At 72.1% G+C, this 114,798-nt stretch carries 96 protein-coding genes, 4 pseudogenes and 1 riboswitch (2 of these 101 cut by a window edge); of the genes and pseudogenes, 40 read left to right on the plus strand and 60 right to left on the minus strand.

Translation table 11 applies throughout. The features are described from left to right. Nucleotides 1-624, plus strand: the 3' portion of a protein-coding gene (gene ptsP, locus QOL88_RS06075) for a phosphoenolpyruvate--protein phosphotransferase (RefSeq protein ID WP_097215449.1). Its footprint begins 1,047 nt before the window's first position; the window shows 624 of its 1,671 coding nt (coding positions 1,048-1,671); its start codon lies off the left edge, out of view; its stop codon occupies nt 622-624. 68 nt (nt 625-692) lie between these two features. On the opposite strand, the gene QOL88_RS06080 is transcribed toward ptsP, so the two are convergent. Together QOL88_RS06080 and QOL88_RS06085 are read right to left on the minus strand one after the other, a co-directional pair. Further along, nucleotides 693-1,583, minus strand: coding sequence for a DUF8829 domain-containing protein (locus QOL88_RS06080; RefSeq protein ID WP_097215450.1), 891 nt, complete (start codon nt 1,581-1,583; stop codon nt 693-695). Nucleotides 1,584-1,757: 174 nt separating this feature from the next. Further along, entirely contained in the window at nt 1,758-3,725 is a 1,968-nt protein-coding gene (locus QOL88_RS06085; protein WP_097215451.1) for an acetoacetate--CoA ligase, read from the minus strand. Nucleotides 3,726-3,936: 211 nt separating this feature from the next. Between QOL88_RS06085 and QOL88_RS06090 the strand changes: the two genes are divergently transcribed. Then, nucleotides 3,937-6,303, plus strand: a complete 2,367-nt coding sequence (locus QOL88_RS06090) for a glycoside hydrolase family 31 protein (RefSeq protein ID WP_097215452.1) — start codon at nt 3,937-3,939, stop codon at nt 6,301-6,303. Between the two features lie 2 nt (nt 6,304-6,305). Here the strand turns inward: QOL88_RS06090 and QOL88_RS06095 are convergent, their stop codons facing one another. Further along, a complete protein-coding gene (locus QOL88_RS06095; RefSeq protein WP_097222880.1) occupies nt 6,306-6,842 on the minus strand; it encodes an NUDIX domain-containing protein in 537 nt (178 codons plus the stop codon). A 46-nt stretch (nt 6,843-6,888) separates the two neighbouring features. Continuing rightward, complete coding sequence (locus QOL88_RS06100) at nt 6,889-7,698, minus strand: M15 family metallopeptidase (RefSeq protein ID WP_097215453.1); 810 nt, start codon at nt 7,696-7,698, stop codon at nt 6,889-6,891. A 176-nt stretch (nt 7,699-7,874) separates the two neighbouring features. Here QOL88_RS06100 and QOL88_RS06105 point away from each other — a divergent pair, with 176 nt between their 5' ends. The 5 genes from QOL88_RS06105 to glpK all read left to right on the plus strand — a co-directional run bounded on the left by QOL88_RS06105 (nt 7,875) and on the right by glpK (nt 14,484). Beyond that, the gene (locus QOL88_RS06105) at nt 7,875-8,300 is read left to right on the plus strand and encodes a Zn-ribbon domain-containing OB-fold protein (RefSeq protein ID WP_097215454.1); all 426 of its coding nucleotides are present in this window, start codon (nt 7,875-7,877) and stop codon (nt 8,298-8,300) included. Next, on the plus strand, nt 8,297-9,487 hold the full coding sequence (locus QOL88_RS06110) for a lipid-transfer protein (protein ID WP_097222881.1): 1,191 nt from the start codon (nt 8,297-8,299) through the stop codon (nt 9,485-9,487). Before QOL88_RS06105 ends, QOL88_RS06110 begins: the two co-directional genes overlap by 4 nt. Before the next feature lie 170 nt (nt 9,488-9,657). Further along, nucleotides 9,658-11,415 (plus strand): EAL domain-containing protein, encoded by a 1,758-nt coding sequence (locus QOL88_RS06115; protein WP_257027563.1) that lies wholly within the window; start codon nt 9,658-9,660, stop codon nt 11,413-11,415. A 734-nt stretch (nt 11,416-12,149) separates the two neighbouring features. Then, a complete protein-coding gene (locus QOL88_RS06120) occupies nt 12,150-12,944 on the plus strand; it encodes an MIP/aquaporin family protein (protein ID WP_097215455.1) in 795 nt (264 codons plus the stop codon). A gap of 19 nt (nt 12,945-12,963) precedes the next feature. Then, entirely contained in the window at nt 12,964-14,484 is a 1,521-nt protein-coding gene (glpK, locus tag QOL88_RS06125; RefSeq protein ID WP_097215456.1) for a glycerol kinase GlpK, read from the plus strand. A 275-nt stretch (nt 14,485-14,759) separates the two neighbouring features. Here the strand turns inward: glpK and QOL88_RS06130 are convergent, their stop codons facing one another. From QOL88_RS06130 to QOL88_RS06150, 5 genes are read right to left on the minus strand one after another with little or no spacing between them, the layout of a single operon-like run. Further along, nucleotides 14,760-15,365 (minus strand): GTP-binding protein, encoded by a 606-nt coding sequence (locus QOL88_RS06130; protein ID WP_031109094.1) that lies wholly within the window; start codon nt 15,363-15,365, stop codon nt 14,760-14,762. Continuing rightward, on the minus strand, nt 15,346-19,044 hold the full coding sequence (locus QOL88_RS06135; protein WP_097215457.1) for a hydantoinase B/oxoprolinase family protein: 3,699 nt from the start codon (nt 19,042-19,044) through the stop codon (nt 15,346-15,348). Before QOL88_RS06135 ends, QOL88_RS06130 begins: the two co-directional genes overlap by 20 nt. Before the next feature lie 24 nt (nt 19,045-19,068). Continuing rightward, nucleotides 19,069-19,464: a DUF742 domain-containing protein gene (locus QOL88_RS06140; RefSeq protein WP_097215458.1), complete on the minus strand. Its 396-nt coding sequence runs from the start codon at nt 19,462-19,464 to the stop codon at nt 19,069-19,071. Nucleotides 19,465-19,473: 9 nt separating this feature from the next. Beyond that, the gene (locus tag QOL88_RS06145; protein WP_097215459.1) at nt 19,474-19,908 is read right to left on the minus strand and encodes a roadblock/LC7 domain-containing protein; all 435 of its coding nucleotides are present in this window, start codon (nt 19,906-19,908) and stop codon (nt 19,474-19,476) included. Continuing rightward, nucleotides 19,905-22,973, minus strand: coding sequence for a sensor histidine kinase (locus QOL88_RS06150; RefSeq protein WP_097215460.1), 3,069 nt, complete (start codon nt 22,971-22,973; stop codon nt 19,905-19,907). The genes QOL88_RS06145 and QOL88_RS06150 overlap by 4 nt, the downstream gene beginning before the upstream one ends. A gap of 418 nt (nt 22,974-23,391) precedes the next feature. Here QOL88_RS06150 and QOL88_RS06155 point away from each other — a divergent pair, with 418 nt between their 5' ends. After that, nucleotides 23,392-23,952 carry a hypothetical protein gene (locus QOL88_RS06155; RefSeq protein WP_373559338.1) on the plus strand — a complete coding sequence of 187 codons (561 nt, stop codon included), beginning with the start codon at nt 23,392-23,394 and terminating at the stop codon, nt 23,950-23,952. A gap of 126 nt (nt 23,953-24,078) precedes the next feature. Here the strand turns inward: QOL88_RS06155 and QOL88_RS06160 are convergent, their stop codons facing one another. Together QOL88_RS06160 and QOL88_RS06165 are read right to left on the minus strand one after the other, a co-directional pair. Further along, complete coding sequence (locus QOL88_RS06160) at nt 24,079-25,269, minus strand: NAD(P)/FAD-dependent oxidoreductase (protein WP_179878782.1); 1,191 nt, start codon at nt 25,267-25,269, stop codon at nt 24,079-24,081. Nucleotides 25,270-25,507: 238 nt separating this feature from the next. Beyond that, on the minus strand, nt 25,508-25,831 hold the full coding sequence (locus QOL88_RS06165) for a bifunctional 3-phenylpropionate/cinnamic acid dioxygenase ferredoxin subunit (protein WP_097215462.1): 324 nt from the start codon (nt 25,829-25,831) through the stop codon (nt 25,508-25,510). Nucleotides 25,832-26,140: 309 nt separating this feature from the next. On the opposite strand from QOL88_RS06165, the gene QOL88_RS06170 reads away from it, so the two are divergent. The 10 genes and pseudogenes from QOL88_RS06170 to QOL88_RS06200 all read left to right on the plus strand — a co-directional run. Beyond that, nucleotides 26,141-26,971, plus strand: a complete 831-nt coding sequence (locus QOL88_RS06170) for an IclR family transcriptional regulator (protein ID WP_097215463.1) — start codon at nt 26,141-26,143, stop codon at nt 26,969-26,971. Between the two features lie 295 nt (nt 26,972-27,266). Next, nucleotides 27,267-28,352 carry an S-(hydroxymethyl)mycothiol dehydrogenase gene (locus QOL88_RS06175; RefSeq protein WP_097215464.1) on the plus strand — a complete coding sequence of 362 codons (1,086 nt, stop codon included), beginning with the start codon at nt 27,267-27,269 and terminating at the stop codon, nt 28,350-28,352. 174 nt (nt 28,353-28,526) lie between these two features. Continuing rightward, on the plus strand, nt 28,527-30,977 hold the full coding sequence (locus QOL88_RS06180) for a GcvT family protein (RefSeq protein WP_097215465.1): 2,451 nt from the start codon (nt 28,527-28,529) through the stop codon (nt 30,975-30,977). Nucleotides 30,978-31,083: 106 nt separating this feature from the next. After that, nucleotides 31,084-32,199, plus strand: coding sequence for an aromatic ring-hydroxylating oxygenase subunit alpha (locus tag QOL88_RS06185; protein ID WP_257028040.1), 1,116 nt, complete (start codon nt 31,084-31,086; stop codon nt 32,197-32,199). A gap of 168 nt (nt 32,200-32,367) precedes the next feature. Then, nucleotides 32,368-32,499: pseudogene (locus tag QOL88_RS38575) on the plus strand (hypothetical protein); the annotation flags it as partial. 94 nt (nt 32,500-32,593) lie between these two features. Further along, nucleotides 32,594-32,698 (plus strand): annotated as a pseudogene (locus tag QOL88_RS38580) (hypothetical protein); the annotation flags it as partial. A gap of 88 nt (nt 32,699-32,786) precedes the next feature. Continuing rightward, nucleotides 32,787-33,084 (plus strand): annotated as a pseudogene (locus QOL88_RS38585) (aldehyde dehydrogenase family protein); the annotation flags it as partial. 94 nt (nt 33,085-33,178) lie between these two features. Then, entirely contained in the window at nt 33,179-33,343 is a 165-nt protein-coding gene (locus QOL88_RS38590; RefSeq protein ID WP_306456199.1) for an aldehyde dehydrogenase family protein, read from the plus strand. Nucleotides 33,344-33,382: 39 nt separating this feature from the next. Next, nucleotides 33,383-34,945 carry an APC family permease gene (locus QOL88_RS06195; protein WP_097215467.1) on the plus strand — a complete coding sequence of 521 codons (1,563 nt, stop codon included), beginning with the start codon at nt 33,383-33,385 and terminating at the stop codon, nt 34,943-34,945. After that, nucleotides 34,942-35,172 (plus strand): annotated as a pseudogene (locus QOL88_RS06200) (choline oxidase); the annotation flags it as partial. The gene QOL88_RS06195 and the pseudogene QOL88_RS06200, both read left to right, overlap by 4 nt. 22 nt (nt 35,173-35,194) lie before the next feature. On the opposite strand, the gene QOL88_RS06205 reads toward QOL88_RS06200, so the two are convergent. The 4 genes from QOL88_RS06205 to QOL88_RS06220 all read right to left on the minus strand — a co-directional run bounded on the left by QOL88_RS06205 (nt 35,195) and on the right by QOL88_RS06220 (nt 43,169). Further along, complete coding sequence (locus QOL88_RS06205; RefSeq protein WP_097215468.1) at nt 35,195-39,826, minus strand: coiled-coil domain-containing protein; 4,632 nt, start codon at nt 39,824-39,826, stop codon at nt 35,195-35,197. Nucleotides 39,827-39,861: 35 nt separating this feature from the next. Beyond that, entirely contained in the window at nt 39,862-40,743 is an 882-nt protein-coding gene (locus QOL88_RS06210) for a hypothetical protein (protein ID WP_097215469.1), read from the minus strand. 31 nt (nt 40,744-40,774) lie between these two features. Next, nucleotides 40,775-42,301: a hypothetical protein gene (locus tag QOL88_RS06215; protein ID WP_097215470.1), complete on the minus strand. Its 1,527-nt coding sequence runs from the start codon at nt 42,299-42,301 to the stop codon at nt 40,775-40,777. A gap of 172 nt (nt 42,302-42,473) precedes the next feature. Further along, nucleotides 42,474-43,169, minus strand: coding sequence for a GntR family transcriptional regulator (locus QOL88_RS06220; protein WP_097215471.1), 696 nt, complete (start codon nt 43,167-43,169; stop codon nt 42,474-42,476). 198 nt (nt 43,170-43,367) lie between these two features. On the opposite strand from QOL88_RS06220, the gene QOL88_RS06225 reads away from it, so the two are divergent. From QOL88_RS06225 to QOL88_RS06245, 5 genes are read left to right on the plus strand one after another with little or no spacing between them, the layout of a single operon-like run. After that, nucleotides 43,368-44,669 (plus strand): MFS transporter, encoded by a 1,302-nt coding sequence (locus QOL88_RS06225; protein ID WP_097215472.1) that lies wholly within the window; start codon nt 43,368-43,370, stop codon nt 44,667-44,669. Next, nucleotides 44,666-45,499, plus strand: a complete 834-nt coding sequence (locus QOL88_RS06230; RefSeq protein ID WP_097215473.1) for a putative hydro-lyase — start codon at nt 44,666-44,668, stop codon at nt 45,497-45,499. The genes QOL88_RS06225 and QOL88_RS06230 overlap by 4 nt, the downstream gene beginning before the upstream one ends. A 15-nt stretch (nt 45,500-45,514) precedes the next feature. Continuing rightward, complete coding sequence (locus tag QOL88_RS06235; RefSeq protein WP_097215474.1) at nt 45,515-46,273, plus strand: LamB/YcsF family protein; 759 nt, start codon at nt 45,515-45,517, stop codon at nt 46,271-46,273. Continuing rightward, nucleotides 46,270-46,887: a 5-oxoprolinase subunit B family protein gene (locus QOL88_RS06240; RefSeq protein WP_097215475.1), complete on the plus strand. Its 618-nt coding sequence runs from the start codon at nt 46,270-46,272 to the stop codon at nt 46,885-46,887. Before QOL88_RS06235 ends, QOL88_RS06240 begins: the two co-directional genes overlap by 4 nt. Continuing rightward, nucleotides 46,884-47,753, plus strand: a complete 870-nt coding sequence (locus tag QOL88_RS06245) for a 5-oxoprolinase subunit C family protein (RefSeq protein WP_097215476.1) — start codon at nt 46,884-46,886, stop codon at nt 47,751-47,753. The genes QOL88_RS06240 and QOL88_RS06245 overlap by 4 nt, the downstream gene beginning before the upstream one ends. Nucleotides 47,754-47,777: 24 nt before the next feature. On the opposite strand, the gene QOL88_RS06250 is transcribed toward QOL88_RS06245, so the two are convergent. The 5 genes from QOL88_RS06250 to QOL88_RS06270 form a co-directional block, all read right to left on the minus strand. Beyond that, a complete protein-coding gene (locus QOL88_RS06250) occupies nt 47,778-48,620 on the minus strand; it encodes an SGNH/GDSL hydrolase family protein (RefSeq protein WP_179878783.1) in 843 nt (280 codons plus the stop codon). A gap of 266 nt (nt 48,621-48,886) precedes the next feature. After that, the gene (locus QOL88_RS06255) at nt 48,887-50,080 is read right to left on the minus strand and encodes a glycosyltransferase (RefSeq protein WP_097215477.1); all 1,194 of its coding nucleotides are present in this window, start codon (nt 50,078-50,080) and stop codon (nt 48,887-48,889) included. Further along, nucleotides 50,077-51,204: a glycosyltransferase family 4 protein gene (locus QOL88_RS06260; protein WP_097215478.1), complete on the minus strand. Its 1,128-nt coding sequence runs from the start codon at nt 51,202-51,204 to the stop codon at nt 50,077-50,079. Before QOL88_RS06260 ends, QOL88_RS06255 begins: the two co-directional genes overlap by 4 nt. Nucleotides 51,205-51,392: 188 nt before the next feature. Next, nucleotides 51,393-52,811, minus strand: a complete 1,419-nt coding sequence (locus QOL88_RS06265) for a HEAT repeat domain-containing protein (RefSeq protein ID WP_283445878.1) — start codon at nt 52,809-52,811, stop codon at nt 51,393-51,395. Between the two features lie 299 nt (nt 52,812-53,110). Beyond that, the gene (locus QOL88_RS06270) at nt 53,111-53,503 is read right to left on the minus strand and encodes an ankyrin repeat domain-containing protein (protein WP_062925708.1); all 393 of its coding nucleotides are present in this window, start codon (nt 53,501-53,503) and stop codon (nt 53,111-53,113) included. Nucleotides 53,504-53,800: 297 nt separating this feature from the next. Here QOL88_RS06270 and QOL88_RS06275 point away from each other — a divergent pair, with 297 nt between their 5' ends. Together QOL88_RS06275 and QOL88_RS06280 are read left to right on the plus strand one after the other, a co-directional pair. Beyond that, nucleotides 53,801-53,995: a hypothetical protein gene (locus QOL88_RS06275; RefSeq protein ID WP_030843336.1), complete on the plus strand. Its 195-nt coding sequence runs from the start codon at nt 53,801-53,803 to the stop codon at nt 53,993-53,995. 52 nt (nt 53,996-54,047) lie between these two features. Beyond that, nucleotides 54,048-55,745 carry a hypothetical protein gene (locus QOL88_RS06280; RefSeq protein ID WP_257027566.1) on the plus strand — a complete coding sequence of 566 codons (1,698 nt, stop codon included), beginning with the start codon at nt 54,048-54,050 and terminating at the stop codon, nt 55,743-55,745. A gap of 127 nt (nt 55,746-55,872) precedes the next feature. On the opposite strand, the gene QOL88_RS06285 is transcribed toward QOL88_RS06280, so the two are convergent. Then, the gene (locus tag QOL88_RS06285) at nt 55,873-57,372 is read right to left on the minus strand and encodes an SCO1417 family PLP biosynthesis transcription factor (RefSeq protein WP_097215479.1); all 1,500 of its coding nucleotides are present in this window, start codon (nt 57,370-57,372) and stop codon (nt 55,873-55,875) included. A 101-nt stretch (nt 57,373-57,473) separates the two neighbouring features. On the opposite strand from QOL88_RS06285, the gene yczE reads away from it, so the two are divergent. The 4 genes from yczE (at nt 57,474) to QOL88_RS06305 (ending at nt 60,929) form a co-directional block, all read left to right on the plus strand. Continuing rightward, on the plus strand, nt 57,474-58,127 hold the full coding sequence (yczE, locus tag QOL88_RS06290; RefSeq protein ID WP_097215480.1) for a membrane protein YczE: 654 nt from the start codon (nt 57,474-57,476) through the stop codon (nt 58,125-58,127). Further along, nucleotides 58,124-58,891, plus strand: a complete 768-nt coding sequence (locus QOL88_RS06295) for a glycerophosphodiester phosphodiesterase family protein (RefSeq protein WP_097215481.1) — start codon at nt 58,124-58,126, stop codon at nt 58,889-58,891. Before yczE ends, QOL88_RS06295 begins: the two co-directional genes overlap by 4 nt. A gap of 50 nt (nt 58,892-58,941) precedes the next feature. Next, complete coding sequence (locus QOL88_RS06300; RefSeq protein ID WP_101927774.1) at nt 58,942-60,288, plus strand: MFS transporter; 1,347 nt, start codon at nt 58,942-58,944, stop codon at nt 60,286-60,288. 266 nt (nt 60,289-60,554) lie between these two features. After that, the gene (locus QOL88_RS06305; protein ID WP_030247095.1) at nt 60,555-60,929 is read left to right on the plus strand and encodes an RNA polymerase-binding protein RbpA; all 375 of its coding nucleotides are present in this window, start codon (nt 60,555-60,557) and stop codon (nt 60,927-60,929) included. 222 nt (nt 60,930-61,151) lie between these two features. On the opposite strand, the gene fxsA is transcribed toward QOL88_RS06305, so the two are convergent. From fxsA to QOL88_RS06325, 4 genes are all read right to left on the minus strand, one after another. Then, nucleotides 61,152-61,727, minus strand: a complete 576-nt coding sequence (gene fxsA / locus QOL88_RS06310) for an FxsA family membrane protein (protein WP_097215482.1) — start codon at nt 61,725-61,727, stop codon at nt 61,152-61,154. Nucleotides 61,728-61,815: 88 nt separating this feature from the next. Beyond that, complete coding sequence (locus QOL88_RS06315; protein ID WP_097215483.1) at nt 61,816-62,619, minus strand: polyprenol monophosphomannose synthase; 804 nt, start codon at nt 62,617-62,619, stop codon at nt 61,816-61,818. 535 nt (nt 62,620-63,154) lie between these two features. Then, nucleotides 63,155-64,756, minus strand: coding sequence for an amidohydrolase (locus tag QOL88_RS06320; protein WP_097215485.1), 1,602 nt, complete (start codon nt 64,754-64,756; stop codon nt 63,155-63,157). Between the two features lie 95 nt (nt 64,757-64,851). Beyond that, nucleotides 64,852-65,292 (minus strand): Lrp/AsnC family transcriptional regulator, encoded by a 441-nt coding sequence (locus QOL88_RS06325; RefSeq protein ID WP_030867874.1) that lies wholly within the window; start codon nt 65,290-65,292, stop codon nt 64,852-64,854. A 203-nt stretch (nt 65,293-65,495) separates the two neighbouring features. Here QOL88_RS06325 and QOL88_RS06330 point away from each other — a divergent pair, with 203 nt between their 5' ends. Together QOL88_RS06330 and QOL88_RS38805 are read left to right on the plus strand one after the other, a co-directional pair. Continuing rightward, nucleotides 65,496-65,930, plus strand: coding sequence for a hypothetical protein (locus QOL88_RS06330; RefSeq protein ID WP_097215486.1), 435 nt, complete (start codon nt 65,496-65,498; stop codon nt 65,928-65,930). Nucleotides 65,931-66,095: 165 nt separating this feature from the next. After that, nucleotides 66,096-66,344, plus strand: a complete 249-nt coding sequence (locus tag QOL88_RS38805; RefSeq protein WP_078615159.1) for a hypothetical protein — start codon at nt 66,096-66,098, stop codon at nt 66,342-66,344. Here the strand turns inward: QOL88_RS38805 and QOL88_RS06335 are convergent. Further along, nucleotides 66,307-67,479, minus strand: a complete 1,173-nt coding sequence (locus QOL88_RS06335) for an acyl-CoA dehydrogenase family protein (RefSeq protein ID WP_097215487.1) — start codon at nt 67,477-67,479, stop codon at nt 66,307-66,309. The two genes, QOL88_RS38805 and QOL88_RS06335, sit on opposite strands and share 38 nt — an antisense overlap. Before the next feature lie 332 nt (nt 67,480-67,811). Here QOL88_RS06335 and QOL88_RS06340 point away from each other — a divergent pair, with 332 nt between their 5' ends. Then, nucleotides 67,812-69,077, plus strand: coding sequence for a glycoside hydrolase family 18 protein (locus QOL88_RS06340; protein WP_097215488.1), 1,266 nt, complete (start codon nt 67,812-67,814; stop codon nt 69,075-69,077). Between the two features lie 49 nt (nt 69,078-69,126). Here the strand turns inward: QOL88_RS06340 and QOL88_RS06345 are convergent, their stop codons facing one another. The 3 genes from QOL88_RS06345 to QOL88_RS06355 form a co-directional block, all read right to left on the minus strand. Further along, a complete protein-coding gene (locus tag QOL88_RS06345) occupies nt 69,127-69,783 on the minus strand; it encodes a TetR/AcrR family transcriptional regulator (RefSeq protein ID WP_097215489.1) in 657 nt (218 codons plus the stop codon). Between the two features lie 75 nt (nt 69,784-69,858). Continuing rightward, a complete protein-coding gene (locus tag QOL88_RS06350; RefSeq protein ID WP_107426733.1) occupies nt 69,859-69,999 on the minus strand; it encodes an SCO1431 family membrane protein in 141 nt (46 codons plus the stop codon). 90 nt (nt 70,000-70,089) lie between these two features. Then, nucleotides 70,090-71,469 (minus strand): C39 family peptidase, encoded by a 1,380-nt coding sequence (locus QOL88_RS06355; RefSeq protein ID WP_097215490.1) that lies wholly within the window; start codon nt 71,467-71,469, stop codon nt 70,090-70,092. Nucleotides 71,470-71,663: 194 nt separating this feature from the next. Between QOL88_RS06355 and QOL88_RS06360 the strand changes: the two genes are divergently transcribed. Next, nucleotides 71,664-72,320 carry a uridine kinase family protein gene (locus QOL88_RS06360; protein WP_097222885.1) on the plus strand — a complete coding sequence of 219 codons (657 nt, stop codon included), beginning with the start codon at nt 71,664-71,666 and terminating at the stop codon, nt 72,318-72,320. 430 nt (nt 72,321-72,750) lie between these two features. Continuing rightward, complete coding sequence (locus tag QOL88_RS06365; RefSeq protein ID WP_097215491.1) at nt 72,751-74,610, plus strand: AAA family ATPase; 1,860 nt, start codon at nt 72,751-72,753, stop codon at nt 74,608-74,610. A 103-nt stretch (nt 74,611-74,713) separates the two neighbouring features. Here the strand turns inward: QOL88_RS06365 and QOL88_RS06370 are convergent, their stop codons facing one another. The 10 genes from QOL88_RS06370 to QOL88_RS06415 form a co-directional block, all read right to left on the minus strand. Beyond that, the gene (locus tag QOL88_RS06370) at nt 74,714-75,790 is read right to left on the minus strand and encodes a hemolysin family protein (RefSeq protein ID WP_097215492.1); all 1,077 of its coding nucleotides are present in this window, start codon (nt 75,788-75,790) and stop codon (nt 74,714-74,716) included. Beyond that, nucleotides 75,787-77,121, minus strand: a complete 1,335-nt coding sequence (locus QOL88_RS06375; RefSeq protein WP_097215493.1) for a hemolysin family protein — start codon at nt 77,119-77,121, stop codon at nt 75,787-75,789. The genes QOL88_RS06370 and QOL88_RS06375 overlap by 4 nt, the downstream gene beginning before the upstream one ends. A gap of 247 nt (nt 77,122-77,368) precedes the next feature. Continuing rightward, nucleotides 77,369-77,824 (minus strand): PH domain-containing protein, encoded by a 456-nt coding sequence (locus tag QOL88_RS06380; RefSeq protein WP_097215494.1) that lies wholly within the window; start codon nt 77,822-77,824, stop codon nt 77,369-77,371. A gap of 13 nt (nt 77,825-77,837) precedes the next feature. Beyond that, nucleotides 77,838-78,686 (minus strand): ATP phosphoribosyltransferase, encoded by an 849-nt coding sequence (gene hisG, locus QOL88_RS06385; protein WP_031108172.1) that lies wholly within the window; start codon nt 78,684-78,686, stop codon nt 77,838-77,840. Nucleotides 78,687-78,731: 45 nt separating this feature from the next. Then, on the minus strand, nt 78,732-79,004 hold the full coding sequence (locus tag QOL88_RS06390; RefSeq protein ID WP_070030020.1) for a phosphoribosyl-ATP diphosphatase: 273 nt from the start codon (nt 79,002-79,004) through the stop codon (nt 78,732-78,734). A gap of 34 nt (nt 79,005-79,038) precedes the next feature. Further along, the gene (ribH, locus tag QOL88_RS06395; protein ID WP_053668350.1) at nt 79,039-79,524 is read right to left on the minus strand and encodes a 6,7-dimethyl-8-ribityllumazine synthase; all 486 of its coding nucleotides are present in this window, start codon (nt 79,522-79,524) and stop codon (nt 79,039-79,041) included. A 20-nt stretch (nt 79,525-79,544) separates the two neighbouring features. Then, nucleotides 79,545-80,834: a bifunctional 3,4-dihydroxy-2-butanone-4-phosphate synthase/GTP cyclohydrolase II gene (locus QOL88_RS06400; RefSeq protein WP_097215495.1), complete on the minus strand. Its 1,290-nt coding sequence runs from the start codon at nt 80,832-80,834 to the stop codon at nt 79,545-79,547. After that, nucleotides 80,831-81,472, minus strand: coding sequence for a nicotinamide mononucleotide transporter family protein (locus QOL88_RS06405; protein ID WP_097215496.1), 642 nt, complete (start codon nt 81,470-81,472; stop codon nt 80,831-80,833). The genes QOL88_RS06400 and QOL88_RS06405 overlap by 4 nt, the downstream gene beginning before the upstream one ends. Beyond that, on the minus strand, nt 81,469-82,077 hold the full coding sequence (locus QOL88_RS06410) for a riboflavin synthase (RefSeq protein WP_097215497.1): 609 nt from the start codon (nt 82,075-82,077) through the stop codon (nt 81,469-81,471). The genes QOL88_RS06405 and QOL88_RS06410 overlap by 4 nt, the downstream gene beginning before the upstream one ends. A gap of 144 nt (nt 82,078-82,221) precedes the next feature. After that, nucleotides 82,222-82,352: riboswitch (FMN riboswitch) on the minus strand. Between the two features lie 189 nt (nt 82,353-82,541). Continuing rightward, on the minus strand, nt 82,542-83,840 hold the full coding sequence (locus tag QOL88_RS06415; RefSeq protein WP_097215498.1) for an ROK family transcriptional regulator: 1,299 nt from the start codon (nt 83,838-83,840) through the stop codon (nt 82,542-82,544). A gap of 136 nt (nt 83,841-83,976) precedes the next feature. On the opposite strand from QOL88_RS06415, the gene QOL88_RS06420 reads away from it, so the two are divergent. Both QOL88_RS06420 and QOL88_RS06425 read left to right on the plus strand, forming a co-directional pair. After that, the gene (locus QOL88_RS06420; RefSeq protein WP_097215499.1) at nt 83,977-85,182 is read left to right on the plus strand and encodes an MFS transporter; all 1,206 of its coding nucleotides are present in this window, start codon (nt 83,977-83,979) and stop codon (nt 85,180-85,182) included. 88 nt (nt 85,183-85,270) lie between these two features. Then, a complete protein-coding gene (locus tag QOL88_RS06425; protein WP_097215500.1) occupies nt 85,271-86,650 on the plus strand; it encodes a uracil-xanthine permease family protein in 1,380 nt (459 codons plus the stop codon). Here QOL88_RS06425 and QOL88_RS06430 read toward each other — a convergent pair. After that, complete coding sequence (locus QOL88_RS06430) at nt 86,629-87,759, minus strand: glycoside hydrolase family 6 protein (protein WP_097215501.1); 1,131 nt, start codon at nt 87,757-87,759, stop codon at nt 86,629-86,631. The genes QOL88_RS06425 and QOL88_RS06430 overlap by 22 nt on opposite strands. Nucleotides 87,760-87,934: 175 nt before the next feature. On the opposite strand from QOL88_RS06430, the gene QOL88_RS06435 reads away from it, so the two are divergent. After that, nucleotides 87,935-88,678 (plus strand): DUF5995 family protein, encoded by a 744-nt coding sequence (locus tag QOL88_RS06435; RefSeq protein WP_097215502.1) that lies wholly within the window; start codon nt 87,935-87,937, stop codon nt 88,676-88,678. Here QOL88_RS06435 and QOL88_RS06440 read toward each other — a convergent pair. Together QOL88_RS06440 and QOL88_RS06445 are read right to left on the minus strand one after the other, a co-directional pair. Further along, on the minus strand, nt 88,675-90,387 hold the full coding sequence (locus tag QOL88_RS06440) for a flavin monoamine oxidase family protein (RefSeq protein WP_097215503.1): 1,713 nt from the start codon (nt 90,385-90,387) through the stop codon (nt 88,675-88,677). The two genes, QOL88_RS06435 and QOL88_RS06440, sit on opposite strands and share 4 nt — an antisense overlap. Nucleotides 90,388-90,457: 70 nt before the next feature. Further along, entirely contained in the window at nt 90,458-91,246 is a 789-nt protein-coding gene (locus QOL88_RS06445) for a carbon-nitrogen hydrolase family protein (RefSeq protein WP_097215504.1), read from the minus strand. Between the two features lie 299 nt (nt 91,247-91,545). On the opposite strand from QOL88_RS06445, the gene QOL88_RS06450 reads away from it, so the two are divergent. Further along, entirely contained in the window at nt 91,546-92,112 is a 567-nt protein-coding gene (locus QOL88_RS06450) for a Repetin (protein WP_097215505.1), read from the plus strand. Here the strand turns inward: QOL88_RS06450 and QOL88_RS06455 are convergent. From QOL88_RS06455 to rpe, 7 genes are all read right to left on the minus strand, one after another. After that, nucleotides 92,081-93,277, minus strand: a complete 1,197-nt coding sequence (locus QOL88_RS06455) for an MFS transporter (RefSeq protein WP_097215506.1) — start codon at nt 93,275-93,277, stop codon at nt 92,081-92,083. The genes QOL88_RS06450 and QOL88_RS06455 overlap by 32 nt on opposite strands. A 136-nt stretch (nt 93,278-93,413) precedes the next feature. After that, nucleotides 93,414-93,866: an Lrp/AsnC family transcriptional regulator gene (locus QOL88_RS06460; RefSeq protein WP_031104506.1), complete on the minus strand. Its 453-nt coding sequence runs from the start codon at nt 93,864-93,866 to the stop codon at nt 93,414-93,416. Nucleotides 93,867-93,876: 10 nt separating this feature from the next. Continuing rightward, nucleotides 93,877-95,346 (minus strand): amino acid permease, encoded by a 1,470-nt coding sequence (locus QOL88_RS06465; protein WP_097215507.1) that lies wholly within the window; start codon nt 95,344-95,346, stop codon nt 93,877-93,879. A gap of 320 nt (nt 95,347-95,666) precedes the next feature. Beyond that, complete coding sequence (locus QOL88_RS06470; RefSeq protein WP_179878784.1) at nt 95,667-97,109, minus strand: GuaB1 family IMP dehydrogenase-related protein; 1,443 nt, start codon at nt 97,107-97,109, stop codon at nt 95,667-95,669. Between the two features lie 108 nt (nt 97,110-97,217). Beyond that, nucleotides 97,218-97,589, minus strand: coding sequence for a barstar family protein (locus QOL88_RS06475; protein ID WP_179878785.1), 372 nt, complete (start codon nt 97,587-97,589; stop codon nt 97,218-97,220). 3 nt (nt 97,590-97,592) lie between these two features. Then, nucleotides 97,593-98,636, minus strand: coding sequence for a sugar-binding transcriptional regulator (locus tag QOL88_RS06480; protein WP_097215509.1), 1,044 nt, complete (start codon nt 98,634-98,636; stop codon nt 97,593-97,595). 78 nt (nt 98,637-98,714) lie between these two features. Next, nucleotides 98,715-99,401 carry a ribulose-phosphate 3-epimerase gene (gene rpe / locus QOL88_RS06485; protein WP_097215510.1) on the minus strand — a complete coding sequence of 229 codons (687 nt, stop codon included), beginning with the start codon at nt 99,399-99,401 and terminating at the stop codon, nt 98,715-98,717. A gap of 155 nt (nt 99,402-99,556) precedes the next feature. Here rpe and QOL88_RS06490 point away from each other — a divergent pair, with 155 nt between their 5' ends. Then, nucleotides 99,557-101,698 carry an MMPL family transporter gene (locus QOL88_RS06490; RefSeq protein ID WP_097215511.1) on the plus strand — a complete coding sequence of 714 codons (2,142 nt, stop codon included), beginning with the start codon at nt 99,557-99,559 and terminating at the stop codon, nt 101,696-101,698. On the opposite strand, the gene QOL88_RS06495 is transcribed toward QOL88_RS06490, so the two are convergent. Continuing rightward, nucleotides 101,679-103,097, minus strand: coding sequence for an RsmB/NOP family class I SAM-dependent RNA methyltransferase (locus QOL88_RS06495; protein ID WP_097215512.1), 1,419 nt, complete (start codon nt 103,095-103,097; stop codon nt 101,679-101,681). The genes QOL88_RS06490 and QOL88_RS06495 overlap by 20 nt on opposite strands. 151 nt (nt 103,098-103,248) lie before the next feature. Continuing rightward, on the minus strand, nt 103,249-104,181 hold the full coding sequence (gene fmt / locus QOL88_RS06500) for a methionyl-tRNA formyltransferase (protein ID WP_097215513.1): 933 nt from the start codon (nt 104,179-104,181) through the stop codon (nt 103,249-103,251). Nucleotides 104,182-104,504: 323 nt separating this feature from the next. Here fmt and QOL88_RS06505 point away from each other — a divergent pair, with 323 nt between their 5' ends. Beyond that, a complete protein-coding gene (locus tag QOL88_RS06505; protein WP_097215514.1) occupies nt 104,505-105,056 on the plus strand; it encodes a hypothetical protein in 552 nt (183 codons plus the stop codon). Nucleotides 105,057-105,188: 132 nt separating this feature from the next. Here the strand turns inward: QOL88_RS06505 and QOL88_RS06510 are convergent, their stop codons facing one another. The 9 genes from QOL88_RS06510 to carB form a co-directional block, all read right to left on the minus strand. Beyond that, nucleotides 105,189-107,342: a primosomal protein N' gene (locus QOL88_RS06510; protein ID WP_097215515.1), complete on the minus strand. Its 2,154-nt coding sequence runs from the start codon at nt 107,340-107,342 to the stop codon at nt 105,189-105,191. Nucleotides 107,343-107,820: 478 nt separating this feature from the next. After that, a complete protein-coding gene (metK, locus tag QOL88_RS06515; protein WP_097215516.1) occupies nt 107,821-109,029 on the minus strand; it encodes a methionine adenosyltransferase in 1,209 nt (402 codons plus the stop codon). A gap of 237 nt (nt 109,030-109,266) precedes the next feature. Beyond that, complete coding sequence (gene coaBC / locus QOL88_RS06520; protein WP_097215517.1) at nt 109,267-110,469, minus strand: bifunctional phosphopantothenoylcysteine decarboxylase/phosphopantothenate--cysteine ligase CoaBC; 1,203 nt, start codon at nt 110,467-110,469, stop codon at nt 109,267-109,269. 114 nt (nt 110,470-110,583) lie between these two features. Next, on the minus strand, nt 110,584-110,856 hold the full coding sequence (gene rpoZ, locus QOL88_RS06525; RefSeq protein WP_003988945.1) for a DNA-directed RNA polymerase subunit omega: 273 nt from the start codon (nt 110,854-110,856) through the stop codon (nt 110,584-110,586). A 68-nt stretch (nt 110,857-110,924) separates the two neighbouring features. Then, complete coding sequence (gene gmk / locus QOL88_RS06530; RefSeq protein WP_097215518.1) at nt 110,925-111,518, minus strand: guanylate kinase; 594 nt, start codon at nt 111,516-111,518, stop codon at nt 110,925-110,927. A 58-nt stretch (nt 111,519-111,576) separates the two neighbouring features. Beyond that, a complete protein-coding gene (locus QOL88_RS06535) occupies nt 111,577-111,900 on the minus strand; it encodes an integration host factor (RefSeq protein ID WP_003977346.1) in 324 nt (107 codons plus the stop codon). A 277-nt stretch (nt 111,901-112,177) separates the two neighbouring features. Next, nucleotides 112,178-113,023 (minus strand): orotidine-5'-phosphate decarboxylase, encoded by an 846-nt coding sequence (pyrF, locus tag QOL88_RS06540; RefSeq protein WP_097215519.1) that lies wholly within the window; start codon nt 113,021-113,023, stop codon nt 112,178-112,180. Continuing rightward, complete coding sequence (locus tag QOL88_RS06545) at nt 113,020-114,126, minus strand: quinone-dependent dihydroorotate dehydrogenase (protein ID WP_097215520.1); 1,107 nt, start codon at nt 114,124-114,126, stop codon at nt 113,020-113,022. Before QOL88_RS06545 ends, pyrF begins: the two co-directional genes overlap by 4 nt. Nucleotides 114,127-114,196: 70 nt before the next feature. Beyond that, a protein-coding gene (gene carB / locus QOL88_RS06550) for a carbamoyl-phosphate synthase large subunit (RefSeq protein ID WP_097215521.1) crosses the window boundary here: on the minus strand, nt 114,197-114,798 show its end. 2,707 nt of this gene lie beyond the right edge of the window; the window shows 602 of its 3,309 coding nt (coding positions 2,708-3,309); its start codon lies beyond the right edge, outside the window — the gene reads right to left on this strand; its stop codon occupies nt 114,197-114,199.

Consider the following 114,798-nt stretch of genomic DNA (forward strand, 5'->3'; position numbering starts at 1 on the left):
GTGCGGGGGCTGCGGACGCTGCTGGATCACCCGGACGTCCTGCGTACCCAGCTGACCGCGCTGGCGAAGGCCGCCGAGGGGCTGCCGGTCTACCTCGAGGTCATGGCCCCGATGGTGGCGGACCGTACGGATGCCCGGGCTTTCGCGGCCGCGTGCCGTGAGGCTGGGCTGCGGGCGAAGTTCGGCGCGATGGTCGAGATCCCGTCGGCCGCTCTGCGGGCTCGCTCGATCCTGCAGGAGGTCGAGTTCCTGTCGCTGGGGACCAACGACCTTGCTCAGTACACCTTCGCCGCCGACCGTCAGGTGGGTGCGGTCTCCCGTCTGCAGGACCCGTGGCAGCCCGCGCTTCTCGACCTGGTGGAGCTGTCCGCCGAGGCGGCGAAGGCTGAGGGGAAGAGCTGTGGTGTGTGTGGTGAGGCCGCGTCCGACCCGTTGCTCGCGTGCGTGCTGACCGGTCTGGGTGTCACCTCTCTCTCGATGGGTGCCGCGTCGATTCCCTATGTCAGGGCGACGCTGGCGAAGTACACGCTGGCGCAGTGCGAGCGGGCCGCCGCGGCGGCCCGGGCCACGGACAGCGCCGAGGACGCGCGCAGCGCGGCGCAGGCGGTGCTGTCGGGCGAGTAGCTCCGGCCTTGCTGCCGACGCTTCCCGGGAGGGGCGCTCCACTGAGGTGGGGCGCCCCTCCGGCGTTCTCAGTGCTGGTGGCCCTGGGCGGGTTTCTCCTCGCCGAGGTCGGGCGGTGCGCAGTAGTCGACGTTGGATTCCGGGGAGATGAGGTCTCCGGATTCGATGTCGGTGCAGTAGGCGTCGAAGACCTCTCCCGCGGTGAGGGGTTCGAGTCCGTATGCGCGCATGCGCCAGCCGTAGACGCGGTCGGGTGTGTCCGGGGCGCTCACGCGGATGACGAGTCCTCCGGGACTTTCGGTGGCCAGGCCGAGGGCCAGGACCGTGGTGAACTCGAGGGCTTCGGTCTCGTCCAGTTCCAGGGCGGCTCCGTCGTCGGCGATGTGGAGGGCGGCGATGAGGGTTTCCGGTGGTCCGGTGACGCTGCAGACGAGGTGGCGGTTGCCGGGCGGGGCCGTGTCGAGGATGCGGACGAGGAGGCCCGCGGCTCGGGTGAAGGCGGCGCGTCCGATGTCTTCGCCGCAGGAGGTGCAGGCGCCAAGTCGGGCGAGGAGGGTGGTCGCGTACTCCCAGGTGGCCTGCCGGACGGCCTCGTCGACGAGGGCCGGGACGAGGTCGGTCAGCGGCCGGCCGTCGTAGGGAAGGGTCGGGCCGGTGGCCGCGATCTGTGCGGTGAAGCGGGTGCGGCTCGACGGGTTGTCGGGGTCCAGGCCCTTTTGCGTGCAGAACTCGGCGTATTCCTCGGGGTCGAAGAGGGCCACTGTGGTGTGGCTGCCCTGCAGGGCTCGGGCCCTGAGGAGGGACTCGACCTGTTTCAGGTAGGTCGCGTGGTCGGCGAAGGTGAAGGTGCGGTAGCGCCGCATGGCCCTGAAGTCGTGTTCGTCGGTGAGCAGGCCGATGGTGCCGGCGATCTCGCGGTGCAGGACGCGTCGCATGGTGCGGTTGTCGGTGTGCGCCATTGTTTCCCCCTGTGCACGGTCGATCAATGCTCACTCACAGTAACCGGCGGCACTGACAATCGGTCCGGGCATGGTGAGCGTGCACGCAATCGAGAGCTGAAGGCGCAGGTCACAGTGAGTGTGTGCGGCGACCTGCGCCCTGAGTCATGGTGACGGGGGGTTGCGCGGCGGTGGTCAGGCGCGCTTGCGGGCCAGGTCCTCGTAGAAGTTCAGCAGGTCGAGGTTGTCGATGGAGCCCGGGTTGACCGCCTTCTCCAGCGGGGTGCCTTGCAGGAGGCGCTTGACGGGGACCTCGATGCGTTTGCCGGTGAGGGTGTGCGGGACGCCGGGTACTTCGATGATCTCGTCGGGGACGTGGCGCGGTGACAGCTGCTCCCGGATCGTCTGCTTGATGCGGTTCAGCAGGGCTTCGTCGAGGACCGCCCCGGGGGCCAGATGGACGAAGAGCGGCATCCAGTAGCCGCCGTCGGGCTGCTCGATGCCGATGACGAGGGATTCCTTGATCTCAGGGAGCCGCTCGACGGCTTCGTAGATGTCGGCGGATCCCATGCGGACGCCTTGGCGGTTTAGCGTGGAGTCGGAACGGCCGTGGATGACGACCGATCCGCGGGAGGTGAGGGTGATCCAGTCGCCGTGCCGCCATACGCCGGGGTAAGTGTCGAAGTAGCTGTCGTGGTAGCGGCTGCCGTCGGGGTCGTTCCAGAAGTGGATGGGCATCGACGGCATGGGGTTGGTGACGACGAGCTCGCCGACCTCGTCGACGACGGGGTGGCCGCTCGGGTCCCAGGACTGCAGGTCGGTGCCGAGGCACGGGGCCTGGAGCTCGCCGACGTGGACGGGGAGGGTCGGTACGGCTCCGGCGAAGCAGGAGCACACGTCTGTGCCGCCGCTGACGGAGGCGATCCACAAGTCGTCGCGGACCTCGTCGTGGAGCCAGCGGAAGCCGTCGGGCGGGAGGGGCGACCCGGTGGTGGCGACGCACTGCACGGAGGACAGGTCGAAATCGCGGGAGGGGTGCACGTCGGCCTTGCGGCACGCCATGACGTAGGCGGCCGAGGTGCCGTAGAGGGTGGCTTTCGTGCGTTCGGCGATCCGCCACTGGGCGCCGGTGTCGGGGTATCCGGGGCTGCCGTCGTAGAGGACGATCGTGGTGCCGGTGAGCAGGCCGGAGACGAGGAAGTTCCACATCATCCAGCCGGTCGAGGTGTACCAGAAGAAGCGGTCTTCGGGGCCGAGGTCGCAGTGCAGGCCGAGTTGCTTGAGGTGCTCGACCAGGATGCCGCCCTGGGACTGGACGATGGCCTTGGGCAGACCGGTGGTGCCGGAGGAGTAGAGCACCCACAGGGGGTGGTCGAAGGGCACCTGTTCGAAGACGGGGTCGGTGTCGGCCGAGGTGAGGGCCGACCAGTCCAGGGCGCCCTCGGGTGCCTCGGTGCCGAGGAGCGGGATGTGGATCACTGCGCGCAGGGTGGGCAGTTCGCGGCGCAGTTCGCTGACGACGTCGCGCCGGTCGTGTTCCTTGCCGCCGTAGCGGTAGCCGTCGACCGTGAAGAGCACAACGGGTTCGACCTGCTGGAAGCGGTCGAGGACGCTGCGGGCGCCGAAATCGGGTGCGCAGGACGTCCAGACCGCACCGACGGCGGCTGTGGCGAGGAGGGCCACCACCGCCTGGGGGACGTTCGGGAGGTAGCCGCTGACGCGGTCGCCGGGGCGTACGCCGAGGGCGCGCAGTTCGGCGGCCAGGGAGCCGACCTGGCGGCGCAGCTCGGCCCAGGTGACGGGGCGTGGTTCGTGTGTCTCGTCGACGTGCAGAAGGGCCGGTTGGTCCGCGCGTGTGGCGGCCGCGCGAAGGGCGTGTTCGGCGTAGTTGAGAGTCGCTTCGGGGAACCACTGGGCGCCCGGCATCGAGCGGTCGCCGAGCACGCGCGCGTAGGGGTGCGAGAAGCGGACGTCGAACCATTCCGTGACGGCTCTCCAGAAGGTGTCCAGCTCGTCGACGGACCAGCGCTGCAGGCCGGCGTAGCCGCCGTCGGCGGGGGCGCCGTGGTGTTCGGCGGCCCAGGCCTGGAACCTGGTGATCCGTGCGCGGGCGATGCGCTCGGGGTCGGGCTGCCAGAGCGGCTGGAAACTGTCGGTCGACATGGTCGGCTCCCGGACTGTGCGCGTCGTGTGCGTCCTCCGCGCACGGGCTGGGGTGTGCGCGTGAGCGGCTGGCACGGACAATGCCATGTGATCGACTTCGGCACCAGGGTGCGCCGCACATAGTCCGTGTCGTGAAGATGTGGTCCTGGCACGGGTGAACGGCAGTTGAACGACACACGTGTGCGGGGCGGTGGGTGGCAGGGTGAGCAGCATGAACGGTCGTGACCTGGTGCGTTCGGTGAAAGCGGTGGCTTCGGTGGGGGCGGCGCAGGGTGTGCGTACCGTACGGGCAGCGTGGCGCAGGCGGCGGGCCGACGCCACCGGGCTGCCGGCGCGGGGGGCGGAGCGTGCGCGGGTGCCCGGGCTCGTGGCGGGAGCGGAGCCGGGGCCGGGCGGCGGTGTCGTCCGGTTCAGCCGGTCGGAGCTGCGGATTCTGGTCGCCGTGAACGGGGCCGTGTTCTGGGGCTGGGACGGGGCGGAGCCGGAGCCGTCGTACGCGCTGGCCGGCCGTTGTCCCGAGCCGGATCCTCGGGCGGTTCTGGAGCCGGACAAGGACGGCGGCTGGCGGGTGGTGGCCGAGCGGGTGACGGTGGTGGTCTCGCGGTACGGAGCGGTGGAGGTGCGCACCCCGGGTGGTGTGCCCCTGCGGCGTGATCTGCCGCCACGGTGGTGGGAGCCCGTCGGCGGCGGTCCGGCGCGGTGGATGCAGCGGTCGGAGGTGGGCGCCGACGCGCGGTTCTTCGGCCTCGGGGGGCGTAGCTCGGGTCCTCGGCTGCGGGACGGCACCTACCGGCTGTGGAACAGCGATCCCGGCCGTGCCTTCGCGCCCGGAGAGGACCCGCTGTACATCACGATGCCGGTGCAGCTGGTGGTGTCCGACGGCGGTACGCATCTGGCGTTCCACGACAGCTCGTGGGACGGCACGGTGACACTGCGGGCGGGCGAGGAGGGGGCGGGTTCCGGGCACGACCGTGCCGGGACGTGCGAGTTGCGGATGGACGGCGGGCCGCTGCGGTGCTGGGTGATGGTGGGCACCCCCGCGCGCGTGCTGCTCGCCTGGGCGTCGCTCACCGGGGCGCCCGCGCTGCCGCCCGCGTGGGCGCTCGGCCACCATCACGCGCGGTGGGGGTTCGGCAGTGAACAGGAGGTGCGGCGGATCGTCGCCGGCTACCTGGAACATGGTCTGCCTCTGGACGCCGTGCACCTGGACATCGACCACCTCGACGCACATCAGGTGTTCACCGTCGACCAGGACCGCTTCCCCAAGTTGCCCGTGCTGGCCGAGGAGCTCCGGCGGGACGGCATCCGGCTGGTGTCGATCGTCGACCCTGCTGTGAGGGCTCTTCCCGGCAACGCGGTGTACGAGGGCGGTGTGGCCGGGGAAGCGTTCGTGCGGGATGCCTCGGGGGAGGTCGTGGAGGGTGTCGGGTGGCCCGGGGAGGCGGTGTTTCCCGATTTCACGCACGCGCGCGTGCGTGCGTGGTGGGGCGGCCTCTACGAGGAGCGGCTCGCGCAGGGTTTCTCGGGGTTCTGGCACGACATGAACGAGCCCACGTCGTTCACCGCGTTCGGCGAGTCGACACTGCCGCGCTCGGCTCGTCATTCCCTGGAGGGACGCGGCGGTGACCATCGTGAGGCGCACAACGTGTACGCGCTGTGCATGGCCAGGGCAGGCTACGAAGGGCTGCGGAGGCTCGCGCCCGAGGAGCGGCCGTTCCTGTTCTCCCGCTCCGGGTGGGCCGGCATGCAGCGCTACGGCGGGACGTGGTCGGGGGACGTGGCCACCGGGTGGCCGGGGCTGCGGGCGTCGTTGGCGCTGGTGATGGGGCTCGGGCTGTGCGGCGTCCCGTACTCGGGGCCTGACGTCGGGGGCTTCGACGGGGATCCGTCACCGGAGCTGTATCTGCGGTGGTTCCAGCTGGGCGCGTATCTGCCGCTGTTCCGTACGCACGCGAGTCTGCGGGCGGGGCGCAGGGAGCCGTGGGAGTTCGGTGGCGAGGTGCTGGAGCACGCGCGCGTGGCGCTCGTCGAACGCCGTCGGCTGCTGCCGTACTTCATGACGCTGGCGCATCTGGCGAGGCGTACGGGAGCGCCCTTCGTGCGGCCGCTGTGGTGGGCGGAGCCGGAGGAGCGGGCGCTGCGCGACTGCGACGACGCCTTCCTGCTGGGTGACAGCCTGCTGGTGGCGCCGGTGCTGGCCCCGGGCGCCGACCGGCGTGCCGTGCAGCTCCCGTGGGGGCGCTGGTACGACACCGCGACAGGGCAGGCCTACGAGGGGCCGGGGCAGGTGCTCGTCGACGCTCCCCTGGCGCGGATTCCGGTGTTCGCGCGCGCGGGTGCCGTGCTTCCGGTACGCGGGGAGGACGGCGGGCTGGAACTGGAGGTGTGGGCACCCGCCCGGGGGCGGACCGGGGGTGGACTGGTCGTGCCGGACGGGGGCGACGGATGGGAGGAGCCGGAGATCGAGCGCTACACCGCTCGGTGGACGGGCTCCCGGGTGGCCGTCGAGCGGGAGGGCGAGAACGGCGGCGGCGCACCGTCCTACCCGGTGCGCGTCCGCGGGGCCGCAGAGCGCTGAGCTCAGATGTACCGGCCCTCGAACCACGCCCGCACGGCCAGCGTGTGCAGGGGGAAGGCGAGTTCCTCGGGCCTGCGCAGGAGGTGCCAGCCCTCCGTCTCGTCCGTGGCGGCGGAGGAGGGCAGGCCCTCGGCCGGGCGCTCCGGGAGGAGGCCGAAGAGCAGCAGGTGTCCGTCGGGAGAGCTCATCGCGTCGGCGAGCCGTACATCACGGCCGGCCGCGTCGATGCCGGTCTCCTCCCGGAGTTCGCGTATGACGGCCTGCCGCCAGTCCTCCCGGTCGTCGATGTAGCCGCCGGGCAGGGCGATGCCCCCGCGCGCGGGGGCGATGGTTCGGGTGATGACGACCAGGGCGGTGCCCTTGGTGTCGTACACGGGCTGGAGGGCGACCGCGACCGGGAGCGGATTGCGGTAGGCCACGGCCCCGCACACCGGGCAGGTGCGGGGCCAGCCGGTGACGCCCTCGCCGTAGGGCGCGCCGCAGCTCGAACAGTGGGTGTTCGGCGCGGAGTTGGAAGCGGAGTGCTGAGATTCGGACACGCGCGGACTGTAGCCGATCACGGAGAGGGCGCTTCGAGCAGGCTGCTCAGTGAGCGCTGGTGAGGGACTTCCTGGCCACGGGGAAGTCGAAGTACGTGTCCGGATGGGCCTCGGGCTTGAAGGTGTAGTGCCACCACTCCTCTGCCAGGTTCACGAAGCCGAGGCCTTCGAGGGTGCCCTTGAGCAGCAGTCGGTTGGCACGCTGTTGCCCCTGGATGCGGGGGTCGAGGGTGTGCGAGAGGGTGTCGAAGCAGTCGAAGCCGGTCCCCATGTCGATCGAGTTGTCGGGGAACCGCTCGCCCTTGGGGGCGAAGCAGGGCACGAGGGGCTCTCCGGGGTGATAGGGCCGAGTCGGCTTCGCCGGGAGCCTGACAAGCGTGACGTCCAGGGTCGAACCACGGCTGTGGCCGGATTTCGCCGCGATGTAGCCGTCGGCGAACAGCCGGGTCTTGTCGACGTTCGGGTAGAACTCGCCCTTCATCGCCTTGTCGTCGAGGTCCTCGGCCCAGCGGACGAAGTGGTCCACCGCGCGCTGCGGCCGGTAACAGTCGTACACCTTGAGGGCGTAGCCCTGGCGCAGGAGCTTGCGTTGGGCCTTGTGGAGGGCTTCGGCGGCGGGGCGGGTGAGGATGCAGAGGGGCTGCCGGTAGCCGTCGATGCGCTCACCCACGAAGTTGTGCGGGGTGACGTAGCGCATCTCCTGGATGATGGTCGGATCCACGCTTCTCAGCGCTACGAAGTCCTTCGGTGCCTTCGGGTCGGTGGCGGCCCGGGCGGCCGTGCTGGGTGCGGTCGATGCCAGCAGGGCGGCGAACGTGGTGATGAGGGCACGCGCCACGGTGGTGAGTCGTGTCATGCCCCTGCGTCTACCAGGCCCGGTGGCGTCGTGAAAAGGGGCCGCATGCGGAGTCCGCGACCGTGCGTTCGCTTCGGGATCGTGGACTGCCGATCTCCGACCGGCCGTGACACACTCCTGACGTGCCGTCAGATTCTATCTGCGGGGAGGGTGCTGTGGCGCGTGCACGAACACCTGTGGTGACGGGGTGGTTCACCGGGGAGGGGGACGACTTCCGGCTGCTCGGCACGCGTTGTTCGGCGTGCGCCTCCGTTTTCTTCCCCCGCGAGGACCATCACTGCCGCAACCCCGCCTGCGCGGGCGGCGAGTTGATGGAGGTTGCGCTGTCGCGACGGGGGCGTGTCTGGTCGTTCACGGACAGCCGGTACCCCCCTCCGTCACCCTACGTGACCGATCCGGAACTTTCCTGGGAGCCGTGCGCGTTCATCGCTGTGGAGCTGGAGGCCGAGCGGATGGTGGTGCTGGGACAGGCGGCTCCCGGGATCACCGTCGCCGACCTGGCGGTGGGCCTGGAGGTGGAGGTTGTACCCGGTGTGCTCCATGAGGACGCGGAGACGACCTGGACGACGTGGCACTGGCGGCCGACGGGGGTGACGGCATGACGGAAGAGGTGGCGGTGCTCGGCGCGGGCATGCACCCGTGGGGCAAGTGGGGGCACAACTTCGTGGAGTACGGCATCGTGGCGGCCCGCGAGGCGCTCGCGGATGCCGGGCTGGAGTGGCGGGACATCGGTGCGATCGTCGGTGCGGACACGGTGCGGGGCGGCTATCCCGGCCATGTCGCCGGGGCGACGTTCGCGAAAGCACTGGGCTGGCAAGGGGCCCGGGTCACCAGCGTGTACGCCGCGTGCGCGTCCGGGGCGCAGGCCATCGACGCCGCACGGGCCCAGATCCTCGCCGGGCTCGCCGATGTGGTGCTCGTCGTGGGGGCCGATGCCGCCCCCAAGGGGTTCTTCCGCCCTGCGGGCGGGGACCGGCCGGACGATCCCGACTGGCTGCGGTTCCGGATTCTTGGGGCTACCAACCCCGTGTACTTCGGGCTGTACGCCCGCAGACGCATGGCTCGGCACGGTGACACGCCGGAGGATTTCGCACAGGTCAAGGTGAAGAACTCGGCGATGGGAGCGCTGAACCCCCACGCGCGCTACCGCAGCCGCGTGACCGCCGAGGAGGTCGCCGCCTCCGCCGTGGTCGCCGACCCGCTGCGACTGCTCGACATCTGCGCGACCTCCGACGGCGGTGCGGCGGTCGTGCTCTCGAGCATGGAGTACGCGCGCCGGCACGGGCAGGCGGAGCCGGTGCGGATCCGCGCGGTGTCCACGGTGACCCCGCGCTACCCGAACACCGTGCTGGACCTGCCGGACATCGCCACGGACTCCGCGCGGGCGGTGGAGCCACCGGGTGAGACGTTCCGCAGATCGATCGCCCACACGGCCTATGAGGAGGCGGGCCTCGGGCCGGAGGACCTGTCGCTCGCCGAGGTCTACGACCTGTCCACCGCCCTCGAGTTGCAGTGGTACGAGGACCTGGGGCTGTGCGGGGAGGGCGAGGGCGTGAAGCTGCTGAGGGACGGGACCACAGCCCTGGGAGGGCGTATACCGGTGAACGTCAGCGGCGGACTGGCCTCCTTCGGGGAGGCCGTTCCGGCGCAGGCGATAGCCCAGGTGTGCGAGCTGACCCGGCAGTTGAGAGGCGTGGCGGGTGACCGGCAGGTCCCGGGAGCGCGCGTCGGCATCACCGCGAACCAGGGGCTGTTCGGGCACGGGTCGGCGGTGATCGCGGTGCGGTGAGCCCGCAGTGGCCCTGGACCGGCGGCGCGCTGCTGCTGCCTATGCTGACGCCGGTCCTTCCGCTCCATTGATCCCGCCCGGGGGATACGCTGTGTGATCACCCCGGAATCCTGCGTGAACGTCTCATGAACTGCGCTTGGGCGTGCCCCGGTGGCATCAATCATGCTTCCGTGCACTCCTGGACGGACACTCTCCGCTTCGCCTTCCAACCGGTGGTCAATCTGACGACCGGAGCGGTCGCGGGGCTGGAGATACTCGCCCGACCGGAGACCGGCGACGTCCTGGCCGAGGCTCGCCGGGACCCGGAGCTCGACTGCCGACTGGCGGTGTCGGCGATCCGCGCGGCGGCGGGGAAGGAGACCCTGCTTCCGCTGTTCGCCAACGTGTTCGCCGGGACCCTCGCCGACCTCGGGGGGCTCCCTTCCCTGCATGACGCCGTTCGTGAGGCCGGGCGGCTCCCCTGGGAGGTGACGCTCGACATCTGCCCGCCGTACACGCATGTGCCGCAGCAGGCTCTGCTGGAGGCGGTGACCGCGCTCCGCGGGCAGGGCTTCCGGATCTGCGCGGACGGTGTCGGGGACGGGGATGTGCCGTTGCGGCTGCTCTCGGACCTCGCCCCCGGCCTGGTCAAGCTGGACGCGTCGCTGCTGGCACGACCGGCGGTGGTGCGGTCGATGCGGACGCTGTGCGATGAGATGGGGGCGCTTCTGGCCGTGGAGGGGGTGGAGACCGAAGGGCAGTGCGCGGCGGCGCTGGCGGCCGGGGCCCAGCTGGCGCAGGGCGAGCTGTTCGCGCCGCCGGCCCGCCTGCCCGCCGCCGACGTCTACGTCCCGCCCCGCTCCCCCGCCGAGGCGCCGGCTCCGGGGTCCGGGCCGTCGGTGCGGGAGTTCGTCCGTCCCGCCGCCCTGCTGCCCGCCACCGCGTCCGCGGGGCAGGTACGAGCCCTGCTGACCGGGTCACCGGACGTGTCCGGGGTGCTGCTCGTGGACACCAGGGGCGTTCCGGTCCGGTCGGTGCACCGCTCCCGCTTTCTGCTGTCGATGTCGGGGCGCTACGGGCACGCCCTGTACGCCGACCGCCCGGCGGCCAAGCTCGGCGACCCGCCGCGGACGGTGGGCGTCGACGCCACGGCCTGGGAGGTGCTGGACGTGGTGGCGGTCGGCGAGCGGGACCGCACCTCGGACGACGTCGCCGTGGTGGACGAGTACGGACGGTGCGTGGGGGTCGTGCGGCTCGCCGATCTCGTGCGAGCCCTGGCCGAGACACGGGTGGAGGAGGCGGCGGGACTAAATCCCCTGACGCGTCTGCCCGGCTCGGACGCGATCACCGGCGAGGTCGACCGTCGGATCGCGGCCGGGCGGTCGTTCGCACTGAGCTGGTTGGACGTCGACGACTTCAAGCAGGTCAACGACGGGGCCGGATTCGCGGCGGGAGACGAGTTGATCAAGACGGTGGGCCGGGCATTGCAGCAGGCCGTGGCGGAGGGCGCGCGGGTGGGGCACATCGGCGGGGACGACTTCCTGGTGCTCGCCGATCCGGACGGTCTCGATCCGCTGGCCGCCTCGGTGCTGGACGCTCCCTGGTCGGCCGGGGGCCGGCCGGTCACGCTGTCGCTCGCGACGGTGCTGTGCGCGCCGGGCAGCGTGAGCGACCACCGGCAGGCCGCGGCCTGCCTGGCCCCGTTGAAGAAGGCGGCGAAGGCGCTGCACGGGGCGAGTTGGGTGCTGGGCCGGGCGGGCGTGGCGGGCCATGAGACCCGCCGCGGCTCGCAAACGACGCCGGAGCCTGGGCATGCGCCGGCATCGGCCGTGGCGTCAGCATCTGCGCCCGCGCCTGCCTCTGCCTCTGCCTCTGCCTCTGCCTCTGCCTCTGCCTCTGCCTCTGCGAGGTGCGGTATGGCGGTCGAGAGCGGCGCGCAAGGCATCTGAGACGTGAGGGCCGCCCCCCGCTCGGCCGTTGCCTGCTCGACGGTGGTCGAGCGCCGGCGCTTGCCCGTTCGACGGCCGAGTCGGCGCGTGGGCCGTGGAGTTGCGGCGCTGCCGAGGTCGTGCACGGGCGCGGCGGTGACCGGCCGCCAGCACCGGCCGTGACCGGTCGCAAGGCCCCCTCCGCGGCGGCCAGGGCCCCGCGGAACTCCTGCGGTTGAGAAACCTCCAGGTCAGGTGGATCCTGGACACGAGCAAGCGAGGAGTCAGGTGCGGCTGGGCTTTCGCCTCTGGCGGAGCCCGGCGGAGGCCGGACACCATCAGCCAAGCCTCGCGCGGCGCACCGGTGCCCGCGCGAGTCCGGAACAGATCTGAACAACGACCCGGGCGCCGCCATGGCCGAGCAGCCGGCCCGTCGGCCAGGTGCGATCCCGGTGGCCGTCGGATGGCCGTCAACCGTTGCGGTCGGCGACCTTGACGCTCTTTGGGTGCCGGTGAACACTTCCGGTGTCAGTCGACATCGCCGTACATAGTCGGCGTATTCCGGCACTGCGGCGCGTGGGTGCGCCTACGCCAAGGCCCATTCCCCACGGGCGATTCGGCTGCGACGGCACGCTCGTCACGGATGCCGGGCGGGGCGCGGGATCACCCTGCTTTCGGCTGAGGTAGCCACGGGAAACGCACCCTGCAGGTGAGGACCGGGGCCGATCGTCCCGGGCCAAGGCTGAGGAGCAGCCATGACTAACGGAGACATTTTCGTCGGTGAGATGATCGGCACGGCGATTCTGGTCCTGTTCGGTGCCGGCGTGTGTGCCGCCGTCACCCTGAGATTCTCGAAAGCACGCGCCTCTGGGTGGATCGTGATCGCGTTCGGCTGGGGCTTCGGCGTGCTGGCCGGCGCGTACACCGCCGCTCCCCTGTCCGGAGGGGTCATCAACCCGGCCGTCACCTTCGGCCTCGCCGTCGACACCGGCGTGTGGAGCAAGGTCTGGATCTACCTGCTGGGTCAGATCACCGGCGCCATGATCGGAGCCGTCCTGTGTTACCTCGTGTACTACGCCCAGTTCGCGGCCAACGTGCGGAAGACGGGCACCACGGAGGGCACGGCGGACGAACCGGTTCCGACGCTCGGGATCTTCTCGACCATCCCGGAGATCAGGAACCCGATCGCCAACCTGGTCACGGAGATCCTCGCCACCATTGCGCTGGTGTTGCCGATCCTGGCCCTGGTCGGGCAGGACAGGCACGTGGAGGGCGTCGGCATCGGACTGATCCCCGGGGGCGGCGGCATCTACGGGTCCGGCATCGCGATCCTGCTGGTGTCTCTGCTGGTCGTCGGCATCGGCCTGTCCCTGGGGGGTCCCACCGGTTATGCCATCAACCCGGCGCGCGACCTCGGCCCGCGCATCATCCACGCCATCCTGCCGATCCCGAACAAGGGCACGTCCGACTGGGGCTACTCGTGGATCCCCATCGTCGGGCCACTGATCGGCGGCCTGCTCGGTGGCGTCATCTACAACGCAGCCTTCTGAACCAGCCGAAGGGGTAGCCATGACGGACAACTCCGCGAAGTACGTCGCAGCCATCGATCAGGGCACCACATCGAGCCGCTGCATCGTCTTCAGCCAGGACGGCGCGATCGTCGCCGTGGACCAGCGCGAGCACCGCCAGATCTTCCCGAAACCCGGCTGGGTGGAGCACGACGCCACCGAGATCTGGTCCAAGGTGCAGGCGGTGGTGGCGGGAGCGCTCGCCAAGGCCGGTCTGAGGGCCGACCAGCTGAGCGCGATGGGGATCACCAACCAGCGCGAGACGACCCTCCTGTGGGACCGGGCGACCGGCAAGCCGGTGCACAACGCGATCGTCTGGCAGGACACGCGGACGGCGGCGCTCTGCAACCAGCTGGGCGGCTCGGACGGGCAGGACCGCTTCCGTGAGCAGACGGGTCTGCCGCTGGCCACCTACTTCTCCGGGCCGAAGGCGGCCTGGCTGCTCGACAACGTGCCCGACCTCCGGGCCCGGGCCGAACGCGGCGAGATCGCCTTCGGCACGATGGACTCCTGGCTGATCTGGAACCTCACGGGCGGCACGGACGGCGGGCAGCACGTCACCGACGTGACCAACGCCGGGCGCACCATGCTGATGAACCTGGAGACCCTCCAGTGGGACCCCTCGATCCTCTCGGCGATGAACGTCCCCGAGGCCATGCTGCCCGAGATCCGGTCCTCCTCCGAGGTGTACGGCACCGCCGTGGGCCAGCTCGCCGGGGTCCCCGTGGCCTCCGCGCTGGGCGACCAGCAGGCCGCCGTGTTCGGCCAGGCCTGCTACGACGTGGGCACCGCGAAGAACACGTACGGCACAGGCAGCTTCCTGCTGCTCAACACCGGCAGCCGCCCGGTGCCGTCGAAGAGCGGTCTGCTGACGACCATGGGGTACAAGATCGGCACTGAAGCGCCGGTCTACTGCCTGGAGGGCGCGATCGCCATCACAGGCGCGCTCGTCCAGTGGTTCCGGGACCAGCTCGGCATCATCCGGACGGCCGACGAGATCGAGCCCCTGGCGGCGAGCGTCGAGGACAACGGCGGGTCGTACATCGTGCCGGCGTTCTCCGGCCTGTTCGCGCCGTACTGGCGCTCCGACGCGCGTGGCGTGATCACCGGACTCACCAGGTACGTCACGAAGGCACACCTCGCGCGCGCCGTGCTGGAGGCGACGAGCTGGCAGACCCGCGAGGTCGTGGACGCCATGTACCAGGATTCCGGGGTGCACATCACGACCCTCAAGGTCGACGGCGGCATGACGAAGAACAACCTGCTGATGCAGCACCAGTCGGATGTGCTCGACGTGCCGGTGGTGCGGCCCAAGGTCTCCGAGACGACCTGCCTGGGTGCCGCCTACGCGGCCGGTCTGGCCACCGGTGTGTGGAACGACCTGGACGAGCTCAAGGCGCACTGGCGCAAGGACGTCGAGTGGACGCCGAACATGGAGGCGTCGGTGCGGGACCGCGAATACCACAACTGGCGCAAGGCCGTGGAGAAGAGCTTCGGCTGGGAGGAGGACGGCGACAGCTGACCACGCGCGCGTGGAACGTCGCCACGGCTGCGGCCCGTGCCCCGGTCGGCGAGGGTACGGGCCGTGCTCATCGGTGCTCGGTGACGGGCCGGGCGCGTCGGTCCTCGGTGACGGGCCCTGCGCGTCAGTCCTCGGCCAGGGGGCCCTGCGCGTCGGTCCTCGGCCAGGTGGCCCTGCGCGTCAGTCCTCAGCCAGGGGCCGTGCCCGTCGGTCCTCCTTTGCAGGGCCATGTGCGCCGGTCTTCGAGTACAGGCCGTACGCGTAGATCCTCTAGGTCAGCCGGTCACGGCCTCGCGGCGGTCGGCCGCGTACGCCATGGCGTGCTGGACGACGCCGATGAGTGCTTCCTTGACCGATTCGCGGTCCCGGGCGTCGCACATCAGGAGCGGCACGCCCTCGTCGAGGTCGAGGGCCTGGCGGACGTCCTCGATCGGGTAACGGGGAGCGCCCTCGAAGCAGTTGACGCCGACGAGGAAGGGGATCGAGCGCCGTTCGAAGTAGTCGACGGCGGCGAAGCAGTCCTCCAGGCGGCGGGTGTCGGCGAGCACGACGGCACCGAGCGCGCCCTCGGAGAGCTCGTCCCACATGAACCAGAACCGCTCCTGCCCGGGCGTGCCGAAGAGGTACAGCACGAGGTCCTCGCGGAGGGTGATGCGGCCGAAGTCCATGGCCACGGTCGTGGTGTTCTTGCCTTCCACGCCGCTGGTGTCGTCGACCGGGCGCCCGGCCTCGGTGAGCAGCTCCTCGGTGCGCAGCGGCCTGATCTCGCTGACCGCGCCGACGAGCGTGGTCTTGCCCACGCCGAAGCCGCCGGCCACCAGGATCTTGAGCGTGACGGGCTCGACCGGAGGCTTGCCGCGCTCAGAACGCCCGAAGATCATCGATCTCTTCTCCTGCTTGATGGGGGTCGGGCGACGGCGGGCCATAGCCTCCGCCGCCTGGGGTTTCGATGACGAGTACGTCACCGGTGACGAGGTCCGCGGAGTCGCTGCCGCCGAGTGCGGTCACCGTGCCGTCCGCGTGCTCCACCCGGTTGGCGCCGAGAGCACCCGGCTCGCCGCCCGCCATGCCGTAGGGCGGGACCCGGCGGTGCTGGGACAGGGTGGAGACGGTCATGGGTTCGAGGAAACGGATACGGCGTACGGCGCCGTCCCCGCCGTGCCATCGGCCGGCGCCGCCACTGCCGCGCCGGACGGCGAACTCCTCGAGGCGTACGGGCAGTCGCCACTCCAGAACCTCGGGGTCGGTGAGGCGGGAGTTGGTCATGTGCGTCTGGACGACGGGTGCGCCAGGGAAGCCGTCACCCGCGCCGGAGCCTGAGGCAACGGTTTCGTAGTACTGGTGGCGTTCGTTGCCGAAGGTGACGTTGTTCATGGTCCCGGAGCCCTCGGCCTGGACGCCGAGCGCCGCGTAGAGGGCGCCGGTGACGGCCTGGGAGGTCTCCACGTTGCCCGCGACGACCGCGGCGGGCGGCTCGGGGGCGAGCAGGGAGCCCGGCGGGACGACGATGGTCAGGGGACGCAGACAGCCGTCGTTGAGGGGGATGTCGTCGGCGACGAGGGTGCGGAAGACGTACAGGACGGCCGCGTTGACGACCGAGAAGGGGGCGTTGAAGTTGGTGGGCAGCTGGGCGGACGTACCGGTGAAGTCGATGGTCGCGGCCCGGTTCTCGCGGTCCACGCGCACGGCCACGCGGATGACGGCGCCCGCGTCGGTCTCGTAGGCGTAGTCGCCGTCGTCCAGGGCGTCGATGACCCTGCGTACGGCCTCTTCGGCGTTGTCCTGGACGTGCCTCATGTAGGCCTGGACGACATCGAGGCCGTAGTCCTCGATCATGCGGCCGACCTCGTCGACGCCCTTGCGGTTGGCGGCGATCTGGGCGCGCAAATCGGCGAGGTTGGTCGTCGGGTTGCGGGAGGGGTAGCGCGCCTCGGTGAGGAGGCGGAGGGTCTCGGCCTCGCGGAAGCGGCCGTTCTCGGCGAGCAGCCAGTTGTCGAAGAGGACGCCTTCCTCCTCGATGGTGCGGCTGCCCGCGGGCATGGAGCCGGGAGCGATGCCGCCGATCTCGGCGTGGTGGCCGCGTGAGGCGACGTAGAAGAGGATCTGCGGATCACTGTCCGGAGCGCCCTCCGAGCCCCTCCTCGCATCACTCTCCGTGTCGGCCGGCGGTGCGGTGCCGAAGACCGGCGTGATCACGGTGACGTCGGGCAGGTGGGTGCCGCCGTGGTACGGGTCGTTGACGGCGTAGGTGTCGCCCGGGCGCATGCGGGGGCCGCGCCGACGGATGACCTCTTTGACGCTCGTGCCCATCGAGCCCAGGTGGACGGGGATGTGCGGGGCGTTGGCCACCAGGTTTCCGTCCGGGTCGAAGAGGGCGCAGGAGAAGTCCAGACGCTCCTTGATGTTGACGGACTGGGCGGTTGATTCGAGGCGGGCGCCCATCTGCTCGGCGATCGACATGAACAGGTTGTTGAAGACTTCAAGCAGAACCGGGTCGACTTTCGTGTCGAGATCGGAACTCTGTGTAACCGCGGCGCGTTCCATGACCAGATGCCCGTCGTCGGTCGCCGTGGCCCGCCAGCCGTCGTCGACGACGGTCGTGGAGCTGGCTTCGGTGATGATCGCCGGGCCGGTGACGGTGTCGCCGGGAGGAAGGTCCTCGCGGCGGTGGAGGGGCACGTCGCGCCAGGCGCCGTCCGTGTGGAGGCGGACGGTCCCGGGCGCTGCGGAGCCGCGGGCGGGGCTGCCGTCGGGGGCGGCTCGCCGAGGGGCGAGGGCAGAGAGATCGGGGGGTTCGGTGATACCGGTGGCTTCGACGGAGAGTGCTTCGACGACGATCGGGCGCTCGAGCGTGAAGGAGTACGTGGCGCGATGACGTTCTTCGAAGGCGTGTCGCATCGTGCCGGGCTCGGTCAGCTCGACGGTGAGGGTGGTGTCCGTGCCGTCGTAGCGCAGTTCCGCGCGTCGGGTGACCTCGACGTGCTCCTCGGGGACGTCCTCGGCGAGGAGTTCGGCGCGGGCCGCCGCCTCCAGCTCCTGGGCGGTCTGGAGGACGCCGGGCATCGACGCGGCCTCCAGGGGGGCCTCGACGGACTGCTCGCGCATGGCGGTGGTGTCGGCGAGGCCGATGCCGAGTGCGGAGAGGACCCCGGCCATGGGGGGTACGAGGACGGTGCGGATGCCGAGGGAGTCGGCGACCTTGCAGGCGTGCTGGCCGCCGGCGCCGCCGAACGTGGTGAGGGCGTACCGGGTGACGTCGTGGCCCTTTTGGACGGAGATCCGCTTCACCGCCGACGCGATGTTGGCCACGGCGATCTGCAGGTACCCCTCGGCGACCTGTTCCGGCGTGCGGTCGTCGCCGGTCCGATCGCCGATCTGACGGGCGAGGGCGGTGAAGCGGTCCCGGACGAGCACCTCGTCGAGGGGCTCGTCGCCGCCCGGCCCGAACACCTGCGGGAAGTGGGCGGGCTGGATCCGGCCGAGCATCACGTTGGCGTCGGTGACGGTGAGCGGCCCACCGCCCCGGTAGCAGGCAGGTCCGGGGTCCGCGCCCGCCGAGTCGGGCCCTACGCGGTAGCGGGAACCGTCGAAGTGCAGGACGGAACCGCCACCGGCGGCGACGGTGTGGATGTCCAGCATCGGGGCGCGCAGCCGGACGCCGCCGATCCGGCTGGTGAAGACGCGCTCGTACGCGCCGGCGAAGTGGGAGACGTCGGTGGAGGTGCCGCCCATGTCGAAGCCGATCACGCGGTCGAAGCCGGCGAGCTGCGACATCCGGGCCATGCCGACGATGCCGCCCGCAGGCCCGGACAGGATGGCGTCCTTCCCGCGGAACTGCCCGGCCTCGGTGAGGCCCCCGTTGGACTGCATGAACATCAGCCGCACGCCTTCGAGCTCGTCGGCGACGTGCCGGACGTAGCGGCGCAGCACGGGCGAGAGGTAGGCGTCGACCACGGCGGTGTCTCCGCGGGGGACGAGCTTCATCAGGGGGCTGGCCTCGCCGGAGAGCGAGATCTGCGGAAAGCCGATGCGGGCGGCGAGTTCCCCGACGGCCTGTTCGTGGGCCGGGTGGAGGTGGCTGTGCATGCAGACCACCGCGACGGCGCGGATCCCGTCGTCGTACGCCTCCTGGAGCGGCCCGCCGAGGGCGTCCAGGGCGGGGACGCGCAGGACGGTGCCGTCGGCGGCGATGCGCTCGTCGACCTCGACGACCCGTTCGTACAGCAGCTCGGGCAGGTCGATGCGGCGGGCGAAGATGCTCGGGCGGTTCTGGTAGGCGATGCGCAGGGCGTCGCGGAAGCCGCGGGTGATGAGCAGCAGCGTGCGCTCGCCCTTGCGCTCCAGGAGGGCGTTGGTGGCGACGGTGGTCCCCATGCGCACGCTGTCGACGGGGGCGTCGGAGCCGGCCAGCAGATTGCGGACACCCTCGACCGCGGCGTCGGCGTAGCGGGCGGGGTTGTCCGAGAGCAGCTTGTGCGTGAGCAGCCGACCGTCCGGGCGCCGGGCGACGACGTCGGTGAAGGTGCCGCCGCGGTCCACCCAGAACTGCCAGCCAGTCACGTCAGTACCCCGCTTCCGCGCTGCTCACAGCGCCCGGAGGCCGTTGATCACGTCGCGCAGAATACCCTCGTCCGGCAGCTCGGCAGGGGGTACGGGCCGGTTCACATGGACGAATTCTCCGTCCACGAGATCTCCGACGAGGACCCGTACCACTCCGATCGGCAGGTCGAGTTCCGCTGCGAGTTCGGCGACCGACTGCGGGATGTCACGGCACAGTTCGACGATGTCCACGTGCTCCGGGGAGAGCATGTGGTCCGCTTCCGGATCGTCCGCGTGCGGCTCCGCGACCACGACCGCGATCAGGTCCAGGCGGTGCTGGCCCTGGCTGCTCGTGCGGCCGCGGGTCATGGCGTACGGGCGGACGACCGGTCCTGCGTCGTCGTCGAACCAGTGGCTTCTTCCCTGACCGTCAGCGCTCATGTCATCCCACTACCCGCCTGCGGGCAGATCGGTGCGCGGTGCGGCGGCCAGATGCACGCCCACCCGCTTCACGAGCAGCGTCATCTCGTAGGCGACCTGGCCGACGTCCGAGTCGGCGTCCGAGAGAACGGCGAGGCAGCTGCCGTCACCGGCGGCCGTCACGAAGAGGAAGGCGTCGTCGAGCTCGACGACCGTCTGGCGGACGCTGCCGGCTTCGAAGTGACGCCCCACGCCCTTGGCGAGGCTGTGGAACCCGGAGGCGACGGCGGCCAGGTGCTCACTGTCCTCCCTGGTCAGGTCCTTGGACACGCCCGTCGGCAAACCGTCGCCGGAGAGCACGAGGGCTTTGCGGATGCTCGCGACTCGGTCCACCAGGTCGTCGAGGAGCCAGTTCAGCTCCCCCTTGATCGTCGCGGTGTGGCCGGTCGTCTTCGGTGCGGTCATCGACCGTCCCCCTCTGTCGTTCCTTGTGGTGCTGCGCCGCTGTGGGCGGTATCGCCCGCGGCGTTCTCCTCACGGCCGCGCTGCCAGCCCCGCTGGAGGGATGCCATGCGGCTGCGTACTTCCTCGGCGTCGCGCTCGACGGGTTCGGCACCGTCGTCGGTACGCGGCTCCGAGCTCCGCTTCAGCTGCGGGGCCAGGTTCGCCTGCCGGACGCGCCGGGGCAGCGGGGCCGTGCCGGAACCGGGCTGTGGTGCGGAGCCGGTCCCCTGGGGTGTGGCGCCGGAGCCTGTCTCGTGGCGCGAGGGTCCGGCGGTGGTCTCCGAGGAGCCGGAGCGGTGGCCGGGTGCCTCGGGGCCGCTCGAGGCGATCTCCGCGCGGCGGGTCCGCCTCGGGAGGACGGGGGACTCCGACCGGTCGCCCAAGGCACTGCCCGGCCCCGGGGATGCGGTCTGGTCCTCGGCGCGGCCGGCCGCGCCGATGCCACGGCGGGAGTCGGTCCCGCGCCGACGGGCCGGCAGCGGTGGCGGTGTGTCCGGCAGGGCGTCGCCCCGGCCGCTGCCGGACGAGGAGGTCTCGGTGCGGCGCCGGGCCGGAAGGGCGGACGCGGGTTCGGGTCCCGGCCGACCGGTGGACCGGCTGCCCGTGGGCTCCTCGCTCCGGCGGCGTGACGGGAGCGCGGAGGCAGGGCCCGACTCCGTTCGGCCCGGGGCCGCGGTGGTCTCCTCGTCCGACTTGCCCCGCCGGGTGCGCTGCTCGGTGACCGGGCGCCCGTGCGAGCTGACCAGCTTCGGGGTGTGGCGGCGGGGCAGCGGGACCGGAGCGCTCAGCTCGTCGTCGGCGTCGGTTCCGTCCCCCGTGCCGCGGGCGTCGGCGGTCCGGCGCGGATCGGTGCGGCGAGACGCGGTCTCGTCCGGGGCGCGGGTGAGGGAGTGGCGGGGGCGGAACAGACCGCCGTGTTCGCCGTCCTCGTCCTCGATGGCTCCGGGGAGGTCTCCGATGGCGTCCAGGTCGACGGGTGCCTCCAGCTCGACCGGCCCGTCCAGCAGGGAGGCGGGCAGGCCGGGGCGCTGCGCGGACGCCTGGGACAGCGCGGCGCGGCGGCTGTCCTGCGGTTCGCTCTCCGGGGCCAGCTGGGGGCGGTCGAGCCGGAACCCGATGCCGTTGGTGTCCGGCACGTCATCGGTCAGCAGCGCGTCGGGGATGAAGACCACGGCGGTCGTGCCGCCGTAGGGGGAGGGCTGCAGGGAGACCCGGACGTTCTGGCGCTGGGCGAGCCGGCTGACCACGAACAGGCCGAGCCGGTCGGTGTCGGAGAGCTCGAACTCCGGCGTCTCGGCGAGCCGGAGATTGGCGTCCAGGAGCGCTTCGGCCGCCATGCCGAGGCCGCGGTCGTGAATCTCCAGGGTGAAGCCGTTGGCGACGCGTTCGCCCAGGACCTGGACGGCGGTGTGCGGAGGCGAGAAGACCGTGGCGTTCTCCAGCAGTTCGGCCACGAGGTGCGTCAGGTCGGCGACGGCCGGTCCGCTGATGGCGATCCGCGGAAGACGGCGGACCTCGATGCGTTCGTAGTCCTCGACCTCGGCGACGGCGGCGCGCACGACGTCCATCAGCTGGACGGGCTTGCGCCACTGCCGGGAGGGCGCGGCGCCGGAGAGGATCACCAGGCCTTCGGCGTGCCGGCGCATGCGGGTGGTCAGGTGGTCGAGGCGGAACAGGTCGGCGAGTTCCTCGGTGTCCTCGGTCCGGCGCTCCATGGCGTCGAGGAGGGTGAGCTGCTTGTGGAGCAGGACCTGGCTGCGGCGCGCGAGGTTGACGAAGACCTCGGAGACGCCGGCGCGCAGTTCGGCCTGCTTGACGGCGGCTTCGACGGCGGCGCGCTGCAGGGTGTTGAGGGCCTGGCCGACCTCGCCCATCTCGTTCTTGTCGTATTCGAGGCGCGGGACCTCGGTCTCGACGTCGACCTGCTCGCCCGCGGAGAGGCGGCGCATGACACTGGGCAGCCGTACTCCGGACGCTTCGTGGGCCTCCAGGCGCAGTTGCCGCAGATCGCGAATGAGGGTGCGGCCGACGCGCACGGAGAGGAAGAGGGAGACCAGGAGCGCGATCAGGCCGAGCGCACCAGCGATGACGGCCTTGGCGATGACGCCGACGGCCACGGGGTGGACGCGGTCCTGGTAGCGGTCGTTGGCCTGGTCGTTGAGGGTGCCGAGCTCGTCGAGCACGTTTCCGGCGGCGCTGTCCCAGCTCTTGGCGGAGACACCGCGGGGGCTTCCGGCCCCGGAGGAGACGGCGGCCTCCTCGGCCACGCGCAAGGGAGCGGAGGAGGCGTTCTTCCAGAAGGTCTGGTAGCGGTCGCGTTCCGCCACGGGCAGCAGCGGCAGGTTGACGTCGTACATCAGGGTGCGCTGGGCCACGAGGTCGGAGATGTCCCGCTCTTCGGAGTGCGAGATCCTGCCGACGATCAGGGCGGAGCCGAGGAGGGCGTCCTCGCGGGAGAGCAGCTCGCGGGCGCGGGCGAGGTTGACCAGCGCGCGGTACTGCTTGTCCAGCTCGATGTTGTCGACCACGTGCAGGTTGGCGAGGAGCACGTAGCAGGGGTCGACCAGCCGGTTGTAGAGGTCGAGGGCCTGGGTGCGGTTGACGGTGCCGTCCTCGACGCTGCGGCGCAGCGACTCGATGCCGTCGAAGGCGTCCAGGACGGCGGTCAGCCGTTCGTCGGTGTCCGCGCCCATCGCGTCGCGCACGTCGGGGTTCCGGGCGTTCTCGCGGATGCTGCCGACGGCCTCGTCGGTGGCGTTCCGGCTGCGCCGGAGTGCGGCGAGGCCGTCGGACGCACGGGGGTCGGCGAGGTAGACGAGGGTCTGGCGGCGTTCCTCCTGGAGGACGCGGACGGTGTCCTCGATGGGGTAGCCGATCTTCTCCACCACGGACGACACGTTGAAGAGGTCGCCCGCCTCACGTCCTGTGAGCACCGTGGCGAAGGCCCAGATCGCGGTCAGGGACACCAGCGGCACGAGGAGAAGCGCCACGATCTTCCGGCGGATGGACTTCCCGCGAAAGCGCATGGCCTCCCCCAGCTCGGGCCCCCGGCTACCGGGGGTACACATGTGCGTCAACAAACGGCGCGAGCCTACTACCGACCCACAGGGAACTCGAAGACCGGTCCGGAACCTGAAGTTCCGCGCCAGCCACGCGGCATGGCGAGTTGTCCGGGCATTGCGGGAGTTGTCTCCCTGAAACCGGTGGTCGCGGGGCGGACCAACCTCCCGAGCCCGCCAGGGCGGTTGGCTGAAATTTTTCGGTTCTCGGGAATCTTCGTGAGGAGTTGTTCGTCTTCTCTATGGGAAACGGGGGCGGAATCGGCCACAGGAGCCGCGTCCCGCACCTGGGCGGCGTAAAACAGCGCAAGCCGGGCAGCCACTGGGGAGCACGGGTCTTCGGATGCGAGCGAGCGGTCTGCTGGCGGTGGGGAGTGACACGGTGATGGGCACGGCGGAGCGGCGCGGTGCGCCCAGAGCGGGTGGGGCGCAGCTGACGGGGCATCGGGATCCCGAGGCGACCGTTAGCGACATTTCCGAGGGCGCGGCGGAGCCCTCGAAGCGAGAGACGGGGGTTCCGGTCCGCGCGGCGAATCGTGGCACCCGCGAGCATTACTACCGGCCCCTGTGGGTCGAGGAGCCCGCACGACGGCGTCGTCTGCCGGATCCGGTGCGGACGGCGGCGGTGCGGGCGGTCCTCCTCATAGCCGTGACGCTGATCCAGGCGATGGTGGCCTTCCTGTGCACGATGGCCGGGTCCTGGCTGGCGTTCCCCATGGTGATCAGCAGTGTGGTCAGCACGATCGCGGCCACGTGGGGAGCGCTCGACGTGTGGGTGACGCGCCAGGTCTGGAACCAACGCAACGGCGTGGTGTCCGTGCCGAGCAGCACGGCGCGGGTCCTGCGGCGCGAGCGGCGCCGGACCCGGCGGCACGAGAGGGCCGCCGAGAGGGCACAGGAGCGGATACGCCGGCGGGGTGGAGCCGGGCAGCTGTCCCACTCGTGAGGCAGGGCGGAGGGAAGCCGGGGCGAGGCCACCGGATGGCGAGAGCGGCCGCCGGGCCGAGACAAGGCCCCGGCGCGTCCTCGTCGTGAGGCCCGGCGCGTGCTCAACCGTGAGCCCCGCACCTCCTCACCGTAGGGCCGACTGCGCCCGCCTCTCCCCCGCACCCCGCGCGAGTTCGCGTCTGGCGCGCGTGAACGGACGCGGACGGTCCACGGCGAGTACGGCCGTCGTACGGCCGTTCCGCTCGTAACGGGCGAGGAAGCCGCCCTCGGCCGGTGCGCCGTCGGAGAGTTCACCCTCGGTGATGCGGACGGTGTCGCCGTCCCGGTGCCGACCGGCGAACTGGATGCGGGCGCCGTACTGGTCGGACCAGAAGTAGGGCATCGCGTCTGCGGTCTCGGCGGTGCGGCCGGCGAGCAGGTTGGTCACGGCGACCTTCGGCTGCTGGGTGGCGGAGGTCCAGTGTTCGGCACGGCGGCCGCCGACGCCGGCGACATCGCCGACGGCGACGACCTGCGGCAGGGCCGTCACGCAGCCGTCGTCGCACAGGACGCCGTCCCGGAGAGTCAGGGTCGAGCCGACGAGCCAGGCGGTGTTGGGGACGGCGCCGATGCCGACGATCACGACGTCCGCCGGGACGGTGCGGCCGTCGGTGAGGTCCACTCCGGTGACGGCGGCGGTGCCTCGCAACCCGGCCACGCCGGTGCCGGTGACCAGGTCCACGCCGGCGCGGCGGTGCAGTGCGGCGCAGACGGCGGCCATCTCGGCGCCCAGTTGGGGCACGAGCGGGAGCGGGGCGGCCTCGACGACGGTGACGCTGTGACCGAGAGAGAAGCACGAGGACGCGGCCTCGGCACCGATGAAGCCGCCGCCGATGACGACGACCCGGCGCGGGCCCCGGGTGAGTTCCTCGCGCAGGGCCCATGCGTCGTCGAGGGTGCGCAGCGTGTGGACTCCGGCCAGGGTGTCGCCGGGCAGACGGCGGGCCGAGGCGCCGGTGGCGATGACGACGCCGTCGGTGGAGACGGTGCGGCCGTCGTCCAGCAGCACGGTGCGGCCTCGGGCGTCGAGGGCGCGGGCGCGGACGCCGAGGATCCACTCGGCGTCGAGCTCGGCGGTCTCCTCGGCGTCGGTGAGCGCGAGGTGGGTCTCGCCGGTTTGGCCGGTGAGGAAGTCCTTGGAGAGGGGTGGTCGGTCGTAGGGCTCGTGGGGTTCGTCGCCGACGATCACCAGACGCCCGTCGTAGCCCTGGGCGCGCAGTTCCCGGGCGGCATAGAGGCCGGAGAGCGAGGCGCCGACGATGGTCACGGTTCGCATGCGGGGTGCCTCCTCGCGGCGTCGGGAACGTCGCCGACCGCACCCGCCGGGATGCCGCTGCGGGTGCCCGGCGCGTCGGCCTCACCGGCCGCGACGCGGCACGCACGGGCCCTCGGCGGGTGAGTGTCACCGGCCCTGGCGTGCCACGCGCCGACCCCGGGCGCCTGGGCTCGACCGCCCGCGGCGTCGCACACCGCGGCAGCGGCCCGCCCGCTCACGCCACCCGTGCGCTGGGTGTTCACGCCGCCGTCCCCTCCTCCACGGCGAGGTGGAGGTGGATGACGCCGTCGTCGACGGTGACGCGGTGGGTGCGGACGGGGCGGCGGGCCGGGAGGCAGGTGGGGGCGCCCGTGCGCAGGTCGAACGAGGCCGCGTGCAGCGGGCATTCGACGAGGCAGCCCTCCAGCCAGCCCTCGGAGAGGGAGGCGTCCTGGTGGGTGCAGGTGTCGTCGATGGCGTAGAGATCGCCGTCGTCGGTGTGGAACACGGCGACGGGCGGGGTCGTCTCGACGCGGAATGACTCACCCTTGGGGAGGTCTTCGAGGTGGCAGACGGGAATCATGGGCCCCCCTCTCGGTCCGGGACGCATGGTCCGGACCAGTTCGGCCAGACTGTAGGCGGTTCAGGAGTGCCGGACCGGGGCGGTCCGGGCACGGGAAGGTGTTGGTGCACGTCATCCGGTCCCGCCCCGGGGCGGGCTCCCCGCCAGGAGTTCGTCCCCTCCGAGATCCGGACTCTTCGGTAACATGATGTTTCACATGGCGCATGAGCAAGCGCTATACGCAACAGAATCCGGGCGAGGCGACCGTCGCGTCAAGGGGTTCCCTCAGATGCGGCCCAAACAGGGCCGACAGGTGGTGAGAGTTCAGCCATGACCCGCACGCAGAAGCAGTCCGGCCCGGAGGAGAACCGCACGGAGACCGGAGCCAAGCAGGGCGGCAGAGGCGCGGCGAGTGCCGTCCAGTCGGTGGATCGCGCCGTGAGTGTGCTGGAGATCCTCGCGCGGCACGGCGAGGCGGGGGTGACCGAGATCGCCGACGAGCTGGACGTGCACAAGTCCACGGCGTTCCGGCTGCTCGGCGTTCTGGAGAACCGCGGCCTGGTGGCCCAGGCGAAGGACCGCGGCAAGTACTACCTGGGCGCCGGCGTACTGCGCCTCGCGGGGGCGGCGGCAATACGGCTGGATGTCTCCCAGGAAGGCGTCCCGGTGTGCCGGGAACTCGCCGACGAACTGGGCGAGACGGTCAACATCGCGGTCCTGGACGACGACGCGGCGGTCAACATCATGCAGGCCCGCGGCACCGCGTCCGTCACCGCGCAGAACTGGCTCGGCCGGCGCACCCCGCTGCATGCCACGGCCAGCGGAAAGGTGCTGCTCGCCCACCTGCCGCCGACCCTGCGCGAGGGGCTCCTGGCGCGCCCGCTGCACCGCTTCACGGAGCGCACGGCGACCGTCGCGTCCATGCTGCGCGGCGAGTTGGACACGGTGGTGCAGCAGGGGTACGCGATCACGGTGGAGGAGCTGGAGATCGGGCTGGCGGCAGCGGCCTCTCCCGTGCGGGCGCACGACGGCCAGGTCATCGCGTCGCTCAGCGTCTCGGGGCCGGTGTACCGGCTGACCAAGGAGCGGCTGCCCGAGGTGGCCAAGCGGACGGAGGCGGCGGCGATCGAGCTGTCCCGTCGTATGGGTTACGGCTTCTGACGTAGCCACGGCCGGTCGGCGGCGGGGACTGCGACCTCCGCACAGCCGCGGCCCGGCGTCGGCGTCGGCGCCGACATAGCCGCGGCCCGGCGCCGCGGGAGTACAGCGCGGGATCAGGTGAAATCCCTGGTCCCGCGCTGTTGTGTGTCCGGCGGGTTTCGCACGTCCCGTTCCGTTTTCCAAGGGTTGACCCGAACCATGGCTCGCACCTCTTGACGGCCCCTCCATGGCGTTCCCACTATGTTCCTCATCGCGCAACCCATCGTGCACTGCGCAACAGCAGAGGAGCTTGGTCGTGCCACACGAGGTCCGCGCCGTAGTCGCTGTCGAGAAGGGCGCACCCGTCGAGGTGCGGACGATCGTGGTTCCCGACCCCGGGCCCGGGGAGGTCCTCGTCGGCGTGCAGGCCTGCGGGGTCTGCCACACGGATCTGCACTACCGGGAAGGCACGATCAACGACGACTTCCCGTTCTTGCTGGGCCATGAGGCGGCCGGCACGATCGAGGCGGTCGGCGAGGGGGTCACCGAGCTCGAGCCCGGCGACTACGTGGTGCTGGCCTGGCGGGCCCCCTGCGGCAGTTGCCGTTCCTGCCGCCGGGGCCGTCCCTGGTACTGCTTCGACTCCCGCAACGCCACCCAGCCGATGACCCTGCTGGACGGCACGCCGCTCTCCAACGCCCTCGGCATCGGGGCGTTCGCCGAGAAGACGCTGGTCGCGGCGGGGCAGGCGGTGAAGATCGACCCGGCGGCGCGCCCGGAGGCGGCCGGGCTCATCGGCTGCGGCGTGATGGCCGGGTACGGCGCGGCGGTCAACACCGGCAACGTCGGCCGGGGTGACTCGGTCGCCGTGATCGGCTGTGGCGGGGTGGGCAACGCGGCGATCGCGGGCGCCTGTCTCAACGGCGCCATGAAGGTCATCGCCGTGGACATCGACGGCAGGAAGCTCGACCAGGCCGAGAAGTTCGGTGCCACGCACACCGTCAACTCACGGGGCACGGACCCGGTCGAGGCGGTGCGGGAGCTCACCGGTGGCTTCGGCGTCGACATCGCGATCGACGCCGTGGGCCGCCCCGAGACCTTCCGGCAGGCCTTCTCCATGCGCGACCACGCCGGTCTGCTGGTCCAGGTCGGGGTGCCGTCCCCCGAGATGAAGGTCGAACTGCCACTGATCGACGTGTTTTCGCGGGGCGGCGCGATCAAGTCGTCCTGGTACGGCGACTGTCTGCCGAGTCGCGACTTCCCGTACCTCATCGATCAGTACCTGTACGGGTTGCTGGACCTCAACGCCTTCGTCAGCGAGACCATCGCCCTGGACCAGGTGGAGGCGGCGTTCGCGAAGATGCGCCGGGGTGAGGTGCTGCGTTCGGTGGTCGTGCTGTGAGCACACCCCCCGCTCCCTGAGCCTCCGGATCCCACGCAGGTCCGCATCCCCGACGCCCCACCCCCGTACCGGCTCAGCCCCGACGCCCCACCCTGTACCCGCCGAGCCCCAACGCCCCACTCCCCCCACGCGCAACCGTCCCGGCAACGCGCACCCGTCCCGGCAAGGAGGGGCATGTCCAGCACACCCGAAAACCCCCGCGTGGTCGTCATCGGCGCCGGCATCGTCGGCTGCTCCCTCGCCGACGAACTGACCGCCCGCGGCTGGACCGACATCACCGTCCTCGAACAGGGGCCCTTGCCCGCCCCCGGCGGCTCCACCTCGCACGCCCCCGGCCTCGTCTTCCAGACCAACGCGTCGAAGACCCTCACCGCCCTCGCCCGCTACACCGTGGAGAAGTTCACCTCGCTCGACGTCGACGGCGTCTCCTGCTTCCACCAGGTCGGCGGCCTGGAGCTGGCCACCACTCCCGAACGCCTCGCCGAACTGCACCGCAGGGCCGGCTACGCCGCCTCCTGGGGCGTGCGCGGCGAGATCGTCAGCGCCGCACGCTGCAAGGAACTGTGGCCGCTGATCGACGAGTCGCTGGTCCTCTGCGGCTTTCACACCCCGGACGACGGTCTCGCCCGGGCCCTGCTCGCCTCCCGAGCGCAGATGGCCCGGGCCTGCGCGCGGGGCGCCCGCTTCCTGGAACGGCACACGGTCACCGGCATCGAGCGGGAGGACGGCCGGGTCACCGGCGTCGTCACCGACCGGGGCACCTTCCCGGCCGACCACGTCGTCTCGGCGGCCGGCTTCTGGGGGCCGGTCATCGGCCGCATGGCCGGCATCGACGTCTCGCTCCAGCCGCTGGCCCACCAGTACGCCAGGACCGGGCCGCTCCCCGAGCTGAGCGGCGCCACCGCGGAGGCCTCGAAGCCGATCCTCCGCTTCCAGGACCGCGACCTGTACTTCCGCGAGCACACCGACCGCATCGGCATCGGCTCGTACGCCCACCGGCCCCTGCCCGTCGACCCGTTCACGGTCCTGCCGTACGACGAGGCCCGTGCCCGGAACATGGACATGCCGTCCTCCTACCCCTTCACGGAGGAGGACTGGGCCCCCAGCTGGGCCGACTGCCGGCGGCTCATGCCCACCCTGCGCGACGCGGAGATCGAGGCGGGCTTCAACGGGGTCTTCTCCTTCACCCCCGACGGCATGCCGGTCCTCGGCGAGTCCCGGCGGCTGCGCGGCTTCTGGCTGGCCGAGGCCGTCTGGGTCACGCACTCCGCCGGTGTCGGCAAGGCCGTCGCCGAGTGGATGGTGGACGGGCGGCCCTCGATCGACCTGCACGAGTGCGACCTCACACGGTTCGAGGAGGCGCAGCGCTCACCGTCGTACGTCCTCGAACGCGGTGCGCAGCAGTTCGTCGAGGTGTACGACGTGATCCACCCGCTCCAGCCCATGGAGCGGCCCCGGCCCCTGCGCGTCAGCCCCTTCCACGCCCGGCAGCAGCAGCTCGGCGCGTACTTCCTGGAGGGCGGCGGCTGGGAGCGCCCGCACTGGTACGAGGCGAACGCCCCGCTCGCGGACGCCCTCGGGCCGCTGCCCGCGCGTGACGCCTGGTCGGCCCGCCACTGGTCCCCCGTCGCGGCTGCCGAGGCGAAGGCGACCCGGGAGGGCGTCGCCCTCTACGACATGACGCCGCTGCGCCGCCTGGAGGTCACCGGCCCCGGCTCTCTCGACTTCCTCGACCGCATGACCAGCAACAACCTCCGCAAGAAGCCCGGCGCGGTCACCTACAGCCTGCTCCTCGACGCCTCGGGGGGCATCCGCTCCGACCTCACCGTGGCCCGCCTCGCCCCCGACCGCTTCCAGGTCGGCGCCAACTCCCCCGCCGACCTGGACTGGCTGCTGCGTCACGCGCCCGCGGACGTACACATCCGGGACATCACCTCCGGCACGTGCTGCGTCGGGGTCTGGGGGCCGCTCGCCCGCGACCTCGTCCGGCCGCTCACCCCCGACGACTTCTCCCACGAGGCCTTCGGCTACTTCCGGGCCAAGGAGACGTACATCGGGCACGTCCCGGTGACGGCCATGCGGCTGAGTTACGTCGGCGAGCTCGGCTGGGAGCTGTACACCACCGCCGACCTGGGGCTCCGGCTCTGGGACACGCTGTGGGAGGCAGGCCGGGAGCTCGGCGTGATCGCGGCGGGCCGGTCGGCGTTCAACTCCCTGCGCCTGGAGAAGGGCTACCGCGCCTGGGGCGTCGACATGACCGACGAGCACGACCCGTTCGAGGCCGGTGTCGGCTTCGCGGTCCGCATGGACCGGGACGACTTCGTCGGCAAGGCCGCGCTCGCCGGGAGGGGCGAGGCCACCCGGCGCCTCACCCCGCTGCTCCTCGACGACCCCGCCGCCGTGGTCCTCGGCAAGGAGCCCGTCTACGTCGACGGCCTCCCGGCCGGCTACGTCACCAGCGCGGCGTACGGCTACACGCTCGGCCGTTGCGTCGCGTACGCCTGGCTGCCCGCCGGTCTTCCCACGGGCACGGGCGTGCACATCGAGTACGTCGGCGAGAAGGTCCCGGCCACGGTCGCCGACGAGCCGCTGTTCGACCCGAAGATGACGCGCATCCGCCGCTAGGGGGCATGCCTTGGCCTCTCTGAGGAGCACGCACGTGACGACCACCCCGAGCACCCCGACCACCTCGGGCACCCCGAGCACCCCGAGCACCCCGAGCACCCCGAGCCTGATCGCCACCCTCCCCGGGCGCTACTACACCGACCCGGACGTCTTCCGGCAGGAGCAGGAACGCGTCTTCGAGGCGATGTGGTTCTGCGCGGTCCGCAGTGCCGACCTGGACCGGCCCGGCGCCTTCCGCACCGTCCAGGTCGGTCGCGAGAACGTCATCATCACCCGGACCCGCAAGGGCGAACTGCGCGCCTTCCTGAACGTCTGCCGGCACCGCGGGGCCCGGCTGTGCATGGAGGAGTCGGGCGAGATCCGCCGCACGCTCCAGTGCCCCTACCACGCCTGGACGTACGACCTCGACGGCAAGTTGATCGCCGCTCCCAACTTGATCAAGATGCCGGACGTCGACCGTGTCGCGTACGGGTTGATCAATGTCGCCCTGCGCGAGTGGCTGGGCTACGCCTGGGTGTGCCTGGCGGACGAGCCGCCCTCCTTCGAGGAGACGGTCCTGCACGCGGCCGTCGAGCGGCTGGGCGATGTCGCCACGATCGATCATTACGGCACGGAGAGCCTCGCGCTCGGCAAACGCATCACCTATGACGTGAAGGCGAACTGGAAACTGATCGTCGAGAACTTCATGGAGTGCTACCACTGTGCGACGATCCACCCCGAACTGACGGAGGTGCTGCCGGAGTTCGCCGACGGATACGCCGCCCAGTACTTCACGGGCCACGGCGCGGAGTTCGGCGACGAGGTCAAGGGCTTCACGGTCGACGGCAGCGAGGGCTTCGACAGGCTGCCCGAGGTGAGCGCCGAGCAGGACCGCCGCTACTACGCCATCACGGTCAAGCCGACCGTCTTCGTCAACCTCGTCCCGGACCACGTCATCCTGCACCGCATGTTCCCGCTCGCCGAGGACCGCACGGTCGTCGAGTGCGACTGGCTGTACGCACCTGAGGTGGTGGAGTCCGGGGCGGACGTGGCGAAGTCCGTGGAGCTCTTTCACCGCGTCAACGTCCAGGACTTCGAAGCCTGTGAACGGACGCAGCCGGCGATGGCTTCCCGTGCGTACCGCAAGGGCGGTGTGCTGGTCCCCAACGAGCACCACATCCAGATCTTCCACGACTGGCTCGTCGAGCGGCTGGGAGGCGCGTATGCCGGACCTGTTCCTTGACGGTGAGTGGCGGGGCGCGGTCGACGAGCGCACCCGTGAGACCCGCTGCCCGGCCGACGGCTCCCTGGTGGGGGGCGTTCGTGGACGAGGCGGGCGGCAAGGACACGGCGGAGGCGATCGCCGCGGCCGGGCTTCGACGCGGAGTCCCTGGACACGGGCAAGCGACTCGTGGAGAGCGCGTACGACATCGACGACATCGCGAACTGCTTCCGCTACTTCGGGCGGCTGGTGGCGAGCGAGCACGGCCGGGTCGTTAACACCGGCCGGGACGACGTGGACAGCCGGATGGTGGACGAGCCGGGCGGCGTGTGCGGGCTGATCACCCCCTGGAACTACCCGCTCCCGCAGACGGCGTGGAAGGTCAGCCCCCGCCCTCGCGGCGGGGAACACCTTCGTGCTCAAGCCGAGCGAACTGACCCCGCACACCGCGAGCCACCTCCTGCGCCTGTCGGCGGAGGCGGTCTGCCGCCGGGGGTGGGCAATCTGGCCCTGGGCGCGGGACCGGAGGCGGGGCGCCCCGCTCGCCGACCATCCGGACGTGGACCTGGTCTCCTTCACCCGGCGACCTGGAGACCGGCCGCCGCCTGATGGCGACCGCCGCCGCGACGGTCAAGAAGGCCGCGACGGACATGAAGGTGGCCCTCGGACTCGGCGGCAAGAACCCGAACGTCGTCTTCGCCGACGCCGACTTCGAGACGGCCGTCGACATGGCGCTGACCGCCGTGTTCCCGCACTCGGGGCAGGTGCTCGGCGGGGGCGCGGCTGCTCGTCGAGGACCGTCTGCACGACCGGTTCGTCGACGAGGCGGTGCGACGGGCGAAGGCCATCCGGCTGCGCGGTCCGTTCGACGACCGGGCGCAGACCGGGCCGCTGATCTCGGCCGCCCACCGGGCCGAGGTCGAGGCGTACGTGGCGCCGGGCGTGGCGGAGGGCGCGGTGCTGCGGCTGCGGCGGATCCCGCCGGCTGCGGCTCGGCACGGTGTGGATCAACGACTACCACCCCTACGTCCCGCAGGCGGAGTGGGGCGGATTCGAGCAGTCCCGCTTCGGACGCGAACTGCGGCCCGCGAGGTTGACCGAATATCGCGAGACGAAGCACATCTGGCGCAACACCCGTCCCACCCCCCAGGGTTGGTTCGACTGATCCACGCCGCTCTGAGGCACACCCATTGAGGAACCGCCCATGAAAACAACCGCGGAGTCGACCGACCCACACGGCCGGGACGACGCCGAACTCACCGAGTTCGGCTACAGACCCGAGCTCAAGCGCACCCTCGGGAACTTCCACACCTTCGCCGCCGGGATCAGCTACATCTCGATCCTCACCGGCACCTTCCAGCTGTTCTACTTCGGCTACGGCAGCGGCGGCCCCGCCTACTGGTGGTCGTGGCCGATGGTCTTCGTCGGCCAGTTCATGGTCGCCCTGTGCTTCGCGGAACTCGCCGCCCGCTACCCCGTGGCGGGCTCCGTCTACAACTGGTCGAAGAAGATCGGCAATCCGCATCTGGGCTGGCTCGCCGGCTGGATGATGCTGATCGCCTCGATCGTCTCCATATCGGCCGTCGCACTGGCCTATCAGCTGACGCTGCCGCAGATCTCGTCGTTCTTCCAGTTCGTGGGAGACGGCACCGGTACCTACGACGTGGCGACCAACGCGGTCATCCTGGCCGCGGTGCTGATCCTGTTCACGACCCTCGTGAACGCCTTCGGCGTCAAGCTGATGGCACGGATCAACACGGCGGGCGTGTTCATCGAGTTGATCGCCACCGTCGTACTCATCGTCCTGTTCGCGGTCCACATCACGCGTGGCCCGCAGGTCGTCATGGAGACGCACGGCACCGGCGCGGCCTACGGAAACGGCTACCTGGGCGCCTTCCTGGTGGCCTCGCTGGCCTCGGCGTACGTCATGTACGGCTTCGACACCGCCGCCTCGCTCGGCGAGGAGTCCCTGGACCCGACCAGGAACGCGCCGCGCGCGATCATCCGGGCGATCGTCGCGTCCTTCGTACTGGGCGGATTGATCCTGCTGCTCGCGCTGATGAGCGTGTCCAGTCTGAAGGGCGAGAAGCTGTCCACGGACGGCCTGCAGTACATCGTGCTGGACGTGCTCGGCCCGACGGCCGGCAAGGCGATGCTGTGGTGCGTGCTGATCGCGGTGACGGTGTGCGCCCTGGCCGTGCACACGGCGGCGGTCCGCCTGGCGTTCGCGATGGCCCGCGACAACAACCTGCCCGCGTCCTCGAAACTGGCCAAGTGCCACCCGCGGTTCCAGACGCCGGTCCTGCCGACCGTGATCATCGGGATCCTGGCGCTGGCGATCCTGGTGGTCAACATCCGCCAGCCGCAGATCTTCACGGTCGTCACCAGCATCGGCATCATCATGATCTACCTCGCCTACCTGGGCGTCACGGTGCCGCTGCTGGTCGCCCGGTTGCGCGGCACGTGGCAGCCCGCGGGAGAGGGCCGCTTCTCCCTGGGCCGCTGGGGCCTGCCGGTCAACATCCTGGCCGTCCTGTGGGGGGCGGCCATGACGCTCAACCTGATCTGGCCCCGGGCCGCGGTCTACAACGCCGCCGCTCCCTACCACTGGTACCTGCGCTGGGGCGCGGTGCTGTTCGTCGCCGTCATCGCCGGCGGCGGATTCGCCTACTACTGGTTCGTGCAGCGGCACCGCACCGGTGTACTCGCCGAGCACCGTTCGCAGACCACGGACACCGCTCCCGTCGCCACCCCGGCGGCCGAATGAAGGCTGAAGGAGGACCCACGAGTACGCATGAGTTCGACCACGTCGTCGTCGGCGGCGGCACCGCGGGCAACGTGGTGGCGGCCCGGCTCTCCGAGGACCCTTCCGTCACGGTGTGGGTCCTGGAGGCCGGCCGAGCGACGTCGGCGACGACGACGTCCTGCGGCTGGAGCGCCGGCTGGGCCTGCTGGAGTCCGGCTATGACTGGGACTGCCCGGTCGAGCGCGGATCTCCTGGGAGGAGGCCTCACGCTCATGACACGGGGCGTTTGTACATCCTGGTCGCCGTGATCTCGCTGTGGACCGCCTCCCCCGCCTGGGCCTGCTGCGGCAGACCCGGGCGGAGGTGCTCCTCGACGCTGATGTACTTGAGGCCGGCCCTCAGGTCGGCGTCGTTGCGCATGCGGATGACCAGGGGGAACTCGGCCAGCGCGGTGGTGTCGAACAGGCCCGTGGTGTACAGGAGCTGCACACCCAGGGCGTCCGACACCGCCCGCTGGAGTTCCAGCAGGTACGTGGCGTTGGCGCGGCCGATGGGGTTGTCGAGGAACAGCGTGCCGGCGTGCCGGTGCTTGTCGCGGCCCCGGTCGTTGGACCGCAGCGCGGCCATCGTGCAGTAGAGGGCGATGGCGGCGGTGAGGAGCTGGCCGCCGGAGAAGACGTCGCCCATCTGCCCGACGGGGACGCGCTCGGCGCGCAGCACGGCGTCGGGCTTGAGGATCTCGACGGCGACACCCTTGGGCTCCAGCGCCGCCGCGACACCCCGCAGCAGCAGGGACATGCCGTCGCGCCGCAGGTCGGAGTTCTTCTTGACGGCGGCGCGGGTCGCCTCGTCGATGACCTCGCCGAGCCGCTCGGTGAGGGTGGCCTGGTCGGGCTCCTCGAAGCGGATGCGGAGGAACTCCTGCCCGGACCACTCGCCGAGGCCCTCCGGGAGCCGGGAGAGCCGCTGCGCGGAGCGCAGGGTGGCCAGGGCCGACTCGACCAGGCCGCGCAGGCGGTCCACGATCGAGTCGCGGTTGCGCTCCAGCTGCTCCAGTTCGTCGGTGAGGACGCGGAGCCGGGGCGCGAAGGCGTCCGCCCACTTCTGGGCGTGCTCGGGCAGCGCGGAGGCGGGCAGTTCGCGGATCTGCTGGCGGGCCGGGGTGCGCACCTGCTCGTAGCGCGTGGAGTTGGCGTGCCGGACGAGGATGTCGCTGGCCTCGCGGACGGCGGCTTCGGCGGCGGACAGGTCGGCGGCGCAACCGCGCAGGGAGCGACGGGCCTCCGCGGCCGACTGCCGGGCCTCCTCGGGGCTGCCGGGGTACGGCTCGGGCTCCTCGTGCTCCTCGTCCGTGGCGTGTTCGCGCAGCAGGTCCCGGAGCATGGCGGCGATCTCGTCGAAGCCGCTCGCCGCGTCCTCGGCGGCACGGTGGGCGTCGAGGAGTTCGGCGTGCGCGTCGCGTGCCTGGTTCAGCGCCTCGGTGTGCGAGGCGAGTTCGGCCGTGGCGGTGCGCAGCAGGGTCTGCGCGTGCTCGGCGTCGCGCGGCTGAAGCTCCTCGGGCAGGTCGGTGTGCGTCGCGCCGTCGTCGGCGGGAGCGAGGCGTTCGGCCTCACCGCGCAGCCGCCCCAATTGCTCGCTCGCGGTCGACATCCGGGTCTCCAGGAGCTGCACCAGCTCCTCGGCCCGGGCGGCGGCGGCCTGGCGGCTGGGTCCGTCGGAGCCGTCGGGGGATTCGAGGAGCTGCTCCGCGCGGGTGCGGACCTTGTTGCTCAGCCGGTCCAGCTCCGCGCGGGCCGCGCTCTCGTCGCTCTCGGCACGGGCCTGCTCGGCGCGCAGGTCGGCGCCCACGCCGACCTTCTCGTACACCTGGGACGCGGCCCGGTAGGCCTCGCGCAGGGCGGGCAGGGAGGCCTTGGGCGTCTGGTCCTCGTCGGCGGGCACGTCGTCGGGTGCGCCCGCGATCTCGGAACGCTCGGCGCGCAGCGCGCGGGAGGTGCGGCGGGTGTCGTCGGCGGCGCGCTGGGCGGCCCGCCGGTCCTCGTCGGCGGCCCGGGCCCGCTCCAGGCAGGACTGCGCGCTCGCCTCGGACTCGGCCGCCTCGTCGGCCAGTTCACGTAGTTTGACCTGCCAGCCCGCCCGTTCGCGCAGCCGGAAGGCGAGCCCGGCGAGGGCGTCGGCGGAGCGGCGGGCCTTCTGGGCGGCCTCCTGCCGCTCGTCCCGGACGCGGGCGGCCTCGGCGGCGACCTCGTCGGCCTCGGCCCGCACGGTCCGGGCCTCGGCCAGTTCGGCCTCCGACTCCTCGGCGAACGCGCGGCTGTCGTGGGCCGCGCGGGCCAGTTCGGTCAGCCGGCCGGCGGGGCAGCCGGTGCGCCAGGAGGCGAGCCGGGCGGCCAGTTCGCGGTCCTTGCCGAGCCGGGCGGCGAGGGTGCGGATCTCCTCGTCCCGCTCGGTGGCCCGCGCGCGCAGCGCCTGCCGCTCCTCGTCGGCGGCGTGCTCGTCGTGCATGGCCGGGTTCGGCGGCACGAGGAACACGTCGCCGCTGTCGGAGTCCGGGGCGGGCGTCGGGGCCAGCAGGGCGGCAGCGGTGCCGACCGCCACGGCCGAACGGGGCAGCAGCGCCGCGTCGCCCAGCGCCTCCCGGGCGCGTGCGTGGGAGTCGGGGTCGGTGATGATCACGCCGTCGACGAGTTCGGGCCGGGCGGCCAGCACGCGCGCGTGGTCCGCCGGATCGACGGCCTGGGCGAGATAGCGCCAGCCGGGCAGCGCGGGGATGCCGTGCTCGCCGAGGAACTCGACCGTGGCCAGCACGTCCGGGCCGGGCGGCAGCAGCCCGCCGTCGCCGAGCGCGCCGAGGATGCGGGAGTCGTCGGCGGCTGCCGTGCGCAGGTCGAACAGCTGCCGCTCGGCGGAGGAGACGGCGTCGTCGAGCAGGTCGCGCAGGTCGTCGGCGAAGCGGTCGAGTTCCTCGGGGGCGAGGCCCTGTTCGCCGGCGGCCGGGTGCGCGACGGGCTCGCCGTCCGTGCCGTGGCGGGGTTGCGGGATGCCCGGGCGGGTCTGCGGGGTCAGGCTGAGCAGTTCCGCCAGTCGCTCCTCGCCCGCGAGTGCCTCGGCGGTGCGGCGCTCGGCCTCGTACGAGCGCTCCGCCGCCGTGGCCGCGTCGGCGGCGCGGGCCGCGGTCAGTTCGGCGCGGGTCTCGGTGGAAGCGGCCTCGCGTGCGTGCTCCGAGGCCCGGCGGGACGCCTCGCGGGCGGTGTCCCAGGCCGCGACGGCGCTCTTCTCGGCGTCGCTGGCGGCGAGGGCCGCGCGGGCCGGGTCGGCGTCGGGCGCGGAGTCGTCGAGCCAGCCGGCCCGGACCGCCTCGGCGGTCTCCTGTTCGACCTCGGCGAGGCGCTGCTTGAGGTGACCGATCTCGCTGCGGGCGCGCTGGGCCTGGGTGGCGGCCGCGGTGGAGTCGCGGTAGGCCGCGTCGCTGACCTCCTGGAGGGCGGCGGAGCGCTCCTCCTCCTCGTTGGCGTGGCTCTCCGCCTTCTCCGCGGCCGCGTGCAGGGCCCGTACGAGGTCGACGGCGGCCTTGGAGCGGGCGGCCAGGGCGGGGGCGGCGTCCCGCTCGGCCTCCTGGATGGCGGCGGCGACGCGGGTGACGCGGTCGGAGGCGGCACGGTGGCGCAGCACGGCCTCGGCAGCCTGCCACGCCGAGTACAGCGTGCGGGCGTCGGCTAGCTCGCGCTTCTGCGCGGCGGCGGACTTCTCGGCCCCGGCGAGCGCGAGTGAGGCGTGCCGGTAGGCGAGTTCGGCGGAGATCAGCGCGCTGCGCTCGCGGGCCGCCTCGGCGTGCGTGACGGCGTACGCGGCGGCGGTGACCCGCTGGGCCAGGTCGGCGGCCCGGACCCGCTCCCGCACGCCGCGCGCGGTCAGTCTGCGGGCCAGGGTCCGGGTGCGGCGCTCGGCTCCGGTGTGGATGTCACGCGCGCGGGATCGGGCCTCGGCGGCCTCGACGATCCGGCCGAGGAGGTCGACGGAACCGGCGGTGAAGTCGCGTTCGGCGATCAGCTCGGCGCGTCGGCCCAGCTTGTTGCCGAAGCCGCTGACCAGGTCGGCGAGCCCGTCGGTGTCGCGGGTGTCGGTGACGGCGCGCAGCAGCAGGTCGGTGAAGTCGGCGTCCTTCTTGACCGCGAAGAGACCGGCGGCCTCTCCTTCGTCGGCGTTCATCTCGCGCTGGTAGCGGAAGAGTTCGGGGTCGAGGCCGAGGTCGCCGAGGTGCTCGATCCAGCGGTCGTGTGTCTCCTCCCAGTGCACCTCCAGGTGCGGGTAGTTCTTGCCCGCCTCGGTGAGGGCGTCGCGGAAGCCCTTCATGGTGCGGCGCCGCCCGCGTGCGCTGGACTGGCCCTCGACCGGGGCCCGTACGGCGGTGGACTCCGCGACGGGAAGACCGTCCAGGCTCAGTCCGGGCCCGGGCCGGAAGGAGTACCAGGCCTCGGCGAACTTCCGCGGGTCGTTGGAGACCTGTCGCCCGCGCCACTCGCTGACCTTGCCGACGACGACGCACTCGCCGGTCAGCACGTGCTGCCACTCCAGCGCCACGTGCCCGCAGTCGTCGGCGAGGAGGAACTTGCGCAGCACGCCGGAGCTCGCGCCGCCGAGGGTGTTGCGGTGGCCCGGCAGCATCACGGAGAAGATCAGCTTGAGCAGCACCGACTTGCCGCCGCCGTTCTCCAGGAAGAGCACACCGGCGGGCGCGGGCCGGCGCGGCGGGCCGACCGGCTCGTCCTCGAAGAACTCCGCCTGCGTGGGCGCGGGGTCGGGCACGATCTCGCCGACCCCCCGCAGGTCAAGCACGGTGTCGGCGTAGCGCGCACCGGCGGGCCCGATCGAGTAGAGGCGGACCCGGGACAGCTCGTACATGGCGGACTCTCGTAAGTCTTCGTGAGATGGGGAGTTCAGGAGGAGTGGAACGGCAGCCCGGCGTCGGCGACCAGCTCCAGGTCGTCGCTCTCCTCGGCGGGCAGCAGCGTCGGTGTGCCGTCGGTGACCGGGACGACGCCCAGTTCCAGCAGTTCGGCCATGGCGGCGCTGCCGGCCATGTCGCGGACCTGGAGCTGGTAGCGGGCGGTGGTGCGGTAGGTGCCGCCGTGGTCGTCGCCGGTGCGCTGCAGGAATCCGGAGTCGGTGAGGAAGGCGACGGCCTTGGCGACGATGCCGGTGGTCGAACCGGCCAGGCGGCGGGCGTCCTTGGTGGCGCCGGTCGCGCTGCGCCGCACCCAGATCCGCCAGGCGGCCTCCAGGCCGGGCGCGTCGGTCGCCGGGTCGGTGTTCTCGCCCTGCTCGTCGGCGCGCTCCTCCAGGCGGCGGCAGGCCTGGCGCACGAAGGCGTCGACGCCGTTGACCGAGACGCGGCCGATGTAGCCGTCGTCGGCGAGGTCCTCGGGGCGCGGGAACGCCATGGCGGCGACGGCGAGATGGGCGAGTCCGTGCAGGAACCGGTCGCCGCCGTCGGCGGACGTACGACGCGCGTAGTCGCCCATGCGGACGGCGAACACCGAGTCCTCGGCGGCGGTCACGGCCATGCCCGCGCGGGGGGACACCTCCAGCACGATCAGGCCGAGCCCGGTCGCCACCGCGTCGGCGAGCCGCGCGAAGGGCGGGTCCTCGCGGTAGCGCCGCAGCAGGTCCGCGTACTCCTGGTCGCGGGCGGGCTGCAGCTTGGGCTGCAGGCCGAACGACACGAGCCGGGCCGCGTCGGCGGCGTCGGCGGGAGTGACGGCGGCACCGGCCGCGGGCGGCGGTCCGTCCGGCTCGCTCCACTCGACATGCTCGCTCACGGTCGGGACTCCTTGTGCCACTCGTGCTGACTCATGCTGCTTCCGTCCGGTCCGCGGCCATCCCCGCCGCGTCCAGCAGTGCGGTGCCGACGATCAGGTCCGCGCCGCCGAATTCCGGGTCGTCGAGCTCTGTCCCGTCGTCCACGGCGAACAGCAACTTCTGCTCGCCCTGGCGATAGGCCGTGCCGACCGGCGGGCTGGCGGCGTGCACCGCCAGCAGGGCGACCAGGTACGGCAGCTCGGGGTCCTGCCCGCGGGCCTGCGCCAGCAGTCCCGACAACCGGCGCGGCGCGTCCGCCGGCAGGTCGAGCAGCTCCTGCGCCGCCGCCATCTGTTCCTCGCTGAACCGGCTGTCGTCCGGCGTGGCGATCAGGTCCGGCTCGGGCATCTCCGCGCCCAGGTGCTCCCGCTCCACCGGCGGCGTCAGCAGTATGTCGACCAGGTCCCCGACCCGGACGGACACCGGCGTGCGCAGCCCGGTGCCGCGGCCGAAGAAGGCGTCGGTGACCCGGACGGCCTGCTCCAGCGGCAGCGGGAGCACGGGTGAGACGAGATGTCCGTAGAGGTCTATGCCCGACGTCGTCATCGGTGTGGCGAAGGCCTGCCGGTCCTGCTCGGCGCGGAACAGCGGCCCGGCCTCCAGCAGGCGGGACTGCAATTGCGTGTGCCGGCGGATGCAGTCCTTGACGATGTCGACGAGCTCGGCGGCGCGGCGCTTCTGCTCCGGATCCTCGGACTCGTCCCGCGCCTTGCGGATGTTGGTGAGGATCGCGTTCTCATGGCGGTAGCGGTCGGCGACGTGCTCCAGCGCCTCGGCGATCATGTCGGGCACGGTCGAGAGCCAGTCCACCGCGCGCACGTTGCGCCGGGTGGCGTCCAGGGCGCGGCGCAGGGTCTCCGAGTACTGCACGGTCCGGTAGCGGGCCTGTTCGGCCGCGAGCTGGGCGTCGGCGAGCCGGCCACGGCTGATCAGCACCTCCAGCTTGACCTCGGCGGCGATCTGCGCGCTGGTGACGTCCGTGTCGAGGGCGCCGACGAGGACGTTGACCGCCTCGTCCGTCGTGCGGAGGTAGACCGTGCCGCCGGGGCCGGGGACCTCTTCGATCAGCTTGAAGTCGTAGTCCCGGCGCACGTAGGTGCCGTCCGCCCCGAACGTGCCGTACACGGCGCGGAAGCCGCGGTCGACGCTGCCGACGTTGATCAGGTTCTCCAGGACCCAGCGGGCCACCCGTTCGTGCTCGGCGGTGGGGCGCTGCGGGGCCTGGGCGGCGATGCGCGGGATGAGCCGGGCGACGATCTGGTCGTGGTCCGCGCCCGTGTCGAAGTCCATGTTGAGGGTGACCAGGTCGATCGCCGCGAGGGCGACCTCCGCCATGCCGTACACCGAGTACGCGCCGGCCAGGTTCGCCTTGCGCGCGTCCAGGTCGTGCAACGGCGCGGTGCAGGCGAGCGCGCGCAGGCGCCGCGCCAGGCCCTCGTCGGCGGCCGGCCCCGGGGCGGGGCGCGGCCCCGCGCTGAGCTGGGGCGGAACGCTGTCCGTCGATGCAGGCGAAGTCACGGTGCACAGACTAGGTCCTGGGTCTGACAACAACCCAAACGACGCGGTACGCCCCCCTGCGCCGTCGGCCTCAGCCGCCCTCGCCGACCCCCTGAGCCGCCGGCCCCCAGCCGTCCTCACCGACCTCCGGAGCCGCCCCCTCAGCCGCCCTCAGCCCCCCCCTCAGCCGTCCTCAGCCGTCCTCGCCGACCCGCCGCCGGTACACCTCGACCACGCGCTCCAGTGAGTCGTCGAGATACCCGGCGAGCAGCCCCTCGGCCTGCTCACGGTCTCCGCCCTGAAGAGCTTCAAGAATCGCGATATTTCGTGCGATGTACGGCTCGTGCAGCCGCTGCGGCTCGTCCACCACATGGAACGCCAGCCGCAGTTCGGCGAAGACGCTCCGCATCAGCTCGGCGGTGCGCTCGCTCGCGGCGAGAGCGACCAGCTCCCGGTGGAAGTGGATGTTCGCGGTACCCACCGCCTTCCAGTCACCCTCCCGGGCCGCGGTCCGCCCCTCCTCGACCGCTCCGGCGAGCCCGTCCAGGCCGTAGGGCGGCTCGCCGAGACCGCGGACCACGGCGCACTCGACGAGCCGCCGGGTGCGGTAGATGTCCTCGACGTCCTCCACGGTCAGGACCCGGACGAAGACGCCCCGGTTCAGCTCGTGGACGAGCAGCCGCTCGTGCGTGAGCAGCCGGAACGCCTCGCGCAGCGTGTTGCGGGAGACGCCGAGCGCGCCGCCGATGCTGTCCTCCGACAGGCGGGTGCCGGGCGGGAAGTAACCCTCGGCGATCCGGCTCCTGAGGATGTCCGAGACCCGCTCCGCGGTGCTGGTGCGCCCGAGGAGGGCCCGGTCGTCGGCGAGGTCCTTCAGCTGCTCTGCCATGCCGGAATTCAACCGCAGATCACAAGAACGAACCAACATGGGTATTGAGGGATCGTTGAACAATCCTCTACGGTGCTATGCACAGCGTCGCGGCGGCGGGGCCGCTTTCCCCACCGCGCTCCCCACCGCGGCGCCGACCGCCTCCGTACGGCACGGCTCACCCCGAAGCACCCTCCGTCCTCCCTCTGCGAGGTGCCCATGAGCACGACCCCTCCACCGCAGGCCCAGATCGACGACCCACGCCCCGCGACCACCGAACGCACCTCGGACGACGGGGCGTTCGGCTGGCTGCGCGCCCTCGGCCCACGCGGCCGCCGCGCCTTCACCGGCGCCTTCGGCGGCTATGCCCTGGACTCGTACGACTACTTCACGCTGCCGCTGAGCATGGTCGCACTGTCCGCCTACTTCGGCCTGAACAGCGGCCAGACCGGTCTCTTCACCACGGTCACGCTGGTGGTCTCCGCGGTCGGCGGCGCCCTCGCGGGCGTCCTCGCGGACCGCGTCGGCCGGGTGAAGGCGCTGATGCTCACGGTGATCACGTACGCGGTGTTCACCGTCGCCTGTGGTTTCGCGCCCAACTACGAGACGCTGCTGGTCTTCCGCGCGCTCCAGGGGCTCGGTTTCGGCGGCGAGTGGGCGGTCGGCGCGATCCTGGTCGCCGAGTACGCGAGCGCCAAGCACCGGGGGCGCACGCTCGGCGCGATCCAGAGCTCCTGGGCCGTGGGCTGGGGCCTCGCCGTGATCGTCTACACCCTGGTCTTCTCGGTGGCCGGCGACGACCTGGCCTGGCGCATCATGTTCTGGACCGGGGCGCTGCCCGCGCTGCTCGTCATCTGGCTGCGACGCAGCGTGCACGACGCCCCCGAGGCGGCCGCGGCTCGTGAACAGAGCGCGGAGAAGGGCTCGTTCACGGCGATCTTCAGGCCCGGCCTGCTGCGGATCACCCTCTTCGCGGGACTGCTGTCCACCGGCGTCCAGGGCGGCTACTACACCCTGGCCACCTGGGTGCCGACGTATCTGAAGTCCGAACGCGACCTGTCGGTCGTCGGCACCGGCGGCTATCTGACGCTCCTCATATCGGGCGCCTTCATCGGCTATCTGACCGGCGGCTACCTCACCGACAAGCTGGGCCGGCGGCGCAACATCTGGCTCTTCGCCCTGCTCTCCGCGCTCTGCATCCTGGCGTACGCGAACATCCCGAGCGGCGCCAACACCCTGCTCCTGGTGCTCGGTTTCCCGCTCGGCTTCTGTATGTCGGCGATCTTCAGCGGCTTCGGGTCCTACCTGAGCGAGCTGTACCCGACGGCGGTGCGCGGGACGGGGCAGGGCTTCACGTACAACACCGGGCGCGCGGTGGGTGCCGTGTTCCCCACGATGGTCGGGTTCCTGGCCGACAGCTGGGGCGTCGGCGGCGCGCTGGTCTTCGGCGCGATCGGCTACGGCATCGCGGCCCTGGCCCTGCTCGGGCTGCCGGAGACGCGCGGGAAGGAACTCGCGTGAACCGCACGGGCACCGGTACCGAGGACCGTCCGGTGGTCCTCGTCGACGAGGACGCGCGCGCGTGGAGCCCCGGAACGGCCCGCTCCCGCTTCCGGGAGGGCCTGACGGGCCCCACGGCCGGGGTCGCGGCGGGCCACACCCAGGTCAACCTGATCTCGGTGCCCGCCGACTGGGCCTACGACATGCTGCTGTTCTGCCAGCGCAACCCCAAGCCCTGCCCGGTCCTCGACGTCACGGACGCCGGCTCCTGGACGACCGTGCTGGCCGAGGGCGCGGACCTGCGCACCGACCTGCCGCGCTACCGGGTCTGGCGGGACGGCGAGCTGGTGGACGAGCCGACGGACGTGCGGGCCCACTGGCGGGACGACCTGGTGTCGTTCCTCATCGGGTGCAGCTTCACCTTCGAGTGGGCGCTGGGCGAGGCGGGTGTTCCGATCCGCCACGTCGAGCAGGGCCGCAACGTCCCGATGTACGTGACCAGTCGGCAGTGCCGTCCGGCGGGGCGGCTGCACGGGCCCCTCGTGGTGTCCATGCGGCCGGTGCCGCCCCGGCAGCTGGCGGCGGCGATCCGGGAGAGCAGCCTCATGCCGGCGGTGCACGGCAGCCCCGTGCACTGCGGCCATCCCTCGGGCCTCGGCATCGACGACCTCGGCCGCCCCGACTTCGGGGACCCGGTGGATGCCGAGCCGGACGACATCCCGGTGTTCTGGGCGTGCGGAGTGACCCCGCAGGCGGCCGTGATGGCCTCGCGTCCGCCGTTCGCCCTCACGCACGCCCCGGGGCAGATGTTCCTCACCGACGCCCGCGACGAGCAGTACCGCGTGGCCTGACTGGAGACACGGCACATGACCTCGATCGACCTGAACGCCGACCTCGGCGAGGGCTTCGGCCGCTGGCGGCTCACCGACGACGAACAGCTGCTGTCCGTCGTCACCAGCGCCAACGTGGCCTGCGGCTTCCACGCCGGGGACGCGGTCACGATGCGCCGGGTGTGCGACCTGGCGGCCGAGCGCGGCGTCCGGATCGGCGCCCAGGTGTCCTACCGGGACCTGGCCGGGTTCGGGCGGCGCGCGATGGACGTGCCGTCCACCGAGCTGGCGGCCGAAGTGGCCTACCAGATCGGCGCGTTGGAGGTCTTCGCGCGTGCGGCGGGCGCTCGCGTGGCCTACGTCAAACCGCACGGCGCGCTCTACAACCGGGTCGTGCACGACGAGGAGCAGGCCGCCGCGGTCGTCGACGGCGTGCTCCTCGCGGACGCCGCGCTGCCCGTCCTCGGACTGCCCGGCTCCCGCCTGCTGGAGCTGGCCGGGAAGGCCGGACTACCGGTCGTCACCGAGGCGTTCGCGGACCGGGCGTACACCGACGCGGGCACCCTGGTGCCGCGCACCCTGGAGGGCGCCGTGGTCACCGACCCCGACGCCGTCGTGGAGCGCTCCGTGAGCCTCGCCCGGTCCGGTGAGGTCGTCTCCCACACGGGGACGCGCATCGAGGTACGCGCGCGGTCGCTGTGCCTGCACGGCGACACCCCGGGCGCCGTGGACCTGGCGCGGCGGGTCCGCGAGCGCCTGGCGGCCTGCGGGGTCCGGGTGGAGGCCTTCGCATGAAGGTGCTGCCCGTGGGCGAGGACGCCCTGCTCGTCGAGGTCTCCTCGGACGACGAGGCCCAGTCCCTGCACGCGGAGTTGCTGCGGCGCCGCGCGCAGGGCTCCCTTGCGGCCCGCGAGATCGTGCCCGCGGCCCGCACGGTCCTCCTCGACGGCCTCGACACCCCGGCCCGGCTGGCCGCCGAACTGACCGCCGCCGACCTGCCGCCCGCTCCCCCACGCGCGCGTGACGTGGTGGAGATCCCGGTGCGGTACGACGGCCCGGACCTGGCCGACGTCGCCGCCCACTGGGGCGTGCCGCAGAAGGAGGTCGCCCGTATCCACGGCGACACCGAATTCCGGGTCGCCTTCTGCGGCTTCGCACCCGGCTTCGGCTACCTCACCGGCCTGCCACCGCGCTACGACGTCCCGCGCCGGGCCACTCCGCGCACGGCAGTCCCGGCGGGGTCGGTCGCCCTGGCGGGCCCGTACACGGGCGTGTACCCGCGCTCGTCGCCGGGCGGCTGGCAGCTGATCGGCACGACGGACGCCGTGCTGTGGGACCACGCGCGCGTGCCGGCCGCGCTGCTGTCGCCGGGCACGCGCGTGCGGTTCGTCCCCGAGGCGAGGTCATGACGGACCGCGCCCTCGCCGTCGTCCGGGCCGGGGCCCTCACCACCGTGCAGGACGCGGGCCGCCCCGGACACGCCCACCTCGGCGTACCCCGCTCCGGCGCGCTGGACCGGCCCGCCGCGGGCCTCGTCAACCGGCTCGTCGGCAATCCGGCCGCGGCGGCCGTGCTGGAGACGACCCTCGACGGCTGTGCCGTACGCCCCCGTTCGGCCGTCACGGTGGCGGTGGCGGGCGCGCCCTGCCGGGTCACCGTGGACGGACGTCCCGTCGCCTGGAGCGCGCCGGTGCGCGTGCCCGCGGGAGCGCTGCTGGACGTCGGCCCCGCCGTGTCGGGCGTGCGCGCCTATCTGGGGGTCTCCGGAGGCATCGCGGTCGAGGCGGTGCTCGGCAGCCGGTCGACGGACCTGCTGTCGGGGCTCGGCCCGGCCCCTCTGGCGGTCGGCACGGTGCTGCCCCTGGGCCGGCCGTCGGGCGTGCACGCGCGTGTGGACGTCGCCCCGCAGCCGGCGCCACCGGCGGAGCTGGTGCTGCGGGTGACCCTCGGCCCGCGCGACGGCTGGTTCACGCCGGAGGCCGTGGACACCTTCTGCACGCGTGCCTACCGGGTGTCCTCCGCGAGCAACCGCATCGGGCTGCGCACGGAGGGACCGGCTCTGGAGCGGGCCCGGCCGGGCGAACTCGCCAGCGAGGGCATGGTGCTGGGTGCCGTGCAGGTCCCGCCGGACGGCAGGCCGGTGGTGTTCCTCGCCGACCATCCGACCACCGGGGGGTATCCGGTGATCGCCGTGGTCCGCGCCGCCGACCTCCCGGCCGCGGCCCAGGCGGTCCCGGGCACACCGGTCCGCTTCGTCGCCGTACGCCGCCGCTAGGCCCCGCGTCAACAACCCTGCGAGTCAATACACCTGGGCCGCGTCCGCCTGCTCCGTCACCGACAGGGCGCCGAGCGCGGCGGACACCGCGGCCGAGGCCCTCAGGTCGAGCCGGGCGCTCGTGCCCCGGGCGCGATGCCGGAGTTCGTCGGCGGCCAGGGTCAGGAGCTGGGGCAGCAGGTCGGTGCAGCGGCGCGCCACCCAGCCGGTGCCGGCCGTGGCCAGCCACCACAGGCTCGCCGAGGTCGTCGGGACGGGGAACTCGGGCTCGGGCGAGGGCGCGGGCCCCGTGGCGAGGCCGCGCTCGGCGAGCAGCGTGTGGAAACGCAGGGCGAGTTGCCGGTGTCCGCGTTCTGCGGGGTGCAGCCGGTCCGCGCTCCACATGGCACGGTCGGAGGTCCACTCGCCCTCGCAGGCGTGCAGGTGCAGCGCCTCGTACCGCTCGGACAGGGCGTGCACCACGGTGTTCACGGCCCGTTGCCGCCGGGCGAGTGGGTGGGCGAGGGCGCCCGGCAGGCCGAGCATCGTGCCCGGGTCGGGCAGGCACGCGGTGAGCAGGACCGCACCCCGCTCGGTGCAGGCCGCGTACACCTGGTCGAGCCGGGCGGCCACGGCCCGGATGTCGAAGGTGCAGCGCAGGGTGTCGTTGACGCCGACGACGACGGACACGAGGTCGGGCCGCAGCTCCAGCGCGGCGGGCAGCTGCCGCTCCAGCACGTCCCGGGTCTGTGAGCCGCTCACCGCGAGGTTGGTGAACCCGACCGGCTCCTCGGCGAGCCCGTCCGCGAGCAGTGCGGCCCAGCCACGCCACACCCCGTCACCGACGGGGTCCCCCACGCCCTCGGTGAGCGAGTCACCGAGAGCCACGAACCGCAGCGGCCCCTCGAACCGCTGGGGTCCCTCGAACCGCTGGGGTCCCTCGAACCGCGAGGGTCCCTCGAACCGCGAGGGTCCCTCGACCCACGGAGGCCCCTCGAACCGCGGGGATCCCTGGACCCACGGAGGCCCCTCGAACCACGGAAGCCCCTCGCCCCACGGAGGCCCCTCGCCCCACGGAGGCCCCTCGCCCCACGGAGGCCCCTCGAACCGCGGGGATCCCTCGACCCACGGAGGCCCCTCGACCCACGGGGGTCTCATGCCACGCCCCCGGGCACGAACGGCCGGGCCGGACGCACCGGGACAGCCGCGTCGTGCGCGGCGAGAAACGCGTCGACCGCCGCGTCCCAGCCGAAGCACTCCGCACGCGCGCGTGCCCCCTCGCGTCGGTCCGCCTCCAGGCGTTCCAGCAGCTGGTCCACGGCGTCCGCGAAGGCCTCCCCGTGGTCCGCGGCGACGGCCCCGGCGGAGCCGATCACCTCCGACAGCGCGGACGACGCGCTCGCCACCACGGGCGTGCCGCAGGCCATGGCCTCCAGAGCGGCGAGCCCGAAGGTCTCGGCGGGCCCCGGCGCCAGGGCCATGTCGGCGGACGCCTGGAGCGCGCCGAGCAGTCCGCGGTCGGAGACGTGCCCGAGGAAGGTGACCGGCAGGCCGCTCTCGCGCGCCCGGTGTTCGAGCCGGGAGCGCAGCGGACCGTCCCCGGCCACGACCAGCACGGCCCGCCGCCCGCGCCGCCGCAGCGCCTCCAGGGTGTCCAGCGCCGTTCCGGGCCGCTTCTCCACGGACAGCCGCGAGCACATCACGAGCAGCGTCTCGTCCTCGCGCGCGTGCCGGGCCCGGATGTCCGGGTCGCGCAGCGCCGGGTGCCGCTGCACCAGGTCGACGCCGAGCGGCGCCCGGACGATGTTGCGGGCCCCGATCCGCACGAACTCCCGCTCGGCGAACTCGGTGGTGCACACCACGCGCGAGTAGGTGTGGGCCGTACGGACGTTGAGGGCGTCGGCGGCGCGCCGGGCGGCTCCCTCGGGCACGCCCCAGGTGCGCAGCACCCCGTCGGCCGTCTCGTGGGAGACCATCACGGACGGGACCCGGGCGCGCCTCGCCCACCTGCCGGTCCACCTCAGGGTCGTGCGGTCGGACACCTCCAGCCGGTCCGGCGCGAGCTCCTCCAGGAGCCGGGCCACCCGACGCTTGTCGGCGAGGACGCGGTAACCGCCGGTGCCGGGCAGCAGCGGCCCGGGGAGGGTGATCACCCGCCCCTGCTCGGTCTCGCGGTCGCTCATGCGCTCGCCGGGGATCACGAGGACAGGATCGTGCCCCGCGGCCTTGAAGCCCTTGCCGAGTTCGCGCAGCGCGGTGCGCAGTCCGCCGGACGAGGGGGCGACGAAGTTGGCGAGCCGGACGATCCGCAGCGCTTGGCGGCGGCTGCCGGGACGGGAGTCGCTCATGCCGCCACCGCCGTCCGCCGCCCGGCGAGCACCTTCGTGTAGTGCTCGATCAGCCGGTCGCCGACGGCCGCCCAGGTGCGGCCCTCGACGGTGGCGCGCCCGGCGGCGCCGAAGGCGGCCCGCAGCCCTGGATCGGCGGCCAGGGACCGCACCGCGTCCCGGACCGCGGTCGCGTCGCGCGGCGGCACGAGCAGCCCGGTGTGCCCGTGGGCGACCAGGTCCAGCGGTCCGCCCGCGGCGGGCGCCACCACCGGCAGGCCGCTGGCCATGGCCTCCTGGACCGTCTGGCAGAAGGTCTCGAAGGGCCCCGTGTGCGCGAAGACGTCGAACGAGGCGAAGACCCGGGCGAGGTCGTCACCGGTGCGCCGGCCGAGGAAGACGGCGCCGGGCAGGGCCTGTTCCAGGCCGGGCCGGCTGGGGCCGTCGCCGACGATCACGACCCGGACGCCCTCCAGGCCGCAGACGCCGGCGAGGAGTTCGACCTGCTTCTCGGGGGCGAGCCGGCCGACGTAGCCGACGATCAGCTCGCCGTTCGGGGCGAGTTCGCGGCGCAGGGCCTCGTCGCGCCGGTCGGGCCGGAAGCGCTCGGTGTCCACGCCGCGCGGCCACAGCTCGACCCGGGGCACTCCGTGGGTCGCCAGGTCGTGCAGAGCGGCGCTGGACGGGGCGAGGGTGAGGTCGGCGGCGCCGTGGACCGAGCGGATGCGCCGCCAGGCGGCGGCCTCTCCGGCGCCCATGTAGGTGCGGGCGTAGCCGGCCAGATCGGTCTGGTAGACGGCGACGGCGGGGGTGCCGAGGCGGGCGGCGGCGGCCATGCCGCGTACGCCGAGGACGAAGGGGCTCGCGAGGTGGACCACATCGGCACGGTGCTCGACGAGGGTGGCGGCCAGGCGGCGGCTGGGGAGGGCGACGCGGACCTGGGGGTAGCCGGGCAGCGGGAGGGAGGGGACGTGGACGACGGGGCACGGCGCGAAGGCGTCGGGCTTGTGCCCGGGCGCCGGGGCCGGGGCGACGACGACGGGGGCGTGACCGCGCTCGACGAGGTGCCGGGCGGTCTGGAGCGCGCAGTGGGCCACGCCGTTCACGTCGGGGGGAAAGGATTCGGTCACGATGACGACACGCATACCGGTGTTGTCGCCGTGCCGGACGTGGTCGCGTCAACGTGGATCTGTCCGGACGAGGAACGTCCTATGAGCGTTGTGAGGTGCACCCGCGCAGGTCAGGGGGTGGCCATGCCCTCCTGACCCGCGGGTCACCCCACGTTCACCCTGGAGGCGCGAATCCGCCCCCGCGTCCCCTCGGGGCGGGGGGGTCACACAGCGGTCCCCCCGGGACCGATCCGGCTGCGTACGGCCGTCTGCACCTCGGCCTCCTCGGCCGGGTCGGCGGCGAGCCGGCGCAGGCGCTCGACGACGCGGGCGTCTCCCGTCTCGGCGTGCCGGGCGGCGATCTCCCGGGTGGTCTCCTCGCAGTCCCACAGGCACTCGACGGCGAAGCCGGTGGCGAAGGACGGGTCGGTGGCGGCGAGGGCCCGGGCGGCCCGGCCGCGCAGATGGGAGGAGGCGGTCTCGCGGTAGACGTGGCGCAGCACGGGAGCGGCGCAGGCGATGCCGAGCCGTCCGGTGCCGTCCACGAGCGTCCACAGGGTCGGCGCGTCGGGGCCTTCGCCCCGTACGGCCTCCCGTACCGCCGCGAGGACCAGGTCGCGGTCCTGGACTCCGCCGCGGCAGGCGAGGACGCGGCCGGCGGCGGCGCCGAGGGCGTCGGGCCGCCGGGCCCAGCGGCGCGCCCGGTCCACCGCGGTCAGCGAGCGCATCCGCTCGAAGGCGTCGACGGCGGCGTCCACGACGAGCGTCGAGCCGGTGGCCACGGCGCCCTCGATCAGATCGAGGGCCTCGGGATCGTTGCCGTCGGCGAGGTACCTGAGGGCCGTGCACCGGGCTCCGTCAGTGCCGTCCTGCGCCGCCCGGACGATCTCGGCCCGGTCCTCGGGACCCGCCACGGCGGTCAGGCAGCGGGCGGCCGGCACATGGAGGGCGGCACCCCGCTCGATGCCCTGCTGGGCCCATTCGAAGACGGCTTGCACGCTCCACCCGGGGCGGGGGCCGGACGGTCGCATCTGCCGCTGCCAGCGGTCGAAACAGCCCGTCTCGTGGGCGGCACGCACGCGTGCGGCGACGGATTCGCGCGGATCCTCGGCCCACAGCCGCCAGGGCCGGGGCTCGAAGGCGTCCCGGACGGTGGCGGCCAGCTCGGCTTCGCCCTCCGGATCGGCCGGGAAGCGGGCGAGGACGGGCGCGGCGAGGGCGCGCAGTCCGGCGTCGTCGTCCCTCAGGGCCAGTTCGTCGAGGGCCCAGGCCCAGTTGGAGCCGTGGGCGGCGTACCTGCGCAGCAGTTCGAGCGCGTCCCGCCTGCCGTAGGAGGCGAGGTGCCCGAGGACGGCCAGGGCGAGCCCGGTGCGTGACTCGTCGCCGTCGAGGACGTCCTCGGCGCAGAAGAGGTGGGCCTCGACCTCGTCCAGCTCGCCGCCCAGGTCGAGGAAGAGGCGGGCGTAGTAGAGGGAGCGGTTCTCCACCTGCCAGTCGTGGCGGGGATCGCGCAGCACGCAGTGGTTCAGCGCCGCCAGCGCCTCGGGGCGCGGGGCGGTGAGCGCGTGCAACGTGCCGTCGCCGCGGCCCCGCTGAAGCAGGCCGAGCAGCGTACCGCTGGGCGCTATGACCGGATCGAACATGGGAAACAGCCTCACATCAAGCGTCGACGCAACCGGGGACGTGTACTACCTGGCCGCGCGACAACACGTCGGAGTGCCCGCCGTTTCCTGCTTGCTGTAGACCATCTTCCTCTGCCTCTCGTCGGTGGCCCTTGCGGACCGCGTCACGGCCCGCGCGGTGCGGCAACACCTGCCCAACCATCACGTCCGTGAACCACGTCGTCATGATGACTCGGCACTCTCGTCTGCCGCGACCGAAATTTCGGCGGCCCCGTACCGCCTCCCCCGTTTTCTGTGTCTTTGCTGGTCAGCCTGTCGGTTCAGTGCTCGCCGAACAGTTCGAGCAATTCCGTCCGGCCGAACATCCGGGCGGTGTCGACCGCCGAGGGTGTGCCGGCGGACGGGTCGGCGCCGCCCTCCAGAAGGGCCTTGATCACGTCCGATTCGCCCTTGAAGACCGCTCCGGCGAGCGGGGTCTGGCCCCGGTCGTTGATCCGGTCGGCCTCGGCACCCCGCTCCAGCAGCGCGCGCACCGCGTCGGAGTGGCCGTGGTAGGCGGCGAGCATCACGAGCGAGTCGCCCCGGTCGTTGGTGAGGTTGGCCGGAACACCCGCGTCGACGTACGCCACGAGCGCCTCCGTCTGTCCCCGCCGGGCCAGATCGAAGATCTTGGTCGCCAGCTCCACGACCTCGGGGTCGGGGACTTCGGTCATCGGACGGACCGCCTCTCCACTACGCATCGCCTCGGGTGCGTACGCCTGCGAGGGCGCAGCCGTACGAGTGAATCGCCAGGGTACTGGCTCGCGCGGCACATGACCCGATGTGCCCGAGGTAAAGATCAGCACAGACCCGGACAAGCGCAACAGCCCGGCTCCACCGGACCCGGGACCACTCCGCCGCACGGGGGAAATCGTCCGAATTTCACCCAGTTGCACCTTTTATCGTATGGATACATCCTGTGAGCCTGGAAGTACTCATGGTGACTGTCCCCGCGAACCAGGAGAACTCAAATGATCCTCTCCATCTCAGGCGTGGTCCTGCTCGGCATCGTCGTCTTCATCTTCTTCCGCAAGGACGGACTGAAGGCGTCACATGCCGTGGTCGCCATGCTGTTCGGCTTCTATCTGGCGAGTACGGCCATCGCTCCGAGCATCAAGGCGGGCGGCGAGAGCCTGGCGAGCCTCCTCGGCGGAATCAAGTTCTGACGACCCCGTCCCCCGTACGTATCCCGCCCGTACGCACTCACTGGAGGCAGTAGTGGCCCGGCGCCCCCTCCCCCGCATTCTGAGCAACGGCAGCGCGCAGCTCGCCCGGAGCCGGGAGCTGGCCCGGACGGCCGCCGACAGCGCCACGGACGTCCTCCACCCGCTGATCACGATCACGCGGGGCCTGCGCCGGCTGGCAGCGGCCGGGCGGCGCAGATGGGCCGAGACCCCCAAGGAGAGACGGGGGGCACTGCTGTTCCTGGTGGCCTCCGTGGTCCTGGTCGTGGCGCTGGTGCCGTACGGACCGCTGCTCGCCGCCATCACCCTGATGGCGGCGGCGGCCTGGCAGGGCCGGGACCGCTCTCCGGCGGCGTCCGACGGGCCCGACGAGTCGCAGACCCAGCGGCTGAAGTCGCTGTACGAGGCGCTCGTGCCGTACTTCTCCGCCGCCGAGGACCCCGAGCCGCTGTACTCCCACGGCGGCGCGTGGGACAAGGCCTTCCCCACCTACGCCTTCGACGGCGGGGGCCGGATCTCGCAGCTGGTGCTCCGCTACCCGGCGTACTTCACCGACAGCGAGGCCGAGGCACGCGCCCGCATCGAGCACCTCCTCGCGGCCAAGTCGGGCCGGGGCCGCGAATACCACTTCACGTGGGACGAGGAGGGCAACCAGTTGACGGTCGGCGTGCTTATGCCGCTGCCCGTCGACATCGCCGCCCAGCGTTTCGTCACCACCCCCGGCGAGACGGTCCTCGGCTTCACCGACCCCACCCGGGTCCAGCGCACCCTCCCCCTCACCCTCGGGGAGAAGCAGCGGGACGTGCCGCCGGTCGTCTGGCGCACGGGCCTGCGCTCCACCGAGCCGCACCTGCTGGCGCTCGGCCAGCCGGGCAGCGGCACCTCCACCCTGCTGCGGTCCATCGCGCTGCAGGCCCTGCTCCACGGCGACGTGGTGATCGTCGACGGCGGGGGCACCGGCGAGTACGCCTGCCTGACCGGCCGGGACGGCGTCCTGGCCGTGGAGGCCGGGCTGGCCGGGGTCACGGCCAGTCTGGAGTGGGTGGCGACCGAGACGGAGCGCCGTCTCATCGCCGCCAACCGGGCCCACCAGGCGGGCGACCCGCCGCCCGAGGACACCAAGCGCCCGCTGTGGGTCCTCCTCGACCGCCCGACGGCCTTCACCCATCTGGCCACGGCGGACGGCCGCAAGGACCCGCAGTCCCTCCTCCAGGTCCCCCTCCGGCACGGCCGCCCGGCGAACGTGACGGTGGTCGTGGCCGACCAGCTGGACAGCCTCGACGCCCTCAGCGAGCCGGTACGCCGGCACACCCGCGCCCGCGTGGTTCTGGGACCCGCCACGGCGGAGCAGCTCGAGTCGGTCCTGGGCGCGCCCCCGCACACGACGCCGATCGACGAGCTCCCGCCCGGCCGCGGCTACGCCCGGCTGGGCAGCGGCCCGGTCCACCGCCTCCAGGTCCCGGCCACCCCGAACCCCTACGACGACGCCACGCCCGACGCCCTGTGCGAGGCCGTCCTGGACCTTCTCCCGCCGCGCACGACCCCGGCGGACGGAGAGACGATCCCGGAGCAGGACCAGTCGGAGGGCGAGCCGGAGCGGGTACCGGCGGAGCGGGAACCGGAATCCCAGCCGGTGGCTCCGCAGGCGCCGGAATCAGAGCCGGAGGCGACCCCCGTCCTGACCAAGGAGCCCCTGCCGAACCCGGGACCGGTGCTGACCAAGGAGAAGTAACCACGGGCCTCAGGTCGCCGAAGGACACGCACCCCCCGGGGGCCTCAGGCCGCCAAAGGACACGCACCCCCCGGGGGCCTCAGGCCGCCGAAGGACACGTACCCCCGGCGGCCACCCCCGTCGCCTCTCAGGCCACGAACGTACGCGGCGCCTCCGCGTTCCCCACCGCACCGCTCTCCACCAGCGCCGCCGCCGCGGCCAGCCGCACCGCCGCCTCCTCGGCCACGGCCCCGCCGACGGTGAACGGCAGCCGCACATACCCCTCGAACGCCCCGTCCACCCCGAACCGCGGCCCGGACGGCACCCGGACTCCCACGCGCTCCCCCGCCTCGGCCAGCCGCGAACCGGACAGACCCCCCGTGCGCACCCAGAGCGTCAACCCGCCCTGGGGCACCTCGAACTCCCACGCGGGCAGCTCCCGCCGCACCGCGGTCACCAGCTCGTCCCGGTTCGTCCGCGCCTGCGCCCGCCGCACCTCCACGGCCTGCTCCCAGCCCCCGGTCCCGAACAGCCAGTTCACCGCCAGCTGCTCCAGGACCGGTGTGCCGAGATCGGCGTACGCCCGGGCGGCGACCAGGCTGCGGATCACGTCCGGCGCGGCCCGCACCCAGCCGATCCGCATCCCGGCCCAGAACGCCTTGCTCGCCGACCCCACCGTGACCACGGTGGATCCGGCCGGGTCGAACGCGCACACCTGCCGCGGCATCCGCACCTCCGGATCCAGCCACAGCTCGCTCATCGTCTCGTCGGCGATCAGCACCGTCCCCGCGGACCGCGCCGCGTCCACCAGCCGTCGCCGCTGGTCCTCGTCGGCGAGCGCCCCGGTCGGGTTGTGGAAGTCGGCGACGACGTACGCGATGCGGGGCGCGGCGTCCCGAAGGACCTGCCGCCAGCGGTCCATGTCCCAGCCGGTGAGCCCCTCGGCCATGGCGACGGGCACGAGCCGCGCCCCGGCCTCCCGCATCAGCTGGAGGATGTTGGCGTAGGAGGGCGACTCGACGGCGATGCGCTCGCCGCGCCCGGCGAACAGATGGCAGATGGCGTCGATCGCACCCATCGCCCCGGTCGTCACCATGATCTGCTCGGGCATGGTCGGGATCCCGCGCGCGGTGTACCGCTCGGCGATCATCGCCCGCAGCGCGGGGAGTCCGGCGGGGTAGTCGCCGTGCGTGTGCGCATACGGCGGCAGTTCCTCCAGCGCGCCCTGAACGGCCCGGGTGAGCCAGGGCTCGGGAGCGGGCAGTGCGGCGCACCCGAGGTCGATCAGCGAGCCGAGGGCCTCCGGCGGAAGCGGCTCCAGCCCCCGCGCGGGCAGCGGGTTCCCGGCCGGGACGGCGGTCCAACTGCCCGCGCCCCGACGGGACTCCAGGAATCCCTCGCCGCGCAGCGCCTCGTAGGCGGCGGCCACGGTCGTACGGCTGACGGACAGGGAGAGGGCGAGTTCGCGTTCGGCGGGCAGCCGGGCGGCCACCGGGACCCGTCCCTCGAGCACCAGCAGCCGGATGCCGTCGGCGAGCGCACGGTAGGCCGGCGGTCGGCGCGAACCGGGCCCCGCCGGGCGGTCCTGCTGAGAGCTGAGAAGCCGGGCGAGTTGCGCCGCACCCACAGCCGAGGTCCACTCCGCCATCGAAATCAGTCCACCTTCCCCGGATTGGCCATGGATGGCTTCTCCATCCAAGCCACATCGTGGCATGCATCAGTCCACTACCACCACAGGGGGGGCACATCATGTCCACGCGGGGGCATCTCGCCCGGCGACTCGTCCAGCTCTACGCCGGTCTCGCGCTGTACGGCGCCAGCTCGGCACTGCTCGTCCGGTCGGGGCTCGGACTGGAGCCGTGGAACGTGCTGCACCAAGGACTCGCGGAGAAGACCGGGCTGTCGATCGGTGTCGTGCTGACCCTGCTGGGCGCCGCCGTGCTGCTCCTGTGGATCCCGCTGCGCCAGCGGCCTGGCCTGGGCACGATCTCCAACGTGCTGGTCATCGGCATGGCGATGGACGCAACCCTGGCCCTGGTGCCCGACGCGCACGGCCCGGCGCCGCGCATCACGCTGATGGTGGCGGGGATCGTCCTGAACGGCGCGGCGACCGGTCTGTACATCGCGGCCCGCTTCGGACCGGGCCCGCGCGACGGCCTCATGACCGGACTGCACCAGCTCACGGGCGTCTCGATCCGGCTGGTCCGCACGGGCATCGAGCTCACCGTCGTGGCGACGGGCTTCGCGCTGGGCGGCACCGTCGGGATCGGCACCCTCCTGTACGCCCTGGCAATCGGCCCCCTCGCCCAGGCCTTCCTGCGCGTGTTCGCCGTCCCCCCGGCATCCGGCGGCAGCACGGCCGTTGCCACCGGTCAACCCCGAGGGGCGATACTGCGTCCGTGACCCCGCGGATACGCCACCCCTACCTCGACCATCCCGGCCCGATCGCCTTCGCCCACCGGGGCGGGGCCGCGGACGGCCTGGAGAACACCGTGCGGCAGTTCCGGTGCGCGGTCGAGGCCGGATACCGGTACATCGAGACGGACGTCCACACCACCCGGGACGGCAAGCTCGTCGCCTTCCACGACGCGACCCTGGGCCGGGTGACGGACGGCGCGGGCCGGATCGCCGACCTGCCGTGGCAGGAGGTCCGGCAGGCGCGGGTGGCGGGCGAGGAACCGCTCCCCCTGTTCGAGGAGCTCCTGGAGACCTTTCCCGACGTGCGCTGGAACGTGGACGTCAAGACGGAGGCCGCCCTCCTGCCCTTCCTGGACCTGGTCGGGCGGACGGAGTCCTGGGACCGGATCTGCCTGGGCTCGTTCTCGGAGGCGCGTGTGGTGCGCGCCCAGCGGCTGGCCGGCCCCCGCCTGGCCACGTCGTACGGCACCCGGGGCGTGCTCAACCTGCGGTTGCGCTCCTGGGGGCTGCCGGCCGCGGTGCGCCGCTCGGCGATAGCGGCCCAAGTTCCCGAGATCCAGTCCGGCATCCAGGTCGTGGACCGGCGCTTCCTGCACGCCGCCCACGCACGCGGGCTCCAGGTGCACGTGTGGACGGTCAACGATCCCGAGGGCATGCACCGGCTTCTCGACCTGGGCGTGGATGGCATCATGACCGATCACATCGACACGTTGCGCAAGGTCATGGAGGACCGCGGCGTCTGGGTCTGAGACCCCGGGCCCGTCCCCTCTGCGCGTTCACGGGGAAGCGAGGGGCGCGGGTGGGCAACGACACCGTGCGGACACCGCCGGCCGACGGGGCCGCGGAGCGCAGGAGCGAGCAGCGCGGCTGGTACTTCTACGACTGGGCCTGCTCCGTCTACTCGACGAGCGTGCTCACCGTGTTCCTGGGCCCCTATCTGACGTCGGTCGCCAAGTCGGCGGCCGACGCCGACGGGTACGTCCACCCCCTCGGCATCCCGGTGCGCGCCGGCTCCTTCTTCGCGTACTCGGTGTCCCTGTCGGTGATCGTGGCCGTGCTGGTGATGCCGCTGGTGGGCGCCGCCGCCGACCGCACCGGCCGCAAGAAGCCCCTCCTCGCGGCCGCCGCCTACACCGGAGCCACGGCCACGGCGGCCATGTTCTTCCTGGACGGCGACCGCTATCTGCTGGGCGGTGCGCTCCTGGTCGTCGCGAACGCCGCGCAGTCCGTGGCGATGATGCTCTACAACTCCTACCTGCCGCAGATCGCCCCGCCCGAGCAGCGGGACGCGGTCTCCTCCCGCGGCTGGGCGTTCGGTTACGCGGCGGGTTCGCTGGTCCTCGTCGCCAACCTGATCCTCTACACCGGGCACGAGGGCTTCGGCCTCTCCGAGAGCACGGCGGTCCGCATCTGTCTGGCATCGGCCGGTCTGTGGTGGGGCGCGTTCGCCGTCATCCCGCTGCGGCGGCTGCGCGATCGCAGGACCGCCGGGCGCGAGGCGGCCCTCCCGGGCTTCCGGCAGCTCGCGGCGACCGTCCGCGACATGCGCCGCCACCCGCTGACGCTCGCGTTCCTGCTCGCCTACCTGGTCTACAACGACGGCATCCAGACGGTGATCTCCCAGGCTTCGGTCTACGGCTCCGAGGAGCTGGGCCTGGGCCAGTCCACCCTCATCGGCGCCGTGCTGCTGGTGCAGGTGCTGGCGGTGGCGGGCGCACTGGCCATGGGCCGGCTGGCCCGGGTCTACGGGGCCAAGCGCACGATCCTCGGCTCGCTGGCCGCATGGACCGTGACACTGGCGGCCGGGTACTTCCTGCCGGCCGGGGTGCCGGTGTGGTTCTTCGTCCTGGCCGCCGGGATCGGCCTGGTCCTCGGCGGCAGCCAGGCGCTGTCCCGCTCCCTGTTCTCCCATCTGATCCCGCCGGGCAGGGAGGCCGAGTACTTCTCGGCGTACGAGATGAGCGACCGCGGCATGAGCTGGCTCGGGCCGCTGCTGTTCGGGATCACCTACCAGCTGACCGGGAGCTACCGGGACGCGATCATCTCGCTGGTGGTGTTCTTCATCCTCGGCTTCGCCCTGCTCGCGCGGGTCCCGGTGCGGCGTGCGATCGGCGAAGCGGGGAATCCGGTTCCTGACAGGATTTAGCACTCGGAGCGAAAGGGCTGTAGTGTACGCGTTTGGCCTGCCAGGCGGACCGTTACTGCGCGTCAAAGATGCCGAAACGCTGGGTTATATCTGCTATCAGATGTGACAAACCGGGCGCTGGTGGGTACAACAAGGGCGGCTACGACGGCGACGCACGACCCGGAACGGGACTCGGAACGGGAATCTTTACCGCCGACCGGACGTTGACCGGATGACGACGACAGCGACACCTGTCCTGTGGGCGACAAGCCCGGGAGGCACGATTCATGAGTGAGCGAGCTCTTCGCGGCACGCGCCTCGTGGTGACCAGCTACGAGACGGACCGCGGCATCGACCTGGCCCCGCGCCAGGCCGTGGAGTACGCATGCGAGAAGGGGCACCGCTTCGAGATGCCCTTCTCGGTCGAGGCGGAGATCCCGCCGGAGTGGGAGTGCAAGGTCTGTGGGGCCCAGGCACTCCTCGTGGACGGCGATGTCCCTGAAGAAAAGAAGGGCAAGCCCGCGCGTACGCATTGGGACATGCTGATGGAGCGGCGCACCCGTGAGGAACTCGAAGAGGTCCTCGAGGAGCGCCTGGCGGTTCTGCGCTCCGGTGCGATGAACATCGCAGTTCATCCCCGAGACAGCCGCAAGTCGGCATAGCCCCTCACAGGGCCTGGCCGAAGTAACAGCGCATCAGAAGACCGCGGGCGCCGTACGAGAAGTACGGCGCCCGCGGTCTTCCGCATGTCCACGGCCCCGGTGCGGCTCGTGCCCGGGGAGGCTCGCCGGGTGGACGAGCCCGGGAGAGCTCCCAGTGGGGCACGTGCTCCGGCCCGGGACGGCCTCATGTGCCGCGGGACGGCTCCACGTGCCCGGGACGGCTCAGTGCGTCAGCGGCGGGCGGGGCGGCTGCGGGGTGTCCCCCGGCTCGTCCCTGATGACCTCGCCCTGGACGACCTTGCCGTCGGGCTGGTGCATACGGGCCTGCTGGAAGGCGCCGCCGAGGGTGCCCGGGCCGGCTTCCCGGAGCTTGCGCTCGAAGGTGCGCTCCGCCGAGCGGCTCACGACCTTCTGCACCGGCGGCAGCAGCAGGAGCAGGCCCACCGCGTCCGAGGCCAGGCCGGGGATCATCAGGAGCAGACCGCCCAGCATCATCAGGCCGTTGCCCTCGCTGCCGGGCCGGGCCGCCTCCGGCATCATCCCGCTCTGCTGTTGCCGCATTGCCTCGGAGAGCTTGCGGAAGGCCCGCCGGCCGGCCCGCTTGATGACGACCGAGCCGGCCACCAGACCCGCCAGCAGGACGAGGAAGACCACCAGCCCACTGGTCGCCCCCGCGACCAGTGTGAGCAGCCAGATCTCCAGCACCAGCCACGCGGCGACGCCGAGCGGCAGGAACGTACGCAGCCGGGAGCGCTTGGGCCGGGCAGGGGGCAGCGGGGTCTGAGCGCCAGTCGTCATGCGTCCAGTGTGCCTGGCCCCGGCTCAGCACGGGATAAGGCCACCATCAGCTGTTTCTGTGAACGGCCGCCCCGGGAGCGGTCCGCCGCTACGGCTTCGAGGGCTTGCCGCCGCGCCCCGTGACCTTGCCGACCCGCTCCCCCACGCCCCACGCCGTGACGCGCCACAGCGCCTCGACGAGGATGTCGCGGCTCATCTTGGAGTCGCCGAGTTCACGCTCGACGAACGTGATGGGCACCTCGATCACGTGGTAGCCGGCCTTGACCGCGCGGCGGGCGAGATCGACCTGGAAGCAGTACCCCTGGGAGGCGACCTCGTCGAGGCCGAGCCCCTGAAGGGTCTCGCGGCGAAAGGCACGGTAGCCGCCGGTGATGTCACGCAGCGGCAGATCGAGCGCCAGCCGCGAGTAGAGGCTGCCGCCCCGGGAGATCACCTCGCGGGACTTCGGCCAGTTCACCACCCGGCCGCCCGGTACCCAGCGCGAGCCCAGCACCAGGTCGGCGCTCTTGAGGGCGGTGAGCAGACGCGGCAGTTCCTCGGGCTGGTGGGAGCCGTCGGCGTCCATCTCGATCAGCACGCCGTAGTCGCGCTCCAGGCCCCAGTGGAAGCCCGCGAGGTAGGCGGCTCCCAGGCCCTCCTTGCCCTTGCGGTGCAGCACGTGGACGTGGTCGTCCTCGACCGTCAGCTCGTCGGCCAGCTTGCCCGTGCCGTCCGGGCTGTTGTCGTCGGCCACGAGCACGTGCGCCTCGGGGACGGCCTTGCGTACCCGGCCGACGATGCTCTTGATGTTCTCCGCCTCGTTGTAGGTCGGGATGATCACCAAGGCCGTGCCGAGCGGGCCGAACTTCCTCACCTGGGCTTCTGCCGCGAGGGTTCCGTCGCCGTCGTTCACTACTGCCCCTTCATGTCCATACGCAGAGGTCCACCATAGTGGGCCCGGCCTGCGCTGACGTGACAGGACGTTCGAATCGTGGTGCCGAATCCGCAAGACGCGGGGACGAGCGCGTTTCCGCGTGCGCGTGTCCGGCGGATGGGGGCCCGGCGCCCTTCGGGCCGACCTGGGATCCGCCGGCTGCGGATCGACCTGAAGCCGTTGTCTACTGAGCGCGCGGGCCCCACCCGGGTCACACCTCCCCGACCGGCCGGAACGTTCCCTCGGCGCTTGCGCCGGCCTGAGCCTGGCTCCCAGTGGCGGTGCCCCGGTGCGGCACACCGTCCCTGACCCGGCGGCGCAGCGGCGAGTGCTCGGACGTTCCCCGGTCGGGCGTCCGGTGGTGGACTCCGCCGAACCTACCGGCCTCCTGCGGCCGCCTGTCAACAGCCGTTTGACCTGCGCGTTCAGCGGCAAAGACCTGGTCAGAGCCGAGGATGCGCAGGTCGCGCGCCGGGGGCGCGGCGCACGAGTTCATGCGCGCCACCCCCGTAGATCACTCGCCCGGCCGTACGAAGACCGTGCGTCCGCCCACCACGGTGCGCAGACAGACGGGCAGGTCGCGGTCCGGAGTGAGGTCGGGCAGACCGGGGGTGCCGGAGCGGGGATCCGTCGACCAGCGGGCGACGCGGTCGTCCGGGGCCTGGACGACGAGTTCGCCGGTGCGCCAGACGGCGTAGTCGGCCGGGGCACCCGGGACCAGAACGCCCGCGTCGTCCCGTCCGACGGCCCGCCAGCCGCCGCGCGTGTGCGCCGTGAAGGCGGCGCGCACGGAGACGCGGTGCTCCGGCGTGCGGTGGAAGGCGGCGGCCCGGACCGTGCCCCACGGGTCGAGCGGGGTGACCGGGCTGTCGGAGCCGAAGGCGAGCGGGACACCGGCGCGCAGCAGGGCCGCGAAGGGGTTCAGAGCCCGGGCCCGCTCCTTTCCGAGCCGCTGGGCGTACATGCCCTCCTCTCCGCCCCACAGGGCGTCGAAGGCGGGCTGCACGGAGGCGGTGAGGCCGAGTTCGGCGAAGGCGGCGACGCTCTGCGGGGTGAGCATCTCGGCGTGCTCGACGCGGTGCCGGGCGGCCCGGATCCGGCCGAGCCCGAGCTTCTCGGCGGCGGCACGCACGCCCTCCACCACGGCGTCCACGGCCGCGTCGCCGATGGCGTGGAAACCGGCCTGCAGGCCCGCCTCGGTGCACGCCACGACGTGCGCCGCGACGGCGTCGGCGTCCAGGTAGGCGATGCCGGTCTGCCCTGCGTCGGCGTACGGCTGGTGCAGACAGGCGGTGTGCGAGCCGAGGGCGCCGTCGACGAACAGGTCCCCCGCGGCGCCCACGGCGCCCAGCTCCCGCGCCTTGGCGACGTCCTGCTCGGCCCAGTAGCCGACGACGCGCGGTCCGTGTTCCGCCGCGGCGAGGCGCAGCAGGCCGGTGAAGTCGTCCTCGGAGGAGATCTCCGGCCCGGCGCACTCGTGGAGGGTGCCGATCCCCAGCGAGACGGCGTGCGCGAGTGCGGTGCGCTGCGCCTCGGCGCGCTGCCCAGGCGTCACGGCGGCGAACGCGGCGGCCCGCACGGCGTGATGGGCGTCGGCGGTGAGGGGGCCATCCGTACGGGTGACATCGGGAACCGCGTCGAGCAGGGCGGTGCTCACGACCGCCGAGTGGACGTCGATCCGGCTGAGGTAGAGGGGCCGGTGCCCGGTGGCCTCGTCGAGCTCGGCCCGCGTCGGGGGCCTGCCTCCGGGCCAGCGGGCGGCGTCCCAGCCGTGCCCGAGCAGCACCCGGTCGTCGGGCCGGGCGGCGGCGAAGTCCCGGACGAGGGCGAGGGCGGCCTCCAGCGTGGGGGCGCCGGAGAGGTCGAGCCCGGTCAGGGCCAGGCCCGTGGCAGTGGTGTGCACATGCGCATCGGTGAACGCCGGGGTGACCAGCGCCCCGTCCAGGTCGACCACCTCGTCGACCCCGTCCGCGAAGGCGTCGGCGGCCCCTTCGGACCCCACCCAGGCGATCTGTCCCCGCTCCACGACCATCGCGGTGGCGAAGGGGTCGGCGGGGCTGTGGACCTCTCCGCGGCGGAGCAGGACGGTCTTGGGCGGGGCGGTGGACTCACTCATGGAGCACAGTCTCACAGGGGCGGGGGCGACGCCCGCATCAGGGGCACGGTGAGCTGCGCGAACATCCCCGCACGACCCGCGCCGGAAACCGGCGTTCAGATCCGCGGCGGCCGCGCCTCGTACGGCGTGGACAGCACCACCGTCGTCCGCGTGGACACCCCGGCCAGCGACCTCACCCGGGCCAGCAGCTCCTCCAGCTCGTGCGGCGTGGACACCCGCACCTTGAGGATGTAGTTCTCGTCGCCCGCGACGCTGTGGCAGGCCTCGATCTCGGGCACGCCGGCCAGCCGGTCGGCGATGTCGTCGGGCGCGCTGGGGTCGAACGGCTTCACCGAGATGAACGCGGTCATGGGCAGCCCCACCGCCTCGGGGTCGACGACCGCCGCATAGCCGCGGATCACACCGCGCTGCTCCAGCCGCCGCACCCGCTGGTGCACGGCCGAGGTGGACAACCCCGTGGCCTTGCCCAGGTCGGTGTAGCTCATCCGCCCGTCCTTGACGAGCAGCTGCACGATCTGTCGGTCCAGCTCCTCCATGGCGCAAGAACCTACAGTGCGGTTGATCTCCTCGGATACCTGAGGAGCCCAGGAGGGCATCCGCACAGGGCATGTGACGAACGCCACACGCTTCGAACAGTCTCCGTGATGTTCTCGTGATTACCGCCCAGGGGGGACGGGAAGTGCTTGCTGTGGCCGAGGCCGCAGTGCCTGTAACGGCCCAGTCCGAGGGGGAGAACCCAATGCAGAGTCTTAAGCGCCCTGGTCGCACCGCACCCAAGCGGCAGCAGCTCGTCGTCGAGCCCGAGCCGGAGGGTGTCGAACCCGACGCCTTCGACGACGAACTCGACGCCTACGACACGTTCGAGATGTTCCGGGTCGTCTGCCCGGACTGCGCGCAGCCCATCGCCCTGCTGGCGGACGAGGAGGTTCTGCCGGAGCACGCGATGTGCGCCTCGCCGTGGAACCCCTTCGGACTCACCGTCTGCGCCGGAACCGGCCGCAGGGCCACGGACGCCCGCCCCGCGGACGAGTCCGCGGAACCCCAGGAGCAGGACACCGCACTGCTGTTGACGCTCCCTCAGGGGCTCGACTGGCGGACCCAGCCCTTCTCGCACGTCGGCGGCCCGGGCTCCCGCCCCATCAGGGTCCCTGTCATGCGCCGCCAGGCGGCCTGAGCACGGGCTCTCCTCGCCCGCCCGCTCCACTCCCGTAGCTGCCCCGCACCACGACCGCAGACGGCCGTGGTGCGGTTCAGTGTGCCCGGAGCCGTGCGCGGCACTGAACGAACGCCCGATTCCACCTTCCGGTGACCTGTCCGGGCTCTGCCGCGTTGCCCTGGTATGACCCCCATCTCCTCAGCGACCGGGCGTCAACGCCTCCTGTACGTCCCGCCGCCCGCAGAATCGGTTCGGCCGGCTCCGCCCCGCTATCAGGACCCGCCGATCTACCGCGACTTGATGCGGACCTGGGCCGAGGGCGGCCGCACCCTCCCGGGCCGGCACGACCCGGAGTGGATGCGGCTCGCGGCCCCTTGGCGGGGCCTCGACCAGTTCAGCGTTCCTCTGGACCCACGAGATGGCGGGCGATGACCATTCGCTGGATCTGGTTGGTGCCCTCCACGATCTGCAGCACCTTGGCCTCGCGCATGTAGCGCTCGGCCGGGAAGTCGGCGGTGTAGCCGTAGCCGCCGAGGATCTGCACGGCGTCGGTGGTGACCCGCATCGCCGTGTCGGTGCAGTGCAGCTTGGCCATGGCGGCCTGCTTCGCGAACGGCCGGCCCGCGTCCTTCAGCCGTGCCGCGGCGAGGTAGAGGGCGCGGCCCGCCTCGATCTGCGTCGCCATGTCGGCGAGCATGAACCGCAGACCCTGGAAGTCGGCGATCGGCTTGCCGAACTGGCGCCTCTCGGCCGCGTAGGTCACCGCCTCGTCGAGCGCGGCCTGTGCGACGCCGATCGCGCACGCCGAGATGCCGAGCCGCCCCGAGTCGAGCGAGGACAGGGCGATCGCGAAGCCCTGCCCCTCCTCGCCGACGCGCCGGGCGTCCGGGACGCGGACGCCGTCGAAGTGGACCTGGGCGGTGGGCGAGCCCTTCATGCCCATCTTCTTCTCCGGCACGGCCGCACTCAGCCCCTCCGCGTCGCCGGGCACCAGGAACGCGCTGATCCCGCGCGGGCCCTCGTCGCCGGTGCGGGCCATCACCGTGTAGAAGTCGGCGATCCCGCCGTGCGTGATCCAGGCCTTGGTGCCGGTGATCACCCAGTCGTCGCCGTCCCGCACGGCCCGGGTGCGCAGGGCCGCCGCGTCCGATCCGGAGTGCGGCTCGGAGAGGCAGTACGCGCCGAGCATGCCGCCGCCGAGCATCGCGGGCAGGTGCTCGACCTGCTGTTCCTTGGTGCCGTAGGCGGCGAGCGCGTACGAGGCCAGCGAGTGGACGCTGACGCCCAGACCGACGGTGAGGCGAGCCGCGGCGAGCTCCTCCAGAACCTGGAGGTAGACCTCGTAGGGCTGGTCGCCACCCCCGTACTCGGAGTCGTACGGCAGGCCGAGCAGCCCCGACTGGGAGAGCAGGGTGAACAGCTCGCGCGGGAAGCGGCCGGCGTCCTCCTCCTCGGCCGCGCTCGGGACGATCTCCTGCGCCGCGATGTCGCGGACGAGTGTGATCAGGTCCCGGGCCTCCTCCGTGGGCAGTTGTCGGTCCACCGGCTGCGGGGCGCGGTCGGGCATGGCGACGCTCTCCTCCCTGTCGGGCACTGGCGGACGGGCCCATGGGTGGGGGCGGCGCCGCCGGGTCGTTCTGGTGCGTTGCCGATGCTTGCAGTCCCGGGTCTCGGAAGCTGCTGACCAGCGGCTGTGCGCTGTGAGTATGCCCGATCGGAGGCATCCCGTCACCAGTTAACGACCGCTTACTTCAAGAAATGGCCGAGCGCGTACGGAGCGGCGAAATTGGTCCGAACCATTGACCCAACTGGTCTAGTCCTCCTACTGTTTCGCTCCACCGATTCACCGCGTTCATGCCAATGAGCGCGCGTTCCCCTCTCCCCACGAGGAGACACCGGATGCACACCCCCCACCGTTCCCGCTTCCGGACCATCGTGTCCGCGGCCTGCTGCGCCGTCCTCGGCGCCGGTCTGCTGGCCGGCGCGGGCACCTCCGCCACCGCGGCGACCTCGGCTCAGGAGGCCGCCGCAGGTTCGAAGGCCGCCCCCGGCGCGAGGGCCGCCGGCTCCAAGGTCATCGGCTACTTCACCGAATGGGGCACCTACGACCGCAAGTACTACGTCAAGAACATCGAGACGTCCGGATCGGGCGGCAAGCTCACCCACATCAACTACGCCTTCGGCAACGTCACCGGCGGCAAATGCGCCATGGGCGACGGCTACGCCGCCACCGACCGGGCCTACACCGCCACCGAATCCGTCGACGGCAAGGCCGACACCTGGGACCAGCCGCTGCGCGGCAACTTCAACCAGCTGCGCAAGCTGAAGCAGAAGCACCCGAACCTCAAGGTCCTGTGGTCCTTCGGCGGCTGGACCTGGTCGGGAGGCTTCGGTGAGGCCGCGAAGAACCCGGCCGCCTTCGCCCAGTCCTGCTACGACCTGGTCGAGAACTCCAAGTGGGCCGATGTCTTCGACGGCATCGACATCGACTGGGAGTACCCCAACACCTGCGGCGCCACCTGCGACACCAGCGGAAAGGCGGCCTTCCGGAACCTGATGCAGGCGCTGCGGGCGAAGTTCGGCTCGAAGAACCTCGTCACCGCGGCGATCACCGCCGACGCCACCCCGGGCGGCAAGATCGACGCGGCGGACTACGCGGGCGCCGCCCAGTACGTCGACTGGTACAACCCGATGACGTACGACTTCTTCGGCGCCTGGGACGCCGCCGGTCCGACGGCCCCGCACTCGCCGCTGACCTCGTACGCCGGCATCCCGAAGGCGGACAACCACAGCTCGGCGACCATCGCCAAGCTCAAGGGCCTCGGCATCCCCGCCTCGAAGCTGCTGCTCGGCATCGGCTTCTACGGCCGCGGCTGGACCGGCGTCAGCCAGGCGGCCCCCGGGGGCACCGCGACCGGCCCGGCGACGGGCACGTACGAGCAGGGCATCGACGACTACAAGGTGCTCAAGACCAAGTGCCCGGCGACGGGGACGGTGGCCGGCACGGCGTACGCCAAGTGCGGCGGCAACTGGTGGAGTTACGACACCCCGGCGACCATCGGCACCAAGATGAACTACAAGAACCAGCAGGGCCTGGGCGGCACGTTCTTCTGGGAGCTGAGCGGCGACACCGCGAACGGTGAGTTGATCAAGGCGATCAGGTAGCGCCCGGCAACCGGGGGCGGAGGTCCGCTGCGGACCCTCCGCCCCTCTCTCACGCCCCCCGGCGCGCGTGCTGCGGGGCCGGGTAGGCCGGGTCGAGCTCCTCGATCGCGCGCAGGGCACCGCCGAGGGTCTTCACCAGCAGCTCGCACATGGTGGCGCGGGGCAGTTCGGGCCGGTCGATCCATTCCAGCGTGGCGCCCTCGACACTGCACATCCAGGCCAGCAGGGCCATTCGCGCCAGCGGGGTGATGTCGACCCGCTCGTAGGCGCCTTCGGCGATGGTGGTCACCACGGCCTCGCGCACCCCGTCGCGGATGGCGTGCACCTCGGTGTCAAAACCGACGCCGCCGCTCACGATCGTGCGGTACGCGGCCTGGTTGTGCTCGGCGTAGCGCAGATAGCTGTCGACGGTGCGCTGGACCCGGTCCACCGGGGGCAGTTCGAGACCGCTCGCCGCCAGGGTGACCAGCTCGGTGACCGAGTCCTGGATGATGGCCAGGTAGTAACCGCGCTTGGACTGGAAGTAGTAGTAGATCAGCCCCTTGGCGACGTGCGCCTGCCGGGCGATGTCGTCCATCGACAGGGCGTCGTAGGAGGTGTCGGCGAACAACCTCCGCCCGATCGCGATGAGTTCGGCACGGCGCGCCATCGAACGCTCGGTGCCGCGGGCCCGGGGACGGGCGGCAGGCTGGGGGCTGATATTCAATTTCGACCCTGGTCTCAACGGGCGGGGCGGGACCTCCGCAGTATGGCAGGCCTCACCCCCGCGCCGTGGGTCAGGTCACAGCAGCCCGAGCTGCGTCACGAGCATCGCGACGACCACGACGAGGGCCCACCCCATGACGTGCTCGACGATCTTCGGTCCGTCGTCCTGAGGTCCGCCGGTGCGGACGCGGGTGGCGGTGGCTGAGTGCACGGTCATGGCTTCTCGCTGGGTCGGTGGTGCGGACGGACTCCCCCCGGGTTCCGTCCACCTTGCCACCGGGCGCGGCTTTTGCGGCCGAGAGCTTGCTCACACGCGGACGCCCACGGCCGCCAGGGCCTTGCGCTGGGCCGCGCTCGGGTGTGCCGGGAAGTACAGGTAGCAGATGCCACCGGTGCCCGAGGCGACCTTGCCGGAGGCGTTGTACCGCTTGGTCCTGAGCCAGATGTTCTCGAACTCGCGCCGCCGGTAGACGCGCCGCACGGCCTCGTTGCTCGCCGAGAAGGGATCGTTGGCGATCACGTCGCCGTCGGCCGTGAAACCGACGACGGTCATCAGATGCCCGGCGGTGCCGTACCCGGCGCCGGTCAGTTCCTCCTTGAGGAACGACTGGGACGTGATGGCCGGGATGCCCGCGGCGATCAGTGTCTCCAGTTCGGTGAGCGAGCCGAGCCGGGTGACGACGCCCTGGAGGTCCTTGAACGTGGCGGCGTAGGCGGCGTTGAAGGGCCAGTTGCCGCAGCCCGCGTACTGGTAGTCGTAGGTGAAGCGGGCCGCGTGGCACACCTGCGGGTCGGCGTACGCGGGGTCGACCCAGTCCAGCTGCCCGTCGGTGAGCCGGCCGCCCCAGTACTCGACGATCATCTGGGAGGACGTCGGGCTGCACCAGGCCTCGCCGCCGTTGTCGTACTCGGGGTACTGGCCCTTGTGGATCTCCTGCGAGTAGCGCGGGACGGCCAGTTCCTTCGCGAGCCCGGGCGCGGACGCCGGGACGGTGAACCGGTCGGGCACGTCGGAGCCCATGGCGCCGAGCCGCCACACGGTGGGCGTGGCCTTGGTGCCGGGCTTGCGGTAGAGGGTCAGGCGCAGCCGGTACGAGGCCAGGCGCAGGCCGGTCGACGCGTCGTCGATGGCCAGGGTGTCCGTCCAGACGGTGCTCTTGCCGTCGCTCTGGTCGTCGACCGAGGTGCGCCGGATGTCCTGGTCGCCGGAGGCCCAGCGGGCCATCACGTACCAGGGGGTGCTGGCGCCGTCGGTGTAGGTGCCCTTGATCTCGGCCTGGATCCAGGTGCCGGCCGGGGTGCGCGCGTTCCAGGAGACGATCGCCTCGGTCGCGGGGACGGCGAGCCGGTGGACGGGGGAGGTCCAGGTGCCGTACTCCCAGGTGGCGGTCCTGCCCGTGTGCGGATCCGGGTACGCGGCGGTTCCGGCGGGCTTCGCGATCGCCAGGCCCGGGCGGGCGCCCGCGACGGCCCTGGTGCCCTTGGCGGTGCCGCCGGACCAGTCGGTGTGCGAGACCCAGGCCCGGTTGTCGACGGTGCGGGCCGGGACCGCCCGGGCAGGATCTGCGGGGTCGGTCGTCATGGGGGCCTCGGGATCGGCGGCAGCCGGACCCGCACCGGCGGTGACGGCGGCGGCGACCGCGGCGGCCAGGACGGTTCTGCGGGAAAGCTGTTCGGCTCTGCGCATGGCGGGGACCCCCGGGTGTCGGAGTCGGGCAGGTGCGGGGCAGGTCCGTGCACGGTCGGTCGTATCCGTGCGTGCGCCACATATGAGCACAGCCCGCCGTGTCCTGCCAGCACTTCGACGCGCGCCGCGCCCACCAATATTGGCGTCGACCAGTGGCATCCGCGACGGCCCCCGTGGTTAGAGTGCCGATCGAGATGAATCCGTCCTTCCGCCCCGCACCGGGCCACGCCGTCCGCGACCTGGCCGCCCGGGTCCGCCACCTCTCCCCCTCCTGCGGCCCGGTCCGGCTCGTCGGTGTCGACGGGCACGCCGGGTCCGGAAAGAGCACGTTCGCGGAGCGGCTGGCGGCGGCCCTGGACGGCGTGCCGGTGCTGCGCCTCGACGACATCGCCAGCCACGAAGCGCTGTTCGACTGGACGCAACGGCTGCTGGACCAGCTGATCGAGCCGCTCTCCCACGGCCGGACCGCGCACTACGCCCCCTACGACTGGCGGGCCCGCCGCTTCGGCTCCCCGCGCCCGGTCCCGCCCGCGCCGGTGATCGTCGTGGAGGGCGTCGGCGCGGGGCGCCGGGCGCTGCGCCCGCACCTGGCCCTGCTGCTGTGGATGGATCTGCCGCGGGAAGAGGCCTGGCGGCGGGGACGGTCCCGGGACGGGGAGGAGCAGCGGGAGTTCTGGGACGGGTGGGTTCCGGCGGAGCGCCGGCATTTCGCCGACGACCCCTCGCGGCCGTTCGCCGACCTCCTGGTGCGGCAGAGAGATGAGGGGTACAAGGTGCTCGCGGGACCCGCTGGGACCGTTGGACCGGACCAGCCCCTCACGCACGGTGACGGACCGCCCGCAGTGTGCTGAACTTGTGAAGGGGCTTGCGGAACAACTTGCCGGAGTGCTCCAACTCGGCTTGACCGTCGGGCCGTACAGGTCTTACGTTCTCAATGTGCGGCATCGAAGCCGCCCGCAGACGCGAAGCCCCCGGTTGTTCCCCCGTGATCGGGGGCTTCGTTCTGCCTTCTTCCGGTTTTCCGGCCGCCGCTGGGCGCCGAGCGCTCACCCTGGGTCACCGTCCGCGAGGCCGCGGCATCCGCTCCCACCTCGCCGAACGGCGCGTGCGGCCCCCTACGGGGGCGCCGCGCCCGCGGGTACGATGCCCTCGTCGCGACCTGCGGACGGTTGCTTCGCGCACGGTGCAACTCCGGTCCGTGGCACAGCGGTTCGAGCAGGGCAGCCGGCTGGGGGACGGCTCGTTGGCATTCCGACGGGGGCACGGTTTGTGGGGGACGTGATGGACTTCGGCACGCAGGGCCCACAGGCCCCGGCCGACCTCGCCTGGCTGCGAGGCGTGGACGCCTACACCATGGGCGCGTATCCGCAGGCGGAGGAGGAGTTCCGCGCCGCCGTGCGGATGGACTCCGCGATGGCCGACGGCTGGCTCGGGCTGCACGCGCTGCGCGTCGACACGACGACGGCGCTGCTGCGCATGTTCCAGCACCGGGACCGGTTCGGGGAGCAGCGCACCCGCTACCGCCGCACGCTCAACTCCTGGTACTGGCTGGGCTGGTGGGTGCAGCCGGTGCTGGAGAGTCCCCGTGATCTGTTGCTCGCGCACGCCTCCCACTGGCTGGACGGCCGCCACGTCCCCGAGCTGGACCGGGCGCTCGCCGGGCTGCCACCCGTGGACACCGACCACCAGGTCCGCTTCCTGCACTCCTGCCGCGCCTATCTGGTCAAGGACTGGGAGCAACTGGTCCGCCACACCGACCCGCTGCTCGACGATCCGATGCTCGGCATCGAGGCGGGTCTCTTCGGCGGCATGGCCCGGGTCCGCCTGGAGATGTACGGCCAGGCCGAACCCCTGCTGTCCGCCGCGCTGATGCGCTGCCGCAGCGAGCAGCCCCAGCGCAAGGAGCTGCGCTACTGGCTGGCCCGGGCGCACGAGGGCACCGGCCGCAGCGCCGCCGCGCTGCCCCTGTACCGGGCCGTGCACCGCGTCGACCCGGCGTTCATGGACACCTCCGCCCGGCTGGCCGCCATCGCCGAGGGCGACGGCTACGAGGACGCCAACGGCCTCGCCGCGATCACCCTCACCGGCGCGGGCCAGGACGCGGTGGACGGTCCGGACGGGTTCGACCCGCTCTTCGGTCTCGAAGGGCGGGACCTGAGGCTGCCCGATTCCGAGCCGCCGCTCGCTCCCCTGCCGCCGGTGACCGGCCCGCCGGTCCGCGAGAGGACCGGCCCCGTCCCCTCCCTGCCCGCCGGGCCCACCGACCCGGCCTTACTGGACGAGGCACTCGCCGAGCTCGAACGCATGGTGGGTCTGGAGCCGGTGAAGCGCCAGGTCAAGGCGCTGTCGGCGCAGCTGAACATGGCCCGGCTGCGCGCCGGGCAGGGCCTGCCGGTCCAGCCGCCGAAACGCCACTTCGTCTTCTCCGGCCCCTCCGGCACCGGCAAGACGACCGTCGCCCGCATCCTCGGCCGCGTCTTCTACGCCCTCGGGCTGCTCGGCGGCGACCACCTCGTGGAGGCCCAACGGGCCGACCTGGTCGGCGAGTACCTCGGGCAGACGGCCGTGAAGGCGAACGAACTGATCGACTCGGCCCTCGGGGGCGTCCTCTTCGTCGACGAGGCCTACTCGCTGTCCAACTCGGGCTACGGCAAGGGAGACGCGTACGGCGACGAGGCCCTCCAGGTGCTGCTGAAGCGCGCCGAGGACAACCGCGACCACCTCGTGGTGATCCTGGCCGGTTACCCGGAGGGCATGGACCGCCTGCTCGCCGCGAACCCCGGGCTGTCCTCCCGCTTCACCACCCGCGTCGACTTCCCCTCCTACCGGCCCCTGGAACTCACCGAGATCGGCAAGGTGCTCGCGGCGGAGAACGGTGACCTGTGGGACGAGGAGGCCCTCGACGAACTGCGCTCCATCGCCGGGCACGTGGTCGACCAGGGGTGGATCGACGAGCTGGGCAACGGACGGTTCCTGCGGACGCTGTACGAGAAGAGCTGCGCGTACCGGGATCTGCGGTTGTCGGTGTATCCCGGGGTGTTGGGCAGGGAGGACCTGGCGACGTTGCGGTTGCCGGACCTGATGCAGGCGTACGGAGAGGTCTTGTCGGGGCGGGGGCCGCAGGATCCGTCGGCCCGGTGAGTTCGTCGGTGGGGGCTGGTCGCGCAATTCCCCGCGCCCCTGAGTGGGTGCCGTGAAGGCCGGTCGAGCTGCGCGACCGGCCCCCACGCCCGCAGCTGCGGTGCTAGGTCGCCAGCACCTCTTCACCGGACCTCGGCTCGGTCAGCTTCACCTCGCGCACCTGCCGGTGCGCGGGATCCCGCACCTCCCCCACCAGCAGCTCCAGCACGTCCTCCAGGGCGACCAGCCCGAGCACCTTGCCGGACGCGTCGGCGACCTGGGCCAGGTGCGTCGCCGCCCGACGCATCACCGTGAGGGCGTCATCGAGGGGCAGCTCGGGTCGCAGGGTCGTCATGGGGCGCCACAGGTGCTGCGGGACGGCCCGGTCCGAGTCCTCCACGTCGAGGACGTCCTTGACGTGCAGGTACCCCATGAAGGCGCCGCTGTCCGCGGCGACCGGGAACCGGGAGTAGCCCGTGCGGGCCGTGAGTTCGACGATCCGCCCGGGGGTGACCGACGGGCTGACCGTCACCAGGGACTCCCGCTTCAGCAGGACGTCCGTCACCGGGCGCGAGCCCAGCTCCAGGGCGTCCTCGAGGCTTTCGGCCTCCTCGGGGTCGAGCAGGCCCGCCTGGCCGGCGTCCTCCACCAGCCGGTTGAGCTGCTCGCTGGTGAAGACGGCCTCGACCTCGTCCTTGGGCTCGACGTGGAAGAGCCGCAGGATGCCCTGCGAGACCGCGCCGAGGCCGGCGGTGATGGGCTTGCAGAAGCGCGCGAACCAGACCAGGCCGGGGCTGAGCCACAGCGCGACCTTCTCGGGGGCCGCCATCGCCAGGTTCTTCGGGACCATCTCGCCGATGACGAGGTGGAAGAAGACCACGGCGGCCAGGGCGATGACGTAGGTCAGCGGATGGATGACGCCGTGCGGCAGGTGGATCCACTCGAAGACCGGCTCCAGCAGGTGCGCGACCGTCGGTTCGGCGACCGCGCCGAGGGTGAGGGAGCAGATCGTGATGCCGAACTGGGCCGCCGCCATCATCTGCGGCAGCCGCTCAAGACCGTAGAGCACCTGCCGGGCACGGGCGGTGCCGAGCGGCTCGATCTGGCTGCGGCGTACGGAGACCAGCGCGAACTCGGCGCCGACGAAGAAGCCGTTGGCGAGCACGAGCAGCGCGGCGAAGAGGAGTTGGAGCACGCTCATCGGACGGCCTCCGCCATGGAGACCACCGGGGCGGTCCGCACGAGCCGGACCCGCTCCGCGCGGTAGTGGCCGACCTGGCGCACCGAGAGCCGCCAGCCGGGCAGCTCCGCCTTGTCACCGACGGCCGGGATACGGCCCAGCAGGTCGGCGATCAGGCCCGCGACCGTCTCGTACGGGCCCTCGGGCACGTCGAGGCCTATGCGCAGCAGGATGTCGACCCGGCAGCTGCCGTCGACGTCCCAGGCGAGCCTGCCGTCCTCCGGCGGCGCGGCGGCCAGCTCGGGCAGGTCGTGTCCGTCGTGCTCGTCGCGGACCTCGCCGACGATCTCCTCGACGATGTCCTCCAGCGTGACGACACCGGCGGTGCCGCCGTACTCGTCGACGACGACCGCGATGGGCTGCTCACTGCGCAGACGCGTGAGGAGCGGCCGGACGGGCAGCGTCTCGGGGACGAGCAGCGCCGGGCGGGCGATGCGGCCGACGGGGGTGCGCAGCCGGTCCTGGACGGGCACGGCCAGGGCGTCCTTGAGGTGGGCCATGCCGACGACCTCGTCGATCTTCTCCCGGTAGACCGGGAAGCGGGACAGGCCGGTGGCGCGGGTCAGGTTGACGACATCCTCGGCGGTGGCCGAGGACTGCAGGGCGCTGACCTTCACGCGTGGCGTCATCACGTGCTGCGCGGTGAGCTCGCCCAGCGACAGGGTCCGGACGAACAGGTCGGCCGTGTCCTGCTCCAGGGCGCCGGCCAGGGCCGAGTGGCGGGCCAGGGAGACGAGTTCGCCGGGGGTGCGGGCGGAGGCCAGCTCCTCGGCGGGTTCGATGCCCAGGGCGCGCACGAGCCGGTTCGCGACGGCGTTGAGGCCGGCGATGACCGGGCGGAACAGCCGGGCGAAGACATGCTGCGGGCCCGCGACGAAGCGCGCGACCTGCAGCGGCCTGGACACCGCCCAGTTCTTGGGCAGGAGCTCGCCGATCACCATCTGCACGGCGGAGGCCAGCAGCATGCCGACCACGACCGTGACACCGGAGACGGCTCCCTCGGGGATGCCGATCGAGGTGAACGGGCCGTGCAGCAGCTCGGCGAGCGCCGGTTCGGCGAGCATGCCGACGACGAGCGAGGTGATGGTGATGCCGAGCTGGGTGCCGGAGAGCTGGAAGGACAGTTCCTTGAGCGATTCGACGACGCGGTGGGCGCGCCGGTCGCCCTCGGCGGCGGCCTTCTCGGCCTCGGGCCGTTCGACCGTCACGAGTCCGAATTCGGCCGCCACGAAGAATCCGTTGGCGAGAATCAGCAGGAACGCGGCTGCGAGGAGCAGCAGGGGGGTGGTCATGATGCCGCCGCCTCCACACGGTCACGTACCTCGAATACGAGGTCCGCGCTATGTCGGCAGGGGGCGGCGCAGGTACTGCAGGACGATCCGTCCATCGCCGGAGGGAGTCACTCCTCGGTTAGCAGGAGCCCCTGGCGCACCGGGCGGGGCGGCAGGGGCGGAGGCGCGTCCGTTCGCGCCTCCGGAAACAGATTAATCAAGACATGGCCCGGTACGGCAGTGGCGGCCGCCCGGAGGATGTCCCGAGTCAGCCCTGACGCCGCTCGGGGTCCGCCACGGAACGGGCCTCGACGAGCGTCCGCAGGGCGCGGGCGTCGGCGATCGCACGCTGCTTGGCCAGGCCCGGCTGGATGCCCAGAGCAGGCAGGCTGGTGCCGTCGCTGAGGTTGAGGAACACCCAGGGGTCGCCGGGCCGGAGGGTCACCTGGAGGATCTCCGCCCACTCCAGCCGGCGCTTGTTCGTGAGATTGACGACAGTGACGCCGTTCTCGTCGACGACGACCTTGGGACGCGCCAGGAGGAGCAGCACGGCGTCCATCAGGAGCGCCGTGAGGACGAAGCTGACGCGCTCGGCGGGGCTGAGCTGCTTCAGCAGCATCGCGACCGCCGTGATCACCACGAGGATGGCGACGGCCGCGGTGAGCAGCACCACGCGGGTGCTGCCCGGCCGAAACGTGACGGGCAGGGTGGGCAGATCGGACATCGGGTCGCGCCCCTCAGAGACGGCAGGCGTGGATGGCCGTGGTCAGGATGGCCCGGGCGCCGATGTCGTACAGGTCGTCCATGATCCGCTGGGCTTCCTTGGCCGGGACCATCGCGCGGACGGCGACCCAGCCCTCGTTGTGCAGCGGGGAGACGGTCGGGGACTCCAGGCCGGGCGTGAGGGCGACGGCCTTCTCCAGCTGCTCGACGCGGCAGTCGTAGTCCATCATCACGTACGTCCGGGCGACCAGGACGCCCTGGAGGCGGCGCAGGAACTGCTGCACCTTGGGGTCGTCGGCGTCCGCGCCGGTGCGGCGGATCACGACGGCCTCGGACTGCATGATCGGCTCGCCGGCGACCTCCAGGCCCGCGTTGCGCAGCGAGGTTCCGGTCTCGACGACGTCGGCGATGACCTGGGCGACGCCGAGCTGGATGGCGGTCTCGACGGCGCCGTCGAGGTGGACGACGGAGGCGTCGATGCCGTGCTCGGCGAGGTGCGCCGCGACGATGCCCTCGTAGGAGGTTGCGATCGTCTTGCCGGTCAGGTCCGCCAGGCCGCTGATCGTGCCGGGCTTGGTGGCGTAGCGGAAGGTGGAGCGGGCGAAGCCGAGGGCGAGGATCTCCTCGGCTTCGGCGCCGGAGTCGATGAGCAGGTCCCGGCCGGTGAGGCCGATGTCCAGCTGCCCGGAGGCGACGTAGATCGCGATGTCGCGGGGGCGGAGGTAGAAGAACTCGACCTCGTTCACCGGGTCGACGATCCGCAGTTCCTTGGACTCGCGGCGCTGCTGGTAGCCGGCCTCATGCAGCATCTCCGCCGCAGGGCCGGACAGGGAACCCTTGTTGGGGACGGCGATGCGCAGCATGAGGTCGGCTTCCTTTGCGTGGTGTGGGACGGGAACGGGTGCGGCTCAGAGGTGGGCGTAGACGTCGTCGAGGGAGATGCCGCGGGCGACCATCATCACCTGGACGTGGTACAGCAGCTGCGAGATCTCCTCGGCGGCGGCTTCCTTGCCCTCGTACTCGGCGGCCATCCACACCTCGGCGGCCTCTTCGACGACCTTCTTGCCGATGGCGTGGACGCCCTTGCCGACCAGTTCTGCGGTGCGGGAAGTGGCGGGGTCGCCCTGGGCGGCCTTGTGCTGGAGCTCGGCGAAGAGCTCCTCGAACGTCTTCTTGGACATGGTGACGCTCAGCCTATGCCACGGGTTCCTTTCGTCAGTGCCAGGGTTCGGATACTGAGCGGAGGGTGGCGGCGGTCGCCACCGCCGCTGTCACCGCCTCGTGCCCCTTGTCCTCGTTGGAACCTTCGATTCCGGCGCGGTCCAGGGCCTGCTCCTCGGTGTCGCAGGTCAGCAGGCCGAAGCCGACGGGGACGCCGGTGTCGACGGAGACCTGGGTGAGGCCCTGGGTCACGCCCTGGCACACGTACTCGAAGTGGGGCGTGCCGCCGCGGATGACGACGCCGAGGGCGACGATCGCGTCATAGCCGCGGCCTGCGAGGACCTTGGCGACGACCGGGAGCTCCCAGCTGCCGGGGACCCTGAGGAGGGTCGGCTCGTCGATGCCGAGGTCGTGCAGGGCGCGCAGGGCGCCGTCGACCAGACCGTTCATCACCTTCTCGTGCCACTGTGCCGCGATGACGGCGACCCGGAGGTCACCCACATTGCGTACGGACAGCTCCGGTGCACCCTTGCCGCTCACGTCTCTCCCTCTGTGCTCTCTTACTGGTTGCCGCAGGCGGGCACGGTGGTCGTGTCCAGCCAGGGCAGGTCGTGGCCCATCCGGTCCCGCTTGGTGCGCAGGTAGCGGAGGTTGTGCTCGCCGGCGCTCACGGGCATCGGCACGCGGGCCTGGACCGCGATGCCGTGGCGGACGAGCGCGTCGGTCTTGTCGGGGTTGTTGGTCAGCAGCCGGACGCCGCGCACGCCGAGGTCGGCGAGGATCTGGGCGCCGGCGGCGTAGTCGCGGGCGTCGGCGGGCAGGCCGAGTTCCAGGTTGGCGTCGAGGGTGTCGCGGCCGCGCTCCTGGAGTTCGTATGCGCGCAGTTTGGACATCAGGCCGATGCCGCGGCCCTCGTGTCCGCGCAGGTAGACCACGACGCCCCGGCCCTCGTCCTGGATGCGGGCGAGGGACGTGTCGAGCTGTGGCCCGCAGTCGCAGCGGGCCGAGCCGAAGACGTCGCCGGTGAGGCATTCGGAGTGGACGCGGACGAGGACGTCCTGGCCGTCACCGATCTCGCCGTGCACCAGGGCGACGTGCTCGACGCCGTCGACGGCGGAGCGGTAGCCGTAGGCCGTGAAGGTGCCGTGGGCGGTGGGCAGCAGGGTCCTGGCCTCGCGGCGGACGGTGGGCTCGCTGCCGCGGCGGTAGGCGATCAGATCCTCGATGGAGATGATCGTCAGGCCGTGCTTGCGGGCGAAGGGGATCAGCTCGGGCAGGCGCAGCATGGTGCCGTCCTCGCCGGCGATCTCGACGATGGCGCCGGCCGGGCGCAGGCCCGCGAGGCGCGCGAGGTCGACGGCGGCCTCGGTGTGGCCGTTGCGGGTGAGGACCCCGCCGGGCCGGGCGCGCAGCGGGAAGATGTGGCCGGGGCGGACGAAGTCGTCGGGCCCCGAGACGCCGTCGGCGAGCAGCTGGAGGGTGGTGGCGCGGTCGGAGGCGGAGATGCCGGTGCTGACGCCGTGCGCGGCGGAGGCGTCGACGGAGACCGTGAAGGCGGTCTTCATCGACTCGGTGTTGTTCTCGACCATCTGCGGCAGCTTCAGCCGGTCCAGTTCGTCGCCCTCCATGGGAGCGCAGATCAGGCCGCGGCACTCGCTCATCATGAAGGCGACGATCTCGGGGGTCGCCTTCTCGGCGGCGATGACGAGGTCGCCCTCGTTCTCCCGGTCCTCGTCGTCGACGACCACGACGGGGCGGCCGGCCGCGATGTCGGCGATGGCCTGCTCGACGGGGTCGAGCGCGAAGTGCTCGACGTCGTCGGTGCTGTACAGGGTTGTTGCGGCGCTCATGCCGGCGCTCCTTCCAGGGTGGGCTGGGCTGCCGCGCGCGAGCGCAGCCACCAGTCGCGCAGGCCCCACAGGACGAGCGCGCCGTAGATGACGTAGACGAAGCCGGAGAAGGCGTAGCCGTTGGCGAAGTTGAGGGGCACGCCGACGACGTCGACGAGCAGCCAGGCCAACCAGAACTCGACCATGCCGCGCGCCTGGGCGTACATGGCGACGACGGTGCCGACGAAGATGTAGGCGTCCGGCCAGGGGTCCCAGGACAGGGTCGGGTACGCCTTGAACAGCAGCGCCACCGCGACCGTGCCGGCGGCGGCCGCCGCGGCCATCGCGCCGCGCTCGCGCCAGGTGGCGAACCGGACGGCGATGTGGCCGTCCTCGCCCTGCCCCTTGCCGCGCTGCCACTGCCACCAGCCGTACAGCGCGACGAGCATGACGACCGCCTGCTTGCCGGCGCTGCCGGTGAGGTGGCCGAAGAAGGCGCCGAAGAGGATGAGGCCGGCCAGGAACTGCACAGGCCAGGTCCAGATGGAGCGCCGCCAGCCCAGGGCGAGGGCGGCCAGACCGAAGAGGTTGCCGACCATGTCGGACCAGAGGATGTGCTGGCCGAAGAGGACGAACGCCTCGGAGTTCAGCGTGTTCACCGGCCGGCCCCCTGCGCGCGGTCGCCCAGCATCCGCTCGACGTACTTGGCGATGACGTCCACCTCGAGGTTGACCGGGTCGCCGGGCTGCTTGTGGCCGAGCGTGGTCAGGTCGAGGGTGGTGGGGATGAGGCTGACGGTGAAGTGGTCGGGGCCGGCGTCGACGACGGTGAGGCTGATGCCGTCGACGGTGATGGAGCCCTTCTCGACCACGTACCGGGTGAGGTCCGCGGGGAGGGAGATCTTCACGATCTCCCAGTGCTCGGAGGGCTTGCGCTCCAGGATCTCGCCTGTGCCGTCCACATGGCCCTGCACGATGTGCCCGCCGAGGCGCTCGCCGACGGCCATGGGGCGTTCGAGGTTGACGCGGGATCCGGCCTTCAGGGCACCGAGGCTGGAGCGGTTCAGGGTCTCGGCCATGACGTCGGCCGTGAACTCGTCGCCCTCGTGGTCGACGACCGTGAGGCACACGCCGTTCACGGCGATCGAGTCGCCGTGCCGTGCGCCTTGGGTGACGACCGGTCCGCGCAGGCGGAAGCGACAGGCGTCGTCGAGGGTCTCGACGGCGGTGATCTCGCCCAGCTCTTCGACGATTCCGGTGAACACTTCCCGGGTCCTCCTGCCTCTTCGGGCACGGACTCCGGGGCTGTCGATGACGACAGAAGATACGAGCAGGAACACCGGGGACGACACCGGACGGAGCCCGTCACGAGGACGGACGTCCCGGCGGCGCGCACGGATGCCCGCTCGCCGCGCACTGCCTCCCATCCGGACTTTAACCGTCGGTCCAGGAATTTCACCTGGTCAACCGGCCGCTGGAGGCGACCGGGTCGCGGACTGTAACCGCCGGTTCGGACTTTCACCGACCCCGGAGTGCGCTGCTGCTGATACAGGGCCAGTGTGCCATGCCCAGTCGATGTTCCGAGGGGCGAGGTATGTGGGCTGCCTCACAGACCGTGTCGCACCCCTTCCCGAGCGCGACCGGCACCCCAACGCGCACTCTGGGCCGACCTCTTGAGGTCCCGCATTGGTACACACCTATTGACGATGTGGTCTAGTCCTTTCTAGGGTCATCGCCAGGGTCGGCTCAACCCCACCGACCGGCCCGGCGGCGGTGACGACGGCCCTTGCCCGCCGTCGGGCCTTCCCACGCCGCCCGGCTCGAACAGCTCCTCCTGGGCCCGGTCGCGGGCCGTCAGCAGGGCGCCGCGCAGGACCGCGCCACCGCCCAGGGTGGTGACACGCACCTGAGTGGGCAGCGGCGTCATCCGGGCGATCCGGCCCCGCACGCGGGCGGCGAGCTCGGCGCCGCCGGCCTGCCCCACCTCCCCGCCGAGCACCACGCAACCGGGGTCCAGGATCGCGACGACCGAGGCGACACCGACGGCCAGACGGCCGGCGAGGGCGTCGAGGAAGGCGACAGCCGGAGCGGGTCCGTCGAGGGACGCGGCCTCCTGCCGCCCCACCTGAGCCACCGCCCCCCGCACCACGTCGACCGCCGCCCGAACCACCCCGGCCTCGGACGCCTGAACCGGCATCCCGTGCTCCGCGGCCAGTCCCACGACCGCCGCCGAGGAGGCCAGCGAGTGGAAGCCGCCCTCGCAGTCCGTCGAGGTCGGCAGTGCCGTCGTGCCCGGGACCGGCAGGAAGCCGATCTCGCCGGTGCCGCCGGAGGCGCCTCGCCGCAGGGCGCCGTCGAGGACCACGGCCGCTCCCGTCCCGTGGCCGAGCCACAGCAGGACGAAGGTGTCCCGGTCCTGGGCCACCCCGTCGCGCTGCTCGGCCAGCGCCGCGAGGTTGGTCTCGTTCTCGACGCTCACGCGGGCCTCGGGCAACCGCTCCTGGAGGGTGGCGACGAGCCGGCGGTGCCACTCCGGAAGCCCGGTGGAGTCGCGGAGTTCGCCACTGGACGGGTCGACCAGGCCGGGCGCCCCGATCCCCACGGTGTGCAGGCGTTCGGCGCCGGCCTCCTTCGCCACGCGCTCGACCAGCGTGACCGCCTGCTCCAGGGCGGGACCCGTTCCCGTGTCACCGGCGATGGGCACCGACGCCTCGGCCAGCACCCGCCCCACCAGGTCCGCGACGGACACGGCGACGCCCTCGGTGCGGACGTCGAGGGCGGCCAGGTGCGCCCGGTCGGCGACGATGCCGTAGACCTTCGCGTTGGGGCCGCGCCGCTGCTCCCCCGCCTCGCCGACGACCGCGATGAGTCCGGCGGCACCGAGGCGTTCGACGAGGTCGGCGACGGTCGGCCGGGACAGGCCGGTCAGCTGCTTCAACTGCCCCGCCGTCAACGGGCCTTCCTGCTGGAGCAGACGCAGGGCGAGCCGGTCGTTGATGGCCCGGGCGGTGCTCGGGGATGCGGGCATGCCGGGATCCTTCCAGATCGGCGGGACCGTCGGCCGGGGCCCGCCGGGAGACCCTCTTATTATCAGGCAGGGTTCCTGATAGTTTACGCCCGCACTCGGACGTGGGCACGGCAGAGACCTGGAGGGGGACCGCAGAATGGGCAACGTGGTCGACGAACAGCGCGAGGTGAAGCGGTCCCGGTACGCCGTGGCCGCCGTCTTCGCCGTGCACGGCGCCGTGACCGGCTCGTTCGCGACCCGCGTGCCGTGGATCCAGGACCACGCGGGCGTGAGCGCGGGCCAGTTGGGCATCGCGCTCGCCTTCCCCGCGCTCGGCGCGTCCGTGGCGATGCCGCTCGCCGGCAGCATCAGCCACCGCTTCGGCGCTCGCAACGCGCTGCGCGGACTGATCGCCCTGTGGACGCTGTCTCTGGTCCTGCCGTCACTCGCCCCCAACCTCCTGACGCTCTGCCTGGCGCTGTTCACGTACGGCGCGACGGCGGGCATGGCGGACGTGGCGATGAACGCGCTGGGTGTCGAGGTCGAGAACCGCCTCGGCCGGTCGATCATGTCCGGGCTGCACGGCATGTGGAGCGCGGGCGCCCTGGTCGGCTCGGCGGCCGGCACGCTCGCCGCGCACCTCGGCTCGGACGCCCGGCTGCACCACGTCCTGGCCGCCGCGGTCCTCACCGTCGTCGGCGTGCTCTCCTGTCAGTGGGTGCTGGACCTGCAGCCCGCCGAGGACGAGGAGCCGCCGCCGCGCTTCGCCCTGCCGCCCCGCTCGGCGCTGCTCATCGGCGCCATCGGGTTCTGCGCGGTGTTCGCGGAGGGCGCGAGCCTGGACTGGTCGGCGGTCTATCTGCGCGAGCAGCTGGAGACCTCGGCCGGGCTCGCGGCGGCGTGCACGACGGGCTTCACGCTCACCATGGCCGTCGCCCGGCTCGCCGGTGACCGGGTCGTGGACCGGTTCGGCGCCGTGCGGACCGTGCGGGCGAGCGGGGTGTTCGCCGTCCTCGGCGGGCTGCTGATCGTCGTCGCGGACCATCCGGCGGTGGCCATGAGCGGCTTCGCGCTGATGGGGCTGGGCATCGCCGTCGTCGTGCCGCTGTGCTTCGCCGCGGCCGGCCGCAGCGGGGCCAACCCGAGCCTGGCCATCGCGGGTGTCGCGACCATCACCTACACCTCGGGCCTGATCGCGCCGAGCGCGATCGGCATGCTGGCGCAGGCGACCAGCCTGATGGTGTCGTTCTGCCTGGTGACGGCGCTGTCATGCGGCCTGGTGGCGTTCGCGGGTGTGCTGCGCCCCGGCGAGCGGACGAGGATCGGCCGCCCGGACACGGTGGTCGCCGACCCGCGGCCCTGAACGGACGCCCGCCCCGGTCATCAGCACGGTGGGCGCACCCCGACAATGGTCCGGACACGCACAGGCACGACGAAAGCGAAACCGCACCATGGATCTCGGCGTCCGCTGGAAACTGCACGGCGACGGACGCACCCCGGCGCCCGGCGCGGTGGTCCGCCCCGACGAGCGGCTCTCCTGGCCCCGCACGGCCGGACTCGGCGCCCAGCACGTCGTGGCGATGTTCGGCGCGTCTTTCGTCGCACCGGTCCTGATGGGCCTGGACCCCAACCTCGCGATCATGATGTCGGGCGTCGCGACCGTCGTGTTCCTGCTGGCCACCCGCGGCAGCGTGCCCAGCTACCTGGGCTGCTCGCTCTCCTTCGTGGGCGTGGCGGCGGTGATCCGGGCGCAGGGCGGCAGCAGCGCGACCGTCACGGGAGCGGTGTTCGTCGTCGGGGGCGCGCTGTTCCTGGTGGGGCTCGCCGTGCGGCGGTTCGGGGCGCGGATCATCCACGCCGCGATGCCGCCGATCGTGACCGGCGCGGTGGTGATGCTGATCGGCTTCAACCTGGCGCCGGTGACGGCCTCGACGTACTGGCCGCAGGACCAGTGGACGGCCCTGCTCGTGATGCTGTTCACCGGTCTGGCGGTCGTCTGCCTGCGGGGTTTCTGGTCCCGGATCGCGATCTTCCTGGGGCTGGTCTTCGGCTACGGCATCTCCTGGGTGTTCGACCTGGTCTTCGGCAAGATCCACTCCGTGGACGCGAGCGGCAGGCTGACCGACCACTGGCGGCTCGACCTCTCCGGCGTGGGCAAGGCCGACTGGATCGGGCTGCCGACCCTGCACGCCCCGTCCTTCGAGTGGTCGGCGATCCTGGTCGCCCTGCCGGTCGTCATCGCGCTGGTCGCGGAGAACGCGGGGCACGTGAAGGCGGTCGGTGAGATGACCGGCGACTCGCTGGACGACAAGCTCGGCACGGCCATCGCGGCCGACGGCGTCGGCTCGATGCTGTCCACCGCGGTCGGCGGTCCGCCCAACACCACGTACTCCGAGAACATCGGCGTGATGGCCGCGACCCGCGTGTACTCGACCGCCGCCTACTGGGCCGCCGCCTGCTTCGCCCTGCTGTTCGGCGTCTGCCCGAAGTTCGGCGCGGTCGTGGCGGCGATCCCGGGCGGGGTGCTCGGCGGCATCACCGTCATCCTGTACGGCATGATCGGCCTGCTGGGCGCGCAGATCTGGATCAACGCCAAGGTGGATCTGCGCAATCCGCTGAACCTGGTCCCGGCCGCGGCGGGCATCATCATCGGCGTCGGCAACGTCTCCCTGAAGTTCTCGGACACGTTCTCGCTGAGCGGCATCGCGCTCGGCACGGTGGTCGTCATCACCGGCTACCACGCCCTGCGGGCCTTTGCCCCGGCCCACTTGAAGACGCAGGCGCCGTTGCTGGACGAGGGCACCTCCTCCTACGACGACGCCAAGTCGTAGGCGTACGACGGGGTGAACGTCCCCGGCCTGCCCTTGCAGCCGTCCGACTCCCCCGGCAGCTTCACCCACAGGTAGGCGTCGATCCGGGACTCGCCGGTGCTCAGGGTCGGGGTCCGGCCGAGCCCGCGGCCCGAGGGGTCGCACCACTCGCCGTCGGCCGGGGCGCCGTTGCCGTTGCGGCTGGTGTCGATGACGGCGCCGAGACCCGCCGGGCCGCCGAGCGCGTCGAGGACCCGCCGGTCGTAGGCGACCTCGTCGGCGGTGGTGTGGAAGTTGGAGACGTTGCTGAAGACGCCGTCGGAGGACTCCGGCGAGGCGGCACCGGCCTGCCTGAGCCAGGCCGCCTGGGTGGCGGGCGGGTTCCAGCCGGAGTGCCCCGCGTCGAAGTACACGCGGGCCCGGGGGTTGGCGGACTTCAGGACGCGGCCGGCCCGGGCCAGGGAGGCGAAGCGGTCCGCCCGGTCACCGGCGGAGAGGCACTCGGTCTGGGCGACCGAGTCCGGCTCCAGGACGACGATGACCTCACCGGAGCCCAGCCCGGCCGCGAACCGGTCGATCCAGGCGTCGTAGGCGTCCAGGTCGGGCGCCCCGCCCTGGGAGTGGCCGCCGCAGTCGCGGCCGGGGATCGCGTAGGGCACGACGACGGGCACCCGGCCGAGCGCGGCCCCGCCGGAGGTCACGGCGGCGACCCGGGCGGTGACGGTGTCCGGTGCGTAGTCGGCGAACCAGACGGCCGCGGGCTGCTCGGCGATACGGGACGCGATGACCGCGTGCCGGGGGTCGCCGGAGTGGGAGCGGACCCAGGCGAGCACCTGGGAGTCGGGGTGGCGGTAGAGCCGTCCGGCCACGGTGGTGGTGCGCTCCCGTTTCGTGTCGGTCCTCGACGGCACGGGGCTCTGCGTCCGGCGTGCCGACGGGGACGGCGAGGGCGAGGCGGACCCGGCGGTGGTCGGCGCGGACGGTGAGGGAACGGCCGGCAGGGGCGCGAGGCGGGGCGACGCCGACACCTCGGCAGGCGCGGCCTCGTCCGGGGCCCGCCGGTCGTCGAACGCGGCGAGGACGCCCGCGACCGCTCCGGCCGCCACGACGAGCGAGGCCGCCGCGACCATCGCGCCGCGCCCTGCGGCTCGTCTGCGCCCGGCCCTGCGGGCGGCCAGGCGCCGGGCACGCGAGCCTGACACAGTGCTGCTCCCCCTCCCCCTGCGGCGGGCGGTGTTCCCCCGTTTCGGGGAAGCGCCGGGCCCGCCGGTACTCCCGCCAGCCTAGAGCTGCGACTCTGCCCGCATGCCGCGATGCGAACAACTCCCCCCAGCCGTGGACACTCCGGTCGACGCCGTCGTCTCCCGTTTGCGCGCCCTCGACGCGGCGTTGCACCCGCGGGACGGGGTGGCGGTGTTCAACCGCGTCTACCTCGCGGTGACGGAGGCGGTGGACCGGTGGGTCGACACCGGACGGTTCGCGGACGCCCAGGCGGCGATCACGCTGGACGTACGGTTCGCGCAGCGGTACCTGGCGGCCGTCGAGACGGTCGCGGACGAGCGGCGCCCGCCCGCCTGCTGGCGGCCGCTGTTCCAGTTCCGCCGCCATCCCGGGGTACGGCCGCTGCAGTTCGCGCTGGCGGGCATCAACGCGCACATCGGGCACGATCTCGCGCTGGCCGTCGTGGACACCTGCCGTACGCTCGGCTGCGCTCCCGTCGAGCTGGAGGACGAGTTCGACATGGTGGGCGATCTCCTCCTCTCGCTGGAGGAGCGCATCCGCGAAGATCTGATGCCGGGCCCCGATCTGTTCCGGATCGCCGACCCGCTGACCCACCTGCTCGGCTCCTGGAGCCTGGAACGCGCCCGGGACGCCGCGTGGACGGCGGCCCGGGCACTGTGGGCCCTGCGTGAACTGCCCGATGTCGCGGGCGAGTTCACCGAACACCTGGACACGGCGGTGGGCTTCGCGGGGCGCATGCTGCTCACGCCCCTGACCGAGCCCGGGTGCCGCCAGGGTCTGTCGTTTGGATCAAACGACAGGCCCTAGTCCTCCGGCAGTTCGACGGGTGCGATCTCGTCGTAGACGTCGCCGGGGCCCGGGTTGGTCGCGTCGGTCGCGCCGCCCAGGTGGTGCATGACGCCCCAGACCGCGTTGAGGGCGGTCTGGATGGCGCCCTCGGCCCAGCCGGCCGTCCAGGAGATGTCGTCGCCGGCGAGGAAGATGCCGCGCTTGTCCTCGGGCAGCCGGTCCTGCATGAAGTGCGTGAACAGGCGCCGCTGGTAGCGGTAGTGGCCGGGCAGGTTGGCCTTGAACGCGCCCATGAAGTAGGGCTCGTTCTCCCAGGAGACGGTCACCGGGTTGCCGATGATGTGCTTCCGGATGTCGACCTTGGGATAGATCTCTCCGAGCGACTTCAGCATGACCTCCATCCGCTCGTTCGCGGACAGCGGCAGCCACTTCAGGCTGTCGTCGCACCAGGTGTAGGAGAGGCAGATGACGGCGGGCTTGTCCGGGCCGTCGTCGAGCAGGTAAGTGCCGCGCGTCATACGGTCGGTGAGCGTCATCGACATGACGTCCCGCCCCGTCGGATTTCCCTGGTCGTCGACGGCCTTGTCCAGCCAGAACGGCCGGTCGACCGGCACGAAGAGCTTGGAGCTCTCCATGTAGTGGGTGCGCTCGATCGCCGTCCAGTGGTCGATCGGGAAGAGCGAGTCGTCACAGGCGATCTTCGACAGCAGCATCCAGGACTGGGCGGTGAAGATCGCCGCCTGGAAGGTGCGGATGTCGCCGTCCGCGTCGGTCACCGTGATGCGGTTGCCGGCGGTGCGGTGCAGCCGGGTCACGGCCGGGCGGGGCTCGCCGCCCTCGTGCAGGGTAGCGAGCGAGGTACCGAGCGGCCAGTGGACGATCTTCTGCGGCTCACGCTCCCACAGGCGCAGCGGCAGCTGCTGGGAGCCGCCGACGATGCCGCGGTGGTGGTCGTCGGCCTCGGTGTAGACGACGCGCAGGATCTCCAGGATGGAGTTGGGGAAGTCGGTGTCCCAGCCGCCCGTGCCGAAGCCGACCTGACCGAAGATCTCGCGGTGCCGGAAGGACTTGAACGCCTCGGAGTCGCAGAGGAAGCCGTAGAAGGTCTGGTTGTCGAGCTTCTCGACGAGCCTGGACCAGATCTCGCGGATGCGCGGCACGTCCCGCTCGCGCAGGGCGCGGTTCATGTCGGAGAAGTCGGCGCCCTCCTCCAGGCAGCGGTTCCACGCCTCGGCGACGTCCCGGTAGACCTGGGGCAGGTCGCCGACCGTCTCGGCGTAGTGCGACTCGCCCTTGAGGTCGACGACGGTCGACGGGGTCGCCTCGGAGAGGGGGTTGGGGAACGGCCGCGTCTGAAGGCCGACGAGGTCGATGTAGTGCTGGAGGGCCGTGGAGGACGGCGGGAAGCGCATCGCGCCCATCTCGGCGGTGAGGGACTCGTCGCACCCGTCGAAGCCCACCGTCCGCAGCCGGCCGCCGATCTGGTCGGCCTCGTACACGACCGGCTTCAGGCCCATCTTCATCAGCTCGTACGCGGCGACGATGCCGGACAGGCCGCCGCCGATGACCGCGACCTCCGTGCCGTGCTCGGTCGCGGGTATCTGCCCGAGACCCGCCGGGTGGGCGAGGAAGTCGTCGTAGGCGTAGGGGAAGTCCGGGCCGAACATGGTGATCGGCGGCTGCTGCGCGTCAGCGTGCTCGACGGCGTTGGGCACGGTGGACGTCATGGGGTACGGACTCCTTGCACGGGGACGAACGGGCGGTTCGGGTTCAGCGGGATCAGCGGGATCAGCGGGTTCAGACGAGCGAGCCGTACAGGCCGGGCCGCCGGTCCCTCAGATACGGGTTGTTCTCGCGCGACGCGGCGAGGAAGGCCGGGTCGACATCGGCGAGCACGAGTTCCTCGCCGCGTCCGGCCCGGGTCCGGGCGACCCCGTCGGGCCCGGCGAGCGTGGACAGCCCCACGAACTCGAACTCGCCCTCCACGCCGACCCGGTTGACGTACGCGACGTACATCTGGTTCTCGAAGGCGCGTACCGGGATCACCGACTCGGCGACGAACTGGAACGGGTGCATCTGCGCGGTCGGGACGACGAGCAGGTCGGTGCCGGCCAGGGCGTGGGCGCGGACGTTCTCCGGGAACTCCACGTCGTAGCAGATCAGGATGCCGACGCGGACGCCGTCGATCTCGGCCTGGACTACCGGCAGGTCGCCCGGCGTGAAGTGGTCGCGCTCGAAGCAGCCGAAGAGGTGGGTCTTGCGGTGGTTCGCGAGCCGGGTGCCGTCGGCGGAGATCAGCTGGGCGGAGTTGAACACCGTGTCGCCGGCCCGCTCGGGGTAGCCGTAGGCGATCGCCAGGCCGTGGTGCGTGGCGATCTCGGCGATCGCGTCGGCGCAGTCACCGTCGGCGGGTTCGGCGAGCCGGCCGATGTCGTCGCCGATCGCGTAGCCGGTCAGGAACATCTCCGCCGTGACGAGCAGCCGGGCCCCCGCGGCGGCGGCCCGGCCCGCGGCCTCGTCGAGGACCTTGAGGTTCTCGACGGTCGAGCCGGGGCGGCCGGAGCTCTGGAGCAGGGCGGTGCGCATGCGTGTTCCTCACCGGGCGGAAGGGTGGTTGGAGGGGCCACGTAGACGGTACGGGCGGCTGACCAGGGCGGACAAGAAGGAGCCGTTGCGCGCCGGTGAACGGTTCGTTGCGTGCGTGCGGGGCCGGGCGGCGATTCGTTGCGCGCCTCGGGTCGGACTCCCGCTCCTCCTCGAAGCGCAGCCGCCCCTGGCCTCCCCCGCCGTACGGCGGAGGCGGGGTCCCGCCCCGGGCGCGATGTTCCTGCCGCGCCGGGCCGGAAGAGTAAGGGCTGTCCACACGACCTGCGGAAGGACCCGAAATGAAGCGCCGTACGAAGATCGTCGTGCTCGGCTCCGCGCTGCTGCTCACGGCCGGGGCGGCCTCGGCCGCGACCGCGTCGGACGCGCCCCGGGAGCGGACGACCACCTCGGACGCGCCGCGGCAGCGGGAGGCCGCGGCCCTCACCGGCACCGCCAAGCTGTACCGCTCGGCCGGGGACGACATCACGTTCTCGTTCGACGCGCACCTGGCCGCCAAGGACAAGGCCGACCCGTCGAAGGCCACCGGCACCTTCGAGTTCAGCCACTATCTGAACGGCGAGGGCGCCCGGGCCGAGGTGAAGGTCGACTGCCTGCTCACCGGGGGCAAGGTCGCCGTCGTCTCCGGTGTCGTCACCGAGTCCGACCTGCCGGGCGCCGAGGGCAAGCGGGTCGGCGTCACCGTCCACGACCTCGGCCGCCAGGACCGGCTCGGCTACAGCTGGGCCGCCACGGGCAGCCCCGTCGACACGAAGGAACTGCCCAAGTGCGTGAGTTCCGCCCCCTTCGAGAAGGTAGTGAAGGGGACGGGCGACTTCACGGTCGTGCCGTGGCAGCCCGAGCTCTAGCCAGCGCCAGGGCCGTCACCAGGTAGGGGATCGCCAGCACCGCGAAGACGGTGCTGTGCGCCATGTCGGTACCGAGCAGCGCGTACACGCCGAACGTGGCGACCGTCGCCAGCTCGGTGCCCAGACTCGCCACCGAGGTGAGCGTGGCCCGCCGGGACTCCTCGATGCGGTGCTGGAGACGGACGTCGGCGAGCACCTCGGCCAGCTGGAACCCGGCGAAGGCGAGGCTCACCAGGACGACACCGGCCAGGGAGCGGGCCATGGCTCCCACGGCCAGGGCGAGGGCGGCGCCCGCGAGCAGCACCGCGAGCCCCGTCGTGCCGAGGCGTTCGGCCGGTCCGGTCAACAGGCTGCCGAGGGTGACGCCCGCCCAGATCAGCATGACGAGGTAGGGCACCGTGGCCTCGGCGACGCCGAGATCGCGGATCAGCAGCGGGGTGTACTCGTCGAGCGCGCCCCACACCGCGGCGACGGCCGGGACCAGCAGCAGGGCGCCGCGCACCGCACGGTTCCCGCGGGCCTCGGCCAGTCCGGTGCGCAGGGTGGTCGCCCAGGTGTCGCCGGTGCTCTCCGGCCGCACCCGGTGCTCCGGGAACCGGGTGGCGGTGAGGGCGGTCAGCACACAGGCCAGGAAACTCGCGGCACCGACCGCCCCGTAGCCGCCCCAGGAGAAGACGGGCCCCGCGAGGCCGGTGGCGGCCACGGTGCCCAGCAGGCGCGCGGCCCGGGCACGGCCCATCACCCGGGCGTACCGGTCGGCGGCACCGAGCCGGTCCAGCTCGTCGTAGACCAGTGCCTCCAGCGCGCCGGATCCCAGGGCCCCGCCCGCACCCCACAGGACGAAGCCGGCCGCGAAGGCCCCGTACGACGGCACGACCACCCACAGCGCGAAGCCGACGGCGGTCAGCAGCGGGCCGATCCACAGCAGCCTGCGCCGCGACATGGCGTCGGCCCAGGCGCCGGAGGGCACTTCGAGCACCACACCGGTGACCGACCACAGGGCGAACAGGGAGGAGATCTGCCAGAGCGACATGCCGGTGTCGGCGAACAGCAGCGCGTACACCGGGTAGAGCAGGACGAAGTCGTCGAGGAACGCGTAGCCGTACAGCGTGCGCGTCAGCCGGCGGACGCCAGTGGCGGGCACGCGGGCGGGTGAGAGTGTCATGGGGCCTTCCCGGAAGGACGGATCGGACGCCGGAGGTACGGCGGCCGAGGCGGTCCTCGGGAGGCACGGCTGGTGGATCAATGTCGCCAGGTCATGACACCCAGGCTAGGGGTGTCGCCCGGCGCGGGCCACGGATTTACGTGGGTGATCCCGACGAGAAGCGCCGCAGCAGCGGCGAGAGCACGAGCACGGACTTGGTCCGCTCGACGAACGGCTCCCCGGCGATCCGCTCCAGGACCCGTTCGAAGTGGCGCATGTCGGAGGCGAAGACCTGGACGATCGCGTCCGCGTCCCCGGTGACGGTGGACGCGGCCACGACCTCCTGGTAGCGCTCAAGGCCTCGCTGGATGGTCTCCGGGGAGGTGTTCCCGCGGCAGTAGATCTCGACGAACCCCTCGGTCTCCCAGCCGAGGGCGCCCGGGTCCACCCGTACGGTGAATCCGGTGATGGCTCCGGTGGCCCGCAGCCGGTCCACGCGCCGTTTCACGGCGGGCGCGGACAGGCCGACGAGTTGGCCGATGTCGGCGTAGGAGCGGCGGGCGTCCTCGGCGAGGGCGTGCACGATGCGTTCGTCGAGATCGTTCAGCACAGTGGGTTGATCACTTTTCGGATGGTGCGAGTCGGGAGCGGCGGTAGCCGTACCCGAAGTAGAACACGAGACCCGCGGCCATCCAGACACCGAAGACCACCCAGGTCACGGTGGACAGGCTGCCCATCATCCACACGCAGAGGGCGAAGCCCAGGGCGGGCAGGACCGGCGAGAGCGGCACCCGGAAGGTGCGGGGCATGTCCGGCTTGGTGCGGCGCAGCACCACGACGGCCACGTTGACGAGGGCGAAGGCGAACAGGGTGCCGATGCTGGTGGCGTCGGCGAGCTGCCCGAGCGGGATCGCGGCGGCGAGGACCCCGCAGAACAGGGAGACGATCAGGGTGTTGGCGCGGGGGGCGCCGGTCTTCGGGTGGACCTTGGCGAACACCTTCGGCACGAGCCCGTCGCGGGACATGGCGAACAGGATGCGGGTCTGGCCGTACAGCACGGTCAGCACCACGCTGGCGATGGCGATGACGGCGCAGAACGCCAGCAGCGTGCCCCAGAAGGTCTGCCCGGTGACCTCGCGCATGATCTGGGCGAGGGCGGCCTCGGAGTCGGTGAAGCCCTTCCAGGGCTTGGCGCCGACCGCGACCGCCGCGACGAGGACGTACAGCGCGGTGACGATGACCAGCGACAGCATGATCGCGCGGGGCAGGTCGCGCTGGGCGTTCTTGGCCTCCTCACCGGCGGTGGAGGCGGCGTCGAAGCCGATGTAGGAGAAGAACAGCGTGGCGCCGGCCGCGCTGACTCCGGCCATGCCGAGCGGCATGAAGTTCTCGTAGTTGCCGGAGCGGAAGCCCTGGACGCCGATGGCGCAGAACATCACCAGCGCGGCGATCTTCACGACGACCATGACGGTGTTGGCGCGGGCGGACTCGCGGGCGCCGCCCAGCAGGAACGCCATCGCGAGCAGGACGACGATCAGCGCCGGCAGGTTGAACACGCCGCCGTCGCCGGGCGGGGCGGAGAGGGCGGCCGGGATGGTGACGCCGATGGTCCCGTCGAGCAGTTCGTTGAGGTACTCGCCCCAGCCGACCGCGACGGCGGCGACCGACACGCCGTACTCCAGCACCAGGCACCAGCCGCATATCCAGGCGATCAGCTCGCCCATCGTTGCGTACGCATACGAGTAGGAGGAGCCGGCGACCGGGATGGTGCCGGCCAGTTCGGCGTAGGACAGGGCCGAGAACAGGGCGGTGAGGCCGGCGATGACGAAGGAGAGCGTGACGGCCGGGCCCGCCTTGGGAACGGCCTCGCCGAGGACGACGAAGATGCCGGTGCCGAGCGTGGCACCGATGCTGATCATGGTGAGCTGCCACAGCCCGAGGGTGCGGCGCAGCGAGCCTCCCTCGCCCTGCCCACCCTCCGCGACCAGGCGTTCCACGGGCTTGCGGCGCATGAGGCGCGCGCCGATGCCGGGGGACGCGGGGGCGGCTGTCTGGCCTGGGTTCTGCGGGGGTGCGCCTTGGTCGAGCACGCGCTGGCTCCTTATCGCTGCCGGTCAGGGCGGCAGGGACCGCGGGCACCCCGGAAGCCGGGGACCCACCGAGCGGAGTCCCCGCCACGCCACGTACGAGGCGACAGCCTATGAGCAATGGCGTTGCTGTCGAAATGCAGCAACCTTGCGCGTACCTGCAAGATCATTGCGTTCGCCGGGGCTGGGCGGGTGTTCGTTGCGGGACGGCTGTCGAGTGTTGCGCCGGCGCTCCTCGGAGGGCCCCGACGACGCAACGAAACGGCCCCCGGACGTCCCGCGGGGCGGGTCGACGGGGGCCGTTCGACGGGGCGTTGGGGACGTCAGCTCCAGCTGGCGTGCAGGGGCTTGCCCTCCGCGTAGCCGGCGGCGCTCTGGATGCCGACGATGGCCTTCTCCGCGAACTCCTCCAGGGATCCCGCTCCGGCGTAGGTGCAGGAGGAGCGGACGCCCGCGATGATCGAGTCGATCAGGTCCTCGACGCCCGGGCGGGCCGGGTCGAGGAACATGCGGGAGGTGGAGATGCCCTCCTCGAACAGCGCCTTGCGGGCGCGGTCGTACGCCGACTCCTCCGAGGTGCGGTTGCGCACGGCCCGGGCGGACGCCATGCCGAAGGACTCCTTGTAGGCACGGCCCTGGGCGTCGTGCTGGAGGTCGCCCGGGGACTCGTAGGTGCCCGCGAACCAGGAGCCGACCATCACGTTGGAGGCACCGGCCGCGAGGGCCATGGCGACGTCACGCGGGTGGCGGACACCGCCGTCGGCCCAGACGTGCTTGCCGTACTTCCTGGCCTCGGCGGCGCATTCCAGGACGGCGGAGAACTGCGGCCGGCCGACGCCGGTCATCATGCGCGTGGTGCACATGGCGCCGGGGCCGACACCGACCTTGACGATGTCCGCACCGGCCTCGATCAGGTCGCGCACACCCGCGGCGGCGACCACGTTGCCCGCGACGATCGGCACCTGCGGGTCGAGGTCGCGCACCAGCTTCAGGGCGCTGATCATCGACTCCTGGTGGCCGTGGGCCGTGTCGATGACGAGCGCGTCGACCCCCGCGTCCAGCAGCTCCTGCGCCTTGCCCGCGACGTCGCCGTTGATGCCGACGGCGGCGGCGATGCGCAGCCGTCCCCGCGCGTCGGTGGCCGGCTGGTAGAGCGTGGCGCGCAGGGCACCCTTGCGGGTCAGGATGCCGGCGAGCGTGCCGTCCTGGTTGACCGCGGGGGCGTAGCGGCGGTTGGCGTGGTCGAGGGTGGTGAAGGCCTCGCCCGCGTCCTGGTCCGCGTCGATGAGCAGCAGGTCCCGGGACATGACCTCGGCGAGCTGCGTGAAGCGGTCGACGCCGGAGAGGTCGGAGTCGGTGACCACGCCGATGGGCCTCTGGTTCTCGTCGACGACGACACCGGCGTTGTGCGCGCGCTTGGGCAGCAGCCCCAGCGCGTCCGCGACGGTCTGGTGCGGGGACAGGATGATCGGGGTGTCCAGCACCAGATGGCGGCTCTTCACCCAGGAGACGACCTCGGTGACCACCTCGATCGGGATGTCCTGCGGTATCACCACGAGGCCGCCGCGGCGGGCCACGGTCTCGGCCATGCGGCGGCCGGCGATGGCGGTCATGTTGGCGACGACGAGCGGGATGGTGGTGCCCGTGCCGTCCGGAGAGCTGAGGTCGACGGCCTGCCGCGAGCCCACCGAGGAGCGGCTCGGCACCATGAAGACGTCGTCGTACGTCAGGTCGTACCCGGGCTGGATGTCATTGAGGAAACGCACGTGCTGCACATCCCAGTCGATCAGAGGTGACCCCCGGACCGGCCGGCCAGGGGGAAAGAGCACGTACTTCATTCTCCCATGCCCCCCGCCCGAACAACCCCCAGCGGATCATCCAGGCTGGTCAGGGGGCTTCTCGGAGGATTCTCCAAGGCCGAGGGTCACGAACAGTCCCGGGCCCCGGTCCGTGGCCTCGGCGAAGATCTCCTCGGCGACCTGCCACTCGTCGGGCCGTGTCTCGGCGTACCCGCGCCAGCCCTGGACGACGACCAGCAGCCCCCGCTCCCCCGCCTCCTCGGGCCAGAGGTCGGGGTCGGCCAGACAGTCGGCCAGCGCGTCCCAGTTGCGGCCGAACCAGTCGGGCAGGGCCAGGTCGCGGGCGCAGCGGTCCATGAGGCCCGCCTTGTCCGTGACCCCGTCGAGGTCCAGGACGACCACGACCCGGCCCGCCGGGTCGTGCACTCCGTGCGCCTGACCGGCCACCCGTCAGACCCCGTCCGGGTCGGACCGGTTGAGCGCGGACTTCGGAGCCGGGCCGGCCGTCATCAGGTAGTCCGCGGCCGACGTGTCCGTCACCAGGCTGGTGACGAGCCCGGACCGCAGCACCGCGTCGATCGCGGGCCCCTTGCGCTGCCCGCCCGCGATCGCCACGACCTCGGGGATCCGGCGGAGCTGGTCGGCCTTCACCGTGATGCACCGCTCGCCCAGGTCCCGGCCGACCCGGCGGCCGTCGGTGTCGAAGAGGTGCGCGGACATCTCGGCGGCGACACCGAGCGACGCGTAGTGCGCGCGCTCCTCGTCGCTGAGCATGTCGTGCACCGTGGAGATGCCCGGCTCCCAGGAGCCGATGGAGACGCAGGCGACCGTGACCTTGTCGAAGTGCTCGAAGGCCCGGGCGATCCCGGTCTGGTTGCGCAGTGCCGTGGCCGTGGCCGCGTCGGGCAGCAGCATCGGTGCGTAGATGGGGTGGGCGTCGCCGCCGGACACCTGGGCGGCGCGGCGTACGGCCTCGACCGAGCCGCGCTCGGCGGTTCCGGCGTCGTACACACCTGTCAGCTGCACCACCGTGCACGGGGGCAGCCGGTCGAGCGCCGCCGCCATGTGGATGGTGGAGCGGCCCCAGGCCAGGCCCAGCACATCACCTTCGTCGACCAGTTCGCCGAGCAGGTCGGCGGCCACCTCTCCCAGGTTCTCGGGGTCGGGCGACTCCTCGGCCTCGGCCGGAGACTCGACCACGACGGCGTGCCTGAGGCCGTAGCGGGCGCGGAGCGCGTCCGAGCGCTCGGCGTCCAGCTCGGCAGGCACACGGATCTCGATACGTACGAGGTCCCGTTCGAGGGCGGTCTCCAGGACCCGGGCCACCTTGAAGCGGCTGACGCCGAACTCCTCCGCGATCTGGATCTTGGATTTGCCCTCGAGGTAGAAGCGGCGGGCCATGGCCGCCGCCTGCACCAGCTCAGCGGGTCCCATCCGCATGGCTGACCGGCCCGCCGACATACCCGACACGGCGTTCTCCTCACTGCTGTTCACACTCTGGATTCGCCGTTCATCCTTGCAGATGTGGCGCGGTTGATCAGCCCTGATGAGAGCCGTTCACTTTGCTGTGGCTCAGTGGTCGCAGGCCCAGGAGGCCTTCGCCGTGGCCGCCTCGGCCTGTGTGCGTAGTGCACGTACCGCCTGGGCCGGGTCGTTTGCCCCGTAGACCGCCGATCCGGCCACGAAGACGTCGGCTCCGGCGTCCGCGCACCGCTCGATCGTGGAAGCGGAAACTCCGCCGTCGACCTGGAGCCACAGCTCCAGTCCGTGCTTGCTGATCAACTCGCGGGTGCGGCGAATCTTCGGAAGCATGATGTCGAGGAAGGCCTGTCCCCCGAAGCCCGGTTCGACCGTCATGATCAGCAGCATGTCGAGCTCGGGGAGCAGGTCCTCGTACGGCTCGATGGGCGTCGCGGGCTTCAGCGCCATGGAGGCGCGGGCGCCCTTGGCGCGGATCTCCCGGGCGAGCCGGACCGGAGCCGCGGCGGCCTCGACGTGGAAGGTGACGGAACCGGCCCCCGCTTCCACGTACTGGGGCGCCCACCGATCGGGGGCCTCGATCATCAGATGGCAGTCCAGCGGGGTGTCCGTCGCACGGGCCAGCGACTCTACGACCGGCACGCCGAGCGTGAGGTTCGGGACGAAATGGTTGTCCATGACGTCGACGTGGAGCCAGTCGGCTCCTGCCACGGCCTTCGCCTCGTCCGCGAGGCGGGCGAAGTCTGCGGACAGGATGCTGGGGTTGATCTGCGCGGCCATGTCCTAAGACTGCCATGCCCTCCGGGGGTTGTGAGCATCGGACCCAGGTGGTCTGTTGGCTGCGGGACTCACGTGACTTGTCGCGCCCACGCGGCGGAGCCGCACATGTCACAGCCCCGCGCCCCTTACCGGGCGTCTTCGCGGAGGGGGCCGTCATGAAGCAGGGCGTCGCTCACCTGGTCTGCGGGCGACGGGCCAAGTGGCTCGTGCTGGTCTTCTGGGTGGTCGTGGTGGTCGTCGCCGCGCCGCTCGCCATGAAGCTCACCGACGCGCAGGACAACGACGCCGCGTCGTGGCTGCCCGGGTCCGCGGAGTCGACGCAGGTGCTGCAGATCTCCGAGGACTTCCGGCCGGAACAGATCCCGGCGGTGGTGATCTACGCGCGGGAGAGCGGCCTGACGGCCCAGGACCGGGCGGAGATCGCCGAGGACGTACGGCAGCTGAAGCAGCTGAGCGACCACGGCATCATCGGGGAGCGGACGCGGGGGCCGGTGTTCGACCGGCAGGCCGATCCGCGCGCGGCCCAGGTCTTCGTGCCGATCATGATCGACGAGGAGGGCTGGGAGCGGATCTCACCCGCCGTGGACTCCATCCGGGACGACGTCGGCACGGGCAGCGACGGGATGACCGTGCACATCACGGGCCCGGGCGGCACGTCCGCGGACTTCGCGGAGGCCTTCGAGGGCATCGACTCGACCCTGCTGCTCTCGGCGATGGTGGTCGTCGTCGTCATGCTGCTCATCACCTACCGCAGCCTGACCCTGCTGCTGGTCCCCCTGGTCGCGGTGGTCTGCGCGCTGTTCACCTCCCAGGCGCTGATCTACCTGCTGGCCGAGCACGCGGGCCTGACGGTCAACGGCCAGAGCGCGGGCATCCTCACGGTCCTGGTCTTCGGAGCGGGGACGGACTACGCCCTGCTGCTGGTGGCCCGCTACCGGGAGGAACTGCGCCGGCACGAGGACCGGCACGAGGCGATGGCCCTGGCCCTGCACCGCGCCGGCCCGGCCGTGCTCGCCTCCGGCGCGACGGTCGTGCTGAGCATGCTGGTGCTGCTGGCCGCCGAGATGAACTCCACGAGCGGCCTGGGCCCGGTGGCCGCGATCGGCGTCGCCGTCGCCCTGCTGGCGATGATGAGCCTGTTCCCGGCCCTGCTGGTGATCTTCGGCCGCTGGATCTTCTGGCCGGTCGTCCCGCACTACGGCAGTCCCGATCCGACCGAGAGCGGCGTCTGGGCCCGCACGGGCCGCCGTATCGCCCGCCGCCCGCGGATGATCTGGGCGGTGACGGCCCTCGCGCTGGCGGTCTGCTCGCTGGGCCTGATCCAGCTGCGCGCGGAGGGCATCGGCAACGCGGACGCGTTCACCGGGAAGCCGGACTCGATCACCGGGCAGGAGATCTCGGCGCGCTACTTCCCGGCGGGCAGCGGCGACCCCCTGGTCATCGTCAGCAACCAGGCGCAGGCCGTACAGGTGGGGCGCGCGGTCGCCGGGACACCGGGCGTGGTCCCCCAGTCCCTCGGTCTGCCACCCGGCACCAGACCGGCCTTCGAGGGCAAGGTCCTCTTCGAGGCCACCATGACCGCCCCGGCGGACAGCGAGGCCGCCAAACAGACGGTGGAGCGGGTACGGGACGCCGCGCACGCGGTGCCGGACGCCGACGCCAAGGTCGGCGGCGGTACGGCGGCCCTGCTGGACATGGACGCGGCGACCACGCACGACAACGTGCTGATCATCCCGCTGGTGCTGCTGGTCGTCCTGCTGATCCTGTGCGGCCTGCTGCGCGCCCTGATCGCCCCGCTGCTGCTGATCGGGACGGTGATCCTGTCGTTCGCGGCGGCCCTCGGCATCAGCGCGCTCGCGTTCCGGTACATCTTCGACTACGCGGGCGAGGCGACCGACTTCCCGCTGTTCGTCTTCGTGTTCCTGGTCGCCCTGGGCATCGACTACAACATCTTCCTGACCACGCGCATCCGCGAGGAGGCGGCCCGCCAGGGCACCAGAGCGGGCGTCATCACAGGCCTCGCGGCCACCGGGGCGGTCATCACCTCCGCCGGCCTGGTCCTGGCCGGCACCTTCGCCGCCCTCGGCACCCTCCCGATGGTCGCCTTCGCCGAGATCGGTTTCACGGTCGCCCTCGGCGTCCTCATCGACACCTTCATCGTCCGCTCGGTCCTGGTGACGTCGCTGTTCCTGGACGTCGGGCCGAAGGTGTGGTGGCCGCACCGGCTGGCGCGCCACGACGGCGGGGCGCCCGGCCGGACGGCCGTGGGGGCGGGGGTCAGCCGGTCCGACGAATGAGCGCCAGATACATCGCGTCGGTCCCGTGCAGATGCGGCCACAGCTGCACGTCGGGCCCGTCGCCGAGGTCCTTTACGCCGGGCAGCAGCGGCCGGGCGTCCACGAGTTCCGTGTCCGGGTGCTGCTTGAGCACGTCGGCGACGACGGCCCGGGTCTCGGCGAGGTGCGGCGAGCAGGTCGCGTAGCCCACGACACCGCCGACCCGCACGGACTCCAGGGCGGTGCGCAGCAGGCCCCGCTGGAGCGGCGCGAAGCCCTCCAGGTCCTGCGGGCGGCGCCGCCAGCGCGCCTCGGGGCGGCGGCGCAGCGCGCCGAGGCCGGTGCACGGCACGTCGACCAGCACCCGGTCGAAGGTGCCGGGCCGCCACGCCGGACGCGTCCCGTCCGCGGCGATCACCTGGTACGGCCCCGGGTTGCCGTCCAGCGCCTTCGCGACGAGGCCCGCGCGATGGGTCTGCTTCTCCGAGGCGACGAGCATCGCCCCTCGCTCCGCTGCGAGCGCGCCGAGCAGCGCTGCCTTGCCGCCGGGTCCCGCGCACCCGTCCAGCCAGCGCCGGTCGGGGCCGTCCAGGGGCGCGTCGGCGAGGGCGATCGCGACGAGCTGGCTGCCCTCGTCCTGCACGCCCGCGCGCCCGTCCCGCACGGCCGCGATGGCGCCCGGCTCCCCGCCCTCGGTCAGCCGCACGGCATAGGGCGACCAGCGCCCCTGTACGGCAGCCTCCTCGTCGAGCAGTTCCTCCGGGGTGGCCCGTCCGGGCCGTGCCACCAGGGTCACCTCGGGCCGTTCGTTGTCGGCGCGGAGCAGCTCCTCGACGCCGTCCCGCCCACCGCCGAGGGAGTCCCACAGCGCGGACACGACCCACCGCGGGTGCGAGTGCACGACGGCGAGATGGTCCTCGGGATCCTCGTCGTAGGGCGGTGCGACCCGTTCGATCCAGCCGTCGAGATCGTCCTGCGCGACCTTGCGCAGCACGGCGTTGACGAACTTGGCCCGCCCGTCGCCGAGCACGACCCGCGCGAGCTCGACGGTGGCGGACACGGCCGCGTGCGTCGGGATCCGTGTGCCGAGCAGCTGATGCGCGCCGAGGCTCAGCACGTCCAGCACCGGCGGGTCGACCTCGCCGAGCGACCGGTCCACACACGACGCCAGAATCGCGTCGTACGTCCCCTGCCGCCGCAGCGTCCCGTACACCAGCTCGGTGGCGAGGGCCGCGTCCCGGGCGTCGAAGTCGTCCTTCTCGCGCGCCTTGCGCAACAGGGGCGGCAGAACGAGGTTGGCGTAGGCGTCCCGCTCGTCCACGGCCCTCAGTGCCTCGAAGGCGAGGATGCGGACGGGGTCCTTCTTGGGCCGGCGGTAGGGCTTGCCTGACGTGCGGGCTCGACGGGGCTGTTCGCTCACGAAAAAGGTGCTCCGGGGGTGAGATGAAGTGCGCCGTCCAGCCTACGCCGCCGGGAGCGGGACGAAACCCGCCACGGGGCACGGGCGCCGGCTGGAGCGGGGCAGAGCGGGCGGACGGGTACCGGGCCGCGTCGTCGGCCCCGCCCCGGCGTCAGCCGCCGAGCCGCTCGCCCTCGACGATCCGCACCCCGCGCGCCCAGTCCGCCGCGCGCATCGGCTTCTTGCCCTGGGCCTGCACCCACAGCAGCTCGACGCCGTACGAGCCGGTGCCGACGTGGACGTTGTTCTTCCCGGCGGCGATCTGCCCCGGGGCGAGGTCCGTCCGGTCGGGCACGGGGGCGACCTGGATGAGCTTCAGGCGCTCACCCCGGAAGGTGGTCCAGGCGCCGGGGGCCGGGGTGCAGCCCCGCACCATCCGGTCGACGCGCAGCGCGGGCGCGCCGAAGTCGAGGTGCGCGTCCTCGACGTTGACCTTCGGGGCGAGGCTGATCCCGTCGGCCGGCTGCGGTACTGCCTTCAGCGTGCCGTCCTCGATCCCGTCCATCGTCGCCACGAGCAGCCCGGCACCGGCGAACGCCAGCCGCGTCAGCAGATCCCCGCTGGTGTCGGTGGCCCGGATCTCCTCGGTCACCGTCCCGTACACCGGCCCGGAGTCGAGCCCCTCCTCGATCAGGAACGTCGAGGCACCGGTGATCTCGTCGCCGGCCATGATGGCGTGCTGCACGGGCGCGGCACCGCGCCAGGCGGGCAACAGGGAGAAGTGCAGATTGACCCAGCCCTGCGCGGGGATGTCGAGGGCGACCCGGGGCAGCAGCGCCCCGTAGGCGACGACGGGGCAGCAGTCCGGCCCGATCTCCCGCAGCCGCTCCAGGAACTCGGGGTCCTTCGGCTTCGCGGGCTTCAGCACCTCGATCCCGGCCTCCTCCGCCCGCTCGGCGACGGGCGACGCGACGAGCCTGCGTCCGCGCCCGGCCGGCGCGTCGGGCCGCGTGACGACGGCGGCCACCTCGTGCCGCCCGGAGGCGAGCAGAGCGTCCAAAGCGGGAACGGCGACCTCGGGTGTACCGGCGAAGACGAGCTTCATGGGGTGGTGGGGGCCTCTCGGGGCGGGAACGTGGACGGGCAGCGCCCAAGTCTATGAGCCCGGGACGGAAAGCCGCCGACGGCGCTCAGCCCCCAGGAAAGCTCGGCCTCTTGATCGGCTGTCACCGACGGTGCGCGGGCGGGAGACGGGCGCCGAAGGCCGTAGGCCGAGGCGCACACCCCGCGCAAACGGGCGCACGCATATGCCCCCACGCCCCCACACCGTGACCAGCGGAGCGGATCCGCGTTGGTCAAGACAGAGTTGACCACAACGGGCCGCGATCGCGGCCCATTCCTTTCAACGCCGGTTCGAGAGGCTTGTTCATGGCCGACCACGCAACCCACGACGCCCAGGCTCGGGCCAGCCTGCACTTGCTGGTGCGGGACATCGAGCGGGTCCGCCGGCAGGTGGACGCACTGCGCACCCTCACCGCCCAGCTGGGGAACGTCTACCGCCCGCGCCGCTCCGGCCCCTCCACGGGCTTCGTCGTCTACGGACGCGCCCCCGCCCCGACGGTACGTCTCGCCCAGGAGCTGCGGGACAGTGTCGAGACCCTGGTGACGGCGGCCGTGGACTTCGACCGCTCACTCGGCTTCTCGTGGGACGCGGTGGGCTCCGCCCTGGGAGTCACCAAGCAGGCGGTCCACCGCCGTTACGGCGCCCGCCGTGCCACGGCCCAGTCGGCCGTGCCGGAGCCGGAGCGCACGCCGGAGCCGACGCCGACGGGCGGCCGCGCGGTCAATGTGACCACCGGTCTGCCCACGGTCCCGACGGTCCCCGCGGCCCGCTCCATGCCCACGCAGCCGACGGCCGGCAGCCCCGCACTCCGCGACGAGGTGCGGCCCACGGCCTTCCCGGGCCCGCGCAACGGCTGACGCGCCCTCTCCCCGCCCTCCCGGAAGGCCTCCGGGAGGGCGGCCGCGTCTCCGGGCCATACCCGACCCCAGCAGACACCCACCACCGTCCTGCGCGGACCGCCGCAGGGTCCTCGGCCACCGCCCGCGGGATCAGCCGATGTCGGCCGGGTCGACCCTCACCCACACACCTGCGCCGCTTCCGTTCCCCCTGGCCATCCGCGCTGCCTGCGCGGCCTTGAGCGCGGCGGCCAGCGCGGCCCCCCTGCCCGGCGGCACCCGCAGCAGCGCCCGCTCCCACTGCTCCCCGGGCGGCGGCGCCCCGGCCCGCCGAGGCCGCCCGGCGGTGGGGACGGGCAACGGCACCGGTCCCAGCACCTCGGCCTCGGGCGGCAGTTCGGCCCCGCGGAGGAAGTCGGCCACCGCCTCCGCGGGGCCCGACACGGCCGCCATCCGCGACACCGGCGGGAATCCCAGCTCGGACCGCTCGGCGAGTTCCCGCACCGCGTGTCCGACGGGATCCCAGCGGACGAGCGCCTGCACGGGCCGCAGCGTCGGCTCGGCCACGACCACCACCGTGCCGCCGGCCGGCTGCGGTCGGACGAGGGACGCGGCCGCGATCCACCGCCGCAACGCGTCCTCCCCGGCCCGCAGATCGGGCCGCCCGAGCATGGCCCACCCGTCCAGCAGCAGCGCCGCCGCGTACCCGCCCTCGGCAACGGGCTCGGCACCCGGTGTGCTCACGACCAGTGCGGGAGCCCCCGGCACCGTGTCGAGCACGTGCTCCCGCCCCGAGGTGCGTACCGGCACGACGGGGAACGCCCGGCCGAGTTCCTCGGCGGTCCGCCGCGCCCCCACGACCGAGGCGCGCAGGCGAAAGGAACCGCAGTCAGGGCAGTGCCAGCCGCTCTCCTCGCGCCCGCACCACCCGCAGTTCAGGGCACCGCCCTCCGGCGCCTCCAGCGGCCCGGAGCAGTGCCGGCAGCGCGCGGGCGCCCGGCAGTTGGCACAGGCCATGCGCGGCACGTACCCCCTGCGGGGCACCTGCACCAGCACCGGGCCGCTCCGCAGCCCGTCCCTGACGGCCTGCCAGGCGAGGGTCGGCAGCCGGGCGGCCCGGGCGGCCTCGTCCCGGGCGAGATCCTGGTCCCCGACGGTCCGTACCAGCGGAGCGGCGGCCCGCACCTGCTCACGCCCCGCGACGAGCGGCCGGGCCCAGCCGCTCTCGACGAGTTGCGCGGCCTCCACCGTGCAGCCCCAGCTCCCCAGCAGGAAGCCGCACTTGTCCAGCGCGGCCCTCAGCAGGAGCACCTCGCGGGCATGGGGCTGCGGGGCGTGCTGCTCGCTGTGGCTGTCGTCGCCGTCGTCCCAGAGGGCGACCAGGCCGAGGTCCTGGACGGGTGCGAACATCGCGGCTCTCGTCCCGATCACGGCCCGTACGGAGCCACGCCGCACCGCGAGCCACTGCGCGTACCGCTTCTCGGGGCCGGCGTCGGCGGTGAGCACCGCGTGCCGCCCCTTTCCCAGCAGCGAGGTCAGTGCGGCGTCGACCCGCGCGACCGCCCGTCCGTCGGGCAGGACGGCGAGCGCCCCGCGCCCGGAGGCCAGCGTCGCGGCGACGGCCCGGGCCAGCTCCTCGCTCCACTGCGGACCGGGCAGCGCGTTCCACACGGCCCGGGGCGCCCCGCCGGAGGCCAGGGACTCCAGGAACGCCGCCCCCCGCTCGTACCGCTGCCAGGAGCCCGCCTCCGGCGCCGGGGGCGGTGGCAGCGGGTCGGGGGAGGACCGCTGCTCGGCCCGTGCGTTGCGCGGCGGTACGGCGAGCTGCAGGACGTCGGCGAGGCTGCCCGCGTACCGGTCGGCGACCGCCCTGGCCAGGCCCAGCAGTTCCGCGCTGAGCACCGGCTCGGGCGAGACGACCTGGGCGAGGGCGGCCAGCGGGCCGGAGTAGTCGGACTCGGCCAGCCGCTCGACGAGGAACCCGTCGATCAGCCCGCCGCCCTCGCGCCGCCCCTCCCGCACGCGATGCCGCCCGGCCCCGAACCTGACCCGCACCCGCACGCCCGGCTGGGCGTCCGCGTCCAGCTCCTCGGGCACGGCATAGTCGAAGTACCGGTCGAGATGGAGCACGCCCTTGTCGACGAGGACGCGCGCGACGGGCCGGTCCTTGGCGAGCGCGGCCCCCCGCCAGGTCCGCGGCTTGGCCCGGGGCGTCTTGGCCTTGCGCACGCTGTCCCGGATGAGCGCGAGCTGCTCGGGCGGGGCACCCTCCGCCCCGCCGCCCGCCTGTTCGTTCTCGCTGCTCACGCTTGCATTCTTACCAAACACCACTGACAAGCGGAGTCGCCCGAGTTCCCTCGCGGTGACGGCGCGCACTCGCCTTGGACCACTCGGCCACGCCACCGGGCTCAGCCCGGCCGACGGCGGGATTCGAACCCGCGGGGGCTGCTACGAGCCCAGAAGTATCCGCCACCTTCGCACCGGGCGCCCCGGCGCTCTCCACCGTAGAGAGAGCCCGCCGCCGCCCGCGAGCCGTTTTGCGGGCCCGGCAGGGCAGGAACGGGCCCGCGCGAGGCGGGGGCGGCCCCGGGCAAGAGACGGGTGCGGCCCGCGTGAGGCGGGAGCGACCCACGTGAGGCGGAGTCGGCGGTGCGAGGCCCGGAGAGGACGGCGAGGCCCGGAGAGAACCGCGAAGCCCGGAGAGAACCGCGAGGCCCGGAGAGAACCGCGTAGCCCGGCCCCCCGAAGGGTGCCGGGCCTCACACGATGGCCTGAGGGACGGGACTTACAGCCCCGCGGCCGTGCGCAGCGCGTCCACGCGGTCCGTCCGCTCCCACGTGAACTCGGGGAGCTCGCGGCCGAAGTGGCCGTACGCGGCGGTCTGGGAGTAGATCGGGCGGAGCAGGTCGAGGTCGCGGATGATGGCGGCCGGGCGGAGGTCGAAGACCTCGTCGATCGCCTTCTCGATCTTCTCCGTGTCGATCTTGGCGGTGCCGAAGGTCTCGACGAACAGACCCACCGGCTCGGCCTTGCCGATCGCGTACGCGACCTGCACCTCGCAGCGGGTGGCGAGACCGGCGGCGACCACGTTCTTCGCGACCCAGCGCATCGCGTATGCCGCGGAGCGGTCGACCTTGGACGGGTCCTTGCCGGAGAAGGCACCGCCGCCGTGGCGGGCCATGCCGCCGTAGGTGTCGATGATGATCTTGCGGCCGGTCAGGCCGGCGTCGCCCATCGGGCCGCCGATCTCGAAACGGCCGGTGGGGTTGACCAGGAGACGGTAGTTCTCCGTGTCGATCTTGATGCCCTCGTCCAGAAGCGCCTTCAGCTCCGGCTCGACGACGAACTCCTTGATGTCCGGAGCCAGCAGCGATTCCAGGTCGATGTCCGAGGCGTGCTGCGAGGAGACGACGACGGTGTCCAGGCGGACCGCCTTGTCGCCGTCGTACTCGATGGTGACCTGCGTCTTGCCGTCCGGACGCAGGTAGGGGATCGTGCCGTTCTTGCGCACGTCGGACAGGCGCTTCGACAGGCGGTGGGCCAGGAAGATCGGCAGCGGCATCAGCGTCGGCGTCTCGTCCGTCGCGTAGCCGAACATCAGGCCCTGGTCGCCCGCGCCCTGCTTGTCGAGTTCGTCCTCGTCGCCCTCGACACGGGACTCGTACGCCGTGTCCACACCCTGGGCGATGTCCGGGGACTGCGCGCCGATCGACACCGACACGCCGCAGGAGGCGCCGTCGAAGCCCTTCTTGCTGGAGTCGTAGCCGATCTCGAGGATCTTGTTCCGGACCAGCGTCGCGATGTCCGCGTACGTCTTGGTCGTGACCTCGCCGGCCACGTGCACCAGGCCGGTCGTGATCAGGGTCTCGACGGCGACCCGGGAGGACGGGTCCTCGCGCAGGAGCGCGTCGAGAATGGTGTCGCTGATCTGGTCAGCGATCTTGTCGGGGTGACCCTCGGTCACGGACTCCGAGGTGAAAAGGCGACGGGACACAACGCTCCCTGGGGTTGCAGCGGCTGCTGGCTGATCATTGGCGGACGGCGGGGGCTGCACCCGGCGCCGTCCGTGGAACAGTTTACGGGTCACGCTTCGGCCACGGGCCCCCTGTCTCGCCACTCGGGAGTGCTGTGACCTGCGGCACGGGCATTCTGCCCAATGCCGAGCGACCTTGGCCAGAGGCGCCACGCCCCGATCGACCGGCTTTCGAGGGCGTGCAGGGCGTCCGAGGCATCAGCGCAGGCGCTCGGCCACCAGGTCCCACACGGTGTCGGCCAGGGCTTCCTTGGGTCCGTGCGCCACCGCGGTCTCGCTGCCGTCGGCGCCGAGCACGACCGCCTCGTTCTCCTCGGAACCGAAGGTCTTGCGCTCCCCCACCTCGTTCACGACGAGCAGATCGCAGCCCTTGCGCTTGAGCTTGGTGCGGCCGTTGGCGAGGACATCGTCCGTCTCGGCGGCGAAGCCGACGATCACCTGTCCGGCGCGGGCCCGGTCCCCGGAGATCTCCGCGAGGATGTCCGGATTCCGCACCAGGGTGATCGGCTCCGGTTCCTGGCCGTCCTTCTTCTTGATCTTCCCCGCCGCGTACGCCGCCGGGCGGAAGTCCGCCACAGCGGCCGCCATCACCACGGCGTCGGCCTCGGGGGCGGCCCGCAGCACCGCCTCACGCAGCTCCACGGCGGTGCCGACGGGGACGACGTCGACGCCCGCCGGGGCCGGCAGGATGCTGTTGGCCGCGATCAGTGTGACGCGGGCGCCGCGGGCGGCGGCGGTACGGGCGAGGGCGTAGCCCTGCTTGCCGGAGGAGCGGTTGCCGAGGAAGCGGACGGGGTCCAGGGGCTCACGGGTGCCGCCGGCGCTGACGACGACATGCCGGCCCTTGAGGTCGGGCGCGGTGACGCCCCGGGCCAGCACGCGGCGGCAGACCTCGAAGATCTCGCCCGGGTCGGGCAGCCGGCCCTTGCCGGTGTCGACGCCGGTGAGGCGGCCCACGGCCGGCTCGATGACAAGGGCGCCGCGGCGGCGCAACGTCGCCACGTTCTCCTGGGTGGCTGGGTGCTCCCACATCTCCGTGTGCATGGCGGGGGCGAAGACGACCGGGCAGCGGGCGGTGAGCAGCGTGTTGGTCAGGAGGTCGTCGGCGAGGCCGTGGGCCGCCTTGGCGAGCATGTCGGCGGTGGCCGGGGCGACGACGACCAGGTCCGCGTGCTGCCCGATGCGGACGTGCGGGACCTCGTGCACGTCGTCCCACACCGCGGTGGAGACCGGGTGGCCGGAGAGCGCGGACCAGGTCGCGGCGCCGACGAAGTGCAGCGCGGAGGCGGTGGGCACCACACGCACGTCGTGGCCCGACTCCGTCAGCCGCCGCAGCAGCTCACAGGCCTTGTACGCGGCGATGCCCCCGCTGACCCCCAGAACGACCTTCGGCTTGTCCACGTCTCTCCCCGGACCTCGGCAACCGGCACACCGTACGACTCCATGACACACCACAGGCCCGGCAGTCGGCCTGCCGGGCCTGTGGACAAGTCAGCGTCAAGCTGTAAATCCTACTTACTGCGCCGGGCCCTCGACGGCCTCGGACGTCAGGAGCCCCGCGTTGATCTCGCGGAGGGCGATCGAGAGCGGCTTCTCGTGGACGTGCGTGTCGACGAGGGGACCGACGTACTCGAGGAGACCCTCGCCGAGCTGCGAGTAGTACGCGTTGATCTGGCGGGCACGCTTGGCCGCGTAGATCACGAGGCTGTACTTCGAGTCGGTGGCCTCGAGGAGCTCGTCGATCGGCGGGTTGATGATGCCCTCGGGCGCGGAGATGGAAGAGGACACGCTCTACCTTCCGATGGATGGGAAAGAATCTGTCGGGTTGATCGGCCGACCGTAACGATCGGCGATGGTCACACGACGTCCATCAAGGCTAGCAGCTCACGAGCCACGTCCTCGACGGAGGTGTTGACCAGGGTGGTGTCGAACTCCGGCTCGGCCGCGAGTTCGATCTTCGCCGCTTCCAGCCGGCGCTCGATCACCTCGGGCGGTTCGGTGCCCCGCCCGGTGAGTCGGCGCACGAGCTCCTCCCAGGAGGGAGGAGCCAGGAACACCAGCTGGGCCTCGGGCATCGACTCGCGGACCAGGCGAGCGCCCTGGAGGTCGATCTCGAGGAGCACGGGCTCGCCGTTCTCCAGGCGCTCCTGCACGGCCGCTCGCGGCGTGCCGTAGCGATTGCCGGCGAACTCGGCCCACTCCAGCAGTTCCCCGTTGGCGATCAGCTTGTCCATCTCGTCGTCGGAGACGAAGAAGTAGTGGACTCCGTGCTGCTCGCCGGGCCGGGGCTTGCGTGTCGTCGCCGACACGGAGAGCCAGACCTCGGGGTGTTCCTTGCGCATATGGGCGACGACCGTGCTCTTGCCGACCCCGGAGGGGCCGGAGAGCACGGTCAGCCGCGGACGTACGTCCGGGGGTACGGGGGTCGTCCCCCGGGGTGTTGCAGCCATGCAGCGATTATCCAGCAATCGCGGAGTGCCCGGGACTCGCTTCCCCGGAGCGCCCGAATCAGGAGCCGGTACTGCCGAACTCGCGCTCCAGGGAGGCGATCTGGTTGGACCCGAGGCCCCGCACGCGGCGGCTCTCGGAGATACCGAGTCGCTCCATGATCTGCTTGGCGCGGACCTTGCCCACGCCCGGCAGCGACTCGAGGAGGGCGGAGACCTTCATCTTGCCGATGACGTCGTTCTCCTGGCCCTGCTTGATGACCTCGTGAAGGGAGGCGCCGGAGTGCTTGAGTCGATTCTTGACCTCGGCCCGCTCCCGGCGAGCCGCGGCGGCCTTTTCGAGCGCGGCTGCGCGCTGTTCAGGGGTAAGGGGCGGAAGAGCCACGCCTACGTCACCTCGGATGTCGAACTGTCGGATACGGACCGGTGAGGAACCTAGTCGCCCCACACCTGGGGAGCCACGAGCAACACACGCTTGCCCGTTCTCTCGTCGGAGACTAGCGGGCAAGTCCGCCAGAGTCAGCGAGAACAGCGGAAAAGTCCTGGTCAGCCTTCATCTGAACGGACATTTAGGACATAATGCCCCGGATTTGAGGATGTATTCAGACTCAAGCGGGTCCCCGACCACTCATCGGAGGTCTCACAAGAAGGTCTGGACCGCCTCACGAGGACGTCACGGCGTGACGGATCTCCTCCGCGAAGCGCTCGGCGGCGTCACGCAGAGCGACCGTGTCGGGACCGTGGCGTAGCACTCCCCTGCTGACGTTCGGCACGACGTTGCGCACCGCCGCCCCGAAGACCCCGGGAAGGTCGGCCGGCGTGGCGCCCTGGGCGCCGATGCCGGGTGCGAGGAGCGGGCCGTTGATGTCCAGGTCGTACGTCGACAGATCACCGAGGGTGGCGCCGACGACCGCGCCGAAGGACCCCAGGGGCTCCTCCCCCGCGTTCTCGGCGGCCAGGTGCGCGAGCATCGTCGCTCCGACGTTCCGGCCGTCGGGCCGCACGGCGTGCTGGACCTCGCCGCCCTCCGGGTTGGAGGTCAGCGCCAGCACGAACAGTCCCGCGCCGCTCTCCCGAGCCAGCGCGACGGCCGGGCCGAGCGATCCGTAGCCGAGGTACGGCGAGACCGTCAGGGCGTCGGAGAACAGCGGTGCGTCCTTGTGCAGGAAGGACTCGGCGTACGCGGCCATGGTCGAGCCGATGTCGCCGCGCTTGGCGTCCATCACGACCAGGGCGCCCGCCGCCCGGGCCTCGGCGACCGACTTCTCCAGCACGGCGACGCCGCGCGAGCCGAAGCGCTCGAAGAACGCGCTCTGCGGCTTGAGCACGGCGACCCGGTCGGCCACCGCCTCGACGACCGTGCGGCTGAACCGCTCCAGGCCCGCCACGTCGTCGTTCAGGCCCCACTCGGCGAGCAGGGAGGCATGCGGGTCGATGCCCACGCAGAGGGGGCCGCGCTCGTCCATGGCGCGGCGCAGGCGCACGCCGAAGGGTTCGAGACCACTCATGCCGTCTTCCTCACGTCGGCGCCCACCGCGTCGGCGAGCGTGGCGTAGGGGCTGGTGGCCAGGCGTGCGGCGAGCCCCTTGTGGATGGAGCGGCCCCAGAAGGGCCCCTCGTAGATGAAGGCGCTGTAGCCCTGGACCAGCGTGGCGCCGGCCAGGATGCGCTGCCAGGCGTCCTCGGCGTTCTCGATGCCGCCGACGCCCACCAGGGTGATCCGGTCGCCCACGCGCGCGTAGAGGCGACGCAGGACCTCCAGGGAGCGTTCCTTCAGGGGCGCCCCGGACAGACCGCCGGTCTCCTCGACCAGGGTGGGGTCGGACTTCAGGCCGAGTCCCTCGCGCGCGATGGTGGTGTTCGTGGCGATGATCCCGTCCAGGCCGAGCTCCACGGCGAGGTCGGCTACGGCGTCGACGTCCTCGTCGGCGAGATCCGGCGCGATCTTGACCAGGAGCGGGACGCGCCGCGCGGACACTGTGCGCTCGGCGGCCTCGCGGACGGCGCTCAGCAGGGGGCGGAGCGCCTCCGTCGCCTGGAGGTTGCGCAGGCCCGGCGTGTTCGGCGAGGAGACGTTGACGACCAGGTAGTCGGCGTACGGCGCGAGCCGCTCGGCGGACTTCACGTAGTCCGCGACGGCCTCCTCCTCGGGGACGACCTTGGTCTTGCCGATGTTGACGCCGACGACCGGCTTGAAGACGGGCGCGCGGGAGGCCAGGCGGGCGGCGACCCGGAGCGAGCCGTCGTTGTTGAAGCCCATGCGGTTGATCAGCGCCCGGTCCTTGACCAGGCGGAACAGCCGCTGCTTGGGGTTGCCGGGCTGTGGTTCGCCGGTCACGGTGCCGATCTCGACGTGGTCGAAGCCGAGCATGGCCATGCCGTCGATGCCGACGGCGTTCTTGTCGAAGCCCGCGGCGAGCCCGAAGGGGCCGTGCATGCGCAGACCGAGGGCATCGGTGCGCAGCTCCTTGTGCCGGGGCGCGAGGGCGGCGGCGAGGAAGGTGCGCAGCACGGGCACGCGGGCGGCCAGGCGGATCCAGCGGAAGGCCATGTGGTGGGCCTGCTCCGGGTCCAGCCTCTTGAAGAAGAGACGGAAGAAGATCTTGTACATGGTGTCCTCACGAGGACTCGGCGTCCTCACGAAGAGGGGGACACCGTTTCCGGTGTCCCCCTCGGGGCTGCTAGTCGCGGGCCGCGGTCAGGTGTTCCGCGTGTTCCTGGAGCGAGCGGACGCTCACGTCGCCGCGGTTGAGGGCGTCGATGCCCTGGACCGCCGCCGCGAGGGCCTGGACCGTCGTCAGACAGGGCACGGAGCGTGCCACCGCCGCCGTACGGATGTCGTAGCCGTCGAGGCGGCCACCGGTGCCGTACGGGGTGTTGACGATGAGGTCGACCTCGCCGTCGTGGATGAGCTGGACGATGGTCTTCTCGCCGTTCGGGCCGGTGCCCTCGGACTGCTTGCGCACGACGGTGGCGTTGATGCCGTTGCGCTTGAGGACCTCGGCGGTGCCGGACGTGGCGAGCAGCTCGAAGCCGTGCGCGACGAGCTCGCGGGCCGGGAAGATCATCGAGCGCTTGTCGCGGTTGGCGACCGAGATGAAGGCGCGTCCCTTGGTGGGCAGCGGTCCGTAGGCGCCTGCCTGCGACTTGGCGTACGCCGTGCCGAAGACGGAGTCGATGCCCATGACCTCACCGGTGGAACGCATCTCCGGGCCGAGGACCGTGTCGACGCCGCGGCCGTGGATGTCGCGGAAGCGCGACCACGGCATGACGGCCTCCTTGA

Origin of the sequence: Streptomyces sp. Ag82_O1-12, assembly GCF_900182715.1 — a bacterium.
GTDB classification, from domain to species: domain Bacteria; phylum Actinomycetota; class Actinomycetes; order Streptomycetales; family Streptomycetaceae; genus Streptomyces; species Streptomyces massasporeus.

Excerpts from the sequence above, each read along its gene's own strand:
- QOL88_RS06080 (WP_097215450.1), bottom strand. The coding sequence starts at position 1,583 with ATGGCGCACACCGACAACCGCACCATGCGACGCGTCCTGCACCGCGAG.
- QOL88_RS06085 (WP_097215451.1), bottom strand. The coding sequence starts at position 3,725 with ATGTCGACCGACAGTTTCCAGCCGCTCTGGCAGCCCGACCCCGAGCGC.
- QOL88_RS06090 (WP_097215452.1), top strand. The coding sequence starts at position 3,937 with ATGAACGGTCGTGACCTGGTGCGTTCGGTGAAAGCGGTGGCTTCGGTG.
- QOL88_RS06100 (WP_097215453.1), bottom strand. The coding sequence starts at position 7,698 with ATGACACGACTCACCACCGTGGCGCGTGCCCTCATCACCACGTTCGCC.
- QOL88_RS06110 (WP_097222881.1), top strand. The coding sequence starts at position 8,297 with ATGACGGAAGAGGTGGCGGTGCTCGGCGCGGGCATGCACCCGTGGGGC.
- QOL88_RS06120 (WP_097215455.1), top strand. The coding sequence starts at position 12,150 with ATGACTAACGGAGACATTTTCGTCGGTGAGATGATCGGCACGGCGATT.
- glpK (WP_097215456.1), top strand. The coding sequence starts at position 12,964 with ATGACGGACAACTCCGCGAAGTACGTCGCAGCCATCGATCAGGGCACC.
- QOL88_RS06130 (WP_031109094.1), bottom strand. The coding sequence starts at position 15,365 with ATGATCTTCGGGCGTTCTGAGCGCGGCAAGCCTCCGGTCGAGCCCGTC.
- QOL88_RS06140 (WP_097215458.1), bottom strand. The coding sequence starts at position 19,464 with ATGAGCGCTGACGGTCAGGGAAGAAGCCACTGGTTCGACGACGACGCA.
- QOL88_RS06145 (WP_097215459.1), bottom strand. The coding sequence starts at position 19,908 with ATGACCGCACCGAAGACGACCGGCCACACCGCGACGATCAAGGGGGAG.
- QOL88_RS06150 (WP_097215460.1), bottom strand. The coding sequence starts at position 22,973 with ATGCGCTTTCGCGGGAAGTCCATCCGCCGGAAGATCGTGGCGCTTCTC.
- QOL88_RS06155 (WP_373559338.1), top strand. The coding sequence starts at position 23,392 with ATGGGCACGGCGGAGCGGCGCGGTGCGCCCAGAGCGGGTGGGGCGCAG.
- QOL88_RS06160 (WP_179878782.1), bottom strand. The coding sequence starts at position 25,269 with ATGCGAACCGTGACCATCGTCGGCGCCTCGCTCTCCGGCCTCTATGCC.
- QOL88_RS06165 (WP_097215462.1), bottom strand. The coding sequence starts at position 25,831 with ATGATTCCCGTCTGCCACCTCGAAGACCTCCCCAAGGGTGAGTCATTC.
- QOL88_RS06170 (WP_097215463.1), top strand. The coding sequence starts at position 26,141 with ATGACCCGCACGCAGAAGCAGTCCGGCCCGGAGGAGAACCGCACGGAG.
- QOL88_RS06180 (WP_097215465.1), top strand. The coding sequence starts at position 28,527 with ATGTCCAGCACACCCGAAAACCCCCGCGTGGTCGTCATCGGCGCCGGC.
- QOL88_RS06195 (WP_097215467.1), top strand. The coding sequence starts at position 33,383 with ATGAAAACAACCGCGGAGTCGACCGACCCACACGGCCGGGACGACGCC.
- QOL88_RS06205 (WP_097215468.1), bottom strand. The coding sequence starts at position 39,826 with ATGTACGAGCTGTCCCGGGTCCGCCTCTACTCGATCGGGCCCGCCGGT.
- QOL88_RS06220 (WP_097215471.1), bottom strand. The coding sequence starts at position 43,169 with ATGGCAGAGCAGCTGAAGGACCTCGCCGACGACCGGGCCCTCCTCGGG.
- QOL88_RS06225 (WP_097215472.1), top strand. The coding sequence starts at position 43,368 with ATGAGCACGACCCCTCCACCGCAGGCCCAGATCGACGACCCACGCCCC.
- QOL88_RS06235 (WP_097215474.1), top strand. The coding sequence starts at position 45,515 with ATGACCTCGATCGACCTGAACGCCGACCTCGGCGAGGGCTTCGGCCGC.
- QOL88_RS06240 (WP_097215475.1), top strand. The coding sequence starts at position 46,270 with ATGAAGGTGCTGCCCGTGGGCGAGGACGCCCTGCTCGTCGAGGTCTCC.
- QOL88_RS06245 (WP_097215476.1), top strand. The coding sequence starts at position 46,884 with ATGACGGACCGCGCCCTCGCCGTCGTCCGGGCCGGGGCCCTCACCACC.
- QOL88_RS06255 (WP_097215477.1), bottom strand. The coding sequence starts at position 50,080 with ATGAGCGACTCCCGTCCCGGCAGCCGCCGCCAAGCGCTGCGGATCGTC.
- QOL88_RS06260 (WP_097215478.1), bottom strand. The coding sequence starts at position 51,204 with ATGCGTGTCGTCATCGTGACCGAATCCTTTCCCCCCGACGTGAACGGC.
- QOL88_RS06265 (WP_283445878.1), bottom strand. The coding sequence starts at position 52,811 with ATGTTCGATCCGGTCATAGCGCCCAGCGGTACGCTGCTCGGCCTGCTT.
- QOL88_RS06270 (WP_062925708.1), bottom strand. The coding sequence starts at position 53,503 with ATGACCGAAGTCCCCGACCCCGAGGTCGTGGAGCTGGCGACCAAGATC.
- QOL88_RS06275 (WP_030843336.1), top strand. The coding sequence starts at position 53,801 with ATGATCCTCTCCATCTCAGGCGTGGTCCTGCTCGGCATCGTCGTCTTC.
- QOL88_RS06285 (WP_097215479.1), bottom strand. The coding sequence starts at position 57,372 with ATGGCGGAGTGGACCTCGGCTGTGGGTGCGGCGCAACTCGCCCGGCTT.
- yczE (WP_097215480.1), top strand. The coding sequence starts at position 57,474 with ATGTCCACGCGGGGGCATCTCGCCCGGCGACTCGTCCAGCTCTACGCC.
- QOL88_RS06305 (WP_030247095.1), top strand. The coding sequence starts at position 60,555 with ATGAGTGAGCGAGCTCTTCGCGGCACGCGCCTCGTGGTGACCAGCTAC.
- fxsA (WP_097215482.1), bottom strand. The coding sequence starts at position 61,727 with ATGACGACTGGCGCTCAGACCCCGCTGCCCCCTGCCCGGCCCAAGCGC.
- QOL88_RS06320 (WP_097215485.1), bottom strand. The coding sequence starts at position 64,756 with ATGAGTGAGTCCACCGCCCCGCCCAAGACCGTCCTGCTCCGCCGCGGA.
- QOL88_RS06325 (WP_030867874.1), bottom strand. The coding sequence starts at position 65,292 with ATGGAGGAGCTGGACCGACAGATCGTGCAGCTGCTCGTCAAGGACGGG.
- QOL88_RS06330 (WP_097215486.1), top strand. The coding sequence starts at position 65,496 with ATGCAGAGTCTTAAGCGCCCTGGTCGCACCGCACCCAAGCGGCAGCAG.
- QOL88_RS38805 (WP_078615159.1), top strand. The coding sequence starts at position 66,096 with ATGACCCCCATCTCCTCAGCGACCGGGCGTCAACGCCTCCTGTACGTC.
- QOL88_RS06335 (WP_097215487.1), bottom strand. The coding sequence starts at position 67,479 with ATGCCCGACCGCGCCCCGCAGCCGGTGGACCGACAACTGCCCACGGAG.
- QOL88_RS06340 (WP_097215488.1), top strand. The coding sequence starts at position 67,812 with ATGCACACCCCCCACCGTTCCCGCTTCCGGACCATCGTGTCCGCGGCC.
- QOL88_RS06350 (WP_107426733.1), bottom strand. The coding sequence starts at position 69,999 with ATGACCGTGCACTCAGCCACCGCCACCCGCGTCCGCACCGGCGGACCT.
- QOL88_RS06355 (WP_097215490.1), bottom strand. The coding sequence starts at position 71,469 with ATGCGCAGAGCCGAACAGCTTTCCCGCAGAACCGTCCTGGCCGCCGCG.
- QOL88_RS06360 (WP_097222885.1), top strand. The coding sequence starts at position 71,664 with ATGAATCCGTCCTTCCGCCCCGCACCGGGCCACGCCGTCCGCGACCTG.
- QOL88_RS06365 (WP_097215491.1), top strand. The coding sequence starts at position 72,751 with ATGGACTTCGGCACGCAGGGCCCACAGGCCCCGGCCGACCTCGCCTGG.
- QOL88_RS06370 (WP_097215492.1), bottom strand. The coding sequence starts at position 75,790 with ATGAGCGTGCTCCAACTCCTCTTCGCCGCGCTGCTCGTGCTCGCCAAC.
- QOL88_RS06375 (WP_097215493.1), bottom strand. The coding sequence starts at position 77,121 with ATGACCACCCCCCTGCTGCTCCTCGCAGCCGCGTTCCTGCTGATTCTC.
- QOL88_RS06380 (WP_097215494.1), bottom strand. The coding sequence starts at position 77,824 with ATGTCCGATCTGCCCACCCTGCCCGTCACGTTTCGGCCGGGCAGCACC.
- hisG (WP_031108172.1), bottom strand. The coding sequence starts at position 78,686 with ATGCTGCGCATCGCCGTCCCCAACAAGGGTTCCCTGTCCGGCCCTGCG.
- QOL88_RS06390 (WP_070030020.1), bottom strand. The coding sequence starts at position 79,004 with ATGTCCAAGAAGACGTTCGAGGAGCTCTTCGCCGAGCTCCAGCACAAG.
- QOL88_RS06400 (WP_097215495.1), bottom strand. The coding sequence starts at position 80,834 with ATGAGCGCCGCAACAACCCTGTACAGCACCGACGACGTCGAGCACTTC.
- QOL88_RS06415 (WP_097215498.1), bottom strand. The coding sequence starts at position 83,840 with ATGCCCGCATCCCCGAGCACCGCCCGGGCCATCAACGACCGGCTCGCC.
- QOL88_RS06420 (WP_097215499.1), top strand. The coding sequence starts at position 83,977 with ATGGGCAACGTGGTCGACGAACAGCGCGAGGTGAAGCGGTCCCGGTAC.
- QOL88_RS06425 (WP_097215500.1), top strand. The coding sequence starts at position 85,271 with ATGGATCTCGGCGTCCGCTGGAAACTGCACGGCGACGGACGCACCCCG.
- QOL88_RS06430 (WP_097215501.1), bottom strand. The coding sequence starts at position 87,759 with ATGGTCGCGGCGGCCTCGCTCGTCGTGGCGGCCGGAGCGGTCGCGGGC.
- QOL88_RS06435 (WP_097215502.1), top strand. The coding sequence starts at position 87,935 with ATGCCGCGATGCGAACAACTCCCCCCAGCCGTGGACACTCCGGTCGAC.
- QOL88_RS06440 (WP_097215503.1), bottom strand. The coding sequence starts at position 90,387 with ATGACGTCCACCGTGCCCAACGCCGTCGAGCACGCTGACGCGCAGCAG.
- QOL88_RS06445 (WP_097215504.1), bottom strand. The coding sequence starts at position 91,246 with ATGCGCACCGCCCTGCTCCAGAGCTCCGGCCGCCCCGGCTCGACCGTC.
- QOL88_RS06450 (WP_097215505.1), top strand. The coding sequence starts at position 91,546 with ATGAAGCGCCGTACGAAGATCGTCGTGCTCGGCTCCGCGCTGCTGCTC.
- QOL88_RS06455 (WP_097215506.1), bottom strand. The coding sequence starts at position 93,277 with ATGACACTCTCACCCGCCCGCGTGCCCGCCACTGGCGTCCGCCGGCTG.
- rpe (WP_097215510.1), bottom strand. The coding sequence starts at position 99,401 with ATGGCCGCGCAGATCAACCCCAGCATCCTGTCCGCAGACTTCGCCCGC.
- QOL88_RS06490 (WP_097215511.1), top strand. The coding sequence starts at position 99,557 with ATGAAGCAGGGCGTCGCTCACCTGGTCTGCGGGCGACGGGCCAAGTGG.
- fmt (WP_097215513.1), bottom strand. The coding sequence starts at position 104,181 with ATGAAGCTCGTCTTCGCCGGTACACCCGAGGTCGCCGTTCCCGCTTTG.
- QOL88_RS06505 (WP_097215514.1), top strand. The coding sequence starts at position 104,505 with ATGGCCGACCACGCAACCCACGACGCCCAGGCTCGGGCCAGCCTGCAC.
- gmk (WP_097215518.1), bottom strand. The coding sequence starts at position 111,518 with ATGGCTGCAACACCCCGGGGGACGACCCCCGTACCCCCGGACGTACGT.
- pyrF (WP_097215519.1), bottom strand. The coding sequence starts at position 113,023 with ATGAGTGGTCTCGAACCCTTCGGCGTGCGCCTGCGCCGCGCCATGGAC.
- QOL88_RS06545 (WP_097215520.1), bottom strand. The coding sequence starts at position 114,126 with ATGTACAAGATCTTCTTCCGTCTCTTCTTCAAGAGGCTGGACCCGGAG.